Source organism: Mediterraneibacter sp. NSJ-151, from assembly GCF_022487435.1.
Taxonomy (GTDB): Bacteria; Bacillota; Clostridia; order Lachnospirales; family Lachnospiraceae; genus Schaedlerella; species Schaedlerella hominis.
Genome location: NZ_JAKVPP010000007.1, coordinates 57,672 through 173,014, shown reverse-complemented (window position 1 = coordinate 173,014; position 115,343 = coordinate 57,672). Strand labels below are relative to the sequence as shown.

At 38.9% G+C, this 115,343-nt stretch carries 125 protein-coding genes, 2 tRNA genes, 2 pseudogenes and 1 riboswitch (2 of these 130 cut by a window edge); of the genes and pseudogenes, 112 read left to right on the top strand and 17 right to left on the bottom strand.

The features are described 5' to 3' along the window. The 6 genes from srtB to LQE94_RS09275 form a co-directional block, all read left to right on the top strand. Positions 1–633 carry the 3' portion of a class B sortase gene (srtB, locus tag LQE94_RS09300; protein WP_240577524.1) on the top strand. It extends 93 nt beyond the left edge of the window, so 633 of the gene's 726 nt are visible here — the last part of the coding sequence; its start codon lies off the left edge, out of view; its stop codon occupies positions 631–633. Positions 634–708: 75 nt separating this feature from the next. Beyond that, positions 709–1,905, top strand: coding sequence for a Y-family DNA polymerase (locus LQE94_RS09295; protein ID WP_240577523.1), 1,197 nt, complete (start codon positions 709–711; stop codon positions 1,903–1,905). Positions 1,906–2,054: 149 nt separating this feature from the next. Beyond that, the gene (locus tag LQE94_RS09290; RefSeq protein WP_022074808.1) at positions 2,055–2,687 is read left to right on the top strand and encodes a cytidylate kinase-like family protein; all 633 of its coding nucleotides are present in this window, start codon (positions 2,055–2,057) and stop codon (positions 2,685–2,687) included. Between the two features lie 208 nt (positions 2,688–2,895). Next, complete coding sequence (locus tag LQE94_RS09285) at positions 2,896–3,861, top strand: magnesium transporter CorA family protein (protein WP_240577522.1); 966 nt, start codon at positions 2,896–2,898, stop codon at positions 3,859–3,861. Positions 3,862–3,891: 30 nt separating this feature from the next. After that, on the top strand, positions 3,892–4,926 hold the full coding sequence (locus LQE94_RS09280; RefSeq protein WP_240577521.1) for a transglutaminase domain-containing protein: 1,035 nt from the start codon (positions 3,892–3,894) through the stop codon (positions 4,924–4,926). A 161-nt stretch (positions 4,927–5,087) separates the two neighbouring features. Beyond that, positions 5,088–6,134 (top strand): FUSC family protein, encoded by a 1,047-nt coding sequence (locus LQE94_RS09275; RefSeq protein WP_240577520.1) that lies wholly within the window; start codon positions 5,088–5,090, stop codon positions 6,132–6,134. Positions 6,135–6,213: 79 nt separating this feature from the next. Here the strand turns inward: LQE94_RS09275 and LQE94_RS09270 are convergent, their stop codons facing one another. After that, positions 6,214–6,546 carry a PTS lactose/cellobiose transporter subunit IIA gene (locus tag LQE94_RS09270; RefSeq protein WP_240577519.1) on the bottom strand — a complete coding sequence of 111 codons (333 nt, stop codon included), beginning with the start codon at positions 6,544–6,546 and terminating at the stop codon, positions 6,214–6,216. Positions 6,547–6,701: 155 nt separating this feature from the next. On the opposite strand from LQE94_RS09270, the gene LQE94_RS09265 reads away from it, so the two are divergent. Beyond that, positions 6,702–7,691: a DUF3878 family protein gene (locus LQE94_RS09265; RefSeq protein ID WP_240577518.1), complete on the top strand. Its 990-nt coding sequence runs from the start codon at positions 6,702–6,704 to the stop codon at positions 7,689–7,691. 87 nt (positions 7,692–7,778) lie between these two features. On the opposite strand, the gene LQE94_RS09260 is transcribed toward LQE94_RS09265, so the two are convergent. Next, positions 7,779–8,057 (bottom strand): type II toxin-antitoxin system HicB family antitoxin, encoded by a 279-nt coding sequence (locus tag LQE94_RS09260; protein ID WP_022074802.1) that lies wholly within the window; start codon positions 8,055–8,057, stop codon positions 7,779–7,781. A gap of 340 nt (positions 8,058–8,397) precedes the next feature. On the opposite strand from LQE94_RS09260, the gene LQE94_RS09255 reads away from it, so the two are divergent. The 11 genes from LQE94_RS09255 (at position 8,398) to LQE94_RS09205 (ending at position 23,811) form a co-directional block, all read left to right on the top strand. Beyond that, on the top strand, positions 8,398–9,423 hold the full coding sequence (locus tag LQE94_RS09255; RefSeq protein ID WP_330638918.1) for an aromatic acid exporter family protein: 1,026 nt from the start codon (positions 8,398–8,400) through the stop codon (positions 9,421–9,423). Between the two features lie 98 nt (positions 9,424–9,521). Continuing rightward, a riboswitch (Lysine riboswitch) is annotated at positions 9,522–9,696 on the top strand. Between the two features lie 137 nt (positions 9,697–9,833). Beyond that, the gene (gene dapA / locus LQE94_RS09250; RefSeq protein ID WP_118723940.1) at positions 9,834–10,718 is read left to right on the top strand and encodes a 4-hydroxy-tetrahydrodipicolinate synthase; all 885 of its coding nucleotides are present in this window, start codon (positions 9,834–9,836) and stop codon (positions 10,716–10,718) included. Between the two features lie 115 nt (positions 10,719–10,833). Next, the gene (locus LQE94_RS09245; protein WP_240577517.1) at positions 10,834–11,760 is read left to right on the top strand and encodes a dipeptidase; all 927 of its coding nucleotides are present in this window, start codon (positions 10,834–10,836) and stop codon (positions 11,758–11,760) included. 53 nt (positions 11,761–11,813) lie between these two features. Beyond that, positions 11,814–13,166: an MATE family efflux transporter gene (locus LQE94_RS09240; RefSeq protein WP_117989507.1), complete on the top strand. Its 1,353-nt coding sequence runs from the start codon at positions 11,814–11,816 to the stop codon at positions 13,164–13,166. 57 nt (positions 13,167–13,223) lie between these two features. Beyond that, the gene (locus tag LQE94_RS09235) at positions 13,224–14,270 is read left to right on the top strand and encodes an AraC family transcriptional regulator (protein ID WP_240577516.1); all 1,047 of its coding nucleotides are present in this window, start codon (positions 13,224–13,226) and stop codon (positions 14,268–14,270) included. Between the two features lie 170 nt (positions 14,271–14,440). Then, a complete protein-coding gene (locus LQE94_RS09230; protein ID WP_240577515.1) occupies positions 14,441–17,092 on the top strand; it encodes a glycosyl hydrolase in 2,652 nt (883 codons plus the stop codon). A 119-nt stretch (positions 17,093–17,211) separates the two neighbouring features. Continuing rightward, a complete protein-coding gene (locus tag LQE94_RS09225) occupies positions 17,212–19,608 on the top strand; it encodes a GH39 family glycosyl hydrolase (protein WP_240577514.1) in 2,397 nt (798 codons plus the stop codon). A 239-nt stretch (positions 19,609–19,847) separates the two neighbouring features. Next, on the top strand, positions 19,848–21,227 hold the full coding sequence (locus tag LQE94_RS09220; RefSeq protein ID WP_022074794.1) for an MFS transporter: 1,380 nt from the start codon (positions 19,848–19,850) through the stop codon (positions 21,225–21,227). Between the two features lie 232 nt (positions 21,228–21,459). Beyond that, entirely contained in the window at positions 21,460–22,317 is an 858-nt protein-coding gene (locus LQE94_RS09215) for a HipA domain-containing protein (RefSeq protein WP_240577513.1), read from the top strand. An 11-nt stretch (positions 22,318–22,328) separates the two neighbouring features. Further along, entirely contained in the window at positions 22,329–23,243 is a 915-nt protein-coding gene (locus tag LQE94_RS09210) for a recombinase family protein (RefSeq protein ID WP_118687723.1), read from the top strand. Further along, complete coding sequence (locus LQE94_RS09205) at positions 23,236–23,811, top strand: GNAT family N-acetyltransferase (RefSeq protein ID WP_240577512.1); 576 nt, start codon at positions 23,236–23,238, stop codon at positions 23,809–23,811. The genes LQE94_RS09210 and LQE94_RS09205 overlap by 8 nt, the downstream gene beginning before the upstream one ends. Before the next feature lie 36 nt (positions 23,812–23,847). Here the strand turns inward: LQE94_RS09205 and LQE94_RS09200 are convergent, their stop codons facing one another. Beyond that, positions 23,848–24,654, bottom strand: a complete 807-nt coding sequence (locus tag LQE94_RS09200) for an AraC family transcriptional regulator (RefSeq protein ID WP_240577511.1) — start codon at positions 24,652–24,654, stop codon at positions 23,848–23,850. A gap of 224 nt (positions 24,655–24,878) precedes the next feature. Here LQE94_RS09200 and LQE94_RS09195 point away from each other — a divergent pair, with 224 nt between their 5' ends. The 11 genes and pseudogenes from LQE94_RS09195 to LQE94_RS09145 all read left to right on the top strand — a co-directional run bounded on the left by LQE94_RS09195 (position 24,879) and on the right by LQE94_RS09145 (position 39,146). Beyond that, the gene (locus LQE94_RS09195) at positions 24,879–26,414 is read left to right on the top strand and encodes a DUF5597 domain-containing protein (RefSeq protein ID WP_240577510.1); all 1,536 of its coding nucleotides are present in this window, start codon (positions 24,879–24,881) and stop codon (positions 26,412–26,414) included. A 128-nt stretch (positions 26,415–26,542) separates the two neighbouring features. Next, positions 26,543–27,631, top strand: a complete 1,089-nt coding sequence (locus LQE94_RS09190) for an STAS-like domain-containing protein (RefSeq protein ID WP_240577509.1) — start codon at positions 26,543–26,545, stop codon at positions 27,629–27,631. Between the two features lie 32 nt (positions 27,632–27,663). Continuing rightward, a complete protein-coding gene (locus LQE94_RS09185) occupies positions 27,664–29,706 on the top strand; it encodes a GH39 family glycosyl hydrolase (protein WP_240577508.1) in 2,043 nt (680 codons plus the stop codon). 250 nt (positions 29,707–29,956) lie between these two features. Continuing rightward, positions 29,957–30,829 (top strand): sugar phosphate isomerase/epimerase family protein, encoded by an 873-nt coding sequence (locus LQE94_RS09180; RefSeq protein ID WP_240577507.1) that lies wholly within the window; start codon positions 29,957–29,959, stop codon positions 30,827–30,829. Positions 30,830–30,842: 13 nt separating this feature from the next. Continuing rightward, the gene (locus tag LQE94_RS09175; RefSeq protein ID WP_118737330.1) at positions 30,843–31,283 is read left to right on the top strand and encodes a C-glycoside deglycosidase beta subunit domain-containing protein; all 441 of its coding nucleotides are present in this window, start codon (positions 30,843–30,845) and stop codon (positions 31,281–31,283) included. A 122-nt stretch (positions 31,284–31,405) separates the two neighbouring features. Beyond that, complete coding sequence (locus tag LQE94_RS09170) at positions 31,406–32,542, top strand: nucleotidyltransferase family protein (protein WP_240577506.1); 1,137 nt, start codon at positions 31,406–31,408, stop codon at positions 32,540–32,542. 87 nt (positions 32,543–32,629) lie between these two features. Then, positions 32,630–32,827, top strand: a pseudogene (locus tag LQE94_RS09165) (hypothetical protein); the annotation flags it as partial. Between the two features lie 261 nt (positions 32,828–33,088). Continuing rightward, a complete protein-coding gene (locus LQE94_RS09160) occupies positions 33,089–34,177 on the top strand; it encodes a substrate-binding domain-containing protein (RefSeq protein WP_118737332.1) in 1,089 nt (362 codons plus the stop codon). Positions 34,178–34,424: 247 nt separating this feature from the next. Beyond that, a complete protein-coding gene (locus LQE94_RS09155) occupies positions 34,425–35,924 on the top strand; it encodes a sugar ABC transporter ATP-binding protein (protein WP_118737333.1) in 1,500 nt (499 codons plus the stop codon). A 2-nt stretch (positions 35,925–35,926) separates the two neighbouring features. Continuing rightward, entirely contained in the window at positions 35,927–36,952 is a 1,026-nt protein-coding gene (locus tag LQE94_RS09150; RefSeq protein WP_240577505.1) for an ABC transporter permease, read from the top strand. A gap of 1,045 nt (positions 36,953–37,997) precedes the next feature. Continuing rightward, positions 37,998–39,146, top strand: a complete 1,149-nt coding sequence (locus tag LQE94_RS09145; protein WP_240577504.1) for an ATP-binding protein — start codon at positions 37,998–38,000, stop codon at positions 39,144–39,146. A gap of 137 nt (positions 39,147–39,283) precedes the next feature. Here the strand turns inward: LQE94_RS09145 and LQE94_RS09140 are convergent, their stop codons facing one another. Together LQE94_RS09140 and LQE94_RS09135 are read right to left on the bottom strand one after the other, a co-directional pair. Then, positions 39,284–41,023 carry a [FeFe] hydrogenase, group A gene (locus tag LQE94_RS09140; RefSeq protein WP_240577503.1) on the bottom strand — a complete coding sequence of 580 codons (1,740 nt, stop codon included), beginning with the start codon at positions 41,021–41,023 and terminating at the stop codon, positions 39,284–39,286. Beyond that, on the bottom strand, positions 41,017–42,849 hold the full coding sequence (locus tag LQE94_RS09135) for an NAD(P)-binding protein (protein WP_240577502.1): 1,833 nt from the start codon (positions 42,847–42,849) through the stop codon (positions 41,017–41,019). The genes LQE94_RS09140 and LQE94_RS09135 overlap by 7 nt, the downstream gene beginning before the upstream one ends. Positions 42,850–43,148: 299 nt before the next feature. On the opposite strand from LQE94_RS09135, the gene LQE94_RS09130 reads away from it, so the two are divergent. The 3 genes from LQE94_RS09130 to LQE94_RS09120 all read left to right on the top strand — a co-directional run bounded on the left by LQE94_RS09130 (position 43,149) and on the right by LQE94_RS09120 (position 45,952). Beyond that, positions 43,149–44,036: a DegV family protein gene (locus LQE94_RS09130; RefSeq protein ID WP_240577501.1), complete on the top strand. Its 888-nt coding sequence runs from the start codon at positions 43,149–43,151 to the stop codon at positions 44,034–44,036. A 17-nt stretch (positions 44,037–44,053) separates the two neighbouring features. After that, on the top strand, positions 44,054–44,734 hold the full coding sequence (locus LQE94_RS09125; RefSeq protein WP_240577500.1) for a YoaK family protein: 681 nt from the start codon (positions 44,054–44,056) through the stop codon (positions 44,732–44,734). A gap of 282 nt (positions 44,735–45,016) precedes the next feature. Beyond that, the gene (locus LQE94_RS09120; protein WP_022074770.1) at positions 45,017–45,952 is read left to right on the top strand and encodes an ROK family glucokinase; all 936 of its coding nucleotides are present in this window, start codon (positions 45,017–45,019) and stop codon (positions 45,950–45,952) included. 265 nt (positions 45,953–46,217) lie between these two features. On the opposite strand, the gene asnA is transcribed toward LQE94_RS09120, so the two are convergent. Continuing rightward, on the bottom strand, positions 46,218–47,228 hold the full coding sequence (gene asnA / locus LQE94_RS09115) for an aspartate--ammonia ligase (protein ID WP_022074769.1): 1,011 nt from the start codon (positions 47,226–47,228) through the stop codon (positions 46,218–46,220). A gap of 839 nt (positions 47,229–48,067) precedes the next feature. On the opposite strand from asnA, the gene LQE94_RS09110 reads away from it, so the two are divergent. Together LQE94_RS09110 and LQE94_RS09105 are read left to right on the top strand one after the other, a co-directional pair. Further along, a complete protein-coding gene (locus LQE94_RS09110) occupies positions 48,068–48,994 on the top strand; it encodes a TMEM198/TM7SF3 family protein (RefSeq protein ID WP_240577499.1) in 927 nt (308 codons plus the stop codon). Positions 48,995–49,050: 56 nt separating this feature from the next. Beyond that, the gene (locus LQE94_RS09105) at positions 49,051–49,872 is read left to right on the top strand and encodes a PHP domain-containing protein (protein WP_022074761.1); all 822 of its coding nucleotides are present in this window, start codon (positions 49,051–49,053) and stop codon (positions 49,870–49,872) included. 79 nt (positions 49,873–49,951) lie between these two features. On the opposite strand, the gene LQE94_RS09100 is transcribed toward LQE94_RS09105, so the two are convergent. Continuing rightward, on the bottom strand, positions 49,952–50,842 hold the full coding sequence (locus LQE94_RS09100) for a helix-turn-helix transcriptional regulator (protein ID WP_240577498.1): 891 nt from the start codon (positions 50,840–50,842) through the stop codon (positions 49,952–49,954). Between the two features lie 192 nt (positions 50,843–51,034). On the opposite strand from LQE94_RS09100, the gene LQE94_RS09095 reads away from it, so the two are divergent. Both LQE94_RS09095 and malQ read left to right on the top strand, forming a co-directional pair. After that, positions 51,035–53,290, top strand: a complete 2,256-nt coding sequence (locus tag LQE94_RS09095) for a glycogen/starch/alpha-glucan phosphorylase (RefSeq protein WP_240577497.1) — start codon at positions 51,035–51,037, stop codon at positions 53,288–53,290. Positions 53,291–53,341: 51 nt separating this feature from the next. Further along, positions 53,342–54,814, top strand: a complete 1,473-nt coding sequence (malQ, locus tag LQE94_RS09090) for a 4-alpha-glucanotransferase (protein ID WP_240577496.1) — start codon at positions 53,342–53,344, stop codon at positions 54,812–54,814. Between the two features lie 94 nt (positions 54,815–54,908). On the opposite strand, the gene LQE94_RS09085 is transcribed toward malQ, so the two are convergent. Both LQE94_RS09085 and LQE94_RS09080 read right to left on the bottom strand, forming a co-directional pair. After that, complete coding sequence (locus LQE94_RS09085; RefSeq protein WP_240577548.1) at positions 54,909–55,835, bottom strand: putative ABC transporter permease; 927 nt, start codon at positions 55,833–55,835, stop codon at positions 54,909–54,911. 38 nt (positions 55,836–55,873) lie between these two features. Continuing rightward, positions 55,874–56,653 (bottom strand): tRNA pseudouridine synthase A, encoded by a 780-nt coding sequence (locus LQE94_RS09080; protein WP_240577495.1) that lies wholly within the window; start codon positions 56,651–56,653, stop codon positions 55,874–55,876. A 196-nt stretch (positions 56,654–56,849) separates the two neighbouring features. Here LQE94_RS09080 and LQE94_RS09075 point away from each other — a divergent pair, with 196 nt between their 5' ends. Then, on the top strand, positions 56,850–57,305 hold the full coding sequence (locus LQE94_RS09075; RefSeq protein WP_276312726.1) for an acyl-CoA thioesterase: 456 nt from the start codon (positions 56,850–56,852) through the stop codon (positions 57,303–57,305). 187 nt (positions 57,306–57,492) lie between these two features. Here LQE94_RS09075 and LQE94_RS16445 read toward each other — a convergent pair whose 3' ends face one another. Then, positions 57,493–57,744 carry a hypothetical protein gene (locus LQE94_RS16445; protein WP_240577547.1) on the bottom strand — a complete coding sequence of 84 codons (252 nt, stop codon included), beginning with the start codon at positions 57,742–57,744 and terminating at the stop codon, positions 57,493–57,495. Beyond that, positions 57,635–58,219: a hypothetical protein gene (locus LQE94_RS09065; protein ID WP_240577551.1), complete on the bottom strand. Its 585-nt coding sequence runs from the start codon at positions 58,217–58,219 to the stop codon at positions 57,635–57,637. Before LQE94_RS09065 ends, LQE94_RS16445 begins: the two co-directional genes overlap by 110 nt. A 119-nt stretch (positions 58,220–58,338) precedes the next feature. Here LQE94_RS09065 and LQE94_RS09060 point away from each other — a divergent pair, with 119 nt between their 5' ends. From LQE94_RS09060 to LQE94_RS09035, 7 genes and pseudogenes are all read left to right on the top strand, one after another. Then, entirely contained in the window at positions 58,339–58,485 is a 147-nt protein-coding gene (locus LQE94_RS09060) for a hypothetical protein (protein WP_240577493.1), read from the top strand. A gap of 274 nt (positions 58,486–58,759) precedes the next feature. After that, a pseudogene (locus LQE94_RS16540) lies at positions 58,760–58,879 on the top strand (ABC transporter permease); the annotation flags it as partial. A 33-nt stretch (positions 58,880–58,912) separates the two neighbouring features. After that, positions 58,913–59,695 carry a uridine phosphorylase gene (gene udp / locus LQE94_RS09055; protein ID WP_240577492.1) on the top strand — a complete coding sequence of 261 codons (783 nt, stop codon included), beginning with the start codon at positions 58,913–58,915 and terminating at the stop codon, positions 59,693–59,695. Between the two features lie 49 nt (positions 59,696–59,744). Continuing rightward, the gene (gene deoC, locus LQE94_RS09050; RefSeq protein WP_240577491.1) at positions 59,745–60,410 is read left to right on the top strand and encodes a deoxyribose-phosphate aldolase; all 666 of its coding nucleotides are present in this window, start codon (positions 59,745–59,747) and stop codon (positions 60,408–60,410) included. Positions 60,411–60,424: 14 nt separating this feature from the next. Then, on the top strand, positions 60,425–61,153 hold the full coding sequence (locus tag LQE94_RS09045) for a Crp/Fnr family transcriptional regulator (protein ID WP_118723915.1): 729 nt from the start codon (positions 60,425–60,427) through the stop codon (positions 61,151–61,153). A gap of 25 nt (positions 61,154–61,178) precedes the next feature. Next, positions 61,179–61,991: a purine-nucleoside phosphorylase gene (locus tag LQE94_RS09040; protein ID WP_022074892.1), complete on the top strand. Its 813-nt coding sequence runs from the start codon at positions 61,179–61,181 to the stop codon at positions 61,989–61,991. 13 nt (positions 61,992–62,004) lie between these two features. Then, a complete protein-coding gene (locus LQE94_RS09035) occupies positions 62,005–63,195 on the top strand; it encodes a phosphopentomutase (protein ID WP_118737074.1) in 1,191 nt (396 codons plus the stop codon). A 90-nt stretch (positions 63,196–63,285) separates the two neighbouring features. On the opposite strand, the gene LQE94_RS09030 is transcribed toward LQE94_RS09035, so the two are convergent. Continuing rightward, positions 63,286–63,537, bottom strand: coding sequence for a hypothetical protein (locus tag LQE94_RS09030; RefSeq protein ID WP_022074890.1), 252 nt, complete (start codon positions 63,535–63,537; stop codon positions 63,286–63,288). Positions 63,538–63,628: 91 nt separating this feature from the next. Between LQE94_RS09030 and LQE94_RS09025 the strand changes: the two genes are divergently transcribed. From LQE94_RS09025 to LQE94_RS08950, 16 genes are all read left to right on the top strand, one after another. Further along, positions 63,629–64,534 carry a S8 family peptidase gene (locus tag LQE94_RS09025; protein ID WP_186865162.1) on the top strand — a complete coding sequence of 302 codons (906 nt, stop codon included), beginning with the start codon at positions 63,629–63,631 and terminating at the stop codon, positions 64,532–64,534. Between the two features lie 74 nt (positions 64,535–64,608). Continuing rightward, complete coding sequence (ylxM, locus tag LQE94_RS09020) at positions 64,609–64,959, top strand: YlxM family DNA-binding protein (protein ID WP_022074887.1); 351 nt, start codon at positions 64,609–64,611, stop codon at positions 64,957–64,959. 1 nt (position 64,960) lies between these two features. Next, on the top strand, positions 64,961–66,319 hold the full coding sequence (gene ffh / locus LQE94_RS09015) for a signal recognition particle protein (protein ID WP_186865161.1): 1,359 nt from the start codon (positions 64,961–64,963) through the stop codon (positions 66,317–66,319). 72 nt (positions 66,320–66,391) lie between these two features. After that, positions 66,392–66,637 carry a 30S ribosomal protein S16 gene (rpsP, locus tag LQE94_RS09010; protein ID WP_022074885.1) on the top strand — a complete coding sequence of 82 codons (246 nt, stop codon included), beginning with the start codon at positions 66,392–66,394 and terminating at the stop codon, positions 66,635–66,637. 43 nt (positions 66,638–66,680) lie between these two features. Continuing rightward, positions 66,681–66,911: a KH domain-containing protein gene (locus LQE94_RS09005; RefSeq protein ID WP_022074884.1), complete on the top strand. Its 231-nt coding sequence runs from the start codon at positions 66,681–66,683 to the stop codon at positions 66,909–66,911. A gap of 93 nt (positions 66,912–67,004) precedes the next feature. Continuing rightward, on the top strand, positions 67,005–67,508 hold the full coding sequence (rimM, locus tag LQE94_RS09000; RefSeq protein WP_240577490.1) for a ribosome maturation factor RimM: 504 nt from the start codon (positions 67,005–67,007) through the stop codon (positions 67,506–67,508). Beyond that, positions 67,508–68,320: a tRNA (guanosine(37)-N1)-methyltransferase TrmD gene (gene trmD / locus LQE94_RS08995; protein ID WP_240577489.1), complete on the top strand. Its 813-nt coding sequence runs from the start codon at positions 67,508–67,510 to the stop codon at positions 68,318–68,320. The genes rimM and trmD overlap by 1 nt, the downstream gene beginning before the upstream one ends. Positions 68,321–68,473: 153 nt before the next feature. After that, a complete protein-coding gene (gene rplS / locus LQE94_RS08990; RefSeq protein ID WP_022074881.1) occupies positions 68,474–68,821 on the top strand; it encodes a 50S ribosomal protein L19 in 348 nt (115 codons plus the stop codon). Between the two features lie 91 nt (positions 68,822–68,912). Then, a complete protein-coding gene (gene lepB / locus LQE94_RS08985) occupies positions 68,913–69,530 on the top strand; it encodes a signal peptidase I (RefSeq protein ID WP_240577488.1) in 618 nt (205 codons plus the stop codon). 11 nt (positions 69,531–69,541) lie between these two features. Continuing rightward, positions 69,542–70,396: a ribosome biogenesis GTPase YlqF gene (ylqF, locus tag LQE94_RS08980; RefSeq protein WP_117989546.1), complete on the top strand. Its 855-nt coding sequence runs from the start codon at positions 69,542–69,544 to the stop codon at positions 70,394–70,396. Between the two features lie 12 nt (positions 70,397–70,408). Further along, the gene (gene lepB / locus LQE94_RS08975; protein ID WP_022074878.1) at positions 70,409–70,951 is read left to right on the top strand and encodes a signal peptidase I; all 543 of its coding nucleotides are present in this window, start codon (positions 70,409–70,411) and stop codon (positions 70,949–70,951) included. Next, positions 70,944–71,738, top strand: coding sequence for a ribonuclease HII (locus tag LQE94_RS08970; protein ID WP_240577487.1), 795 nt, complete (start codon positions 70,944–70,946; stop codon positions 71,736–71,738). Before lepB (LQE94_RS08975) ends, LQE94_RS08970 begins: the two co-directional genes overlap by 8 nt. A 204-nt stretch (positions 71,739–71,942) precedes the next feature. Beyond that, complete coding sequence (locus LQE94_RS08965; RefSeq protein WP_240577486.1) at positions 71,943–72,296, top strand: YraN family protein; 354 nt, start codon at positions 71,943–71,945, stop codon at positions 72,294–72,296. A 75-nt stretch (positions 72,297–72,371) separates the two neighbouring features. Beyond that, positions 72,372–73,223, top strand: a complete 852-nt coding sequence (gene pgeF, locus LQE94_RS08960; RefSeq protein WP_240577485.1) for a peptidoglycan editing factor PgeF — start codon at positions 72,372–72,374, stop codon at positions 73,221–73,223. Positions 73,224–73,242: 19 nt separating this feature from the next. After that, entirely contained in the window at positions 73,243–74,130 is an 888-nt protein-coding gene (locus LQE94_RS08955; RefSeq protein ID WP_022076335.1) for a mechanosensitive ion channel family protein, read from the top strand. Between the two features lie 60 nt (positions 74,131–74,190). Further along, positions 74,191–74,263: transfer RNA gene (locus tag LQE94_RS08950), tRNA-Thr, on the top strand. Positions 74,264–74,469: 206 nt separating this feature from the next. Here the strand turns inward: LQE94_RS08950 and LQE94_RS08945 are convergent. From LQE94_RS08945 to LQE94_RS08930, 4 genes are all read right to left on the bottom strand, one after another. Beyond that, a complete protein-coding gene (locus LQE94_RS08945; RefSeq protein WP_118687695.1) occupies positions 74,470–75,633 on the bottom strand; it encodes a tyrosine-type recombinase/integrase in 1,164 nt (387 codons plus the stop codon). Between the two features lie 212 nt (positions 75,634–75,845). After that, entirely contained in the window at positions 75,846–77,381 is a 1,536-nt protein-coding gene (locus LQE94_RS08940) for a GIY-YIG nuclease family protein (RefSeq protein WP_240577484.1), read from the bottom strand. A gap of 84 nt (positions 77,382–77,465) precedes the next feature. Beyond that, entirely contained in the window at positions 77,466–77,897 is a 432-nt protein-coding gene (locus LQE94_RS08935) for an ImmA/IrrE family metallo-endopeptidase (protein ID WP_118687694.1), read from the bottom strand. 5 nt (positions 77,898–77,902) lie between these two features. Beyond that, a complete protein-coding gene (locus LQE94_RS08930) occupies positions 77,903–78,310 on the bottom strand; it encodes a helix-turn-helix domain-containing protein (protein ID WP_118687693.1) in 408 nt (135 codons plus the stop codon). Between the two features lie 212 nt (positions 78,311–78,522). On the opposite strand from LQE94_RS08930, the gene LQE94_RS08925 reads away from it, so the two are divergent. Together LQE94_RS08925 and LQE94_RS08920 are read left to right on the top strand one after the other, a co-directional pair. Next, on the top strand, positions 78,523–78,708 hold the full coding sequence (locus LQE94_RS08925; protein ID WP_118687692.1) for a helix-turn-helix domain-containing protein: 186 nt from the start codon (positions 78,523–78,525) through the stop codon (positions 78,706–78,708). 12 nt (positions 78,709–78,720) lie between these two features. Further along, positions 78,721–78,894, top strand: a complete 174-nt coding sequence (locus LQE94_RS08920; protein WP_240577483.1) for a hypothetical protein — start codon at positions 78,721–78,723, stop codon at positions 78,892–78,894. On the opposite strand, the gene LQE94_RS08915 is transcribed toward LQE94_RS08920, so the two are convergent. Next, positions 78,891–79,205 (bottom strand): hypothetical protein, encoded by a 315-nt coding sequence (locus tag LQE94_RS08915; protein WP_118687691.1) that lies wholly within the window; start codon positions 79,203–79,205, stop codon positions 78,891–78,893. The genes LQE94_RS08920 and LQE94_RS08915 overlap by 4 nt on opposite strands. A gap of 104 nt (positions 79,206–79,309) precedes the next feature. On the opposite strand from LQE94_RS08915, the gene LQE94_RS08910 reads away from it, so the two are divergent. From LQE94_RS08910 to LQE94_RS08665, 50 genes are all read left to right on the top strand, one after another. Then, positions 79,310–79,504, top strand: coding sequence for a hypothetical protein (locus LQE94_RS08910; RefSeq protein ID WP_240577482.1), 195 nt, complete (start codon positions 79,310–79,312; stop codon positions 79,502–79,504). 37 nt (positions 79,505–79,541) lie between these two features. Next, the gene (locus LQE94_RS08905; protein WP_118687689.1) at positions 79,542–79,796 is read left to right on the top strand and encodes a hypothetical protein; all 255 of its coding nucleotides are present in this window, start codon (positions 79,542–79,544) and stop codon (positions 79,794–79,796) included. A gap of 204 nt (positions 79,797–80,000) precedes the next feature. Further along, entirely contained in the window at positions 80,001–80,261 is a 261-nt protein-coding gene (locus LQE94_RS08900) for a hypothetical protein (RefSeq protein WP_240577481.1), read from the top strand. Continuing rightward, a complete protein-coding gene (locus tag LQE94_RS08895; protein ID WP_240577480.1) occupies positions 80,261–80,431 on the top strand; it encodes a hypothetical protein in 171 nt (56 codons plus the stop codon). The genes LQE94_RS08900 and LQE94_RS08895 overlap by 1 nt, the downstream gene beginning before the upstream one ends. Next, complete coding sequence (locus LQE94_RS08890; protein ID WP_118687687.1) at positions 80,431–81,738, top strand: AAA family ATPase; 1,308 nt, start codon at positions 80,431–80,433, stop codon at positions 81,736–81,738. The genes LQE94_RS08895 and LQE94_RS08890 overlap by 1 nt, the downstream gene beginning before the upstream one ends. After that, a complete protein-coding gene (locus LQE94_RS08885) occupies positions 81,738–82,922 on the top strand; it encodes an ATP-binding protein (protein WP_118687686.1) in 1,185 nt (394 codons plus the stop codon). Before LQE94_RS08890 ends, LQE94_RS08885 begins: the two co-directional genes overlap by 1 nt. Before the next feature lie 16 nt (positions 82,923–82,938). Then, positions 82,939–83,382 (top strand): DUF669 domain-containing protein, encoded by a 444-nt coding sequence (locus LQE94_RS08880; protein ID WP_240577479.1) that lies wholly within the window; start codon positions 82,939–82,941, stop codon positions 83,380–83,382. Continuing rightward, positions 83,382–84,971, top strand: a complete 1,590-nt coding sequence (locus tag LQE94_RS08875) for a DEAD/DEAH box helicase (protein WP_240577478.1) — start codon at positions 83,382–83,384, stop codon at positions 84,969–84,971. Before LQE94_RS08880 ends, LQE94_RS08875 begins: the two co-directional genes overlap by 1 nt. Positions 84,972–84,973: 2 nt before the next feature. Beyond that, positions 84,974–87,199 carry an AAA family ATPase gene (locus LQE94_RS08870; RefSeq protein ID WP_118687683.1) on the top strand — a complete coding sequence of 742 codons (2,226 nt, stop codon included), beginning with the start codon at positions 84,974–84,976 and terminating at the stop codon, positions 87,197–87,199. A gap of 320 nt (positions 87,200–87,519) precedes the next feature. Continuing rightward, positions 87,520–87,912, top strand: a complete 393-nt coding sequence (locus LQE94_RS08865) for a RusA family crossover junction endodeoxyribonuclease (RefSeq protein WP_118687682.1) — start codon at positions 87,520–87,522, stop codon at positions 87,910–87,912. 8 nt (positions 87,913–87,920) lie between these two features. Continuing rightward, positions 87,921–88,124, top strand: a complete 204-nt coding sequence (locus LQE94_RS08860) for a hypothetical protein (RefSeq protein WP_147365989.1) — start codon at positions 87,921–87,923, stop codon at positions 88,122–88,124. 20 nt (positions 88,125–88,144) lie between these two features. After that, the gene (locus LQE94_RS08855) at positions 88,145–88,372 is read left to right on the top strand and encodes a hypothetical protein (RefSeq protein ID WP_118687680.1); all 228 of its coding nucleotides are present in this window, start codon (positions 88,145–88,147) and stop codon (positions 88,370–88,372) included. Positions 88,373–88,457: 85 nt separating this feature from the next. Next, positions 88,458–88,871: a hypothetical protein gene (locus LQE94_RS08850; RefSeq protein ID WP_240577477.1), complete on the top strand. Its 414-nt coding sequence runs from the start codon at positions 88,458–88,460 to the stop codon at positions 88,869–88,871. Between the two features lie 212 nt (positions 88,872–89,083). Continuing rightward, on the top strand, positions 89,084–89,698 hold the full coding sequence (locus tag LQE94_RS08845; protein WP_118687678.1) for a single-stranded DNA-binding protein: 615 nt from the start codon (positions 89,084–89,086) through the stop codon (positions 89,696–89,698). A 5-nt stretch (positions 89,699–89,703) separates the two neighbouring features. Then, the gene (locus LQE94_RS08840) at positions 89,704–89,874 is read left to right on the top strand and encodes a hypothetical protein (protein WP_240577476.1); all 171 of its coding nucleotides are present in this window, start codon (positions 89,704–89,706) and stop codon (positions 89,872–89,874) included. Further along, on the top strand, positions 89,867–90,256 hold the full coding sequence (locus tag LQE94_RS08835; protein WP_118687677.1) for a hypothetical protein: 390 nt from the start codon (positions 89,867–89,869) through the stop codon (positions 90,254–90,256). The genes LQE94_RS08840 and LQE94_RS08835 overlap by 8 nt, the downstream gene beginning before the upstream one ends. 82 nt (positions 90,257–90,338) lie before the next feature. Beyond that, the gene (locus tag LQE94_RS08830) at positions 90,339–90,542 is read left to right on the top strand and encodes a hypothetical protein (protein WP_118687676.1); all 204 of its coding nucleotides are present in this window, start codon (positions 90,339–90,341) and stop codon (positions 90,540–90,542) included. Positions 90,543–90,568: 26 nt separating this feature from the next. Then, positions 90,569–90,760 (top strand): hypothetical protein, encoded by a 192-nt coding sequence (locus LQE94_RS08825; protein ID WP_118687675.1) that lies wholly within the window; start codon positions 90,569–90,571, stop codon positions 90,758–90,760. An 80-nt stretch (positions 90,761–90,840) separates the two neighbouring features. Continuing rightward, positions 90,841–91,056, top strand: a complete 216-nt coding sequence (locus tag LQE94_RS08820; protein WP_118687674.1) for a hypothetical protein — start codon at positions 90,841–90,843, stop codon at positions 91,054–91,056. Then, on the top strand, positions 91,034–91,303 hold the full coding sequence (locus tag LQE94_RS08815) for a hypothetical protein (RefSeq protein WP_118687673.1): 270 nt from the start codon (positions 91,034–91,036) through the stop codon (positions 91,301–91,303). Before LQE94_RS08820 ends, LQE94_RS08815 begins: the two co-directional genes overlap by 23 nt. Continuing rightward, positions 91,269–91,706, top strand: coding sequence for a DUF1492 domain-containing protein (locus LQE94_RS16330; RefSeq protein WP_240577475.1), 438 nt, complete (start codon positions 91,269–91,271; stop codon positions 91,704–91,706). The genes LQE94_RS08815 and LQE94_RS16330 overlap by 35 nt, the downstream gene beginning before the upstream one ends. A 270-nt stretch (positions 91,707–91,976) precedes the next feature. Continuing rightward, a complete protein-coding gene (locus LQE94_RS08805; protein WP_118687671.1) occupies positions 91,977–92,150 on the top strand; it encodes a type II toxin-antitoxin system HicA family toxin in 174 nt (57 codons plus the stop codon). A 64-nt stretch (positions 92,151–92,214) separates the two neighbouring features. Continuing rightward, positions 92,215–92,625, top strand: a complete 411-nt coding sequence (locus tag LQE94_RS08800) for a type II toxin-antitoxin system HicB family antitoxin (protein ID WP_118687670.1) — start codon at positions 92,215–92,217, stop codon at positions 92,623–92,625. 62 nt (positions 92,626–92,687) lie between these two features. Next, positions 92,688–92,761 (top strand) — tRNA-Ile (locus LQE94_RS08795). A 40-nt stretch (positions 92,762–92,801) separates the two neighbouring features. Then, a complete protein-coding gene (gene terS, locus LQE94_RS08790) occupies positions 92,802–93,578 on the top strand; it encodes a phage terminase small subunit (protein ID WP_240577474.1) in 777 nt (258 codons plus the stop codon). After that, on the top strand, positions 93,496–94,896 hold the full coding sequence (locus tag LQE94_RS08785) for a PBSX family phage terminase large subunit (RefSeq protein WP_240577473.1): 1,401 nt from the start codon (positions 93,496–93,498) through the stop codon (positions 94,894–94,896). The genes terS and LQE94_RS08785 overlap by 83 nt, the downstream gene beginning before the upstream one ends. After that, positions 94,883–96,364, top strand: coding sequence for a phage portal protein (locus LQE94_RS08780; RefSeq protein WP_240577472.1), 1,482 nt, complete (start codon positions 94,883–94,885; stop codon positions 96,362–96,364). Before LQE94_RS08785 ends, LQE94_RS08780 begins: the two co-directional genes overlap by 14 nt. A gap of 149 nt (positions 96,365–96,513) precedes the next feature. Then, positions 96,514–98,184, top strand: coding sequence for a phage minor capsid protein (locus LQE94_RS08775; protein ID WP_118687667.1), 1,671 nt, complete (start codon positions 96,514–96,516; stop codon positions 98,182–98,184). After that, a complete protein-coding gene (locus tag LQE94_RS08770; RefSeq protein ID WP_118687666.1) occupies positions 98,177–98,443 on the top strand; it encodes a hypothetical protein in 267 nt (88 codons plus the stop codon). The genes LQE94_RS08775 and LQE94_RS08770 overlap by 8 nt, the downstream gene beginning before the upstream one ends. Before the next feature lie 13 nt (positions 98,444–98,456). Continuing rightward, entirely contained in the window at positions 98,457–98,771 is a 315-nt protein-coding gene (locus LQE94_RS08765; RefSeq protein WP_118687665.1) for a YjcQ family protein, read from the top strand. A gap of 56 nt (positions 98,772–98,827) precedes the next feature. Further along, on the top strand, positions 98,828–99,034 hold the full coding sequence (locus LQE94_RS08760; RefSeq protein WP_240577471.1) for a hypothetical protein: 207 nt from the start codon (positions 98,828–98,830) through the stop codon (positions 99,032–99,034). A 52-nt stretch (positions 99,035–99,086) separates the two neighbouring features. Beyond that, on the top strand, positions 99,087–99,374 hold the full coding sequence (locus LQE94_RS08755) for a ribosomal-processing cysteine protease Prp (RefSeq protein ID WP_118687664.1): 288 nt from the start codon (positions 99,087–99,089) through the stop codon (positions 99,372–99,374). An 89-nt stretch (positions 99,375–99,463) separates the two neighbouring features. Beyond that, a complete protein-coding gene (locus LQE94_RS08750) occupies positions 99,464–100,030 on the top strand; it encodes a hypothetical protein (RefSeq protein ID WP_118687663.1) in 567 nt (188 codons plus the stop codon). A gap of 12 nt (positions 100,031–100,042) precedes the next feature. After that, positions 100,043–101,023, top strand: a complete 981-nt coding sequence (locus LQE94_RS08745; protein WP_240577470.1) for a phage major capsid protein — start codon at positions 100,043–100,045, stop codon at positions 101,021–101,023. Between the two features lie 31 nt (positions 101,024–101,054). Next, positions 101,055–101,471, top strand: a complete 417-nt coding sequence (locus LQE94_RS08740; protein ID WP_118687661.1) for a hypothetical protein — start codon at positions 101,055–101,057, stop codon at positions 101,469–101,471. Beyond that, positions 101,440–101,775: a DUF6751 family protein gene (locus tag LQE94_RS08735; protein WP_118687660.1), complete on the top strand. Its 336-nt coding sequence runs from the start codon at positions 101,440–101,442 to the stop codon at positions 101,773–101,775. Before LQE94_RS08740 ends, LQE94_RS08735 begins: the two co-directional genes overlap by 32 nt. Then, positions 101,775–102,164: a hypothetical protein gene (locus LQE94_RS08730; RefSeq protein WP_118687659.1), complete on the top strand. Its 390-nt coding sequence runs from the start codon at positions 101,775–101,777 to the stop codon at positions 102,162–102,164. Before LQE94_RS08735 ends, LQE94_RS08730 begins: the two co-directional genes overlap by 1 nt. After that, entirely contained in the window at positions 102,148–102,567 is a 420-nt protein-coding gene (locus LQE94_RS08725; protein ID WP_118687658.1) for a hypothetical protein, read from the top strand. Before LQE94_RS08730 ends, LQE94_RS08725 begins: the two co-directional genes overlap by 17 nt. A gap of 4 nt (positions 102,568–102,571) precedes the next feature. Beyond that, positions 102,572–103,075, top strand: a complete 504-nt coding sequence (locus LQE94_RS08720; protein WP_118687657.1) for a hypothetical protein — start codon at positions 102,572–102,574, stop codon at positions 103,073–103,075. An 18-nt stretch (positions 103,076–103,093) separates the two neighbouring features. Next, on the top strand, positions 103,094–103,441 hold the full coding sequence (locus LQE94_RS08715; RefSeq protein WP_240577469.1) for a DUF6673 family protein: 348 nt from the start codon (positions 103,094–103,096) through the stop codon (positions 103,439–103,441). 4 nt (positions 103,442–103,445) lie between these two features. After that, on the top strand, positions 103,446–104,024 hold the full coding sequence (locus tag LQE94_RS08710; RefSeq protein ID WP_118687655.1) for a bacteriophage Gp15 family protein: 579 nt from the start codon (positions 103,446–103,448) through the stop codon (positions 104,022–104,024). Next, complete coding sequence (locus LQE94_RS08705) at positions 104,021–104,173, top strand: hypothetical protein (RefSeq protein ID WP_240577468.1); 153 nt, start codon at positions 104,021–104,023, stop codon at positions 104,171–104,173. The genes LQE94_RS08710 and LQE94_RS08705 overlap by 4 nt, the downstream gene beginning before the upstream one ends. Before the next feature lie 50 nt (positions 104,174–104,223). After that, entirely contained in the window at positions 104,224–106,086 is a 1,863-nt protein-coding gene (locus LQE94_RS08700; RefSeq protein ID WP_118687654.1) for a tape measure protein, read from the top strand. Then, positions 106,071–107,540: a distal tail protein Dit gene (locus LQE94_RS08695; RefSeq protein ID WP_240577467.1), complete on the top strand. Its 1,470-nt coding sequence runs from the start codon at positions 106,071–106,073 to the stop codon at positions 107,538–107,540. Before LQE94_RS08700 ends, LQE94_RS08695 begins: the two co-directional genes overlap by 16 nt. Further along, positions 107,541–111,662 (top strand): phage tail spike protein, encoded by a 4,122-nt coding sequence (locus LQE94_RS16215; RefSeq protein WP_276312720.1) that lies wholly within the window; start codon positions 107,541–107,543, stop codon positions 111,660–111,662. A 104-nt stretch (positions 111,663–111,766) separates the two neighbouring features. Then, the gene (locus tag LQE94_RS08685) at positions 111,767–112,054 is read left to right on the top strand and encodes a hypothetical protein (RefSeq protein ID WP_240577466.1); all 288 of its coding nucleotides are present in this window, start codon (positions 111,767–111,769) and stop codon (positions 112,052–112,054) included. A 2-nt stretch (positions 112,055–112,056) separates the two neighbouring features. After that, complete coding sequence (locus LQE94_RS08680; protein WP_118687650.1) at positions 112,057–112,380, top strand: ribonuclease; 324 nt, start codon at positions 112,057–112,059, stop codon at positions 112,378–112,380. A 64-nt stretch (positions 112,381–112,444) separates the two neighbouring features. Next, complete coding sequence (locus LQE94_RS08675) at positions 112,445–112,957, top strand: DUF2829 domain-containing protein (RefSeq protein WP_118687649.1); 513 nt, start codon at positions 112,445–112,447, stop codon at positions 112,955–112,957. A gap of 30 nt (positions 112,958–112,987) precedes the next feature. Continuing rightward, a complete protein-coding gene (locus LQE94_RS08670; RefSeq protein WP_240577465.1) occupies positions 112,988–113,935 on the top strand; it encodes a hypothetical protein in 948 nt (315 codons plus the stop codon). A 542-nt stretch (positions 113,936–114,477) separates the two neighbouring features. After that, positions 114,478–115,343, top strand: partial view of a SpaA isopeptide-forming pilin-related protein gene (locus tag LQE94_RS08665; RefSeq protein WP_240577464.1) — the start only. It continues 1,393 nt past the right edge of the window; the window shows 866 of its 2,259 coding nt (coding positions 1–866); its start codon is at positions 114,478–114,480; its stop codon lies beyond the right edge, outside the window.

Here is a 115,343-nt window from a genome sequence, read left to right as displayed (position 1 = left end):
TGGTGGGACACACAGCAGATTTATGAAAATGCATCTGCCACAAGCTATTCTGTTTATAATCCGAAAAAACAGGAGTCGTTTGAAGAACTTGTAAAAATGAATCCGGAAGTGATTGGCTGGCTGGAGGTTGAGGACACGAATATCAATTACCCGTTGACACAAGGGAACGATAATTCAAAGTATGTAAATACGGATGCAAAAGGAAATGCTTCATTGTCGGGGAGTCTCTTTTTAGACTGCCGAAACCATCCGGATTTTTCGGATTTTAATAACATTATATATGGACATCATATGGCAAAAGAAAAAATGTTTGGAGAGCTGGAATATTTCTCGGGGAAAAAATATTTTCAAAATCACCGCTGGGGAAAGCTGTATTATGAAGGAAAATACAAAAAAGTAGAATTCTTCGCATTTCTTGAAACGGATGCTTATGATTATACAATTTATAATCCGCAGGTGAAAGAGGAAGACGAAAAAACAGCATTGTTGGAGTATATTGATCAATATGCGATACAAAAAAGAAAATGTGAGGTGACAGCTTTCGAACACTTGCTTGTGCTTAGCACCTGTACATCTGGAGAGACAAATGGGAGAGATATTCTTATTGGAAAAATAATGGGTGTAGATAACTAGAAAGACGCTATGCCAACCTTGACGGCTATATAAAAGTGTGTAATGATAGCCTTATCAAAACACTGGGAGGAAGGCATGGCGACGATCATATTTCATATTGATGTAAATTCAGCATACTTGAGTTGGACAGCAGTAGAACAATTGAAAAATGGAGCAGAAGTAGACTTGCGTACAATACCTGCGATTATCGGCGGTGATCAAAAATCCCGTCACGGAATTGTACTTGCCAAGTCCATTTCTGCAAAAAAATATGGCATTCGTACAGGGGAACCGGTGGCGAATGCCTTTCGTAAGTGTCCAAATCTCGTAACAGCAGCCCCAAATCACAAGATGTATCGGGAAAAAAGCCGTCAGTTGATGGATTATCTTAGGACATACACAACAGGAATCGAGCAGGTCAGTGTGGATGAATGTTATATGGACTTTACGAAAATCGCAGATAAATTTGCATCGCCGGTGGCAGCAGCATGTGAAATAAAAGATGGAGTAAAAAATAAATTTGGTTTCACCGTAAACATTGGTATTTCCTCAAATAAACTTCTGGCAAAGATGGCATCCGATTTCGAAAAGCCTGATAAAGTACATACATTATTTCCAGAAGAAGTTCCAGTGAAAATGTGGCCTTTGCCGATAAATGAATTGTTTATGGCAGGAAAATCAAGCGTGGATACAATGAAAAAACTGGAAATCAATACGATTGGAGATTTGGCAAAAGCAGATCCGGCATTGATTGAACTTCATTTAAAAAGTCATGGCCGTATGTTATGGAACTTCGCAAATGGAATTGATGATTCGCAAGTACAATCAAAACCATCAGAGGCAAAAGGAATCGGAAATTCAACGACGCTTTCAGAAGATGCGGCAACTTATGAAGAAGTTCAAAAAGTATTCAAAAGCCTTGCACAAAGTGTTGGAGGCAGGTTAAAAAAAGCCGGACAGAAAGCAATGATGGTCAGTATGGAAGTAAAATATCACAACTTTCAAACAATGTCGCATCAAAAACAGCTTTCAAAACCGACAGACAAAGAAGAAGAAATATATGATGCTGCCTGTCAGTTATTTTTAGAATCATGGAACGGAGAGCCCGTGCGGCTTCTTGGAATCAGGACAGCAAAACTGGTCGATGCGTCGGAACCAGAGCAACTATCTATATTCGATATCAAAATACCGGAAAAACCAGATGAAAAACATCAGAAGCTTAATAAAGCAATGGAAGAAATCAGAAAAAAATTTGGAGATAGTGCAGTGATGAAAGCAAGTGAGATGAAATAAGTCAAAATAGAAGTGCTGATGAAATTTGAAATAGAAATAATGTGAAAATTGATAGAAAAAACAATGGAATTACGTTATAATATCTGTATATAATCAACGTGTATTTAAAATGTGAAATACAATAATACGAGCAGATGGGAGTGACAATTATGACAAACAACACAATCATTACAATCGGCAGACAATTTGGAAGTGGCGGACATGAAATCGGGAATCGATTATCAGAACGACTTGGAATTCCACTTTATGATTACAACCTAATCCGTATGGCGGCACAAGAACTGAAGATTGATCCCCAAAAAGCCCAGGAAGTAGATGAAACAATTCTTGGAAGATACATGGCTTCCGCAGTATCCGGCACAGGCTCAGGAGCATATATACTCTTTATGAACGGGACAGAATATGAACAGCCATTATCAGAACAGATATTTGAGATGCAGTCCAAATTAATCGAAAAACTCGCAGAACAAAGTCCGTGTATATTTGTGGGACGATGTGCAGATTACATATTAGGTGATTACTCAAATTGCATAAATACATTTATCTACGCATATAAAGAAGATCGTATCCGAAGAATCATGAAACTGTATGATTTGAATGAGAAAAAAGCATGGGAAAAAATCAAACGTGTAGACCGCACAAGAAAATCATACTATGAAGAACACACAGATCGTGAATGGGGAAGCATAGAAGCACATCAAATGATGTTCAATTCAAGTCTTATGGGAATTGACGGAGTTGTAGATGCATTAGAAGGAATCTACAAAAAATGGGAAGCATAATAGTTATTGTTCACCATTCTTTATAGAAATACATTTTGGAGAAGACAGTCAAGTTGGCTGTCTTTTCTAATTGACTTCCCAAAACAGGCAAAGTATGAGATAATATTTCATATTAGGAAAGTGCTTTCCTAATATAAAAACGCTCCGCTAAGGATGCACACTGCGGCGTATAATGTAGGTGTCGCGAGCGACCGCCGCAGGCACAAGAATGTGGCAAGGCACATTCTTTGTTCTGGTAAAAACAAGAGAGAAGGTGACTCCGGTGATTTATAAAATAGGAGAACGTTTAGTTCCCATTGAAAATGAAACCTGGGAAAAAGAAAGACCGGCTGCGGTTTTTCTGACAGATTCTGTACATGCAGAAGAAACCCTGAAAAAAGCAGGGATTGTATATGATAATGAAATCAAGCTTGCTAAGATTGGTTTCTGTAAAGTAGAAAACCAACATGAATGTATGGTAGGAACCTTGTGTATACCAAAACTTCTGGATGTGTTGGGAAACAAATATAGAATGTATTTTTTTGTTAATCAGCTTAATGTTGTAATTGTAGACGATGATGCATTTGCATATAAATTGATACAGCGGATCCAAAAGAAAAAAGCAAGACAGGCAGATACAAAAGAACGTTTTATTTATAATTTTTTTGCAGAGTTTATGAGCAGAGATCTGGAAATACTGATTGCATATGAACGCCGTCTCCTACAGATGGAGGAAGAAGTGACCCGCGATGAAGTAGAAAGCTTTGAAAATGAAATGATGCCAATCCGCAGAGAACTTTTAAATTTAAGAAGCTATTACGATGAGATCATGGACTTAGGAAAAGAGCTTGAAGAAAATGAAAATGGCATTTTCCTTGAACGTCATTTAAAATATTTCGGTACATTGACAGACCGTGCCGACCGCCTGATGAGTAAGACACAGCATTTACTGGAATATGCACAACAGGTAAAAGAAGCTTATCAGTCACAGATTGCAGCAAGACAGAATAATAATATGCAGTTCTTAACAGTGATATCAACAATATTCTTTCCATTGACCCTCATTACAGGATGGTTTGGAATGAACTTTTACGATATGCCCGGACTGAAAAGCGGATACTACAGCGTGTGCGTATTAAGCGTTGTAGTTGTTGTAGTCAGTCTGCATTTCTTTAAAAAGAAAAAAATCATTTAAAAAGAGTATAAAAAAACAAGGAATAGAAGCATGGAACTATACTATTACAGCAAGATGAATAAGCAAAAACAAATCGTATATCATTCCCTTATGCAGGGGCTGAATGAATTGGCAGATGAAATTAAAATACCTTATCTGGAAGGAAACGAATTATACGATGTATTCTTCCAACTTCGCCTCGATCATCCGGAAATATTCTGGACAAGTGGATTCAAATACAAACATTATATAGATTCTTCCAATTTAATTTTTATCCCGGAATATTTATTTGATAAAAACAAGATCAAAGAACATCAAAAAGCAATGAAAGCTCGTGTAGAAAAACTATCAAAACCGGCTGCAAACGATTCCGAATGGGAAAAAGAAAAGTATGTGCATGATTTTATCTTTGAAAATGTACGATACGATAAATTAAAAAAATCATATTCCCATGAAATCATCGGACCATTAGGTCAAGGAGTCGGAGTTTGCGAAGGTATTGCAAAAGCGGTAAAAGTGTTGTGTGATGCATTAGGTGTCTGGTGTATTATTGCAATTTGTGGAAATAATCCTGAAAAAGGAATTAAATATCGTCATACCTGGAATATTGTGAAAATCAATGGGAAATACTATCATCTTGATGCAACCTTTGACAATACGCTGGGAAAAGAAGAAACTTTTGGTTCCGAAATTCGATACGATTATTTCAACCTAAGTGATAAACAGATTTTTCGTGATCATGAACCAGTTCTCGTATCTGTACCAAAATGTGAAGACGGAGAACATTTCTATTATAAAGAAAAGAAACTTTCTTTTACAAAAAAAGAAGATGTATATAAAAGAGCATTACAGACTGCAAAAAAAGGAAAAATATTTACGATGCACTGGCGTGGCGGATATTTAACAAAAGAAGTCTTAGATGAACTAATAGACATAATCCAAAAAGCCGGAGAAGAAAAGCAGAAAAAGGCAAAAATCAGTTTGAACTGGTCACAAGCAGTGCTAAGATTTACCTTTGCAGAGGAAATAGTTATGGCAGAGATTACGATGGAAGATGCAAATGAAGGTGAACGGATCGATTGTTGATGAGCAAAGCTGTATAGATATTTTGTATGTTTAAAGGTTTCAAAAAAATGTCTTGACTAAAAGGCATTTTTCGTGTATAGTACCTCTTCGCTATATCAAAAATAATTGCATTCACAAAAGACGATGCAGTTAACATAAAAAAGTGAAAGGAAGGGTACCTCATGACATTTTATCAGGAATTACAGTTAAGCTCTGTAGGCTCAAAACAATTAATCAAAAACACACAAGACAAAAAAGAAAAACGTCGTCACATACTAATCTACAACTTTAAAGTATATCTTGTAATGGCATTTTGTTTTGCATTTGTAACAATATTCAGCCAGATATTCGGTTCGGATAACAGTGTGGCGGGAGTAACCATATTACTGGCAGTACTTGTCCTTCGCCAGGCAGATTTCGGAATCCGGACAAGTCATGGCATTCTCAGTATCGGAGGCATTTTTGCGATATTAATGATAGGACCAAGATTAGCAAATATGTTGCCGCCATTTATAGCGTTTGGTGTAAATATAATTTGTATTCTATTATTAATGATTTTGGGATGCCATAATGTGATCATGTCAAATCATTCAACCTTTGTATTGGGATATTTATTATTGTTTGGATATGATGTAAGCGGACAGTCGTACAAACTTCGTGTGATTGGATTAGTTGTCGGAATGATAGGCTGTATGGCAATATTTTACAAAAACCAGAAAAACAGACCATATCGCAGAACGTTTCTGGATCTGTTTCGTGAATTTGATCGTTTCTCAGCAAGAAGCAGATGGTATATCCGACTGACACTGATTGTATCATCAGCAATGTTGATTATGACACTTCTTGGCTTGCCAAGAGCAATGTGGGCAGGAATTGCATGTATGTCAGTGTGCATGCCATTTACGGAAGATGCAAAAGAACGCGCAAAATTAAGAGGTATATATAATATAGTAGGAAGCTTGATTTTTATCGTGTTATATCTTGTATTGCCAGAATCTATGTATCCGTATATCGGAGTGATAGGCGGGATTGGAGTCGGCTACTCAGCAGGATATGCATGGCAGACCGTATTTAACACATTTGGAGCACTGTCTATTGCAGCAGGAATGTTCGGAATGCCTGCTGCCGTAGCACTTCGTATTGGTGCAAATGTATTCGGTGCGGTATATACAGTGGCTTGTAATCAGCTGCTGGCACGAATCGGGAAGAAACAAGCAGTTGCTGCTTAAAATACAAATGGCAAGGTGACTATGCAATCCGGTGAATTGGAGTTTGGATTTCCAAACGAAAATGAGCTAGATTGCATAGTCATTTATTTTTTTTCTCTAATGCGTCAATACGTTTGTATGCTTCAATCAGCTCGTTAACCATAATTTTACATGTTTCAGTTCCCATTAACTGGTCTTCTGCATGAATTAACAAAATATTAGGTATTATGTTTTCTTCTTCAGATGCCTCTTTTTGAATCAGTTCTGCATGAACCTTATGTGCATTTAAAAATGCTTCATTTCCTTCTTGAATCAGATTTTCGGCTTCTTCATAATATCCCAGCTTAGCCCTTTGAATTGCATTCATATAAGCACTTTTTGCTTCGCCTGCAAAAGTAATAAGCTGAAAACAGATAAGTTCAAGTTCTTCCATCTTTACCTCCTTCATTTTTTACTAAAGTATAACAGATAATTTAATAAAATATCTCCTTTAGATTTATGGTAAAATAGAGTTGTCAAAAAACTATCGACCAATCTACCTAAAAGAGACGCATTTATATCATAACATATAAATAGGAGGATTACAAAATGTTTACCGGGAATAATAAATTTGAAATCTCCGATACAATTCTTAAATTGGAAGAATTATTAGAACAAGGGCAATTTGAATTAATGTCCGCTCAGGTAATAGATGGAAAATTAAAGGCAGTTTATTTAATGAATGACGCGGTGGAGAGCTTTCTGGTATTTGAACAAGCAAGAATAACAGGAGTGTATCAGAAAGAGTACGAAGGAGATGTAGAGGCGTCACTTTCAATACATCAGAATCCCGACACAGAGAAGGAAGAATTTGTATTGGTGGTTTATCAAGGTGACACCGTATGTACTTTGTTCTTTGCAGATATTGTTTTAGAGACACATTTGTATGATTATGGAAAGGTTGGTCATTTCTGGGTAGAAGGATATGAATACCTTCGTCAGCTAGAATACAGACTTGCGATTTTAAGAGACAAACGCGATTATCTGGGAGAAGTGTACTGTAATGCGGCAGAATTAAAATTAGCCCATCTTGCAGAGTTTCCACCATTAAATTATTGCTGTTATCCTGCAGTACCAGAGAAGTATATTGTACCAAAAGAAAATCCATGGATGCCATCAGAAAATGCAATCCGCGTGATGATGGAATTTGCAAAGCAGACAGAAGATAAATCACTGCAACGTATTCTGTCATTTTATAAGAAACATTCTTGGCGGTGGGTAACGTGGTGGATAGCGGATATGCTCCATAAAAATGTACACGCTGAAGTGGTTGATCTTTTAACAGAAGAATTGACAAAAGCTGCGTCAGATTATCCAGAGAGAAGATTTGATGAGAAAGAAGAAAAAGAACACAAAATTCTTTTAGAACGTGCAAAACAAGAACAGAGAAAACTAAAGGAACAGGGAATCAAGGCTGATATAGTACGAGAAGAACCATTTATAACATCAAGAGATTCACTTAGGTATAAGGTGTATTTGATGGAATGGCAGTCGAAACGGGGAAATCGGATTGTAAAAATTAAAGAGATAAATAATTAAAAAGAGCATGTCTCGATTGGGAAAATAGCATTGCGCTATTTAAAATAATCGAAACATGCTCTTTTGTTATGCCGTGTGACGGATATCTTATTCGTCCCATCCTTCATAGAATCGGATATTTACTAAAATATTACGAACAAATTCATTCTCTTTCAGAGTAATATCGCTCTCATCAGATACAGGTGGGAGTTGAACATTTTCTTCTTCAAGTTCTACTGTAAGCCAGTCTCTTGCTGCTGCATTAGCATTATCAAGTACATCAAAGAGCGTATCACCTTCTGCAGTACAACATTCCAAATCTGGGAAATATGCTTTATAACCGCCGGATTCTGTCTGATGAAAAACAGCTGGATATATGAATTTCATGACTTTTCCTCCTTCTTTTCAGTCTATCTCAAGTTGTAAATCAGATGTTATTCTAAATTGTTTTGAAAGTAATGTGCATCTGATAAAACCACCATATTAGTATATAATAGGATGACGAAAACAGCAAGGAGTCAGTTGAATCCTTTTATGTAAAAAGAAAATTCCTAGTTACTGTACACTTCTGATTTCTATGAAAAGCAACCAATAATAAATAAAAAGAATTGTGAAAAATTCCGATTTTGTGCAAATTACAAAAGGAAGAATTGACAAAGTAAAAAAATACAAGATAAGATAGATGCAGGGCAAAGATTTGGGGAGGTAATAAACGGGGATAATATAATTGAAAAAATTGATGAAAAAGAAACAGCAGAAAAAACGAGTGCTGCAGGCAATCAAGATTGCAGTAGGAAGCAGTGCTGCAATTTATGTTGCAGAAGTATTAAATTTAGAATATGCAATCTCAGCGGGAAGTATTGCTTTGCTGACATTGGTTACAACAAAATGGGAAACAGTAAAACTATCCTGGTTTCGTCTGGTGACGTTTTTAGTATCATCAGTACTGGCATGGATTGTATTTACCCAGATTCAATCAGAATGGCTGGCCTATGGTATTTATATATTTTTAATCGTAATTGTCTCTGAAGAATTTGGATGGAGGGCTACGATATCGGTAAATGCAGTGATAGGTATGCATTTCATGGCAAAGCGAGATTTTGAAGCAAGTTTTGTATTTAATGAATTTCTGTTAGTTCTAATAGGAATTACAGTAGCGGTAGTATTAAATCTGTTCTATGACTATGCAGGACAACGTAAAGACCTTGTGCGAAACATGCGCTACACAGAGAATCGTATGCAGATGATACTGGGAGCAATTGCAGCTTATCTGGCAGATAAAGAAATGCAGTATGATATTTGGGCGGCAATACGTGAATTAGAATCACAGATTCGTATATTTATTGATGATGCTTATGAATATCAGGACAATACATTTCAGTCACATCCGGAATATTATATTAATTATTTTGAGATGCGGATGAAACAATGTAATACCATACATGACTTGCATTATGAGATGAAGAGAATCCGAAAGATGCCTCAGCAGGCACTCATTATTTCAGAATATGTATTAAATATGATGGATTATGTGACAGAGCGAAATGAGCCGACAGCGCAGATGGACAAATTAAAAGAAATTTTTCAACATATTAAGGAAGATAAGCTTCCGACTACCAGAGAAGAGTTTGAAAGTCAGGCGATGCTTTATCATATTTTGATGGATCTGGAAGATTTCCTTGTGTATAAAAAACGTTTTGTCAACAGTTTAGATGACAAACAGAAACAGCGTTATTGGAATCAAGGAAAATAATAAGAATTCAGTAAAAAAAGAAAAATGAAAATGAATATATGCCGTCGTTTCCTTGACAAGAAATGGCGGCAGTGTTACACTTTTATTGTTAATTAGGAAACGTAGATAGAGGTTGCATTTTTTATGAGTATGATGTCGGATGGACAGGGACAGAAGAAGTCATCAAAAAGGAGAAGATGCCGAAAGGATATGGAATAACCTGGAGCTATATCACTTGGGCGTGGCGTGAAGAACGACACGACTGTCATCGCAGGATGGGGAGCTATCTGATATATACAATATGTATATTTTAGAACGGCGCATCTTGCCGTTTCTTTTTATGTTGCGATGCATATATAAGTGGTGTGCAAAGTAATATAAGGTAATCCGTCAGGGTAACAACAATGTTGAAGATTTAGGAGGACAAAGAAGTGGCAATTTTTAAAGGCGCAGGTGTAGCACTTATTACACCGATGAAGGATAATTATGAAGTTAACTATGATAAATTAGACGAGATTCTGGAAGAGCAGATTGCTAACGAGACAGATTCCATCATTATTTGTGGAACTACAGGAGAGTCTGCTACTATGACAGAGCAGGAACATCTTGATGTGATTAAATTTGCAATTGAGAGAGTAAACCACAGAATTCCGGTTATCGCAGGAACAGGTTCTAATTGTACAGCAACAGCAGTTCAGTTATCTAAAGAAGCAGCAGAAGCAGGTGCTGACGGACTTCTTTTAGTAACACCATATTATAATAAGGCAACACAGAATGGACTGATCGCACATTATACAACTATTGCACAGGAAGCGAAAGCTCCAATTATTCTCTACAATGTACCAAGCCGTACAGGTTGTTCAATCCAGCCGGCAACAGTTGCGCATCTCGTAAAGAATGTAGAGAATATTGTCGGAATTAAAGAGGCATCCGGAGATATCGGTAATGTAGCACAGATTATGCATTTATGTGATGGTAATGTAGATTTATATTCGGGAAATGACGATCAGGTTGTGCCACTTCTTTCATTAGGAGGAATCGGTGTAATCTCAGTATTGTCAAATGTGGCACCGACATATGTTCATGATATGGTTTACAAATATTTATCAGGAAGTACAACAGAAGCATGCCAGATGCAGTTAAAGGCACTTCCGCTGTGTGATGCATTATTCTGTGAAGTGAATCCGATTCCGGTAAAAGCCGCTATGAATATGCTTGGTAAAGAATGCGGACCACTTAGAGCACCGTTGACAGAACTGGAGCCACAGCACAAAGAACAGTTGAAGAAAGCAATGCAGGAGTTTGGAATTCTGTAAGAACAGAGGTTGACAGACACAGCATATTGTGAGTCATCAAAAAAGAAATGTGAGAAAATGAGGCAGGCATCAGGATGTGTCTGCCTTTTTCATATATTAGAATGGAGAGTATAAGATGAAATATTTTGATTGTCATGCAGATACATTGACACAGGTTATCAAAGAAGGAGAAAGTCTGGAAAAAAATACTTGCGATATAGATTTACAGCGTATAGAAAAATTTGCAGATACGTACACGCAGATTTTTGCAATCTGGAAGAATAGAAAAGAGATTTTGCCCGGAACGGAAAGCAGTGTTTTTCGTAAGAGCTATGAGAAAGCAATAGAATTATTGCAAAAAGCAGAAAATAAAATTCGGTTGTGCACATCGGCAAAGGAAATGGAAGATGCGCACCAGAATGGAAAAGCTGCCGCATTTTTATCAGTTGAAGATGTATCGATCATGGGGAAAGACATAGAACGGATTCGTGAACTTGGTTTCTTATTTGTTCTATTATCATGGAATTATGAAAATGAATATGCCTGCGGTGCGGCTATGAATCAGGAACAAGGATTGACGGATAGAGGACGGGATATCGTAAAATTTTTGCTACAACAAGGAATTGTTCTGGATATTTCACATTTATCAGATAGAGGGGTAGAAGATTTATTCCAGATGACGGACAAACCAATTATAGCATCGCATTCTAATGTACGAGCATTGTGTAATCATCCGAGAAATCTAAAGAAAGAACAGATTCAGGAATTGATTCGAAGAAAGGGATTAATCGGAATGAATTACTATCGGAATTTTGTCGGTGGAACAGAAGATGTCGAAGCGATTATAAGACATATGGATGCTGTGCTGAATCTGGGTGGCGAAGATGTACTTGTGTTAGGCGGAGATTTTGACGGATGCAGCGGAGAATTCCCGGATGGTATACAAGGGGTGCAGTCGATGCCTGTTTTGAGAAAGGCAATGTTGGAACATGGATTTGGAGAGAAACTGACCGAGAAAGTGTTTTTTGAAAATGCGAGGGCGTTTATTGGCAGGAATCTGTGATTGGAATAGTGTAAAAAGAGATATAAAGAACAAAAAGGAATGAAGGGATAATTTTGAATCAGCAAAAAGGTTTTTATAAAAATTTTTTCAACATATATGTGGCACTGGTATTACAGAATATCATTACAATCAGCGTCAATCTGGCGGACAACGTAATGCTTGGAGCATACAGTGAAACCGCATTATCAGGGGCGGCAGCAGTAAATCAGATACAATTTGTTTATCAGCAGCTCTTATTAGCTTTGGGAGATGGTTTGGTTATTTTCTGTAGTCAGTATTGGGGGAAGAAGCAGACCGGACCGATGAAGAAGATTGCAGCTATAGCGATGTATGCAGCAATTTTTATTGCAGTTGTATTGTTTGGGCTGGTGAGTTTCTTCCCATATCAGGCAGTTGGTATATTTACAACAGATGGACCGATTATTGAAGCAGGAGTGAGTTATTTAAACGTAATTCGATTTACATATTTGTTTTTTGCAATTACGCAGATACTGCTGGCAACAATGAGAAGTGTCGAGACAGTGAAGATAGCATTTCAGTTATCTGTGATGACATTCTTTGTAAATTGCGGAATCAACTATGTATTGATTTTCGGGCATTTTGGGGCACCGGAGCTTGGAATTGTCGGAGCAGCAATCGGTACTTTGACTGCACGAATTATGGAAATCATTGTACTAATTTTCTATATCAAGAAGAAAGATAAGAAATTACAGATAAGATTATCGGATTATTTTTCACTGGATAAGCAGTTAGCAAAAGACTATACGAAAATTACCGCTCCAATGGTATTTACACAAGGATTGTGGGGAGTGAATACTGCCTTACAGACAGCAATTCTCGGTCATATGACGGCGACAGCAATCGCAGCAAACAGTGCTGCATCGACCTTGTTCTTGTTGATGAAGTCCACAGCGGTCGGAGCGGCATCAACGGCATCAATTATTATAGGAAAAGCAATCGGAGTGGGAGACATTGAACAGGTAAAAAGCTATGCGAAAAGATTACAGAGATTGTTTATTGTCATTGGTGTATGTTCCGGAATTGCGTTATTCTTCCTTCGAGTTCCATTCTTGTCCCTGTATGATTTGAAGCAGGAGACAATGATGATGACAAATACATTTCTAATTATATTAAGCGTTGTTTATGTAGGAATGTCTTACCAGATGCCAACTAATAATGGAATCATTAGAGGCGGTGGCAATACGATGTTTGTTGTTAAAATGGATTTGATCAGCATATGGGGAATTGTTATTCCATTATCTCTTTTCATGGCTTTTGTTGTAAAGGCATCACCGGCGGTTGTTGTATGCTGTTTGAATGCAGATCAGATTTTCAAATGTGTCCCGGCATTTTTAGAATCTCATTATGGAAATTGGATTCGAAAACTGACAAGGGATGATGCATAGAGGAAGAAGAAAAAGGAAATATGAAGGAAGGTAAACATAATTGCAGGAGATAAACAGATGGATTTCAAAGAATTAACAGAGCAGGAAAAATTTTTAAAAAAATTATACCAAGGTCAGTATAGAGAAATATTATCAGTTCCGATGCAATATGCAACCTATCAGAAACTTATGAAAGAGCATCCTCAATTGCAGATAGAGGAAGATCTGTATACGAAATATTCAAAGGATCATCATGGGATTACAGTTGTGGATGTGGAGAAAACAACAGAAAACGCTGAAATCAATATGGTTAGACATAGTCGCTATTCCTATCCGATATTGCATAATCATTCCTTTGTAGAGATTGCGTATGTATATAGTGGAAAATGTACGCATTATGTGGAAAACCAGGCATTTGAAATGAAGGAAGGAGATTTATGTATTCTTGCACCAGAATCGATGCATACGATTACGGCACTTGATGACGAAAGCATTGTGCTGAATATTTTGATGAGTAAGAAACAATTGGATGAATCTTTCTTGGCAATGGTTAAAGAAAAACATTTGCTTGCGGATTTTTTTGAAAATATATTATATGGAAAAAGCGTCAGTCCATATATTATTTTTCCGACAGGACAGGATGAATGGATTAAACTGGTATACGAGCATATGTTTCAGGAAATAACAGAGAAAAGGTATGCGTACAGACAAAGTTTGGAGCTTTATGTGCGACAGCTATTCATTCATATTATCCGAAATTATGAAATGCTTGCACAGGTTTCAAAGCCACTTGATAGAAAGCCAGATGAAAATGTTGTTGCAGTATTAGGATATATTTCTGTGAATTATAATAAAGTGACATTGAAAAATGTTGCAGAATTTTTTAATTATAGTGAGTCTTATATGAGCAGGATGCTGAAAAAGTATACAGGTAAGACTTTTGGGGTACTTGTAAATTCATTGCAAATGAAATGTGCAGCAGAGATGTTGAGCACAACGGATAAATCATTATCAGAAATTAGTCAGGAAGTCGGCTGTTTTGATTACAGTCATTTTAGTAAGAAATTTAAAAAAGAATATGATATGACACCGAATATGTATCGTAGAAATCACAGGTTAATATAGAAACATAGATTTAGACGCAAATGTACATGAATTAACGTGAATATACACTGAAAAGGTCATAAATTTACATTGGAAAGGGAAAATATATACATTTTTTTCGAAATAGATTCAAGTATAATTCATCCTAGATAAAGACGTAAACAAAGTTAAAAATCAGGAGGTTTAAGTATATGAGTAATCGAGTAGAAGAAAATCATATTTTCCCTTTTTTGTGGATGCGTGGTGAAGATGAGAGTATTCTGAAAACAGAGATTGAGAAAATTCATGAGTGTGGGATTAAAGCAATTTGCGTGGAAGCGCGTCCACATGATGAATTTTGCAAAGAAGGCTGGTGGCATGATATGGATATCGTCATTGCCGAAGCAAAAAAATATAAAATGCAAATATGGATTCTGGACGATAAACATTTTCCGACAGGATATGCAAATGGCTTGATAGCAGAGAAATATCCAGAGCGTAAAAAAACATATATCACAACAACTGTTGCAGATGTATTTGGAAGTGGCGGATATCAGACATTGGATGTAAGTAGAATGCTCCGTCCGACAATTGGATACTGGGAAATCGGAAATCCGGTAGATATGGAAGAACGGGCAAATAATAAAATTCTTGCAGTTGTTGCAATCCGATGTGCTAATGGGCATTTATTCCATGAAGAGACGATTGATTTGACAGATAAAGTGGAAGGCAATTATGTAAATTTCGAATTGCCAAAAGGACAGTGGCGCGTGCATGTCATTTATAAAACAAAAACAGATGGCGGAAATGATACTTATATCAATGTGATCGACAGAGAATCTGCAAGCACACAGATAGAGGCAGTATATGAGCCACATTATAAACAATATAAAGAGGAATTTGGCAAGACAATCGCAGGGTTCTTTTCAGATGAACCACAGTTTGGAAATATCAAAGAAGTCTGCTTTGATGCAAAACTAGGAAAGCCAAAGATGCCATTGCCATGGAGTGATGAACTACAGCAGATGCTGGAAGAAAAATATGGTACGAAGTATGTAAACTATCTTCCATATTTATTTGAAGAGACAGAAGAAAAAGAGAAACAATTGCAGATTCGCTTTGATTATATGGATTTTGTCTCAAAATTATATCAGAAAAACTTTAGTGAACAGTTAGGTAATTGGTGCAAAGCACATGGAGTAGAATATATCGGACATGTTGTTGAGGATAATGGAACACACAGCAGACTGGGTATGGGAGCTGCACATTATTTCCGGGCAATGGCAGGGCAGGATATGGCAGGTATTGATGTGATTGGAGGTCAGATTATTTACGGGGCACCGACACAGACTCGTAAACAAATGACAGATATTGATGGGGAATTTTTCCACTACGCATTGGGAAAACTGGGAGCTTCATGTGGTCAATTGGACCCAAAGAAAAAAGGAAGAACAATGTGTGAGCTGTTCGGAGCATACGGATGGAAATTCGGCGTCCGTGATATGAAATATTTACTGGATCATCTGTTGGTAAAAGGTATCAATTATCTGGTTCCACATGCATTTTCAATGGCAGAATACCCGGATATTGATTGTCCGCCTCATTTCTATGCAAGAGGAAATAACCCACAGTTTCCTTATTTTGCAGAATTAATGAAATATGGAGACAGAATGTGTAAATTGTTAAGTAATGGTTTACATGTAGCATCCGTTGCAGTTTTGTACGATGGTGAAGCTGACTGGGCTGGAAATCATATGCCGATGCAGAAGGTATGCAGAGAACTCATAGAGCATCAGATAGATTTCAATATTGTGAGCAGAGATATGTTAACAAATCTCAAAGCCTACAATGGAAAAGTGGAAGACAATGTATTATATATAAATGGAATCCGCTTTGAAGCATTGGTCGTTCCTTATACGGAGCAAATTGCGGCAGATTTTGTGGAGTTTGTAAAAGAAAATCCAGAATTTCCAGTTATATTTACAGATAAACTGCCGGAAAGAACAGTAAATGGAGATAATCTTTCTGTACTTTCAGCTTGCAAAGTAATTGCACTTTCCGATATTTCAACAGCATTAAAAAATAAGGGTATATATGATATTATTGTAGATACAGAGTTTAAAGATTTGAGCTTTTACCATTATATAAAGGATGGAAAAAATTTATTTGTATTTTTAAATGAATCCGCTGAGGACAAATTTGCAGGAAATGTAATGCTTTCGGCAACAAAAGATGTTATATATTATGATGTCTGGAATCAAGAATATCAAAAAATTAAAAATGTTCCGGCAATTCTAAAAAATGAAAATGCAGTACAGATTTCATTGGAATTAGAACCGGGAGAAATAGCAGTATTTATTGAAAATAAAGATGAAGAAACAGGAATAGAACACAAGTCATTTGCAAAGCAGAGAAATAGTTGCGAGAAACAGATTGGACTGACATCATGGAAAGTAAGCAAGGTAAGAGCAATTGACTATCCAGATTTCGGGGAAACAATCCAGATGGAAACGCTGGAGCCGGTTTCATTTAAAGAACCGACATTTTCAGGAATCATTCGTTATGAATCCGAGGCAGAACTAGAAGAAATGCCGACCGAAGCTTATCTGTACGCAGAACATGTTTATGAAGTGATGAAGGTTATTGTAAATGAAAATGAAGTAGGAAAATGCATCCGTCCGCCGTATCAGATGAATATAACAAACTATCTGAAAACAGGTATAAACAAGATTGTGATCGAGGTTGCAACAACACCGGCAAGAGAGCAGCTAAATGGTATGAGACCGCCATTTGACTTTAGTCATGAAACACTGGAGCCGACAGGAATGTACGGAAATGTAAAGATTTTTTTGAGTAAAAAATAGCTTTTCAAAATTAAAAAAAATAGTATAATAGAAGATAAGAAATTTACATACAAACAGCAGACAGAAGATTGTCTGCTGTTTGTATGTTTCCAAGACATATTAGAGAGAGGGTACGTAAGGTGAAATATGAGAATATTGTCAGATGCTGTTTTTCAACTAAACGAGAACAGGTTATGCATTTTCATCAGGATATAGAAATTATTTACGTATTGGATGGTTCGCTTCAAATTAATTATGAGGAAGAATCTCATCATTTGAATGCAGAAGACTTTATACTGATTAATTCAAAAGTGCGTCATGAATATGTTTCAGAAGATGAAGTATTGTTCGGAAGTCTGTTTATTGATTATACGATGCTGACAGAAATATTTGGTGGCGAGCAGCCGTTTTTCTGGTGTAATTCTGCAGAGGAAAAGTCAGAAAGCTATGAAAAAATGAGATATTATATCCGCCAGATTTTTAATTTATATCAGGCGACAGAAGGACAGGCAATTGCATTAAAGAATAGTATTTATTACCAGTTGATTTATCTGATTACATCGGATTTTATTGTGAAAAAAGGAATGAAGCAATACGATTCGCTGCGTGGAATACAAGATGAGCGTATGAATGAGATTATGAGTTTTATCATGACAAATTACAGAGAACCGATTACATTGCAGGAGCTGTCAGAACGATTATATTTGTCGAATGCATATCTTTCTAAATACATAAAGAAAAACTTCGGGATGAGCTTTTTGAAATTGCTGAATAATATTCGGTTGGACCATGCAGTAAGTGAGCTGTTATATTCAGATAAAACAATATTGAAAGTTGCGATGGATAATGGATTTTCTAATCTGGCATCATTTAATCAAGTGTTTAAAGAAAGTTATCAGATCACACCTGCTGAGTATCGCACACAAATGCAGAAAAAAACAGAGGCTTCAGAAAATACAGAAAATAACATGGCAGTGCTGGAGAAAGTAGAGCAATATCTGGCCTCTAATCTGGTCAGTACTTCTGAGGCGGCAGATTCTGTTGTATCAGTACTGGAAGTAGATACAAAGAAGAAAGAAAAAACAAAGAAATATTGGAAACGTATGATAAATATCGGACCGGCAGAGAATCTGCTGCGATATGATGTTAGAACGCAGGTACAATATATAAAAGAGAACCTTGGATTTGAATATATGAGATTTTGGCAGGTTTTTTCAGAAAAAATGATGATCCACATTGCTGAAAAGAATACCAAATATAACTTCGCATTGTTGGATCAGGTGATAGATTTTCTTGTTGGGCTGGATATCAAACTGCATATAGAATTAGGATTTAAAAATCATACAATTTTTGAAAAAATAGAAGCCTCTCTTCTTAATAAGCATGATGAAAATAATATTGCTATGATTGAAAATAATAAAAGTTTTCTGGAAGAATTGATCCGACATTGGACAAGACGTTATGGTATGGAAGTGGTGGAAAGCTGGTATATTGAGATAGAGAAAAATTCTGTAGTTCAAGAAAATGTAGATGCAGAGGAATACTTTAAAGTATTTGATATCATAGCTGGAATATTTAAAAATTATGCACCGAACATTAAAGTGGGGGGTGCAGGATTTAGCTTAAATATGATGGGAGAGGAATTTTGTCAATTACTTTCTGAGTGGAAAAAGAAAAAGCATCAACCTGATTTTATTTCGCTCTATTCGTATCCGTATTTGAGAGATGCAGAGATTCTGGATGCAGGAAGAAATGCATATTCTTCAGATACCAGTTATTTGTACCATCAAATTCAACAAGCGAAAACAGATTTGAGACGAGTTGGTATGGATGAAACAGAGCTGTTAGTAACAGAATGGAGTTCTACATTATCAAACCGAAATTGTATGAATGATGGAATTTATAAGAGTGCATACATAATGAAAAACTTGATTGAAAATTATGGTGAAGTAAAAGCACTGGGGTATTGGGTTGCAACAGATATTTTTTCAGAGAGTATTGATTCAGACGAGTTTCTGTTTGGCGGATGTGGTCTGATAAGTAGAAATGGCATCTGTAAACCGGCATATTATGCGTTTGATTTTATGAATCATTTAGAGCACTATATTTTAGGAAAAAATAAAAATGCTATTATTTCTTATAAAGAAAATGGTTTGTTCTTCATATGTTGTCATAATTATAAGCATTTAAATTTCCGATACTACTCAAGAAATGAAAACGAGATAGAATTGGAAAATCAACAGCGATATTATTCAGATAATGAAAGTATGCAGATGAGTTTTAAAATTGATAATGTAAATAATGGAATATACACTATCAAAACATTTTCAATCAGTCAGATAAATGGAAATGTTCAGAATGAATGGAAAGAATTAGATTATTTCAATGAGTTATCTTTAAAGGAAGTGGATTATCTGAAAAAGTGGTGTCAGCCGAAGTTGACAATTCGTAAAGTAGAAGCAGTAAATCATACACTCATAGTAGAAACGCGTATTGCAGCGCAGGAGATACAAGGAATTGTAGTAGGAGAGTTGTAATGTAGAGAGCTATTTTAAGCATGAATAGATGCTTGAAGTAGCTCTCTTATTATAAAAGATAAAAGGACAAAAATCTGATACCAAAATTTGTTGTTTATAAACCTGATGTAAAATTTTCTTAAAAAAGAACAATTCTATATAAGGATATTGAAATTTTTTACATAGTTGTAAATGCCTTTAAAATGATAATATTTCTTCATCAAGGAAATAGGTCAATGACTGAAAGAGGAGGATGAAAAATGGGTAATAATGCAAAAGAAAAAACAAGCCCAAAACTGGCATTCTGTTATAGTTTAGGAGAAGTCGGTTGCCAGATGAGCTGGTACATGATCAACAACTATCTGATGTTATTCTACACAGATGTTGTAGGTCTTGCTGCCGGAGCAATTTCAATGATCATGTTGATCGCACGTATTTGGGATGCTATCAACGACCCAATGATGGGAAACATCGCAGACAGAACACATACAAAATGGGGTAAATTCAGACCATATTTGTATATGGCACCACCTGTTCTTGCAATTTTTAACATTTTAACATTTACAGCATTCCCAGTGCAGGGAACAGCTAAAGTAATCTTATGTCTGCTCACTTACGTTGGTGCAGGTATGGCATACACAGCATGTTCTATCTCATATCAGGCATTACAGAATGTAATCGCTATTGATTCACAGGTTCGTATGAATCTTGCTACAGCAAGAGGAATTGGTTCTTCTGTAATTGGAATTATCCTTTCAGCATGTGCAATGCCAATGATTCTTCACTTTAGTGGAGCTGAGGTAGCAAATGCTCATGGATATTTTGTTACAACAGTAATCTTATCACTGATCATGATTCCTGTATTCTGGATCTGTGGAGCCGGATGTAAAGAAACATATGCAGAGCAGTTGCATGCAAATGCTCAGGAAGAGAAACTTGGTTTTATTGGAAGTTTGAAAGAAATCGTAAAGAATGACCAGTTATTGATGGTAGTTCTTGCAACAATTTTGGGTACAATTTGTGTATCTGGTCGTATGGGACTGCTTACATACTATATCATTTATGTAGTTGGTGATTATACTGTTATCGCAACAGTATTTACAACAATGACAGTTGCTCAGTTAATTGGTAACTTCTTTATTCCATGGGGAACAAAGACATTTACGAAAAAATGGTATCTGATTATTTTGAATATTATCATGTGTATTGGATTCTTGCTGATGTTTATTAATCCAACAGATAATAAACCATATTTACTTGGTGTATCATTCATCTGCGGACTTTGTAACTCATCATCATCAGTTTGTTTCGGTCTTGTATCAGACTCTATCGAATATGGAGACTGGAAGCTCGGTCGTCGTCAGGAAGGTATTGCAGCTTCTATGTTAAGCTTTGGTGTAAAACTTTCTACAGCTATCAGTGGTTCTGCCGGAGTACTTCTTCTTGCAGCAGCAGGATATGTAGCAGGTGCAGAGCAGACAGCAGCAGCTAAACAGGGAATCAATATTGTAGTAAACATGGTTCCATTTGTAATCGGACTGTTATCTTGTGTACCATTGCTCTTCTATAAACTTTCACCTAAGAAAGTTGCAGAAATCAGAGCTGATCTGGATGCAGGAAAACGTGCATGTGATAAATAAGAAAAACTGACCTTGATAAAAATTGAATAAAATCTTGTGAAAAGGCGGATGTACTAGATTGGAGAAAATCTGGTATGTCCGTTTTTTGACTTAAATATTTTAAATAAAAAATTATTAAATAATTAGAAATTTAAAACAAGAACCGGATAGTATCAATATAAAATCATACTCTATTGACACACGATACATTGAATGTTATATTATATGAAATAAATGTGTAGGATGTGATAAAATGGATTATTCAAAATATAAACCAAGTGGGCGATACTATACAGGGGCAGAGCGGAAAAAAGGAATTTTAATTCAAGGAGAACCATATATAGTAAAATATGCGAAGAACTCACATCAGGGAATCACATATAGTCATATATCAGAATATATTGGTTCTCATTTATTCCAGATGGTAGGACTGGAAACACAGCAGACTTTTCTTGGAACTTGTGATGGGAATCCAGCAGTTATAATAAAAGATTTTATTGGTGAAGATGAAATATTTGTTCCGTTCAATGATGTCGGGGATAGTACATTAGAGCAAAGTCGTGAACGATATAAATACACATATGATGATATTATGCGGATGTTGGAAGAGAATATGAAATTAACAGATGTAGAAGGGACAATACAACATTTTTGGAATATGTATTTAATTGATGCATGGATTGGAAATTTTGACAGACATGGTTCAAATTGGGGATTTTTGAAAAAGGATAATCGGTATCGGATAGCTCCGATATATGATAATGGATCAGCACTATTCCCGCGCTTGAATACAGATATAAAGTTGCAGAGAATACTAGATTCGGAAGAAGAAATGTTAAAGAGAGTCTATACATTTCCTACGTCACAGATTTTATTACAAGGGAAAAAGAGTTCATATTATGAATTGATTGATAGTTTACAATATAAAGAATGTAACGATGCTTTGATACGAATGAAACCAAAGATTGATTTAGAAAAGATGGAAAAAATAATAGATGGAGTAGAGGAAATATCAATGGTTCGCAAGACATTTTATAAAAGTATGTTGCATTTAAGATACGAAGTGATGATAAAAGAACCATATCGAAAATTAATCGGAAAAGTCATGTGAGGTGAGACGGAATGAAAACATATGTGAGGACGGATTGGGTTGCAAGAAATGAATATACAAAGCCAATTTTAGATACACCGATTTATCGCAATAGTGGAATTATTAAGGCGGTAACAAAAGAAAATGAAAAAATACAAGTTGGTAAAATCACATATGAACAATTTGAAAATGAAGAATTTCAATATATTATCAGTCCATTTTGGCCAATTATTGATACTCTTTCTACAAAAGTATTTCAGGGAATACCGGGAATTGATATGAGTTTGAGATTGGAGCATTATTATCGAGTGAATTATGTGCCTGTTTTTATTACAGAGAGAACACCTGGACCTTCCAGAGAAGATTTGTGGGAGTTGTTGGAAAGTGTTGGATTGGATTATTATGATAGATTGGAATGGCTCATTCGTACGGATTTGCGTGCGGCAATAGATAATTTAATTGTAGAACGTGCAAGAGATGACATGAGAACACAAGAAATCCAAAATTCTACAATACTGCGACAAGCGTTGGAAGATGGACAGTATGGAGATGAATTTATTATAGAAAGCATTGCAACATTGGGAACAAATTCAAAAGAATGTGTGAAAAGACTGAATCGTATGATGCACTATGGTATTCAATTGACTTCAAAAAAAGAAAAATTACATTTGTGTGTGGAAGATTATCAGGCATGGATGCCAATTTTTGAGCATTTATGTGAAATGGATGAAAGTCAGAGAAAGAAACAACAGCAGAAAGGAATTCAGCAGGCGAAGAAGCTGGGTATTTATAAAGGCAGAAAACGAAAGGAAGTTGATGAACAGTTTCTGAAAGAGCAGATTAGGCGCTTTCAAAAAAAAGAAATTTCCTTGGAAGAAGCATTACAAGCAGTAGGAATGTCAAAGTCTACGTTATATAGAAGAATGAGGGAGATGGAAAATGATTAGAATTGCGACAGAAAATGATGCAGAAGAACTTTTGAATATCTACGCACCTTATGTAGAAAAAACAGCAATAACATTTGAATACGAAGTTCCATCGGTGGAAGAATTTAGAATACGAATACGAAATATTCTAAAAAAATATCCATACATTGTAGAGGAAAAAGAGGGAGAAATTTTAGGATATGCATATGCAGGTGTATTTAAAAACCGTGCCGCATACGACTGGGCAGTTGAAACTACGATATATGTACGTGAAGATCAGAGAAAGAGTGGTGTTGGCAGAGCTTTATATGAAGGATTGGAAAACATTCTTAAAATGCAAAACATTCTTAATTTAAATGCCTGTATTGCGTATACAGCAGTAGAAGATGAACATCTTACGAATAATAGTGTGCAGTTTCATGACCATATGGGATATCGTCTGGTTGGAAGGTTTCAACAATGCGGTAACAAATTTGGGCGATGGTATGATATGGTGTGGATGGAAAAACACATAGGTGAACACAAAGAAAATCCGGAAAAAATCAAGCCATTTACAGAGATAAGAGAAGGACTAAAAAATAACAAATAACAAAAAGATAATCTGTTAGAGGAAGAAAAATGATTATCATCGAAAATTGTCGGGTGTACATCCGGCAATTTTTTTAAATACTTTTCCAAAATAGCTTGGACTCTCAAAACCACACATATGTGCAATTTCAGCAACATGTTTTTCAGGATATTGAATTAGAAATATACGTGCACGACTAATACGAACAGTTTGTAAATACTGCATAATTGTCTGGTGCATTGTATGTTTAAAGAGATTGCACATATATTCTTTGGATAAATTTACATAGTCTGCCAGTTCGTTCAGAGAAATATCGCAGGCATATTTTTCCTCCATATAATCAATCAGTTTACGAACCAGTTCATTTTCATAAGTGGCAGTTGTATTGTGAATCTGTCGAATACAAGGTGACAGATCTAAAAGCATACTGTAACAGGCTTTGGATAACTCAGTTTCTTTTTCGGTGATATCACGTTGCGAAAGATAGAGCAAATTTTCAATATGAGTAGGAAAGATATCTGAATTAGAAAAGTGATACACGCCGCTCTCTAACATATGTAATGTCTGTAATATTTCGGTACATGCATTTCCACCAAATCCAATAAGATGAACGGTCCAGTCGGAGGTAAGTCCTTTATAAGAGTGGGAAATGTGAGGATAAATCAATAATCCCTGTCCTTTGGAAATGATAGAGCGTTGCCCGTTGATGATAAATTCTCCTTGCCCTTTTACGCAGTAGAACCACTGAAAGACAGGAAACCCATGTGGTCGTTGTACTGGTTCCTGAAGGTGATTGACACCGAGAAGGTTAGGTAGAAGCGGGAGAAAGTTGTATTTATTAGAGTAGTGGAGATTGTAAAGCATAATTATAAATCCTTTGTTTGTTGAGTAGTCTGTTTTTGATTGATTAATCAATTCATTTTTAAATAGTATACCAAAAAGAAAAGAAGTAAACAATTCATATGATTAATATTGTTATATAAATATTACGATATTAAGATTGAGAACAAAAGATATAGTGGAATATAATAAAGACAAGAAACATGTTCGAACAGAGAAAAGCAAGAATCAGAAAAGGAGAGCAAATCATGATACCAAGAATTCAAAACGACAACGGAATCCCAACATTATATGTTCACGACAAACCATTCTTTGCACGCAGCGGAGAGATTCACAATTCAAGTTCCAGCAATCTGGATTATATGGAAGAGCATGTATGGCCGGCACTAAGAGAATTAAATATGAACTCAGTAATTGTTCCACTATATTGGGAGACAATGGAACCGCAAGAAGGAATATTTGATTTTACATTGCTAGATGGATTAATCGGCCAGGCAAGAGAAGAACAGAAACATTTAATTTTCTTGTGGTTTGGGCTTTGGAAGAACGCTGAATCTATGTATGTGCCTGCTTGGATGAAACAGGATACAGATACATACTTTCGTGTACGCAAGGTAAATGGAGAATCAATCAATACAATTTCACCATTTTGCGAGGCTGCGATAGAGAAAGATGCGAATGCATTTGCAAAAGTGATGGCACATATCCGCGAAATTGATGAGCAGAAATCGACAGTAATTTTCGTGCAGGTAGAAAATGAAATAGGTCTGCTTGGTACGGAACGAGATTATAGCAAAGAAGCAGAAGAAAGGTTCAAAGAAGCAGTGCCGGAAGAATTAAAAGAGATATGTCCGACAGAGGGAAGTTGGAAAGAAGTGTTCGGAGCGGATGCAGAAGAGTACTTTATGGCATATTATTTTGCAAAGGCAGTAGAAAAAATTACAAAAGCAGGACAGCAAAAATATGCACTTCCATGTTATGCCAATGCATGGCTTCGCCAGTATCCATGGTATGCAGGGTCTTATCCATCAGGAGGTCCGGTCAAAGAGGTGCATCATATTTGGAAAATTGTAGCACCATCGTTATTTACGCTGGCACCGGATATTTATGTTCCGTATGTGGCAAATGTCATTGATGAATATGGATATGAAGGTAATCCACTGGTGATTCCGGAAGTGAGAAAAGATGCAGTGACTTCATCTTATTGCTTGTATGCATTTGCAAATAGTAATGCAATTTGCTATTCACCATTTGGAATTGAAGAACTGGTATTACCGCCGGAAGCAATTGACAAGCCGCCAATGGAAGTTATGATTGCTCTGAATATTGACCCATCTGCATTTGACATCGCAGGAAGCAAAGATTACTTAAAACGTACTTATGAGATGGTTGAACAGATGGAACCATTATATTTGAAATATCGTGGAACAGATAAGTTGATGAGTTATGTGAAAAAATCCGATACAGATTATGGAACATATTTTAGCTGCGAAGAATATGATATTGCGATTGCTTATGCACCGAAGGGACAGGCAAAACCATTAGCAGCAGGTGTGATTTATGAGCTCGCTCCAAATAAATTTCTGATTGGAGGAATGATGAGTACATTTACATTCCGTGCAAAGGCAGGGGAAAATAAGAAAGTTGATCTTCTTCGGTTAGAGGAAGGAGATGTAGTGAACGGCGAATGGAAGGCTGGAAGAATCCTTAATGGAGATGAAAAGATGATGCTTCAGCTTGGAGATATGCCGGGATGGAAATATGTAGAAGTATATAAATATTAAGTTGTAAGTTATAAGAAAAACTGATATGAAACATATGAGAGAAATTCATTTGTTTTGTATTAGTTTTTTTTATTAAGATTGAAGTTTTATAATAAACATGATAAAGTTATAAATAAGAAAAATAAAATTTGAATTTAACAAAATATAGTTCAAAAAAAGGAGCTGATAATATGTCGTTCCAGGAAGAAAAAAGAAATAGTATTAAAAGATACTTGTTAGAAAAAATCAGGAATCAAGATACTGATTATATAAAAAAGACGATGGATAATTTTCGGATATCGGTTACAACTGTAAAACGATATTTGAAAGAACTTCTGGAACAGGGAATACTGGAAGAACAGAAGCAATCGGAATGTGGTTATCGCTTGAAAACAGAAGAATATCGATTTGTCTATGATGCTTCAGATTTTTTAGTCGAAGATAAGATCTATTTTCAAGATATCCTACCTTTATTGCAAAACATTTCAAAAGAGGCATCTGCCATATGGAGCTACGCATTTATGGAAATGATGAACAATGCAATTGAACATGCAAATGCAGAACATATTTTATGTTATGTTAAGAAAGATGCTTTATATACGGAAATTTCAATAACAGATGATGGAATCGGTATTTTTGAAAATATCAGGGCATACCTAGAAAAAGAATGTGGATATTCTGCGGATATTCAAGATGCAATTTTGGAATTATATAAGGGAAAATTGACAACGCAAAGTGAAGCACACTCTGGTGAAGGAATCTTTTTTGTTTCCAAAGTATTGAGAGAGTTTGCAATTTGGTCGGGACAAAGTGTGTTTACCACAGGAAGATATACAGAAGAAAAGTTAATTCAATCGCATTTGATTTTGTATTATACTAGTCTTAAGTCAATCGGAACGATGGTTGTGATGAAGTTGGAAAATGATACAACGCATACATTAAAGGAGGTGTTTGACATGTTTGCACCGATAGAAGAAGGATTTGTAAAAACTGTAATACCATTAAAAAAAGTGTGCCCATATGGAGAACCAATTGCACGTTCACAGGCTCGAAGAGTTGTTTACAGACTAGAACAGTTTAAGCAAGTAGAATTTGATTGCAGCGGAATTGATTTTATGGGACAGGGATTCGCCGATGAAGTGTTCCGTGTGTTTCAGAATAAATATCCAGACATTCAGTTGGAAGTCACCAATGCGAATGAAACTGTGCTGGGAATGATAAGACATGTGAAGCGGTAAGACAACAATTGGAAAAGTAATCGGAGTAAACTATGGAGAATTGGATTCAGATAGGAAATAATCAAAAGAATAAAACGGACAGATTCAGAGAGGATGAGAGAAGCTATATTGTTCAAGGATTGGTATCTGTCTGGATAACTGGAAAAGGTTTGCTGCAGACAAACTCTGACGATGTTCGTATGCGTCAGATTGTAAAGTATGTGGATGAAAATCGTCAAAATCATGTGAGTTTATCAGAACTTGCAGATGAAATGTTTACAGCGACCTCTACATTATCCAGATTATTTCAGAAGCAAACTGGAATGAAATTTGCAGAGTTTGTAAATCGGGTGCGAATCTATTTTGCAGCAGAGGATTTGATGACAACTTCGAAGGCAGTTACGAAAATTGCAGTGGATAATGGATTCTCTAATGCTTCGGTAATGAATCGTGTGTTTCGACAATATTATCAGTGCACTCCGGTAGAATATCGAGAGAAGAAAAAAGAAGAAAAAGAGTGTACTACGCCAACAAAGAAAGAAAATAGAGATAAAAGAAATAAAAACAAATCTCTCGACACGGAAAATAGTGCAATTGAAGTTAATGTGAGACGAAAGAGCAAGTTGACAAAAATTTGGAATCAGGTAGTGAATATTGGTTCGGTTTATAATTTGACACTTGCTAATTTGCAATATCATACAATTTATCTTACAGAAACGTTGGGATTTTCATATGTACGGATATGGAATGTTTTTTCTAAGAAGATGATGATTACAGATGGAAAAACGCAAGGAAACTATAATTATGATATGATTGATCTGGCATTAGATTTTTTAGTGTCTCATCATATAAAACCATTTGTAGATTTGGGAAGAAGACCAGATACAGTATTATCATCTATGGGAAATACATTATATTTCGAAGAAGAATGTATTGTATTTCAATCAAAAGATATCTGGATAGCAATGTTGAAAGATTTTATTCACCATATAATAAAGCGATATGGAAAAGAAGAGGTAGTACAATGGAAATTTGAATTATCCAGTGATATTGTGCATTTTGCAAGAAATCAATATTATATCGATAAGGAGTATGACTATAAAGAATGCTATAGATCTTCCTATCAGGTTATAAAAAAGGCATTGCCAGATGCCTGCGTAGGAGGACCTTCTGATGTAACAAATGATGTAAAATTTTTGCATGAATACTTACAATATAGTAAAGAAAATAATTGCTTGCCAGAATTTATTTCTATTCTTTTGTTTCCATATGATTCTTCGAGGAAGGATGGAAAAGTAAATTATTATCGTACACAGTCAGAAAATTATGAGTATGAAAAACTACAGTCTATTCATCAAATTATGGAAGAAGGAGAGGTCGATATCCCTCTTTATGTGGTTGAATGGAACAGTTCTATTTCAAATCGTAATTTTTTGAATGATTCTTGCTTTCGGGCTTCCTATATAACAAAGAAGATTATTGAAATACTTTCAATGGCAGATATGGTATGTCTTTGGATGGGCTCTGATTGGGTAAGTAATTATTTTGATACGAAACGAATTGCAAATGGCGGAAGTGGTTTGATTACAAAAGATACAATTCGAAAACCGGTGTATTTTGCATTGCAGTTTTTGAACCAATTAGGAGAAGAACTGCTATTACATAATGAAGAATTAATTGTTACAAAAGAGATAGGAAAAGATGTTTATCATATCATTGGTTTTCATTATCAAAAATATGAAGATACTTATGTTGTTGCAAATGACCCCATTGATTCGCCGGAGAAAGTAGAGAAAATATTTTTGACAAATCAGGAATGTAATATTGATTTGGTTTTGAAAAATGTGGCTGATGGTAATTATACAATCACATCAAATCGTATTTGCAGAGAAAAAGGAAGTATTCTGGATGAATGGAAGAAATTTCAATACGAAGAAACCCTTACAAATGAGGATATTAAATATTTGAGAGAGATTACACAACCGGAACGACGGATGGAAGGAGTAATGTCAGTGGAAGGGAGGGTTCAAATTAGAATGACACTGAGGGGACAGGAGATTATATTGTTGCATGTATCAAAAGATGATGCATGCTAGGTATAGTTTTCATAATAGAAGATATTTATGTCAAAGTTGAGATAGAACTGGAAAAATTAATAAATCATAATATAGTCAGGCATGATACGCAATAAATGATAACAAAATGTTGCGTGTTATGCCTGCTTTTTCATGTAGAATGCAAAAATAGGAAAATATTTGGAAATTGAAGGAAAGAAAAATGTTAAAAAAGGAGATAAAATAAACTCAACGAAAACAAAACGGAAAAGATGACAAGGAGGAAGAAAAAATGTATCAGTATGATAGAAAAGGACCAAAGCGCGGTGTTGCACTGTACAGTTATTCAGCAGAATTTGGTCTTACAAAATCATTGGAAGAATGTTTTGAAGATTTACACGACATGGGAGCTCATGGAATTGAGATTCTTGCAAACACACACATTGAAAATTATCCAAATCCGACAGATGAATGGGTGGAAAAATGGTTCCGTCTGTGTGATAAATATGAAATTGTTCCGGTTGAATATGGTAACTGGATCGATTCTCATGTATTGGGATACCGTGATCTGACAACAGAAGAATCTTATGAAATGCTGGCAAGAGATATCCGTCTGGCACATCGCCTGGGATTCACTGTTATGAGAACAAAAATGCCGGTAATCAACGACGCACTGGAGCCGGTAAAGAACTGGCGTGAGATTATCAAGATGGCACTGCCACTTGCAGAAGAACTTGGAATCAAGATGTGCCCTGAAATCCATACACCATCTAATCTGAAAGGAAAGATGGTAACAGATTACGTTGATTTTATCAAAGAAACAGGTACAAAGAATTTTGGATTGAATATTGACTTCAGCGTGTTCCGTACAGAATTCTCAGAAGGAGAATATCGTGATCCAAATTACACACCGAATGTGCCAGAAGATTTGATTCCGTTATTGCCATATATTTACTGCTGTCATGCAAAATTTATTAATATGAGTGATGAGTTTGAAGAGACAACGATTCCTTATAAAGAAATTATTGAATTGCTTAAAAAACAAAATTGGGACGGATATCTCTTGAGCGAATATGAAGGTGCAGATAAATATGAACCTGGATACGAAGTGGGACAAACGCTTAGAAAACATCATATTATGATGAAAAATTATATTGGTGATTAAGGAGGATTCGAAAATGGAAAGAGAAGTAATACAGTCTGTAGGATTTCGTAATATTAAAAAAGATGGAGATACAATAGGATTTCAGTTCAAGATTAGACTTCCATATTATAGAGGAATCTTCTTGAGCCAGATTCGACCAGGTACATTGTTTGTAGATGGAGAGAAATTTGAAAAAGAGGATATTATCTGGAATATTCATGGAGAAGATTATACTTATGAAGAAATGAAATCGAATTTCCAGACACACTGGGATGTGACAACACCGGCAGTGTTGAAAGTAAAGAAATCGGGTGGGCTTGTTCAAGGATTCCATGATTTGAAATATGGATTCTGCTTTACATCATCTTATATGCCACCAGTTATGCAGGATACATTGAATCCGGATGAAGAAGCGTTTATCTTTATGCCAGAGTTTGGACATCATGTAAATGAGAGAAGATTGTTGATTGTATAAATGCAATTAAAATAAAGAAGAAATAGTAAATAATTGTCGGGAAGATGATTATTTGCTATTTCTTTTTTTATAGCAAAAGTTATAATAAGGATAGATGAGAGTAAAATCGGAGGAAGAACTTTATGAAAATTACAGCATTAATAGATGAATTTGAACCAATCGAAATCAACAGAACAAAGTTATTCCAACACATAAAAAAGAAAACAGAAGCCGATGGACTTGTCGTTGTTACAAGTGGAAATTTTACACAAAAAGGACTTCTGGCATCTGTAAGTAAATACAAAAAAGCAGAGATATTGAGGAAACAGGGAGCAGATATTGTGTTGGAAATTCCAGTATATTGTACATTGACAACCTTTGATACCTTAGCATTTGCAGCAGTATCGATGTTGGAAAAACTGAATTGTGTGGATGAACTTGCAATTTTGTGTGAAGATGCAGATGAAAAATTGTTGAAAGACATGATTCAGTTCTTATTTATTGAACCTAGAGAATATCAGCAGAAAATAAAACTGTGTATGGAAAACGGAAAGAATTTTGCAACTGCATGTGCAGAAGTGACCGAAGAATTTATACCGGGAGCAAAAGCTATATTGGAAAAACAGCAGAATATCCATGCGATTGAATATGCAAAAGCAATGAAGCGGATGTACAGCAATATGAAGATTCGTTTTGTGAATATGAATGAATTTATCGAACGTCAAGACAAAATAAAAGAAACATCGGATAAGTACGCAAAAGGAACAGATGTGATAACAAGATTTGAAGCTCGGTTAGAAGAACAGCTGATGCAAATGTTAGCATTACATACAGAGGAACAGAATACAAAGTATCTGAATGAAATCTCGGGCGGTTATGGACCGATGACAAAACAGATTTTAAAAGTTTACAACAAGTGCAACATTCAAAATGGAAATTTGTTCTTTGAACAGCTTGCAAATGTAATATCATATCAGAACTATTCAACAGAAGAATTAAGAAGATACCTATTGAAAGTTCTCATTGGTGTACGTCATGTTGAAATATCTATTTGTGGGATTTATAGTTATGCGTTATATGTGCGGGCTTTGGATAATAATGCAGAAAAGGATATTTACAAGAGGATAAAAGAATATTCCTGGATTCCGGTTTTGTTAGAAAGTAGTGAAGCGGAAGCAAGGAAAAATCTGAAATTGCCTCAGATGGATGATTCCAGACGGATGCTGCTGGAATTGGATTGGAAGGCACAGGAGTTGTATGGAATAATGAGTGGAAAGTAAAAGAATAACCCATATCACTTTACTTAGTATGTAAGTAATCCAGAACCGACAAAAACGATTACAAACGAAGTGATTTTCAGAGCTGTGAAAGGACTGGCATCGTGTCTGAATCGTTATTATGGACAGAAAGTAATTATTTTATTGGATGAATACGATACACCAATGCAAGAAGCATTAAAACAAATAGAAGAAAAGCAATATGATGCGGAGTTGTTGGAGCAGGGAATAAAGAAATCACAAATCAGGCATTATGGGTTTGCATTTTTTGACTTTTGTGCGAGTTAGAAACTATTCTATTTTATAAAGATTACAGAAAGTGATATGGATATTTCAATTCTTCTTAAGTGGAAAAGGGAAGAGGTAAATGATATCTTCAAACCAGAAAAATAAAGGACAAAAAAATGCATATATTTTTTGTCCTTGTATTATTTTGAAGTTAAAATAAGACTGAAAATAATATGAAAATGGATAGATAAAGAAAAGCTTTTTCAGGATAAAGAGATATAATTAAATCATAATCAAATAAAAAAGAAGGGAGAAATCACTATGAAAAAGAAAATTTTAGCAACTCTTCTTGCTGGTGTTATGGTTCTTAGCCTTGCAGCATGTGGAAGTAATGAGTCAAAAAAGGATGGTAGTGATACAGCAAAATCAGATGAAGGAGCTACACATATTTATGTGTTAACTGCAGCAGAAGATCACGGATGGACAGGTTCTGTTGCAACATTCGCAAAAGAGAAAGTAGAAGAAGTGAACAAAGATGGAAAATATTCCGCAGAAGTAATTACTTCTTCTGATGCAGCTGAACAGATTAATAAAATCGAAGATATCGTAGCAAGTGGAGAGGAAGATATCGCAGTAGTTGTACAGCCTATGGATGATACAGTCCAGTCTGCAATTCAGCAGTTAGTAGATGCAGATATTCCATTCGTAGAATTTGACCGTATCATTGATGCAGTGGCTCCAAGCGCTGTTTCAAATGTAAAAGGTGATAATCAGGGAATCGGTGCCGGTGCGGCAGCATACTTTGTAGAAAACGGAATGAAACCTGGAGATAAAGTATATGTTTACGAAGGCGACACATCTTCAGTTACAACATTACGTGACAGCGGATTTACAGATTATCTTACAGGAGAACTTGAATTCGGCGGATCTAAGATCGCAGACGATGCAAAATGGACAGAGGATGACCTCAAAGCAATTACATATTCAGGAGCTATGAACTGGAGCCGTTCTGATACAAAAGAATCATTTGAGTCTCTGATGGGAGATGCTTCTAACGCAGACATCAAATGGATCTATGCACAGGATGATGAGTTGACAATGGGTATCTTAGAAGCCCTCAATGGTGGTGGAATCAGTGATTCTACAAAAGATGCTTTCTATGCTAACAAACCTGTTATCACAGGATGTGGCGGATTAGATGAACTTTACGAAGTACTTCGTGGTAACTCATATCAGGATATCGCTGGTAAGCTTGGCGGAATCATGTCAGTTACATATAGCCCGGCTATGATCCAGACAGCAATTCAGGATATGGTTGATCATCTTGATGGTAAAGACGTAGAACAGGATCATGTGATTGAATGTGAAGATGTTACATCTGACAATGTTGCAGACTATCCTTCATTCTAAATCTTGTAGATAGAAGTTATTAAGGAATTTGATACGGGAGTCTGCTTGCAGACTTCCGTATATTTTACTGTGAACACTTAGCGAGGTTTTGTCGAACCTAGTGACGCTGGTGTTACCTAAGAATGTTTTGTTTATATATGAGCATCTAAATTTATTTACTTGTGAGTCAAAAATGATATAATAAAAGATAGATGTTGATCTGTCAGCAAAACGACAGAATAGAGAGAAAAACGAGGAGGAAACGTGCATGAAACGACTGGAAATGAGTGGAATATATAAAGCATTTAACGATATTCCGGTGTTGAAGGATGTACATCTGACAGTGGAAGCAGGAGAAGTACATGCACTGTTAGGTGAGAATGGTGCCGGAAAATCAACATTGATGAATGTGCTGACCGGAGTATACCGAAGAGATGCAGGAAAGATTCTGTTTGATGGAAAAGAATTGAATAATACATCAGTCAAACAGACAGAGCAGCAGGGGATTGCATTTGTCCATCAGGAACTGAATCTGTTCAATGATTTGCTTGTTTATGAAAATATATTTCTTGGAAAGGAATATACCAATAAATTTGGAAAATTGGATAAGAAACGAATGAAAGATGAGGCAAAGAAATTATTTGCTGAACTGGAAGTAGAGATTGACCCGGATGAGAAAGTAGAAGAACTGACGCCGAGCCAGAAACAGTTGCTTGAGATATCAAAGGCATTATTTTTTAATGCAAAGTTATTGATCTTAGATGAGCCGACAACATCTCTGAATAACCAGGAAATCGATCATTTATTCCGTATTATCCGCAGATTAAAGGAAAAAGGAACATCATTTATTTTCATTTCCCACAAGATGCCGGAGATTTTTGAAATTGCAGATCGCTATACAGTACTGATGAATGGAACATTTATTGGAGAAGGCAATATTGCAGATACCAATCCGGAAGCAATCACAAAGATGATGGTAGGTTCCAATTACAATGCAGAGGAAAATTATCAGACGCGTGCATGTGGAGATACCATCTTAGAGATCAAGAATTTTACAGGTCATGGATTTAAAAATGTAAATCTGGATGTGAAAAAGGGCGAGATCGTTGGAATGACAGGACTGCAGGGATCCGGAAGCAGTGAATTGTTACAGGGAATCTTCGGTGTGACTCGTGCAGACGGTGGTGCAATTCATGTAAATGGAGAAAATGTTCCGCTACATTCGATACATAAAGCGATGAAACATAAAATCGCGATGCTTCCTGCCAACAGAAAAGAAAATTCAGTGATCGCGGATATGAGTTTACTGGAAAATATGTATCTGGCAGAACATACATTGTCAGCAAAACAATTCCAGATTTCAAAGAAAAAAGAAGAGGACAAATTTGCAAAATACAAAAAATTGTTGAATGTAAAGGCACAGAACAGTGCAGATCCAATCACTTCTTTGAGTGGAGGAAATCAGCAGAAAGTATTTCTGGCAAGATGGCTGAATACAGAAGCAGAGATTCTTTTGCTGGATAATCCGACACAGGGAATTGATGTAGGAGCGAAAGCGGAAATTTACAAATTGATTTTGGAGCTGGCAGAATCCGGAAAAACCATTTTGATCAACACATTGGAGATTCCTGAATTACAGAAAGTGGCAGACCGATGTGCAGTATTTTATGACGGAGAGCTTGTGAAGATGTTAAAGCATGAAGAAATCAATGAAGAGACCGTTATGATGTATTCTACAAATGCACTGAATGCAGGGGAGGAGCGATAAAGATGAAAACAAAAAAATCAATGTTGGGGAAAATATGGTCCCGCTATAATTATGTATTTGTATTTTTAGTAATCTTTTTAGTATATGCGTTATCGAGCAATGGATTGACATGGAACGGGGTGATGAATATATTTCGTCATTCTGCTGTAGTTGGAATTATTGCACTTGGGATGGGTCTTGTATGCCTGACTGGTGAAATCGATCTGTCAGTAGGTTCAATGCTGGCAATGGTCAGTGGATTTGCAGTTGTCATCTTTAATATGACGGATAATATTTTTATAACATTATTATTTACAATTGTATTTGGCGCAATATGTGGATTAATTAATGGTGTATTAGTCGGTGCAGTAGAAATGCCAGCGTTTATTGTGACACTTGCGACAATGTTAATTTATCGTTCCGTAGCACAGTATGCATGCCAGCATATTTCAAAAGAATTATGCGGAGGTGGAAGTTCTGTTTATCGTATGACATCCAGCCACACTTCGTATCAGGCATTGTATCAGTTTGGAAATGGAAAATTTCTCACAATTCCGGTGGTAGGACTTATTTTGCTGATTATGACAGCACTGATTGTGTACATTTCTACGAGTACAAAATTTGGTAAAAAGGTATATGCAATTGGAAGTAACGAAAAAGGTGCCAAAATGTCGGGAATCAGTGTTAGTGAAATGAAAGTGGTTGTATTTGTTATAGCGGGTGTTATGACAGGTATTGCAGCATTTTTGTGGATTGCAATGAACGGATCTTCCGACCCGGCAACGACAGGAAAAAGTTATGAAATGTATGCAATCGCAGCAGTGGTACTCGGTGGAATCAGTATGTCAGGCGGAAAAGGAAGATGTCTTGGCATTTTGTTCGGAGCTATGTCTTATACAATCATAGATAAAATAATTGTGGCCTTGAAGATGGATTCACTAATTAATGATGCGATTAAAGGAACGATTTTGATTATCGTAATCTTGATTCAGCTCGCAGGACCGAAGGTAAAAGAGCTTGTAACAAGCAGACGAGTTGGAGAACGATGACAGAGGTTAGAAGAAAATTGGGAGAGTTATACGGGGGAACATCCGTATGTGAAACTATTTAAATAATCGTAAATGAAATATATAATTGAACATGTTGTTGTAAAGTGCTGTTTTCAGAAATGAAAGCAGCATTTTATAAATTGGGGGAATATAGATGATTGAGTTGCTATTTAATTCACTGGGTGGCAATACGTTCCTTACAAAAAATTGATATAAGAATTCTTGCTCAGATTCCATGAGCGGGAGACACATAAGAGCGTAAATTTTTGCGGGAAGCAAATGAATTTGAACTCAAATTTGCTGCTACGCAGCTTCAAACATGTTCGTTCAAATTCATTAACACAAAGATTTACGCTCTAAGCGTCTCCAACGCTCACTCCATATTCGCTCGAATTTCTTATATCAATTCTTTGTAAGTAATGTATTGGCTCAAGTTGTGAAGTAAATAGAAGTCAAAAGATGTTGGGGAAGATATCTGAGATAGTGGATTTTAGGAAATTGAAGATGCAAAATTTCAGCAAGAGTTATCTGCAAGTTATAGAAAAAGCAAGTTGAGGATGCAAAATTTGTGAAGGAAGCATCCTCAAATATTAGAACAGACAAGATGTAGATGCAATTGTACATGATAGGCAGGCTTAAAAGTATCTGCAAGTTTAAAGAAAAGCAAGTTGCAGATACAACAGCTGCCAAAAAAGCATCTGCAACAGCGAATATTAAGCCAGTGCAGATACAACGGTTGCTACAAAAGCATCTGTACAAGCAAATAACCTCATGATATAGATACATCAGATACCAGAAAAGTAAATCGCCTCATCCCTCCACTTATTTCAATCACGGTACACCTTTAAGAAAGAAAAGACTATACAATCCAGCGAATTGGAGTCGGGCTTGCCCGACGAAGCTGAGCAGGAGCGCATAGTCTTTTCTTTCTTGGAGGCTGTCGTGAACTAAATAGCAAACCCGCAGTTGCCGTAATCCTTAAAACATGGTAGGATGTTAAAGGTATATTTGATAAAAGACATCATATAGAGAAGGAATTATAAAGATGGAAATTACAGTACAAGAGTTAAGAAATCTGAATCAAAACAGTTATCAGATTATTGATATGCGGGATGAGACTGAGATATCGCACGGGAGTATTCCGAATGCGGTTCATATGTCGGCAGAAGAGATAGAAAAAGTGATAGAGAATCAGACAGAAGGAGTATTCTCAAGAGAAAAAAAACTTGTAATATGCTGTGCGAGAGGACGTGTTAGTGTCGATGTAGCAGAAGCATTGTGTGAATCTGGATATGATGCGGTAAGTCTTCAAGGAGGTTACATTGCATGGTTGCTCGATACGATGAAGCAGCAGGAGGCAGATGAAATCTGCGCAGATGTGGAGCAGAGTATCCGGAAGAAATTTCATAAACCAATCTGGAGCAAATTCACAAAAGCAATCAATCAGTACGAATTGGTAAAAGAGGGCGATCGAATCGCAGTTTGTATTTCTGGTGGTAAGGATTCTATGCTAATGGCAAAGTTGTTTCAGGAGTTGAAAAGACATAATAAGTTTCAGTTTGATGTAAAATTTCTTGTTATGGATCCGGGATACAGCCCTGCAAACAGACAGGTTATTGAGGAAAATGCAAGAAAGCTGAAAGTGCCGATCACGGTGTTTGAGTCAGATATTTTTGATTCTGTATACAATATAGAAAAATCACCATGTTATTTGTGTGCACGAATGAGAAGAGGACATTTGTACAGTTATGCAAAAGAATTAGGATGCAATAAAATTGCTCTGGGTCATCATTACGACGATGTTATTGAGACAATTTTGATGGGAATGCTGTACGGGGCACAGGTTCAGACAATGATGCCGAAGCTTCACAGTACAAATTTTGAGGGAATGGAATTGATTCGTCCGTTATATCTGGTTCGAGAGGATAGCATTAAAGCGTGGAGAGATTACAACAATTTGCATTTTATTCAGTGTGCCTGCAAATTTACGGATACATGCACAACATGTAATAACGAAGAAAATCAGTCAAAAAGAATGGAAATCAAGGCACTTATCCAGGAATTAAAAAAGACAAACAAATATGTTGAAGGAAATATTTTTAAAAGTGTCGAGAATGTGAATTTAAGTACGATTGTGGCATATAAAGAGCATGGAGTGAAGCATCATTTCTTAGATACATATGATGAAGAGTAGAATAAAAACTAAGTAATCAAAGAGATATAAAAAAGAGACGCAGCCGTTATCGAAAACGGATATGCGTCTCTTTTCTTCATACAAATAGGAAGGCTTAGATTTGGTTTAAAAAATTAATATTGTGTTAAAAAAGTTATTTAAGCTTTTGGCATCTCCCAGGCATTATGGTCTGTGTGAAGAAGCATATGTGCCTTGTGCGATAATGGTCTCTCCATGTAGTCAGAGTACAACTTCTGTACATCTGGATTTTCATGAGAGAAACGAAGTGGTGCATTGGCATCAAGGAAGTAGAGATTTTCACCACGTTCATGGGCAAGTTCTTCTCCGTCATGGATTGGCTGACCGCCACCTCCAACGCATCCGCCAGGACAGGCCATAACTTCTACGAAGTCGTAGTGTACTTCACCGTGTTCGATTGCTTCGAGTAATTTACGTGTATTACCGAGTCCGCTGACAACAGCAGCTTTTACAGTTGCACTGCCAAGCTGTACTTCAGCCTCTATAACACCTGTTTCAAAAGATGGGCTTCGTACAATTTTAAATGCATCCGGCTCTGGATTTTTACCTGTTACAAGATAGTGGGCAGAACGAAGAGCTGCCTCCATAACACCTCCGGTTGCACCGAAGATTACACCGGCACCGCTTCCTTCTTTCATAAGTGGGTCGCATTCACGGTCTACTAATGTAGAAGGTGAAATGTGTGAAGAGCGGATCATACGTGTAAGTTCGCGGGTTGTAAGAACCGCATCAATATCATTTCCGGCATATTCTTTATAGAACAGTTCCATGTTTCGTTCGCCTTTTTTAGCAACGCAAGGCATGATGGAAAGTGTGTAAATATTTTCTGGTTTTACGCCAATTGATTCAGCAAAATAAGTTTTCATGACTGCACCAAACATCTGCTGTGGAGATTTTGCAGTTGATAACTGTGGAACCAGATGAGGGTATTGCGATTTGATAAATCGAACCCATCCAGGGCAGCAGGATGTAAACATTGGACGTAATTTTAATTCGCCTTTTGTAAATCTCTGCAGGAATTCATTTCCTTCTTCCATAATGGTCAGGTCAGCAGAGAATGTTGTATCAAATACATAATCTACACCAAGACGTTTGAGGGAATCCATGATTTTGCCTACAGTTGCCTCTTCACGAGATAATCCGAGAGCTTCACCCCATGCGGCACGTACAGCAGGAGCAACTTGTGCAACAACTACCTTACTTGGATCGGCAATGGCACGAAATACTTTTTCTGTATCGTCTCTTTCATGAAGTGCACCAACAGGGCAATGGGTAATGCACTGTCCACAAAGTGAACAAGATACATCAGAAATCTTTTTGTTTCCTCTTACGTTTACGGTTGTTCTAGAACCGGTACTTGTCACATCCCAGATATGTAAATCCTGAATTTTATCACAAATCTGGATGCAGCGCATACATTTAATACATTTTTTGGAATCGCGGATAAAAGGAAAATCCTTATCCCATGGAAAATCTTCCAGTCTTTGTTTATATGGAATATCAAGTATATTCAAATCATTTGCGATTTTCTGTAATGTACAGTTTCCACTTCTGACACAAGTTGCACACTGGCAGTCATGCTGAGATAAGATAAGCTGTACCGTTTTTTTGCGGGCATCACGAACCTTAGGACTGTTTGTGTAAATAACCATGCCTTCTATCGCAACGTTATTGCAGGAGGTCATAAGACGCTCCATCCCTTCACGTTCGACAACGCAGACACGACAGGCTGCGATATCGTTAATGCCTTTTAAATAGCAAAGTTTTGGAATCTGGATGCCGATGGATGCAGCCGCTTCCATAATGGTTGTACCTTCCGGTACGGAGATTTTTTGATTATCAATCGTAATATTTACCATAATGTTTCTCGACCTCCTTTGAAGCTTCCATAACCGAAGTGATCACAGCGCAGACAACGTCCGGCTTCCTGATCTGCCTCAGCTTTGGACATGCAGTTTTCAACACCATCAAAGTCGCAGACGCGTTCACCTGCTTCTCGTTCCGTTAAGTTTACTCTTCCGCAAGGTTTACGATCGGAAAGTTCTGGTTCCGGAATCTCAACATCACAGCTGATGATGTGATGATATCCAAGATATTCATCAATGTTTGCTGCGACTACTTTAGCAGCTGCAATTGCTTTGATTACAGTTGCAGGACCGGATGCACAGTCTCCACCGGCAAATACGCCAGGAATGTTATCAAATCCGCCGGATGTTGCAGTCTGGATCTTACCGCGCTGAACAGGTACACCGGCTTCTTCAAAATGCTGAAATTCGATATCTTGTCCGATGGCAACGATCAGTGTCTGACAAGGAATAAATACGTCTTCTTCTCCTGTCGGTCGTACACTTGCGCGTCCGTCTTTGATCTTGCTGATCATTTGCGGAGTAACATAAATACCGGTTACATGATTATTGTCATCTACCTGGATTTTGGATGGAGCCATCAAAGTCTGTACCTCAATTCCTTCAGCGACAGCCCCTTCAATTTCAGCTGCAAGAGCTGTCATATCAGCTGTACGACGACGATATACAATGCTTACCTTTTTGGCACCGAGACGTTTTGCAGTGCGGACTGCATCCATAGATACATTACCGCCACCAATAACAGCAACTTCCTGTCCCTCAAGATTTGCAGGTGTTCCTTCCCCGACATCACGGAGGAAACGAACTGCGGAGAGGACTCCGTCTGCATTCTCACCTTCGATACCAAGTTTTTTATCTGTACTTGCTCCGATTGCAATCAGGACAGCGTCATAATTTTCACGAAGACTCTGGATAGTCATATCTTCACCGATTCGTTTACCATATTCAACTTCGACACCTGTTTTTAAGATTGCATTAATATCATCATCCAGACGGTCTTTAGGAAGACGATAATTAGGGATACCATAGCGAAGCATACCACCTAATTTTGGAAGCATCTCAAATACATGTGTCTGATGTCCCATTAACTGCAGAAAATATGCAGCACTTAGTCCAACCGGACCTCCACCTACAACAGCAATTCGTTTACCTGTGGATGGTGAACAGACCGGAGGTGGAACTTCGCCTGCAAAGTCAGCTGCTACACGCTTGAGACCGCGGATATTGACAGCATCGTCAACAATATTACGGCGGCAACGTGCTTCACAAGGATGCTCGCAGATAAAACCACAGGTTGTAGGGAATGGATTATCCTTTCTGATCAAGCGGATAGCATCTGCGTAACGACCTGCTTTTACAAGTGCGATATAACCAGGAATGTCAACATGTGCAGGACAAAGCGATACACAAGGAACCGGCTGGGTATACTGGCATGTACATCTTCCCTGACGAATATGCTCTTCATAATCTTCACGACAGCCTAATAAACTTTTGTAGACCATATGAGCAGCTTCGTATCCGATCGGACAGTCAGAACTTTCCATAATAGAAGTAGCAAGCTCCGTCATTTCATCTAATGTCTGCATGGTAGCTTCGCCATTTAAAACATCTGTTAAAAGGTTTTTTAGCTGCCAGAGACCGACACGGCAAGGAACACATTTGCCACAGGATTGTGTGTGACACATTTCAAGAAAGGCACGGGTCATATCTACAGGACAAAGTCCCGGAGGGCTGGATTCGATTCGACGTTCCAGATCACGATAGAGTCCTTCAACAACGACCTGAGCCCGGATAGGGGTAGGGATTTCTAATCTACTCATATCAAATTCTCCTTTTCATAAATTATTAAAATTGCAAATGTATTTACGTATCAAGCGTAACACGTAAACTCAATTAAGTTTATTTTATGCGATAAACTAAAAAAAAGCAAGAAAAATGCACAAAAATCTAAAAAATAGTTTGTTAAATTTTATGCAATATAACGATAAAATTTTAACGTTGTGTTTTTCACAAGGTCAGTTTATACGAACTTAAAAGAGAAAGAAAAAAGGAATTGTCTTTTATGGGAAATGCTTTATAATAGGAAACAACGTAAGTGATAACATGGAGGAAGTAGCAGATGGGAGAGTATATTTTAAGTTGTTGTTCTACGGCAGATATGCCAAAAGAATTTTTTGAAGAACGAAAGATATCATATGTTTGTTTTCATTATTTTATGGATGGAGTAGAGTATCCGGATGATCTTGGACAGTCTATGCCATTCCAGCAGTTTTATAAAAAGATGCAGGATGGTGCTGATACCAAGACATCACAGATCAACGTAGGCGAGTTTGTTGAATATTTCCGACCATTTCTTGAAGATGGAAAAGATATTTTACATGTGACATTGTCATCAGGAATTTCAGGGGTTTTGAATTCAGCACGAACAGCGAAAGAGATGTTGGAAGAAGAATATCCGGACCGAAAGATTTATATTATTGATTCGCTTGCAGCATCTTCTGGATATGGACTATTGATGGATAAGCTGGCAGATTTGCGAGATGAAGGAAAATCCATTGATGAGGTTGCTTCATGGGCTGAAGAACATAAGCTGGAAGTACATCATTGGTTTTTCACAACAGACCTTACATTTTTTATTAAAGGGGGAAGAATATCTAAGATTTCGGGATGGTTTGGAACAGCGTTAGATATTTGTCCACTATTAAATGTAAGCAATGAGGGAAAATTAATTCCAAGATTTAAGATACGTGGAAAGAAAAAAGTCAGCAAAGAAATAGTGAAGAAGATGGAGCAATTTGCCGTTAATGGTTTACAATATGCAGACAAATGCTTTATGTCCCAGTCAGCATGTTATGAAGATGCAAGAAAAGTTGCAGATATGATAGAAGAGCGTTTTCCGAATCTGAAAGGAAATGTTATGATCAATGACATTGGGACCACGATTGGAAGTCATACAGGCCCTGGAACTGTTGCATTATTTTTCTGGGGAACAAAACGAGAAAATTAAGAGAGAAGTGTAGAAAAATGAAACATTCGAAACAAATGTCGGAATCCATTCGACTGGGAATTGTGCTTGCAGTAGCAGGAGGATTTATGGATGCATATTCCTATATGTGCAGGGACGGGGTATTTGCAAATGCACAGACAGGAAATATGCTTTTACTTGGAATTCATTTATCACAGAAAGAATGGGGGCTGGCGGCACATTATTTCTTCCCGGTGATGGCATTTGCAATCGGAATTGCGCTGGCTGAAGTGATTCGTTACAAGAGTAATGAAGAAGGTTTGTTTCACTGGAGGCAATTTTCTGTATTAGTGGAAGCTATTGTACTTATGGGTGTAAGCTTTATTTCACAAGATATGAATACGCTGGCGAACAGTCTTACATCTTTTGCATGCGGAATTCAAGTAGAAAGTTTTCGTAAGATTCATGGAAATGGGATCGCGACAACAATGTGTATTGGTAATTTGCGAAGTGCAACACAGAATCTGACGGATTTTTTTAGAACAAAAAAAAGCAGTTGTTTGCAAAAAAGTCTTTTGTATTATGGCGTGATTTTATGCTTTGTGATGGGTGCTATCATTGGAAATAAGTTCGTAATCCTAATGAAAGAAAGAGCTATTTTAATTTGTTCAGCTCTTTTGTTTGTTGCATTTATCATGATGTTTGTAGATCGCGAAAAACAGGAGCATAAAAAAATATAGTTAAATGATAGCAAAGTTATTGGTTGACGAAAATATAACAAATTAGGTAAAATATAATTCAAGTCGAGCAGCCGCGAGACTTGGCGCGTGATTCTGGTCAGCGTAAGCTGACACATTCTTTACAGAATCACTGCGCATCCTCGCGGAGCGTTTATCTCAGTCGGAGATTGGACTCCCACTGAGACAAATCTGCTGTTACTCACCACCTGAAAGAGGTGGGAGTCTTCTCGACTGAGATAAAAATAAGAAAGGAAACTGAAAGAGATTCAGCGAGGTAAAGGCATGAAAAAATATGGATTTGGTGTAGATGTAGGGGGAACTACTTGCAAAATTGGTCTGTTTGATATGAGCGGTGTGATTCTTGAAAAATGGGAAATCAAAACAAATACAGAGAATAACGGAGCATCTATATTGGATGATGTTGCAGCATCTGTACTTGGTAAGATGGAAGAAAAGAATATTGATAAAGAAGATGTTCAGGGAATCGGACTTGGCGTGCCTGGACCAGTTGACAATGAAGGTGTAGTACATAAATGTGTAAATCTTGGCTGGGATGTTGTAAATGTTGAGAAAGAACTGGAAGAGAAGACAGGGCTTCTTGTCAAGGCAGGAAATGATGCGAATGTAGCTGCGCTCGGTGAGATGTGGCAAGGTGGCGGAAAAGGATATCAGAATGTTGTTATGGTCACACTTGGAACAGGTGTTGGCGGCGGAATCATCGTCGATGGTAAAATAATTGCAGGAGCTAATGGAGCCGGAGGAGAGCTTGGCCATATCCATATGGATGATGAGGAAACAGAATGCTGTGGTTGTGGAAGAAAAGGTTGTCTGGAACAGTATGCATCTGCTACAGGAATTGTACGTATGGCAAAGAAGAAGCTTCAGACTGAAACAAGAACAACAAAATTGACAGCTTTTGATCCATTAACAGCAAAAGATATTTTTGATGTAGCAAAAGAAGGAGATGAAGTAGCGTTAGAGTTGGTAGACAAGCTTTGTACAGTGCTTGGAACTGCTTTGGCAAATGTAGCCGGTGTAGTAGACCCAGAGGTTTTCGTAATCGGCGGAGGTGTTTCAAGAGCGGGAGACATTCTTATTGAAGGAATCCAGAAAAAATATTCTGAAATAGTATTCCAGGCATGTCGTGAGACAAAAGTGACACTTGCAACACTTGGAAATGATGCAGGTATGTATGGATGTGTTAAATTATTATTCTAAAATTATAAAGAATTTTAAATGATATAAAATAATAAAAAATGGTAGATAACACTTCAAAAAGTGTTGTCTACCATTTTTTATCTCAGTCGAGAAGACTCCCACCTCTTCAGGTGGTGAGTCTTCTCGACTGAGATAAACGCTCCGCGAGGATGCGCAGTGATTCTGATAGGAATATGTCAGCTTTGCTGACCAGAATCACGCGCCAAGTCTCACGGACGTTCGACTTGATTGTATCAGTCAAAGCAAGTATCAATTGTGGCAGAGATTACAATAACTGAATGCCATGTTCTCTTGCACATTGAAGGACTTCTTCAGGCCAGATAGAAGACTGGACTTCACCGATATGTGCTTTTCTTAAGTAATACATACAAATACGTGACTGCCCGATACCGCCACCGACAGTGTAAGGAAGTTCTTTGTTAAGAAGAGATTTCTGGAATGGAAGGTTGGCACGTTCCTCACAATCAGCAAGCTTAAGCTGGCGGGCAAGTGAATCTTCATCAACACGAATTCCCATAGAAGAAAGCTCTAATGCAATATCCAAAACCGGATAATAAACGATGATGTCACCATTTAAATCCCAGTCATCATAGTCAGGAGCACGTCCATCGTGTTTTTCTCCTGAAGCAAGTTCTTTACCGATTTGAGAGATAAATACCGCTTTTTTTGCTTTTGCGATCAGATATTCACGTTGTTTTGGTGTTTTGTCAGGATACATATCTTCTAATTCCTGAGAAGTTACAAAGAAAATATCATCAGGCAATAATGGCTCAATGTAGTTATAACGTCTGGAAATATAGTTTTCTGTTTCTTTTAATGCACTGAATACTTTTCTTACTGTATATTCCAAGGTTTCTGTGTTACGTTCTTCTTTGGAAATGACTTTTTCCCAATCCCATTGATCGACATAAATAGAATGAATATTATCAGTATCCTCATCACGACGAATGGCACTCATGTCAGTGTAGAGTCCTTCTCCAGAATGAAAATTATAATGCTTTAATGCATATCGTTTCCATTTGGCCAGTGAATGAACGATTTCGGCAGGTGCATCGTCCTGCTCTTTGATACCGAAAGAAACAGGTCTTTCTACTCCATTTAAATTATCATTCAGTCCGGATTCCGGGCGGACAAATAATGGGGCGGAAACACGTGTCAAATGCAAGGATTTCGCAAGTGCACGTTCAAAATAGTCTTTTACTTCTTTGATAGCAACTTCTGTCTCGCGAATTGTAAGAGGAGACGAGTAGCCTTCAGGAATTGTTAAATGTTCCATACTTTAAACTCCTTTATCTATGATTATAAGAGACGATTAAAAATTCAACTCTTATGAAAGAATATACCTATTGTACTGATTCTTAAAAAAAAAGTCAATAAATGTGTTTCAAGTACATTTTTATAAATAGCAAAGATGGTAATAGAAATCAAACAATATAAGACAGATAAATAAGAAGAAAAACAATAAAAAACTGATAATTAAATAAAAATATAAAATAAAGCAGAAAATATATTGACAAAAGTGAAAATGAATGTTAATATAAAGTCAACAAAAAGAACTGAACGAATACAATTGAACAGACAAAAACATCTGAAAGAGTGATAAATAAATCTTATTAGCTAAGATAAAAGAAAAGTAAAAAATCATTGAAAGAGATGGAAAAAGGTCTTCTTCAAAAAATATTCAGTAAGTTCCACTTATGAAGGATTCTCGATATTGGGTGAGAAGAGATAGAGAAAGATCATAATGACGAGAAAGTTATGAGAGAAGTAAAATCTATTTCGAACGTGATTCTCATCAGAGAACGAATCGTAAGAATAGAAAAGAATAGGAGGTATAGACCACCAGCATATTAAATGAATAAAGAATTACATATAAAGTAAGGGCTGATATGAATCGGATGAATAATCGTATCGGCTCTTACTTTTTGCTTTTTTATACGATAGGAAATGCTTTTTGAGGTTTTTAAACAGAAAAAATTTTTTCGTGTACATCTTGTGAACTTCGTTTGATTTACTTGTATAACAATGTAAAAATTGATAAAATAAGAATAGTATCAAAAGAAAAAGATACAGAAACATACGGGGAACTATAAGTATAAAAGAGGAGAGATTAAGATGGACATAAGTACAATAGCTGATCAAGTATATCAATATCTTAAAAGTGTAAATTCAGATACAGTGAATCAGGTTGTAAGTGAAAACATGATGATTGCGCTGATTGTTACAACTGTGATAGGTATATTTTTAAGTATGTTTGGTTTAAAACTGATTCGTTTGTGGAGTGCACTTCTTGGACTTGTTGCAGGTGCCGGAATTGGTTTTGCTGTGACAGAATTAGCAGGATTAGAACCGATGATTGTGGTAGGAGCAACCATTGGGGGCGGAATTGTATTGGCATTTTTGGCAGGATTTTTTTATCGTTTTGGAATATTTTTGCTGGCACTTTTGACAGGAACTTACATTGCAATCCTGTTCGTGAATCCACAGGATTGGATTTTCCTGGGTGTATGTCTGGCAATTGGCCTTGTCATCGCATTACTGGCATTGAAGTTTGTAGAACCAATCATGATTGTTGTGACAAGTATACTCGGTGGAGTGCTCGCAGGGGATGCAATTGCTACATTGGCGGAGTTTGATAATCCAATTTTCAGATACGGAATCATGGTACTGGTTGCAATTGTCGGTGGTATAATTCAATTCACACTGGAATCCGGTAAGCGTAAAAAGAAGAATTTGAAAAAAGCAGCTGAGATAAGAGAACAGAATTCTACAGAGAATGAGGTAGAAAAAGCAAGAGCTATGTTCGATGATGCCATTTTGTTAGATGACGAGCCGGACGATAAGTCAGATGATAAACCGGATGACAAGCCGAAGAAAGAACCTGACTTGAGTTATCTGGATGAAATCGATTTGGATGACGAAGAATATGAAGATGAAGAAGAAAGTGATTATGTTGACGGCTACAATCCAGACGATTATACAGATTTAGATGATCTGGAAGATGATGATGATTTTATTATTATTACAGATGATGATAAGTAATACAACTGTACTGCATAGATAGCAGACAGTAAGAAAAGGCAAAGGGGATGCTTCATATGAAAATTGATATGCACTGCCATGTAAAAGAAGGCTCTGTTGACAGTAGAGTCAGCGTAGAAGAATATATTACGATCTTAAAAGAAAAAGGATTTCAGGGAATGGTCATAACAGACCATAACACGTATAACGGATATCGTTATTGGAAAGAACATATCAAAGGAAAACGACACACAGATTTTGTAGTGTTAAAAGGAATCGAGTATGATACGAGGGATGCAGGACATATTCTTGTGATAATGCCGGAAGGTGTGAAGATGAAGCTTCTGGAGCTTCGTGGAATGCCGGCACCGGTGCTGATTGATCTGGTACATCGTAATGGAGGTGTATTGGGACCGGCACATCCATGTGGTGAAAAGTATTTAAGCTTTACGAATACAAAACGTTTTTACAAGTCCCCGGAATTGATGAAACGATTTGATTTTGTCGAGGCATTTAATTGCTGTGAGTCTCCCGAGTCGAATGATGGTGCAATGAAGCTTGCGGAAAAATATGGAAAAGTGAAAGTGGGCGGAAGCGATTCCCATAAGACAGATTGTATTGGAAAAGCATATACTATTTTACCTGAGCCTGTAACGTGTGAAACAGAATTGATTTCTATGATTCACAAAAAGACAAAATTTCAGGTTGGTGGTACATTCTATACGAAGACAACAAAAGAAAAGATGGGAAAGATCAATAAGATTCTGGCATATTCATTTTGGGTCTATAATAAAAGTGGGGAGCTCTTAAGGAGGCATGGAAGGAATTCCAAGATGGAAGAGGAGAATCCGTTTGATCCGATTGATCCAATTGAATTATACTTGCAAGGCAAGGAATAATATTGATAAAAAAGATGACATGTTCTTGGAGCGTGTCATCTTTTTTGTCAAAAAGGGTCAGTGTTTTGGTTATGAGGAATTATTCGTCAGAAGCTGTTTTCTTACGATATGCTCCCGGAGTAGTGTGATATTTTCTTCGAAACAATCTATTAAAATAAGAAAGATTATCAAATCCGGAAAGGGATGCAACTGTAAGGATTGATTCATCGGAAGATACGAGCTGGCGTGCAGCAATGGTGAGTCGGTAATCATTCAAATATTCAATAAATCCCATTCCCATATGCGATTTGAAAAATTTCATAAAATGCGATTTGCTATAATGAGTTAAATCAGCCATATCATCAATGGTAGTTGGTTCATCGTAATGTTCTTCTACATATTTTAAAATCATTTTCAATTTGTCCAGTGATTTTAAACGGGCACTTGAAATATTTTTTTTACTTATCTGGTTAGATATAAGAAGATACATGAGTTGAAAAAGTCTTCCTTTTACACCTAATTGATAGCCTTTAGGACGTATATCACACAACTGATCGATTTCCCGGATGCAGGATGCGATTTCTGAATAATAAGGAAGCGCAGGAGTAAAAAATGTTTCAGTTCGAATGTGGTTGTTTAAAAGTGGAAGAATAAACTGCTGTGCACATAAATCTTGCTCTCCGCTTATTAACATGGCAGGATCAAGAAGAATATTTTCATATTCCATGCGGAAATGTTCTTTTTGTTCTATAGAATGCAATTGCCCCGGGCGTACAAATACAATATCACCGGCGGAGACTAATTGAGAATGGAAATCTACAGATATGGTCCCACATCCTTTCGTGATTACGATAAATTCCAGTTCTTCATGCCAATGAAGAGGAACCTGATTAAAATCTACAGGAATACAGCAGAGATAAGTGTTGTAAGGAAATTCTATGTTAGTATGTGATTTTGATTCATGATAATTTTGATATTCATTCATATTCATAATAGAGCTCCTTTCATTTTGCAAAAAAATGTTATCAAAAGTAAAAGATTGGATTGTTAAAAACTATCATTTGTAAAATTGATAGTATTGTACTATAAAATAAGAGCATTTTGCAAGAAAAATAAATATAATCATATTAAAATACATATAGAAAATGAAAACAAGCAAATGTTTGAAAGGAGAATCACATTTATGAAGATTCAGGAATTATTGCAGCAGAAACTTGGAAAATCAGTGGATACAGCTTCAAATACAGAAATTTATTATGCACTTTTAAGTATTGTGCAGGAAATGGCAAAAGAGAAAGAAGCTCCGGCTACAAAGAAAAAAATTTATTATATTTCAGCAGAGTTTTTGATTGGAAAATTGCTTTCTAATAACATGATCAACCTTGGAATTTATGACGAAGTAAGAGAGCTGCTTGCAGCAAATGGAAAAGATATTTGCGAGATTGAAGAGGTAGAGCCAGAACCATCTCTTGGAAACGGTGGACTTGGAAGACTGGCAGCATGTTTTCTTGATTCAATCGCAACTTTGGGAATTAGTGGAGATGGAATTGGTCTGAATTATCATTTTGGATTATTCAAACAGGAATTTGAAAACGAATTGCAGAAGGCAGTGCCAAATCCATGGATTGAAAAAGAAAGCTGGCTTACAAAAACAGATGTGACATATCCGGTTACATTTGGTGATTTGAAATTACAGTCAAGAATGTATGACATCGAAGTTACAGGATACAATAATCAGACAAATAAACTTCATTTATTTGATATAGATTCCGTAGATGAAACAATCGTAAAAGATGGAATTACATTTAACAAAGAAGATATTGCAAAGAATCTGACATTATTCTTATATCCGGATGACAGTGATGATAAGGGTCGTCTTCTCCGTATTTATCAGCAGTATTTCATGGTAAGCAATGGTGCACAGCTGATTTTGGACGAGTGTGTTGCTCGTGGATGCAATTTACATGATTTAGCAGATTATGCAGTAATCCAGATTAATGATACACATCCGACAATGGTAATTCCAGAATTAATCCGTTTGTTAGTAGAGCGTGGAATTGCAATGGATGAGGCAATTGAAATTGTATCAAACACATGTGCATATACAAATCATACAATTCTTGCAGAGGCATTGGAAAAATGGCCAATCGCTTACTTGAACAAAGTTGTACCACAGCTTGTTCCGATCATTGAAATTTTAGATGATAAAGTAAGAAGAAAATTTGATGATGAAAGAGTTGTGATTATAGATAAAAATGATGTAGTTCATATGGCACATATTGATATTCATTATGGATTTAGTGTAAACGGAGTTGCATCTTTGCATACAGCGATCCTCAAAGAGACAGAATTGAATCCATTTTACCAGATTTATCCAGAAAAATTTAATAATAAGACAAATGGAATTACATTCCGTCGCTGGTTGATTCACTGCAATCCAGGACTGACAGAACTGCTTGATAAGGTGATTGGAAAAGAATATCGAAATGATGCAAACGGGCTGGAAAAATTACTGGCATATAAAGAAGATGCAAATGTATTAGACCAGTTACTTGAAGTGAAAAAAGAAAATAAAAAAGCACTTTGCGAATATTTGAAGAAAACCCAGGGTGTAGAATTAAATCCAGAGTCAATTTTTGATATTCAGATCAAACGTCTGCATGAGTACAAACGTCAGCAGATGAATGCACTGTATATAATCCATAAATATCTGGAAATTAAAGCAGGGAAAAAACCATCTACACCAATTACAGTTATTTTTGGGGCAAAAGCAGCTCCTGCATATGTTATTGCAAAAGATATTATTCATTTGATTTTATGTCTTCAGGAATTGATCAACAATGATCCAGAAGTAAGTCCATATCTGAAGGTTGTTATGGTAGAAAACTACAACGTGACAAAAGCAGAAAAACTGATTCCGGCTTGTGATATTTCTGAACAGATTTCACTGGCATCAAAAGAGGCAAGTGGAACAGGTAATATGAAATTTATGTTAAATGGAGCACTGACACTTGGAACAGAAGACGGGGCAAATGTGGAAATCCATGAGCTTGTTGGAGACGATAACATTTTTGTATTTGGTGCTTCAAGTGAAGAAGTTATTGAACACTATGCAAAAGCTGATTATGTGTCAAAGAAATTCTATGAGGAAGATGCGGACATCAAGGCTGCAGTAGACTTTATCACATCAGAGCAATTACTTGCAATCGGACATGAAGAGAATTTGACAAGATTGCAAAACGAGTTGTTAAATAAAGACTGGTTCATGACACTTCTTGATTTCAAAGCTTATGCAGCAAAGAAGGAAGAAGCATTGAAAGCGTATGAAGATCGTAAAGCATGGGCCAAGAAGATGGTAGTAAATATCTCGAAAGCAGGATATTTCTCATCTGACCGTACAATTGCAGAGTATAACAATGATATTTGGCATGTACAGTAAATCATATTGTTTGTAAAATAAACAGAAGCAAGAAAGAAAAGAGGAAACAAAATGCGAGAAAGTGGAGTGTTATTACCAATATTTTCTCTTCCGTCAAAATATGGGATCGGTTGTTTTTCAAAAGAAGCATATACTTTTGTGGATCAGTTGAAAGAAGCAGGACAAAAAAAGTGGCAGATTCTGCCACTTGGTCCTACGGGATATGGCGACTCTCCGTACCAGTCTTTTTCAACATTTGCGGGAAATCCATATTTTATTGATCTGGAAAGTCTGATCAAAGAAGGTCTGTTGACGAAGGATGAATGCGATGCAGCAGATTTTGGAAACAAGGCTGATGAAATCGATTATGAAAAAATGTATTTTAATCGTTTTAAACTGCTTCGAAAAGCGTATGAACGTTTTAGCCCGGATAAGGAATATGAAAAATTTATAAAAGAAAATGAAGAATGGCTGACAGATTACTGTCTGTACATGGCAATTAAAGATTGGCAAGGTGGAGTAAGTTGGATTGAGTGGGAAGAGGGGTATCGTAACCGTCTTCCAGAGTATATGAAAAAAGCCGAAGAAGAATTGAAAGATGAAATCGGATTTTATCAGTTCCAGCAATATAAATTTACATGTCAATGGAAGAAGTTGCATGATTATGCCAATGAAAAAGGAATTGAAATTATTGGAGATATTCCAATTTATGTTGCGTTTGACAGTGCAGACACTTGGGCAAATCCAAAATTATTCCAGTTTGATGAAGAAAATCTTCCAACAGCAGTAGCAGGATGCCCACCGGATGGATTCTCAGCCACAGGACAGTTGTGGGGAAATCCGTTATATAATTGGAAATATCACAAAGAGACAGGGTATACATGGTGGTTGGAACGAATTGCACATTGTTTCCGGTTATACGATGTAGTACGAATTGATCATTTCCGTGGATTTGATGAGTACTATGCAATTCCTTATGGAAGTAAAACAGCAGAGAATGGTTGCTGGCAGCCGGGACCGGGAATGGATCTGTTCAATACAATCAATGAAAAGCTTGGCGAATTAAAAATTATTGCAGAGGATCTTGGCTTTTTGACAGATTCGGTATTGCAGTTATTGAAAGACTCGGGATATCCGGGAATGAAGGTGCTTCAGTTCGCGTTTGATTCCAGAGAGTCTGGAAATTATCTCCCTCATACGTATCCGACAAATTGTGTTGTATATACAGGAACACATGACAATACTACTACAAGAGCATGGTATCATGAAGTGTCGAAAGAATGTAGAAGTTATGCAAAAGAATATTTGCATAAGCCGGCATTAGATGAAGATACTCTTTCCTGGGATTTTATTGCAATGGCAATGGGAAGTGTTGCAGATTTATGTGTGATTCCAATGCAGGATTACCTCTGTCTTGATAAGCGTGCAAGAATCAATACACCATCTACACTAGGCGGAAACTGGGTATGGAGAATGGATAAAGATGCGTTGACAGATGAACTTGTAGAACAGATGAAACAAATGACAGCGTTATATGGAAGATAAGATGTTTTCTTAAATGTAGAAATCAATAGGATTATTTCATAAAAAAGACAGGAAGCAATTAATTTGCATCCTGTCTTTTTTGAGATAATACGCATTATCGTTTCCAGCGTTTCTTTAATACTTCAAGAGATTCTTTGTACTGACGAGATTCCATTTTGGGAAATGCGTTCATCAGACGGCGGGAAATACGACCCGGTTTATCCGTAGATTCATGATAACGAGTGTGAAGAGATGCGATTCTGCTGCGCAGTTCTTCGTTGATTTCCTGTGAACGTTCGCGGGCATCCAAAGCACGTTCCTTTAATTCAAAAGCAGTTCCTTGTGTTTTTTCTTTCAATCCAGAAGCAGTATCCTGCATTTTTTCTTTAAACTCATCGGTAGCAGTAGCAAGTTTTTCTTTTGAGGCTTCTTGTCTATCCATAGCACGGATTGTTTTTTCGAAAATTTCTTGACCAATCTGCTCAGAAATTTCATGCATCTCAGCAGCAATTTTCTCCATAGCGGCCAGACGACGATTAAATTTAAATATTGTAGAAGCCGTCACATATAAGTCTGCGATTAAAGTGATTCCAAGTATTATAATTAATATAATTCCGACAATTGTTGGGATGAACGCAAGCAAATCATGAACAAGCGGCTGTATAAAATAAATAATAAACAGACATGCAAATCCCCATACAATAGAAAATAACAGACATACATATCCGCCGATGTTTAATGGCATATCAGAATAATCCCACCATTTATTATGAAAAATTTTATCCATAGCCCATCCGGTAACTCCTTCCAATACTGTTACCAGGACGACGGAGAGAATATAGAGAACAATAATATCTGATTTATAAGGAGTTAGAACAGTTATAACAGCGGTAACTCCGACTCCATAAATAGGACAGATTGGACCATTTAAGAATCCTCGGTTTACAAAGTGATGCGTTTTAAAGGCTGCGAAACCAACTTCAGTACACCAGCCTAAAAACCCATATACAAAAAAGTATAGTAATATAAAATAAATTGACATTGATGATAGCATGAAAACTCCTCCTTGTTTGTGCTTTATTAGTATGTAATCTCATGAAGAAAGAGTCCATGAGAAGGACAACGTTTAGAAACAGTATCTTCTCCAGAAAAAATTAATGGAATGGAAGAGGCGTTTCGGCTGCCGAGTCCTATTTCTAATAACGTTTCTGTTAAGTAAAGTGGCATTTGATGTAGAAAATCATTTCCTTTTAGAAGAAAAAGAAAATCAGCATCAGATGGCTGTTCACACTTTAGAAGTAAATCTTTCGGAATATGAAATCCATTGAAAATTTCGATGGAAAGCAAATCTTTTTCGGTTGATTTTTTTGTCTTTCCAGAAGAAAAATGCTTGAAATCATGTCTTCCAAGCAATTGTTCTGAGGCATGCTGCATAGCATTTAAATCTAATGTATCCGGCAGGTGGTACTTGTATTTTCTTGTAAATACATCTGCAACCGGTGCACAACTTACACGATAAAGATAAGTGATTGTTTGTGCATTTAATGAAGCATGAAAACGTTCAGAAACCTCTTCGGCAGAAATAATAGCAATATCTTGTGGAAGATAATGGTTTAATTCTTGCTTTAATTTTAATGCAGATAATGTAGTTTTTGTCTTAAAATTTACAATTTGTGCATCAGCGTGCACATTTGTGTCTGTTTTGGCACCTGCAAATAAGGTGGTTTCTTCATCAGTGATTCGAGAAATCACTTCTGTAAGTTTTCCGGAGATGGTATTAGAATTTCCTTTCTTCCCAGGTTTCTGCCATCCTTGATAGCGTGTGCCATCATATTGAATCGTTAATTTTATATTTTTCATAAGCAATCCTCTTTTCATATGTACTTTATATGATACATGAAAGAAAATAAATTTACCAGATAAAATAAATTGTATCTTATGTAAAACATAAAAAAGAATACTTTTAAACAAGAGCATAAGGCGTTACAATAAGAATAATTGCAAAAAATATGTGAAAAATTTGGAGGAAAATGTAAAAGTGCGTGAACAAAGACGGATGGAAGAATCTCGAGTTGAGACGGTATATATTATTCGTCCGAATCATTTGAATGCAGCAGGAAGATTATTTGGGGGAATGTTGGTTCAATGGATTGATGAAGTAGCAGGTATTGTGGCGATGCGTCATACAAGAGAGAATTGTATTACAGCATCTATCGATAATCTGAAATTTATAAGAGGTGCATATCTGGGGGAACATGTTGTAATTATCGGACGAGTGACTTATGTTGGGAATACTTCAATGGAAGTGCGAGTGGATACATATGTGGAAGATAAGCAAGGAATGAGACGCCCAATTAACAGAGCATATCTGACAATGGTAGCGTTAGATGAAAATGATCATCCAATTCAGGTTCCAGGGCTGATTATTGAGACAGAAGAACAAAGAGGCGAATGGGAGGCTGCACAAAAGCGACGCAAGATGCGGGAACTCAGAAGAAAAGAAGGATTTTAAGAACTAAAAAAGATGCGGACGATAATGTCCGCATCTTTTTTATATATTAGGAAAGTGCTTTCCTAATATATAAAAATCGCTCCGCTAAGGATGCGCACTGCGGCGTACAATGTAGGTGTCGCAAGCGACCGCCGCAGGCGCAAGAATGTGCAAAGCACATTCTTTGTTCGTAAAAAAACAGGTGAACTTAAGAATGGGAATTTTTAGAAAGAATTGTTTTGACCATTTGAATAGTGCTGTCAATTTGAGTTTTTTCTTCCGGTGTTTTACCTTCTTTAATAATATCTAAGATTAAAGTGATTTCGTCGGGGGTGAAATGAATCCCCTGTTTATTTGCACTCGTGATCAGAGCCATCATGATAGGCATCAATTCCTTTCCGGTTTTTCCCGCTGTTTTGGTCGCAGCCATCTGAATGAGATTGTATTTCACCGGATTCATATTCTTTAGAAGTGGATGATTCATCCATTCGTTCATTTTGCGAGTCTCCTTCCTGTTGAAACATGGTTTGATACATTTGGAACATTTCTTGTTGTTCTGGAGAAAGCATTCCAGAAAATAAATCGGCAGGGGAAGTGGATGAAGTATCTTGAAAGGTTTGCATCATTTCCAGAATATTCAAAATGTTTTGAACAGAAGCTAGCATTTGCGAATCGCGTTTGGAAAGATAAGGTGCTATTTCGCTGATGATATTTGAGAAAGAAACAGGGGCATCGGTTGTCTGAGAGTGGAGCTTAAGGGTACAGTGTTGAAAAAAATCAATCGTGTATTCTAATTCAAGAAATTTAATTAAAATACCGAGCATTTTCTGATTGGTGACAGGAGTGTATGGAAGAATAAGTTTTAAAAGCTGCAATTCAGATGGAATGGTTAGTTCATCAAAGGGTGAGAGTGGTGTTGTTGATTTCTTTTCCATATCTGATATATATGATATGTCGAATAAAAATATGTGTGACAGGGAAGAATATGCAGGTGGAATAACCCGAGATAAAAAAAGAAGCATATTATATAGGAAAGGAAACAATGGAGTAAAATATGAAACGAAGATTAATTACTGATGGAAATGCCGTGTATGAATTAGATGAAGATTGTATGTTGAAGAAACGATTGGACAAAGGCAAAGAAAAAAGAGAGGAACAGTTGGTGAAAAAACAAACAGAGAGACAAAAGAAGAAAAAATGAATCTCAAGAGACAAAAAAGGACAAATGTCTTTGCGTGGAAGGGAAAAATATGGATAAAGTGAACAAAAATCGAATGAAAAAACTGTGAAAAATAGATGAAATGCAAAAAAGAATAGGAGAAAGGGACTATAGTCCTATTAAAAGGAGGGGACATATGTCATAATTGGGAATATAGAGTCCTGAAGAGAAAAAAGCATTCCTTGTTAAGATTTGAAAGTTCCGTGCCCTTTCAAATGTATATACTAGATTCCCGGCATTGGTAGCGTTAAAGCTTCCAAGTACATTGTATAATATGTTCCCTTATATTATTTCATTGGTTGTTCTTGTGTTTGTATCAAAAAATTCCAGAGCACCTAAGGCAGAAGGAATACCATACGATAAAGGACAACGATAAGACATAAAATAAAGACAGAAAGGTGGAAAAGGTATGAAAAATTATTCAGAGGATCAAAGCAGACAATATCATATTCAGGTGGCAAAGGGAGAAGTCGGACGTTATGTGATAATGCCGGGTGATCCAAAGAGATGTGCAAAAATAGCACAGTATTTTGATAATCCGGTTTTGATAGCAGATAACAGAGAATATGTTACATATACAGGAACACTGGACGGTGTAAAAGTAAGCGTAACATCTACAGGAATTGGCGGACCGTCAGCATCGATCGCAATGGAAGAATTATATAAATGCGGAGCGGATACATTTGTTAGAATTGGAACTTGTGGAGGAATGCAGACAGAAATTAAAAGCGGGGATGTTGTAATTGCAACAGGAGCAATCCGTATGGAAGGAACATCAAAAGAATATGCACCAATCGAGTATCCGGCAGTGGCAAATCTTGATGTTACAAATGCGTTGGTTGCAGCCGCAAAAGAAAAGAACTTTACTCATTATACAGGGGTTGTTCAGTGTAAGGATGCATTTTATGGACAGCACGAGCCGGAGACAATGCCGGTAGGGTATGAGCTTATCAATAAATGGGAAGCATGGAAGATGATGGGATGTCTTGCATCAGAAATGGAGTCTGCAGCACTGTTTATCTGTGCATCTAAATTAAGAGCAAGAGCAGGCTCATGTTTCCTTGTTGTAGCAAACCAGGAGAGAGAGAAGCTGGGTCTTGAGAATCCGGTTGCTCATGATACAGACATGGCAATTCAGGTGGCAGTTGAAGCAATTCGTAAATTGATTAAAGCAGATCAGGAAAATAAATAAAAAATAGTAAAAAAGATGATATACTATAAATTGAAAGGAAGACTATATAATGGATATGAAAGAGATTTTAAAACATGTTGATCATACACTTCTTCTTCAGGGGGCTACTTGGGAAGAAATCAAACAGATTTGTGACGATGCAATGAAATATGAAACCGCATCTGTTTGTATTGCACCAAGCTACGTAAAACAGGCTGCAGAATATATGGGTGATAAGATGGCGGTCTGTACAGTAATCGGATTCCCAAACGGATATATGACAACTAAAGCAAAGGAATTTGAGACAAAAGATGCACTGGAGAATGGTGCTTCTGAAATTGATATGGTAATCAATATCGGATGGCTCAAAGATAAAAAGTATGATTTGATAGAGAATGAGATCAGAGCTTTAAAAGCTGTCTGCAAAGATAAAATTCTTAAAGTTATCATTGAGACATGTTTCCTTACTGACGAAGAGAAGATTAAGATGTGCGAAATCGTAACAAATGCAGGTGCTGATTACATTAAGACATCGACAGGTTTTGGCGGAGCGGGAGCAACATTTGATGATATCAAACTTTTTTCACAGCATATCGGACCAAATGTGAAGATGAAAGCAGCAGGTGGTATTTCATCTATGGAAGATGCTGAGAAATTCCTTGAACTTGGAGCAGATCGTCTTGGCACAAGCCGTATCATTAAGATTGTGAAGAATGAGGAAGCAACAGGATATTAAAAAGAGAAAGAAGTATGGAACGTAATTATTTGCATGAGATGCTGCCGTTTTTGACGCAGATTGAGAAAAAAAGACAAGAACAATTTGAAATATATTTTCATAGTGCTCCGCTTTGGGTCATGGAAGCACTGGAAGTGGAGAATATAGCAGCGGGAACGATTTTTATTCATGAAAATGAACCGGCAGATATGATTTATTTTGTTGGAATCGGAAAAGTAAAAGCGACAGATTATCGAGTCTCGGGAATTGCGTTTGATTTTATGAAGCCTGATAATGTAATTGCTCTTGGGGGAATGGAAGTGATTATGGAGCAGGGGACTTACAAAACAACAGTGCAGACAGAGACAGACTGTGTGTTGGTAAAATTGTCGCGTGCAAAGTATGAAAAGTGGCTGTATTCAGATCCGGAAACATTTCGGTTGGAAGCGAAACTAACTTGTCATTCTCTTCTGGAAGAAGAAAGGCGCAACCGTCTGTACCTCTTTCTTCAAGGAGCAGACAGGCTGGCACTTTTATATGTGGAATTATATGAAAAATATAATAAAAACGGAACATTTTATATCAAAGAGAGCCGTACGAGTATGGCGGACGAGACAGGATTGTGTCTGAAGAGTGTCAGTAGAGCAATTCGGAAATTTTCGGAAGCCGGACTGGTCACAAAAAATGGAAGCCAGTTACAGATTAGTAAAGAACAGTATGAAGGTCTTAAAAAGATAGTCACTGATAAAATTGACAGAAGATAAAATTGAGTGAAAAGGAGTGGAAATTATGTATAAGAAATTAATGACATGTCTTGAAAGTGTAAAAAAGAAAATAGATTTTAAACCAGAAGTAGCATTGATTCTTGGTTCCGGACTTGGAGATTTTGCAGATGGAATTCAAATCGAGCAGACAATTGATTATTCAGAAATAGAAGGCTTTCCGGTTTCTACAGTAAAAGGTCATAAAGGACGTTTTGTATTTGGATATGTAGAGAATACACCTGTTGTGATTATGCAGGGACGTGTTCATTATTATGAAGGATATACCATGTCAGATGTTGTTCTTCCAACGCGTCTTATGGGAATGCTTGGAGCAAAGAAAATTCTCCTTACAAATGCAGCAGGCGGATGCAATCCTGCTTATAAACCAGGAGATTTTATGATGATTACAGATCATATTACAACAGCGGTACCAAGTCCATTGATCGGACCAAATATTGAGGAACTCGGAGTGAGATTCCCGGATATGAGTGAAGTATACAGTAAGCGCCTTCGCGATGTAATCCGTAAATGCGCAGCAGAATGTGGTATTGAGCTACAAGAAGGTGTTTATGTTCAGTTTACAGGACCAAGCTATGAGACTCCGGCAGAGATAAGACTTGCACAGAACTGGGGTGCAGATGCAGTTGGAATGAGTACAGCTTGCGAAGCTATGGCAGCACGTCACATGGGAATGGAAATCTGTGGAATTTCCTGCATTACAAATATGGCTGCAGGACTTTCAAAAGAAGCATTGGATCATAAAGAAGTGCAGGAGACAGCTGACCGCGTAGCAAAATCGTTTAAGGAACTTGTTACAAAAGTTATTGTAAACATGTAATGGAGTGAGGTTAATGAAAAAATATAATCGAATTTTTACAATTGTAATTGATTCATTTGGTGCAGGGGCAATGCCGGATGCGGCAGATTATGGGGATGCCGGAACTGACACAATGGGACATATTTCCGAATCAGTGGAGGACTTTCATATTCCAAATCTCCAAAAACTTGGAATTGCAAATCTTCATCCTCTTAAGCAAGTGACTCCTGTAGAACGACCGATGGGATATTATTCTTTCTTGAGAGAAGCAAGTACAGGGAAGGATACAATGACAGGGCATTGGGAAATGATGGGACTTCATATTACAAAGCCATTTAAAACATTTACCGAGACGGGATTTCCAAAGGAATTGATAGATGAACTTGAGAAAAGAACAGGGCATAAGGTAATTGGAAATAAGAGTGCGAGCGGAACAGAAATTTTAGATGAACTTGCTGAGGAAGAAATTGCGACAGGACATATGATTGTTTATACATCAGCAGATTCCGTATTGCAGATTTGTGGAAATGAAGAGACGTTTGGGTTAGATGAACTTTATCGTTGTTGTGAGATCGCACGTGAAATCACAATGAAAGATGAGTGGAAAGTAGGCCGTGTCATTGCAAGACCGTATGTCGGAAAGAAAAAAGGCGAGTTTAAGAGAACAAGTAACAGACATGATTATGCTCTGAAACCATATGGAAGAACTGCATTGAATGCATTGAAAGATGCTGGATATGATGTAATTTCAGTTGGTAAAATTTTTGATATTTTCGATGGGGAAGGTTTGACGGAATCAAATAAGTCAAAAAGTTCTGTTCATGGAATGGAGCAGACGATCGATATAGCAAAGAGAGACTTTAAAGGGTTGTGTTTTGTGAATCTGGTAGACTTTGATGCATTGTGGGGACATCGCCGAAATGTAAAAGGATATGCAGAAGAGCTTGAGAAATTCGATGTGAAATTAGGAGAATTTCTAAAGGAGTTAAAAGAGGATGATCTTTTGATCATTACAGCAGATCATGGAAATGATCCGACACATACAGGAACAGACCATACAAGAGAACAAGTTCCATTTTTTGCTTATTCTCCGTCTATGGAAGGGTATGGAAAATTGCAGGATTCAGATACCTTTGCCGTGATCGGAGCAACAATCGCCGATAACTTTGATGTAAAGATGCCGGAAGGAACAATTGGAAAATCTATTTTGGGAGAATTAAAATAAATTGTAAATTCAATTTATAGATATTTAGAGAAGGTGCTGTCAGTTGCGACAGCACCTTTTGAAGTTAGTATGAGAAAAAAAGAATAAACCTTAGCAGCCACATCCAAATCCGTTGCCGCATCCAAATCCATTATTTCCACATCCACCACAGAAGATAAGCAATAAGATAATCCACAGACAACTGTCTCCGCCACATCCACAGCCGTCTCCGATTCGGTTATTGCCGCATCCGCCACAGAAGATAAGCAGCAGGATAATCCACAGGCAAGAATTATTTTCCCAGTTTCCTCCACAATTGTTGTCGCAACCACATCCACAGTTTGTAGCAGTTAAATCACTCATTCGATATATCCTCCAAAGATGATCATTTACAATGTTATAGTATGAACGAATATGAGAAAGTGTGAATAAATTGAAAGAAAAGGTTCTTTTTATGAAACGAGTAAAAGAAGCTATCGGATATTGGACGGAAGATATGGAAAAGGGAAAATATTTTGGGCAAGGAATCTGTATTGCTATATTGGATTCCGGGATTATTTTACATCCGGATTTTGACAGGCGGATTTTAGAGTTTACAGACTTTGTTGGAAAACAAAAAGCGATATATGATGACAGCGGTCATGGTACGCATGTGGCGGGAATACTCGCAGGAAGCGGGAAGATGTCGGATGGTATATATCAAGGGATGGCACCAAAGAGTGAGTTGGTTGTAGGAAAAGTATTAGATCAGCAGGGAAATGGAACAATTCAGGCTGTAGAAGAGGGAATCCATTGGATATTGGAATTGAAAAATAAAAGAAATATCCGTATTGTGAATATTTCAGTAGGGGCAAAGCCACAACTAAATAATATAGAAGAAAGAAACTTGTTGTCAGCTGTGGAGATGTTATGGGATGCAGGGCTGGTGGTTGTAGTGTCAGCGGGAAATTATGGTCCAAAGGATGGAACAATCGCTATTCCGGGGAGCAGCAGAAAGGTGATCACAGTAGGAGTGACAGGCGGCTCACAAATTGTTAATGTTCATTCGCAAAAGGAATGGAATTATTCGGGGAGAGGCCCGACAAAACAATGTGTTGTTAAGCCAGATCTGACAGCACCGGGAACAAAAGTAATAAGCTGTAACGGACAGTATACACATCGCTGGAAAAAGCCCTATATATCAAAGAGTGGGACGTCTATGGCAACTCCGGTAGTAGCAGGGGCAATAGCCTGTCTTTTGTCAAAATATCCGGATATGACAAATGTGGAAGTAAAGCTTAGACTTCGAGAAAGCTGTTTAAAAGAAGAAAAAGAGGAGCTGGGATGGGGAAAGTTGAATATGAGAAAGTTGATGAAATAAAAAATATAAAAGGTGTCAAGAAAAAACACTTGACACCATGCGGTATTTCGTGTAAGATAACATAGGTGATAATTGTGAATGAAATATTAGAACAATCATTATTGTATGATTTTTACGGCGAGTTGCTGAATGATCATCAAAAGGAAGTGTATGAGCAGTTTGTGCTAGATGATTTATCTTTGAGTGAGATTGCTCAGGAAAAAGGAATCAGCAGACAGGGCGTACATGACCTTGTAAAACGATGTCAGAAGACATTGGAAGGATATGAGGAAAAGCTACATCTGGTGGAGAAATTCTTGTCTATTAAAGAAAAGGTAGGACAGATTGATGAAATGCTGGATACTTATGAAGAGACAGGACGAGATAAAAAAGAGATGATTTCACAGATAAGGCAGATTTCGAATCGGATTATAGAGGAGTTGTAGAATGGCATTTGATAGTTTGACTGAAAAACTTCAGAATGTATTTAAAAACTTAAGAAGTAAAGGACGACTTACTGAGGATGATGTCAAAGCAGCTTTGAAAGAAGTTAAGATGGCGCTTCTTGAGGCGGATGTTAACTTCAAAGTTGTGAAGAGTTTCGTTAAAGAAGTTCAGGAACGGGCAATCGGTCAGGATGTGATGAACGGCCTGAATCCGGGACAGATGGTAATCAAGATTGTTAATGAAGAACTTATCAGGCTGATGGGATCTGAGACAACAGAGATTAAGCTTCAGCCGGGAAGTGCAATCACCGTTATTATGATGGCCGGTCTGCAAGGTGCAGGTAAGACAACGACAACTGCAAAGCTGGCAGGAAAGTTCAAGTTAAAAGGTAAGAAGCCACTTCTGGTAGCCTGTGATGTTTATAGACCTGCTGCAATTAAGCAGTTGGAAATCAATGGCGAAAAGCAGGGCGTGGAAGTATTTTCCATGGGTGATAAGATTAAACCTGCTGATATTGCAAAAGCTGCAATGGAACATGCAGCAAAGAATAAGAATAACATTGTGATCCTGGATACAGCAGGACGACTTCATATTGATGAAGAGATGATGGCTGAGCTTCAAGAAATCAAAGAAGCAGTTACAGTACATCAGACGATTCTGGTTGTTGATGCAATGACAGGACAGGATGCAGTTAACGTAGCAAGTAATTTCAATGATAAAATTGGAATTGATGGCGTTATTGTAACAAAGTTAGATGGTGATACAAGAGGCGGTGCTGCATTGTCGATTAAGGCAGTGACAGGAAAACCGATTTTATATGTAGGTATGGGTGAGAAGCTTTCTGATTTGGAACAGTTTTACCCGGACCGAATGGCATCACGAATTCTTGGTATGGGAGATGTGCTGACGCTGATTGAAAAAGCAGGCGCAGAGATAGATGAAGAACAAGCCAAGAAGACGATGGAGAAGATGAAGAAAGCTCAGTTTGATTATGAAGATTATCTGGACAGTATGTCACAGATGAAAAAAATGGGCGGGCTTTCAAGCATAATGGGAATGTTGCCGGGTATGCCAGGAATGGGTAATAAGAAGATGCCGGAACTCGACTCGGAAGAGAACGAGAAGAAGATGGCAAGGATGGAAGCAATGATACAGTCAATGACAGTAGAAGAAAGAAGAAATCCAGATTTGTTGAATCCATCAAGAAAACACCGAATCGCAAAAGGTGCAGGTGTAGATATTGCGGAAGTGAACCGCATGGTAAAACAGTTTAATGAGACAAGGAAGATGATGAAAAAGCTTCCGGGACTCATGGGCGGTATGGGTGGTAAAAAAGGAAAGTTTAAACTTCCTTTTTAACACATAGATAAAAAATAAAGCGAATAGTTCGCTGAAATTATGAAGGTAAAAAAGAAAGGATAGGTATTTAACATGGCAGTAAAAATCAGATTAAGAAGAATGGGACAGAAGAAAGCTCCTTTTTATAGAATCATTGTAGCAGATTCTAGATCTCCAAGAGATGGAAGATTTATCGATGAGATTGGAACATATGATCCAAACTGCGATCCAAGTGCAATCAAAGTAGACGAAGAAGCAGCTAAAAAATGGCTCAACAATGGTGCTCAGCCAACAGAAGTTGTATCTAAAATCTTCAAAGCAGCTGGAATTGAGAAATAATTAAAAATTATTTAACGCAATATTTTCGCGGAGGTGCGCGTAAATGAAAGAACTGGTAGAGGTTATTGCAAGAGCATTGGTGGACAACCCGGATGGAGTTGTTGTTACGGAACGTCAGGAAGGCAAGACAACAGTGTTAGAGGTTCGCGTTGCAGATGGAGACATGGGTAAGGTGATTGGAAAACAAGGTCGTATTGCGAAAGCAATCCGTTCTGTAGTGAAAGCAGCAGCTACAAAAGATAATAAAAGAGTGGTTGTTGATATTGTTCAGTAAAGAAATGCTATAGAATATTTTGAAATATACTTAGCGATAAAAGAGGGACAGCCGTTAAGACTGTCCCCTTTATTTTAGATAAGGAGTTCGATTATGGAACAGTTATTACAGGTAGGTGTGATCGCATCTACACATGGAGTAAGAGGTGAAGTAAAGGTATTTCCTACAACAGATGATCCGCAGCGATTTAAAAGCCTCAAAAATGTAATACTTGACACAGGAAAAGAACAGATACCGTTGGAAATTCAGGGGGTTAAATTTTTTAAACAGTTTGTAATCCTGAAATTTAAAGGCATCGATAATATAAATGATATTGAAAGATATAAAAGAAGAAGTTTATTTGTAACAAGAGAAGATGCAGTAGAATTAGAGGAAGATGAATATTATATTGCAGATTTGATCGGTATGGATGTTATAACAGACGAAGGCGAAGAAGGAAAACTGGTAGATGTTATCGAAACCGGTGCAAATGAAGTGTATGTCGTGGAATTTGACAAGTATGGCGAGGTGCTAATTCCTGCTATTCATGATTGCATATTAGATGTGGATATAGAAGCTATGAGCATGAAAGTACATTTGTTGGAGGGGCTGGTATAATGAACTTCCATATAATGACTTTATTTCCGGAAATGGTGATGAATGGATTGAATACAAGTATCATTGGAAGAGCAATTTCCCGTGATTTATTATCCATAGAAGCTGTTAATATTCGTGATTTTGCTTTCAATAAACATCAAAGCGTAGATGACTATCCGTATGGTGGAGGGGCTGGTATGCTGATGCAGGCGGAACCTGTCTATTTGGCTTATCAGTCGATTGAAGAGTCCATTGCAAAGAGAAAGAAGGAAAGTCAAATTGAAAATACTTCAGCAAAGGAAGAACAGACAGAAAACAATTTAGATAAAAAGAAAACGAGAGTTGTTTATTTATCCCCACAAGGAGATACATTTAATCAGAAGATGGCAGAAGAATTAGCACAGGAAGAAGACCTCGTCCTTTTATGCGGACATTATGAGGGGATTGATGAACGTGTGCTGGAGGAGATTGTTACAGATTATATTTCAATCGGAGATTATGTACTCACAGGCGGGGAACTTCCGGCTATGGTCATGGTTGATACAATTTCCAGACTGGTTCCGGGTGTGTTGCATAATGATGTATCAGCTGAATTTGAATCATTTCAGGATAATCTGCTTGAATATCCACAGTATTCAAGACCGGAAGAATGGCATGGAAAAAAAGTACCGGCTATTTTGTTGTCCGGACATCATGCAAATATAGAAAAATGGAGACGCGAACAGTCTATTCTTCGAACGAAAGAACGTCGTCCCGATTTATTTGAAAAATGTGAGCTGACAAAAAAAGAGAAAAAATGGCTGGAAGAAGTAGAGGCTCAAAAGCAGAAGTAAAATAAAAAGGAAAAAGCTGACAGAAAAAGTGCAAAACTACTTGCACAACAAGCGAAAATGTGATAAACTACAACAGTTGTTTGTGAAAAGAAGAGCGATGGTCCTCTGGCACAATAATGTGTTAAGAACGTCAAATATTAAGGAGGTCACACAATGAACGATATTATTAAAAACATTGAAGCTGAGCAGTTAAAAGAGAATGCTCCAGAAATTAACGTAGGAGATACTGTAAAAGTATACGCTAAGATCAAAGAAGGAAACCGTGAAAGAATTCAGGTTTTCGAAGGAACTGTTTTAAAGAAACAGGGTGGTGGAGTTAGAGAAACTTTCACAGTAAGAAAGTCATCCAACGGAGTTGGAGTTGAGAAAACTTGGCCAGTACACTCTCCACATGTAGAAAGAGTTGAGATTGTTCGTAGAGGTAAAGTAAGAAGAGCAAAACTGAACTACTTAAGAGGACGTGTAGGTAAGAGAGCTAAAGTTAAAGAATTAGTAAAATAGTAACGATGAGAGGGACAAGTACAGATTTGTAGTTTGTCCCTTTTTCATTATATGAAAGTAACTGTTGGTATGATATATTAAGAGATAGGCGATGAAAAAAAGAGCAAAGAAGAAAAGTTATACGATAGATCGAAAAAAGTGGAAATTATATTTCCGAAAGAAATGCCGCTCACTGAAAACAGAAAAAGTCAAGACAGCGATTGAATGGGGCACAGAAATTATTGTTGTATGTATTTTAGCATGGATGCTTGTAAGTTTTTTTGGACAGCGGGTAAGCAATGCCGGAGACTCTATGAGCCCGGTGTTGAAAAACGGAGATGTCGTGTTAATTAATCGGATTGTTTATGATGCCCGTAAGCCTAAAAGAGGTGAAATTATAGCATTTCGTCCAAATGGAAATGAAAACGCACATTATTGTATAAAGCGAGTAGTAGGGCTTCCAGGAGAAACGATACAGATCAAAGATGGAAAGGTTTATATTGATGGTAAAGTACAAAAGAAAAATGTCTATACATCAGACCTGGATTTTGCAGGAATTGCAGAAAAAAAGCTTACATTGGGTGAGACAGAATATTTTGTTTTAGGAGATAATAGTGCAGGTAGTGATGACAGCCGGCTTGCAGATATCGGGAATGTGAAACGTGAAGATATCGGCGGAAAAGTTTGGTTTGTGACAAATATAGGAAAGAATTTTGGATTTGTAAAATAGAGGAGGAAGATATGCATTTTCAGTGGTATCCAGGTCATATGACAAAGGCGAGAAGAATGATGCAGGAGAACATTAAATTGATTGATCTTGTGATCGAATTGGTTGATGCGAGAATTCCTGTCAGCAGCCGTAATCCTGATATTGATGAATTGGGAAAAAATAAGGCGAGACTGATCTTGCTGAATAAGTCAGATTTAGCAGAAGAGAGATGCAATGATGCGTGGATGGAATATTTCAAGAAAAAAGGATATTCTGTTGTAAAAGTAAATTCAAAAAAAGGCGGAGGGATTAAATCAATACATGGTGTGATCCAGGAAGCTTGTAAAGAAAAAATTGAACGAGACAGAAAAAGAGGAATTTTGAACAGACCGGTACGAGCAATGGTTGTTGGAATCCCAAATGTAGGTAAATCAACATTTATTAATGCACTTGCAGGAAAAGCCTGTGCAAAAACAGGAAATAAACCGGGTGTTACAAAAGGAAAACAATGGATTCGTTTGAATAAAAATGTGGAATTATTAGACACACCTGGAATTTTGTGGCCGAAATTTGAGGATCAGAGTGTGGGATTGAAGCTTGCATATATTGGTTCAATCAAGGATGAAATTCTGAATACAGAAGAACTGGCTGCAAAATTATGTGAGTTTTTGAATGATAAATATTCGGGAATATTGGCAGAAAAGTATGATATAGAGGAATCTGACGATGGTTTTGCGATGTTGCAGGAAATTGCAAAGAGCAGGCATTGCCTTGTAAAAGGAAATGAGTATGACACAGAAAAGGCAGCAAAACTGATGTTAGATGATTTCCGAAATGGTAGACTTGGAAGAATAACATTAGAATTTCCGGATGAGATGGATGCATAAAAGGGGCGCATAATGAAAGAAAGAAGTATTTTAGGGGAGTTGCTTAGTTGGCTTATCTACATTGTGATCGTTGTTATTTTGTCATTAGGAATCATTACATTTATTGGGCAGAGGACAAAAGTGAGCGGTCATTCTATGGAGACGACATTGTCAGATGGAGATAATCTGATCGTAGATAAAATCAGTTACCGATTCCGTGATCCAGAGAGATTTGAAATTATCGTATTTCCATTTCAGTATGAAGAACATACTTATTACATTAAACGAATCATTGGCCTTCCGGGAGAAACAGTGCAGGTGATAGATGGATATGTTTATATCAATGGAGAAATGCTGGATGAAAATTATGGATTGGAAGTTATGGACGATCCGGGAATTGCAGCAGAGCCAATTACACTGGGAGAAGATGAATATTTTGTGCTGGGAGATAATCGTAATCATAGTTCAGACAGTCGTGACCCATCAGTGGGAGTCCTTCATCGAGATGATATTATGGGAAGGGCATGGATTCGAATATGGCCGTTTGATAAGTTTGGAGTGATTAAGCATGAGTGAGAAGATCAGTGATATAAAGCTTGTATTTGAACAGGCAAAAATGGATGAATATCCGGAATTATATAAAAAATATGAATCCGATTCCCGTGCGGGAGTTAAGAATCTGATCCGTAAATATCAAAAACAAGAAGAAAAGCTGGAGCAAGAGAGAGCACGATTAGAGCAGATGCGAGAATATGAGCATTGTTATGCTGCCTGTAAATGGATCTGTGGGATTGATGAAGCTGGCCGAGGACCTTTGGCAGGTCCGGTTGTAGCAGGGGCTGTAATTCTTCCGGAAGATTGCGAGATATTGTATCTGAATGATTCTAAAAAGCTTTCTGCAAAAAAGAGAGAAGAATTGTATGATGAAATTATGGAGAAAGCAATTGCAACAGGGATTGGTATGGCATCTCCGGCGAGAATCGATGAGATTAATATTTTGCAGGCTACATATGAGGCAATGAGGGAAGCTATTCATAATTTAGGGATTATGCCGGAAATTTTGCTCAACGATGCAGTTACGATACCAGACATTGCAATTGCTCAGGTTCCGATTATTAAAGGAGATGCAAAGAGTGTATCTATTGCAGCGGCAAGTATTTTAGCGAAGGTGACGAGGGATCGCCTGATGTTACAATATGATAAAATTATGCCGGAATATGGATTTGCAAAACATAAAGGGTATGGTTCGCAGGAACATATTGCTGCATTGAAAGAATATGGACCAACACCAATTCATAGAAAAACATTTATCAAGAATTTTATCTCAGTCGAGAAGACTCCCACCTCTTTAGGTGGTGAGTAATAGCAAATTTGTCTCAGTGGGAGTCCAATCTCCGACTGAGATAAACGCTCCGCGAGGATGCGCAGTGATTCTGATAGGAATATGTCAGCTTCGCTGACCAGAATCACGCGCCAAGTCTCACGGACGTTCGACTTGAAAGATGAGTAAAAAACAGCCTATTTTGAAAAATAAGCTGTTTTAAGTGGTATCATGCGATATGATATTATGAATAATAGAAAAATAGGAAGTGTATATGAACAGGCAGCAGGCTACTATCTGGAACAGCAGGGATATGAGATTTTACAATATAATTATCGCTGTCATGCCGGAGAGATTGATATTGTTGCGAGAGATGGTTCGTATATTGTATTTTGTGAAGTGAAATATCGGAAAGGCAGAGGGACAGGGAATGCATTAGATGCTGTGAATGAAAAGAAACAGCGGGTGCTCTGTCGCTGTGCCTTATTCTATATTATGGAACATAATCTTGGAGAGAATCAGGCATATCGTTTTGACGTAGTAGGAATTGAGAAGAATAGGATAAATGTTATCCAGAACGCATTTGCTTTTCATTCATAAAAAATACACAGAGTTGTGATAAAATACAAATATGTGAAAATTATAAAATGGTCATATAGAATAAGGGAGATAAGGATGAGCCTTGGAATAAGATATAAAAACGAGAGACAAATTTTTCGGGAGATAGAAAAGGAAGTACCCTATTTGGAATATCCGCTCTTGACAGATACAAAAATTGTGCATCATGGATTTTCAACCAGACTTGGCGGTGTGAGTCAAGGGTGCTATGCATCGATGAATCTGAGCTTTACAAGAGGAGATGATGAAGCGGCAGTGCGTGAGAATTATCGTAGAATCGCAAAATCAATCGGGGTGAAATGCGAGAATATGGTACTTTCTCAACAGACACATACAACTAATGTAAGAGTAGTAACGGAAAAAGACAAAGGGAAGGGGATTGTGAAACCATTGGATTATACAGATGTGGATGGGATGGTTACAAATATCCACGGAATTTGCCTTGTGACATTTTATGCAGATTGTGTTCCGTTATATTTCGTAGACCCGGTTCAAAAGGCAATCGGACTTAGTCATTCCGGCTGGCGTGGAACAGTGGGGAAAATCGGAAAAGAAACAATTCGTAAGATGGAGGAGCAATATGGGTCTGATCCAAAGGATATTCTGGCAGCAGTAGGTCCGTCTATCTGTAAGGATTGTTATGAAGTCAGCGAAGATGTGATTTTAGAATTCCAGAAAAATTTTAAAGAAAGATATTGGAAAGATTTGTTTTATCGCAAAGAGAATGGAAAATATCAGCTGGATTTATGGAAAGCAAATGAAATTATATTTAAAGAATCCGGAATATTGCCAGAACATATTGCTGTGACGAATGTATGTACACACTGCAACAGTGAGATTCTGTATTCGCACCGTACAAGTGGAGACAGAAGAGGAAATCTGGCAGCATTTCTTGCATTAAAAGAGTAAGGCGACAGGAGGGCAGTATATGACAACAACAGATGAGCTTCAGCAGTCGGCGGAAGCGTCCGTAAATGAAGTGACTGAAAATATGAGTCAGTTCAGCAACTATATACAAGAACATATACCGAATTTGATAAACTTAGGTATAAAAATAATCATTGCAATTATCATATTTATGATAGGACGTGTAATTATAAAATGGATTCGTAAAAGTATCCGTTATTCCTTTCAGGTAAAAGAGACAGATGCTGGAATTGCAACATTTGTAGATTCCATGGTAAAATTCGGATTATATATATTATTAATTATTATCATTGCAGGAAATCTGGGAATTGAATTATCATCAATAACCGTGTTATTTGCATCAGCAGGTGTCGGTGTATCGTTGGCATTGCAGGATTTTATAACAAATTTTGCAGGTGGCATCATGATTCTGTTATTGAGACCGTTTACTGTCGGAGATTATATTATTGAAGATACGAATAAGAACGAAGGTACAGTAAAAGAAATTAAAATTTTCTATACAAAATTGATGACGATAGAGAACAAGGTAATTGTGATTCCAAATGGAAAACTTATGAATAACAGTCTGACAAATGTGACAGAGCGTGATGAACGAAGATTGGATTTGAAGGTTGGGATTTCTTATGAATCAGATTTGAAGAAAGCAAAAGAAATTCTGGAAAGATTATTGCTTAGTCACAAAGATATATTGACGAATGAAGACTGGAAGGTATTTGTGGACTCATTGGCAGACAGTTCCGTAGTTTTAGGAATCCGTGCTTATGTGAAGATGGAAAAATACTGGGATACAAGATGGGAACTTCTTGAACAGATAAAATTGACATTTGATGAAGAAGGAATTGAGATTCCATATAATCAGTTGACTGTGCATATGCAAGAAAAAGAATAAAAAACAGTTGAAATTCCTAAGAAAAGACGATATAATATATGAGGTTGCTATAAAACCAATGCCGAAATAGCTCAGTTGGTAGAGCACTTCACTCGTAATGAAGGGGTCGTCGGTTCGAGTCCGATTTTCGGCTTTTTCTAAAAAGTGGCGCAAACCCAGTGTTTTCAAGGGGTTGCGCCTATTTTTGTGTCAAAAAACAGATGTGAAAATCCAGAACACACATTCGAAAAAATCGGTAAAAATCGGACGAAATCGGATGAAAACCGTTTCAATTTTAGTCAAAATTTAGTCAAATCAAATGCCCCTCAGCCCAGTGCGCACAAGGGCTCCCGGAGAACCCTATCCGTAATTTTTAGTCAAATACTCATTTAGCTTGTCTTTTGACTTTGATTCTTCTTTCCTGAGTTCGGCGTACACGTCTGTGAGAGTCTTGGAATCAGAGTGTCCGAACAACCGGATTGCTTCGAGCAGATCGACACCGGAATAGTACAGGATGGTTGCATACTCGTGACGAAACACATGTGCCGATAATCCCTTACACATATCGATGTCATATGCCAATACATATCTTGTATGCTTTCCTTTCACAACTTTATCATAATGATGTTTCCCGCCAGCAGCCGTGTTAATTTTCAATTTGATCTTTTCGAAGAACCTCCGGTATTGCGTCTTGGACATTAGTGTCCCCTGGTTATTTGGGAAAACAATAAGACCGTTCAGTTGCTGCATATACTCCGTCAGGATCGGTTTCAGCGGCGCCAGAATGTCAATGGTTCGTTCTCCCTGTGGCGTCTTCGCGTAATCGCGGAAATTAGGCTTTTCACCTATGAACTCGACCACATTACTGACCTGTATCGTATCGTTCTCTAAATCCACGTCTGAGCGTGTCAGAGCGAGTATTTCCTCTCGACGCAGCCCAGCATACTGCAACACTCCGATGAAGCAACGTTCCTTCAGATCCAGATCGGCTCGCTTAATAGCTTCACGTTCAATTTTTGTAAGAGCACGTTTCTTTTTTCGCTTCACTTTTGTGACCGATAGATTGTCAGCCGGATTCTTAACGATTAACCGGTCATCGATTGCAGCGCGAAAAATCTGATTCACTGTAATCTTGTATTCATGCTGCAGATCTGGATGCCCGTTCAGCTTGTTGTATCCGTTCTGGACCTGCATCTTCCGAATAGATCCGATACTGATACCATCCAGTACACCGGTGTGGTTGTTCAAGGTGTTCTCGTAGGCCTTTTTCCTCGCGTGTGACAATTCTGTGCCTTTAATGTAAGTGTCATACCATTGCCACTTGTACTCGGAAAACGTAGTGTTCTTATCGTTCGCGTAACCTCCGGATAATACTTGTGCTCGCACGGCATCCTTGTTTGCTTCAAATTCTGTTACCGTGTGTCCATATACCGGGATGCGAAGCTCCTTTCCGTCATCGTCGAACTCACCACTCGCAATGCTGGTGTAATATCGACCATCAGCTCTCTTTTTGTATCTTGCCATGTTATCATCCTCCTTATCTTTTGTGCGACGTCGCACATTTGCGTATAAAAATAACAGCCAGCACAAAACAAATGTTCTGGATTGTGTAGCTGCCCCGAAGATGATACAATATATTCGCTTTTATAAGTGCATATCTTCGGGTATGTAATTGTGAAACCGTTCGGTATTACCAGTACCGGGCGGTTTTTTATTTAAACGCCGGAGCGGTTATATCATTCTTCATCCCAATTATCGTCAACATAATCGTCAGTATAGTTTACGTCACTCGATAATGACTGGTGAAATTCTTCGGCCAACATCGTCTTGTTGAATTCAGCAGTAGGTTCAATCTCTGTTACAAGTTGTTCTAATTCATCAATAGATGTGTAGAAAAATTCTTTTCTACGGTTTACCTTATTTACCCGTTTATCATCCAAAATTTGGTGCAATTTATTTTCGAGACCGACAGCATCATCGGAGAAAATAAAGCTGTGGACATCAAATTTAAATGGTACAGACGCATCCCCCAACTCATTGACTCTATCCTGAGGATTTAGTCTTCTTGTCATTCCTATTTTAAACATCTTGTCACCGAACGATCCAAGATTGCTAATCACGTATACATTTCCGGCCTTTCCATTTGCGAGATTCGAGATTTCTTTCTTTTTAACTATCACATCAGCTAACTGAGATTGAAGCTCTAGAATTCTTGCGTTTAATTTTTCGAACTCATCATCTTTTGCTGCAGATAATTGTTCTCTAAGTTTTTCAATCTCGCCATTGTATTTGGATTCTTCTCGCTCAACCTTCTTGCGTTCTGCTTCTAAGGCTTTTCGTTCTTCCGCTTCCTGGCGCATCTGCTCTCTTATAGCAAGTTGTTCTTGCCTAGCTTGTTCTTTCTTAACATAGTAATTATATTCAATCTTTACAGCATTAATAAACAGATATTCAATTTCTCCAATAAATTTTGTGAGTGTACCAGCTATGCTTTGATTACCATCGCCGGCAATCTTTAAATATTTTTGAGTTACAGTCTTTACATCGCTCACAGATTTATCCAGTTTTTCATATTTCAAGTTGTAAAGGATGTTCTGTAGTTCTGCTCTAAGAGCAATGACCATCAGTTTGTATATTGCTTGATTTGCTTTTGTAGTATATCTTGCAGAATACTTCTCGAGAATAGTGTTGATTTGCTTATCGTTTTCACGATACGCTTTCCTTAAATCCTTCACATCCATACAGTGGAGTTTCAGTATTACCGACGGACTGATTTCTTCCAAATCAGATAAATCGTTTTCGGGAAGCTTTATGGTAGATTGAGATGGTTCGTAATTTAAATATTTTTCAAATGTATAGTTTATCGCCTTAACAAGTTCTTTAGACCGGGCGAGCTTATTTGTTTGCGTTTTAACACTTTTCGTTAATTTAGCTTCCTGCAATCGTAGGTCATCTAAAGAAGAAAGGACTGCTGTGCTTTTTTCTTCTCTATCAGAAATAACTTCTTCTAATCTGGATATTCGTTTAGAAAGATCTGTTTCAGCTTGTTTTATCTTGTCAGCGTATTCTGTTTGCAAATCCTTTTCTTTTTGATGGTATTCGGATTGTAATAAATCTGTCATTTCTTTTATTTTGTAATAATCAAACGCTCCTAATTCTTGAAGTTGGCTATTCATAACCTCATTAGAATTTAAGAGCTCTTGATTTGCGCTTTGTAGCCTGTCAATTTCGGATTTGAATTCTTTGATTTTAAAAATGTCCATGAATCCCATGATTATTCCTCTTTTCAGTTGTATTTGTATCTAGAAAAAACACTACCAATGCTTTAGTTTATATAATCTCCGAAGAGGTTATATCTAATTAAAATCTTTCAATCTCAATTCGATCAGTCGCTTACTATACCCGAATAATCTGGAAAATTGAGATGTTGTAAAATCTAAATGTTCTTCGATTTCATCATCGGGAACAAGGAGATTAATTGCAAATCTATCAGCTTCAATTTCATATTTTGATGTATTTAATTGAGTCCTTGAATCCATAAAAATCGCATTAGATTTCTTGTGTAACAACATGTGCCCTAGTTCATGGGCACACACAAACATCTTCTCCTTGTCAGAAAGACGTTCATCAATATAAATAATATTGTTTCTCTGAAAATATTGATAGAATCCGTTCACACCCTCAAGCGGATGGAAGACAACAATTGCGTTGAGCGACTTTATTATCTCGAATGGATTTCTTGTATCATATTTTCTGGCAAGGTTGTTCGCCTTAGATGCTATATCCATGTATATCAGTCCTTCTTGTACTTTTTCGGAGTGTACTTCTCTTTGTTCTTTTTCTTTGCCATTTCCATACCTACTTGCATTGCGGACAGAATAGAATCAATTGCTTCTTGGCTTGCTGGATTTCCATCAAACATGAGCCCATCTTGTTTGAGCAATTCTTCTGTGTTTTCAAGTATGCTTTTAATATCCTTAGTATCTCGTGGTGTTAAACTGCTATCAACTTTTTCACCAGTAAGCAGATAGTCCGATGAAACATTCAAAAAATCTGCTATCTTTTGAATCTTGTCAGCACTAGGCGTAATTGTTTTAAATTTACCTATGTAACTGCGTGAAAATCCGAGTTCTTGCTCTAATCGATTTATTGAATATCCCTTTTCTTTGGCGGCTTGTTTTACGTTTTCGTAAAGTCCCATAGTAAATTCCTCCAAATATTGCGCAAAATACTATTGACATACGCCAAATCATGTGTATAATAAAGTTATAAGTTACGCAAGATATGGCGGAAATCAAAAAGTGATTACGCGTATTATATAATGTTGCTCGCACTTCAAATATAGAATATCTTGCGTAATTTGTCAATATAAAAACGTAATATTTTACGGTTTAATGAAAGGAGAGTGGTAACTTGTCTATTTACGATAATGTAAAAGCAGCTTGCAAAGAAAAAGGGGTTTCAATTTCAAATCTCGAATCTGACCTCAAATTTGCTCGTGGAAGTATTTACAAATGGAATAACAACACTCCAGGAGTCGATAAGGTAAAAGCAGTTGCGGATTATTTTAAGAAGCCTATTGAATATTTCTTAGAGTAGGAGGTGATGTAGATGAAGAAAGAAAAGTTTGTATCTATCCATATTGATAGAGAAAAAGGAATTTACGAGATTAACGGAGAAGAGAAGCGCAATGTATCTCATCTGGAGCTGGAATTTAAAAATGGAGAGTGGTCGCTGATGATTACAGAAGATGTGTTTTACAATACCAGCGACCGCAATATCTAAGGAATAAATTTGCTGATAAAATCAGTGACTTCTATGATCCCGTTTTTAAAACGGGTTTCCATATAAATGATGAATTCATCGAGTAAGACAAAGCCACCGTCCATGTATTTCTTTACAAGACCAGATCGCTTTAATTCATTGATGGTTTCATCTATATCGTCTGGATGCCATTTTGATAGGCAGGCAATATTTGTATAGAAATTATGGTTAAAATGCTTTGCGTTTGCTTTGGACATGCCATCATTTCGCATATGTAAATATTGTTTATACACAATGCAAGCGAGTTTATCGGCATCGTTTGTTAGGTTCATAGAGTTATACTCCTTTCTTTCCATACTCGGCATGGCAGTGCCTGTATGTAAATTATAGGAGATAAGAGAGAAAAAGACAATAAGAAGAAAGCGGGGTGATGTAGATGGGAGTTCTTGAAAAAAATGGTATTTCAGGCCCAACATCCATGACGGATTTTGAACTGAAGGATGGATGCTGGACCGAAGAATGTGCAGAACTGCAAAACTGGTGTATTAATGTAATGAAATTTCTTTCTAGTCATCCAAATCTGTCAACAAAAGTGGAGATTACGAGAAATTCAATAAAGTTAGTTGTCTGATACTAATGTAGAGAAAGGAAACTAGGAGGTGAAAAACGTGACAGAATTCCATCCTGGTAGCGTTCCGGTAATGGTAGCAAGTAAAGTTCTCGGTATGGACAGGGAAGTTCTTATGAACAGCATGGATTCCGGAGAGCTCGATCTGGGGTTCGTCCACAAGACACCCAGAAAGAGAGGAAAACGTCCATACAGAAAATTTTACATCTCTCCGAAAAAACTATATGAGCTATCTGGATTCATGTGGCGGGGAGAGAAAACAGTAGAAGAGATTCGAAACAGGGAGGTGATATAGATGTGGAATAGATCTCGACGAAGACGGTGGCTGGACGAGCTGATCGCGGCAGCAATCGCATCGCTGATCGTAACCGGTCCGCTGATAATGGCAGTGATACTGTCGTGTATCGTCGGATACCTATAAAAAGAGCGCCCATGTGAGCCGGCAAGCTCAGGCACTCAGAAAATTAACCAATTTTATTTTAACAGATTTGGAGGAAAAATGGAAGATAAGAAAATTATAACAACAGAAGAGCAGCTTAGAATCTTAAGCTGTGTAGCAACGTGCGAAACGATTATGGAGACTGGAGTCGACGAAGATGTCGCGATGAGAATTGCTGCAAGAATCAACGCGAAGATCATAGATCATTTGACCGGCAGGAAGAAATTTGATGAAAAAATCATACATGAAATAAAGAAATTTGATTCCGTGTTGAATGTGTTGGATGTAATTATGGAAAGCATTGCGGGAGGTCTTAAGTAATGGCAAAACAGAAAAATGCAGAAAAATGTTGTGAGAACTGCACATATTTGACTGGAATCGGAGAAGGAGATCATATCTGTGATGTGGATCCATGCTTAATAGTATTGGCTGGATATGTTCCGACGGATGATTATTTCTGGTGTGACGGAGCTAAATGGAGGGAATCATAATGGAAAGTATCAAAATCAATAAACTTGAAGTAGAAAATGTAAAACGGATTAAAGCGGTCAAGATTGAGCCGACTGCAAGTGGGCTTACGATTGTTGGAGGAAACAACAACCAGGGGAAGACGTCGGTATTGGATTCTATTGCATGGGCTCTTGGAGGTGATAAATTCAGACCATCTGAAGCGCAGCGGAAGGGTTCCACAATCCCTCCTACATTACATATCGTAATGAGTAATGGTCTCGTAGTAGAACGGAAGGGAAAAAACAGCGCGCTTAAAGTCACGGATCCGGATGGAAACAAAGGCGGACAGCAGTTGCTGAATGAATTCGTGGAACAACTTGCACTGGATCTTCCGAAGTTTATGGATGCGTCCGGAAAAGAGAAAGCGCAGACGCTACTAAAAATAATTGGCGTCGGTGATCAACTTGCAGTTCTGGATAAGGAAGAAAAAGAACTGTACAACCAAAGGCTTGCAATCGGTCAGATTGCAGATCAGAAAAAGAAGTTTGCAGATGAACAGGCCTATTATCCGGATGCTCCAAAAGAACTAGTATCTGCAGCAGAACTGATTAAGCAACAACAGGACATTCTTGCAAAGAATGGTGAAAACCAGCGTAAACGTGATCAGCTAAATGAGATTACTAGAAACAAACACCGACTATTTGATGAGATTCAGATAGTAGATGGAAATATCGAAGCACTGCAGAAGCGGAAAGAAGACTTGGTTGCAAAATATAATCAGGCAGTATCCGATGAAGAGATTGCTATGAAGACAACATTAGAACTTCATGATGAATCAACTGCAGAACTGGAAGATAATATTGCCAATATCGAGGAAATCAATCGTAAGGTTCGTGCAAACATGGATAAAGATAAGGCGGAAGATGATGCTCTGGATTACAAAAATCAATATGCAGCGCTTACCGAAAAGATCGTGAATACCAGAGATAAAAAGACTGAGCTTTTAAATGCTGCAGAACTCCCTCTTCCGGATTTGTCCGTAAAAGATGGGGAACTTGTGTACAAAGGTCAGAAGTGGGACAACATGTCTGGATCCGATCGTATGAAGGTATCTACAGCGATTGTTCGGAAACTGAATCCGAAATGCGGTTTCGTTCTTCTTGACAAATTAGAACAGATGGATATGCAGACATTAAACGAATTCGGACAATGGTTGGAACAGGAAGGTCTGCAGGCAATCGCTACAAGGGTAAGCACTGGTGGAGAATGCAGCATCATCATCGAAGATGGATATGTTGCAAATCCAGAACCATTACCGAAAAAAGAATGGAAGGAAGGTAGCTTTTAATGGAGATTACAAGAGGAAAGATAGCTCGCGCTAAGAAAGTAGTTGTCTATGGACCGGAAGGAATTGGAAAGAGTACGTTTGCATCGAAATTTCCAAATCCTGTTTTCATTGATACAGAAGGAAGTACAAACGATATGGATGTGGCGAGACTGCCGCGTCCAAGCAGCTGGCAAATGTTGCTCGAAGAAATTGATTACATAAAGAATAATCCAAGTGTTTGCAAGACTCTCGTGATCGATACCATCGATTGGGCGGAGCAGTTATGTGTGGAATCAATCTGCAGTAAACATGGAAAATCAGGAATTGAAGATTTCGGATACGGAAACGGTTATGTGTATGCAAAAGAAGAGTTCGGGCGGTTTCTAAACCATCTGGAAGATGTAGTTGAACGAGGTGTCAATGTTGTTCTTACAGCTCATGCGCAAATGCGTAAATTTGAACAGCCGGATGAGATGGGTGCATATGATCGATATGAGCTGAAGCTCGGCAAGAAGACATCATCCCAAACTTCTCCATTGGTGAAAGAATGGGCGGACATGTTGTTGTTTGCGAATTACAGAACATATTCTGTTGCTGTAGATAAGGATGGTAAAAAGCATAAAGCGCAGGGAGGAAGACGTGTCATGTACACGAATCATCACCCATGTTGGGATGCGAAGAACAGGTATGGACTGGAAGACGAGATTCCATTCGATTATGCCGAGATTTCCAAGATTATAGAAGAATCAGTATCAGGAAGTAATGCTCAGCAGGCAACGCAGAAAAATGTGCCGGTGCAAGAATCTATTCCGGAGCCTGAAAAAGAATCGGCAAAAGAACCGGACTTCATGGATATTCCAGATGGTGTTCCGGAACAGATGGAATTTGATACAAACCCAGAAAATCAAGATGTTAAGGCTGATAGGAATCTGTCTGAGCAAGAGCCGGACAAACCGATTCCAAGATCCAGTGCATTCCATGTGGATGAAAATCTTCCAAAAGCATTGCGTGATCTGATGGAAGAGAAGCTGGTGTCTGAAGAGGAAATTCGGAAGGTTGTTGCGGACAAAGGATATTATCCGGAAGCAACTCCGATTCTGAACTATGATCCAAACTTCATATCTGGAGTGCTTGTCGGTGCATGGCCGCAGGTGTACGGCATGATTCAGAAACTGCGGGAAACATACGAAGTACCATTTAATTAAGTAGGAGGACATATATATGAGCGAAATGGAAAGAGAATTAGATTGGAACGATGAGATTGAAAAGGATAGTGATTTTACGCTGCTTCCGGAAGGAGACTACGATTTTACCGTAGAGAGTTTTGAGAGAGGAAGACATCCTGGAAGTGATAAGCTTCCAGCTTGCAACAAAGCGATTTTGAAACTGAGGATTGACTCCAATGAAGGATCCACAATTCTAACACATAACTTATTCCTTCATACAAAAACCGAGGGAATGATTTCAGCATTTTTCACGGCTATTGGTCAGAAGAAAAAAGGTGAAAAAGTAAAAATGAATTGGAACGCTGTTATTGGTGCAAAGGGACGATGCAAACTGTCTATTCGCAACTGGAAAGGAAATGATGGTGAAGAGCATCAGTCCAATGAAATCAAAAAGTTTTACGAAAAAGAGGAGAAGCAGTTCAAGGCAGGTGAGTTCTAATGCAGCTTAGACCATATCAACAAGAGGCAAAGGATTCCATCTTTCAGCAATGGGAGAATGGAGTCCACAAGACTCTCCTCGTACTTCCAACAGGATGCGGAAAGACAATCGTGTTTGCAAAAGTGACAGAACAATGTGTTCAAAACGGTGACAGGGTGCTAATCCTCGCACATCGTGGAGAGCTGCTTGATCAGGCGGCAGACAAGATTGCAAAATCAACTGGTCTTGGGTGCGCAACAGAAAAAGCAGAGCAGAGCTGTCTTGGTAGTTGGTTTCGTATCACGGTTGGATCTGTTCAGAGCTTAATGCGTGAAAAGAGACTTGGAAGGTTTCCAACTGATTACTTTGATACCATTATCATTGACGAGGCACATCACTGCATCAGTGATGGCTATCAGAGAGTTCTGCAGCATTTTACTGATGCAAAAGTGTTGGGAGTAACAGCAACACCAGATCGTGGAGATATGAAGAATCTTGGCACTGTGTTTGAAAGTCTTGCATACGAATACACACTTCCGAAAGCAATCAAAGAAGGATATCTGTCACCGATAAAGGCAGTTACTATTCCATTACAGGTTGATCTTACCGGAGTAAGTGTACAGTCTGGAGATTTTAAGCTCGGGGATCTTGGAACTGCCTTGGATCCATATCTGGAAGGGATAGCGGAAGAGATGGAAAAATACTGCAGTAATAAGAAAACAGTTGTATTTCTTCCGTTGGTTAAGACAAGTCAGAAATTCAGGGATATTTTGAATAATCACGGATTCCGTGCTGCAGAGGTAAATGGAGACAGTAAGGACAGAGCACAAATATTAGAAGATTTTGATAATGACAAATATAACGTGCTTTGTAATTCCATGCTTCTTACAGAAGGATGGGACTGTCCAAGTGTTAACTGCATCGTTGTATTGCGACCTACAAAAGTCCGGAGTTTATATTGTCAGATGGTTGGACGCGGAACCAGACTTTCTCCTGAGACCGGAAAAGACCATCTATTATTATTGGATTTTCTATGGCATACAGAACGGCATGAGCTTTGTCACCCAGCTTCTTTGATTTGTGAGAATGAAGAAGTAGCAAAGCAAATGACATCCAATATGGAAAAGGATGCCGGATGTCCTATTGACATAGAAGAGGCGGAGAGGGCTGCAGCAGAGGATGTTGTTGCACAGCGAGAAGAAGCTCTTGCAAAGCAGTTGGCAGAGATGAAGCGAAGGAAACGAAAGCTTGTGGATCCGCTGCAATTCGAGATGAGTATCCAGGCAGAAGATTTATCTGGATATGTTCCTGCATTTGGTTGGGAGATGGCACCACCATCTGAAAAGCAAGTAAAGACGCTGGAAAAACTCGGAATTCTTCCAGATCAGATTGATAACGCTGGAAAAGCGGCGAAAATCTTGGACAGACTTGATAAGCGTAGAACAGAAGGACTTACAACTCCAAAACAGATTCGTTTTCTCGAAAGCAGAGGATTCCAGCATGTTGGAACATGGCAGTTTGATAACGCAAAAAAATTAATTGACAGAATCGCCGGTAATGGGTGGAGAATTCCATCGGATATCAACCCGGCTGAATACAGAGGAGTATAGGCATGGAGCAACAAACAGATCTGCTTGAAATCATTGAGCATATTGACCCATCTGATCTGGATTATCAGGAATGGGTAAATGTCGGAATGGGATTAAAACATGAAGGATATACAGCTGCAGATTGGGACAATTGGAGTCGCAGAGACATTGGTCGGTATCACTCCGGAGAGTGCTTTAAGAAGTGGGGAAGCTTCCACGGATCTTCCATGCCAATTACAGCAGGAACACTTGTACAGATGGCACTTGACCATGGATGGAATCCATCTCATGGAGAGTCCGGACATGAATTAGACTGGAATGATGAAATCAGTGGTGAGAAGGATGATCTGGTTGTTGTGGATAAAGGATGGGTTGAAGGCAGAGAAGTAAGAGAGCCGAAGAACTGGAATCCGGTTTCTCAGATTATCCGATATCTTGAAACACTGTATGATCCATCTGAAATCGTTGGATATGTAGTAAAAAGCTGGGAGAAAGAAGGAAAATATCTCCCTGCTGACAAAGGAGACTACACCAGAACTGCAGGACAGCTCATCGAGAAACTTGCAAAATGTGAAGGTGACATTGGAAGCGTGCTGGGAGATTATGATGCATCTGCAGGGGCATGGATTCGTTTTAATCCGTTGGACGGAAAGGGCGTACGAAATGAGAATGTAACAGAATTTCGGTATGCGCTGGTCGAATCGGATGGAATGGAGATTGAAAAACAAAACGCAATCATTCAGGAGCTGGAGCTGCCAGTCTCGTGCTTGGTACATTCCGGCGGGAAAAGTCTACACGCAATTGTAAAGGTAGATGCTGAAAACTACAGTGAATATCGAAAACGAGTGGATTATTTATATAATGTCTGCCAGAAGAATGGATTGAAGGTAGATACGCAAAATAAGAATCCATCCAGATTGTCCCGTATGCCGGGAGTAGAGCGGAATGGCCATAAGCAGTTCCTTGTCGATACGAACATCGGAAAAGAATCGTGGACAGAATGGTATGAATGGATTGAAAGTGTAAACGATGATCTTCCGGATCCTGAAAGTCTTGATGATGTATGGGGCAATCTTCCAGAACTGGCACCATGCCTAATAGAAGGTGTGCTGCGTAAGGGACATAAGATGCTGATAGCCGGTCCGTCAAAAGCTGGAAAATCATTTCTGCAGATAGAGCTCTGTATCGCAATCGCAGAAGGCAAAAAATGGATGGGATGGAAGTGCTGCAAAGGAAAAGTAATGTATGTAAATCTGGAACTGGACAGACCGAGTTGTCTGCATCGATTCAAGGATGTGTACGAAGCGCTGGGATGGAGCCCGGATAACCTAAAAAATATTGATATCTGGAATCTCCGTGGAAAATCTGTTCCTATGGACAAACTGGCACCGAAACTGATCAGAAGAGCAGCAAAAAAAGAGTATGAAGCAATCATTATCGACCCGATATATAAAGTAATTACTGGTGATGAGAATAGTGCTGATCAGATGGCAAATTTCTGTAATCAGTTTGATAAGGTCTGTACGGAGCTTGGATGTGCAGTTATTTATTGTCATCATCATAGCAAAGGAAGTCAGGGCGGAAAAAAGGCAATGGATCGTGCGTCTGGCTCTGGAGTATTCGCAAGAGATCCGGATGCGCTTCTGGACTTAATAGAATTGGAAACAACAGATGCGTTGCTGAAACAAGAGGAAAATAAAGCGTCCTGCAGAGTTTGTGAAGCTTTATTAAAGCGATACGGATATGAGGATAAGATGAATGAAGACTTATCTCAAGATGATTTGTGCAGCGGTGTTGCGATGGTACAGTATTGCGGAAAGACGATGAAATCACTTGAATTCAAAGTTCTGAACGATGAGATTGACAAGGCAAGCAAGGCGGTGCAACAACGTACAGCATGGCGTATTGACGGCACGCTCAGAGAGTTTCCGAAGTTCGCTCCGGTAAATCTATGGTTCGATTATCCGGTACATAAAATGGACGAATCTGGAGCCCTGCAGGACATTAAGATAGAAGATGAAAAGCCGGGATGGAAGAGAGCCATGGACAAAAGGAAATCGCCAGCGCAGAAAAAGAAGGAGCGAAAAGAGTCGATAGAGCTTGCTTTTGAAGCCTGCGGAATCAGTGAAAAGGTAACTGTTGACGATTTGGCAGAGTACATGGCAGTGACAGAAAAGACAGTCCGAAACCGTTTGAAAGAGCACGGCGGATTTGTAATTGAAGGTGGTGAGGTACGGAAAAAAACGTAAATTACGTTATTTTCCCTCCGAGGGAAAAATACAGAAAATGCGTTATTTTCCGTAGGGAAGAAAGGAAAAAAAGTCCGTTATTTTCCTTTTCCATGAGCAGGGAAAAAATGAGGGAAAAAAACGCAAATTACGTTATTTTCCTTAGGGAAGAAAAAAACTATATATACTACGTATATATAAAAGGTCTTTTCCCTCCCTATCGGTCAGGTAGGGGTAAGTAGTCGTGCGAAAGCTCACGCACGACGACTCCTTCCCCTGCAGTACCTGACAAAAAAGTTTTTTTCAAAATTAAAATTTAACACTTTAAAGAGGTGAAGTTAGTGGTAACTGAATTTTTTATGGCGATGATTCCGCCTACAGTAACGCATCAAGAGAAACAAGTGCATGTGGTGAATGGTAAGCCAGTATTTTATGAACCGCCGGAACTTAGAACGGCAAGAGCAAAGATAAAAGGACATCTCGCAATCTATAAGCCGGATCAGAAGTATACGGAACCTATAGAACTTGTTGCAAAGTGGTGCTTCCCGAGAGGAAAACACAAAGATGGAGAATATCGGTCGAGTAAACCAGATACAGATAATCTGCAGAAGTTATTAAAGGACTGCATGACATCGGTTGGATTTTGGACAGATGATGCTTTAGTCTGCAGAGAGATAGCAGAGAAATTTTGGGCGGACATTCCAGGGATTTATATTCGGGTATCAGAACTATGATGGGGTTCATGGATGCTGCAAGGTTGTTTCATGATTGCTGGAAGATATACAGGCAGTACTATGGAATCAATATGGGTGAAAAAGATTGGGAACAATTTGTTGATGAAATTGAGAGCGTATACACAAAGCATCGAAAAGAAGCGTTGGCAAAGGATTTATTGGTCGCAATTGAAGCGGAACTAGAACGCATGAATAAACGAGAAAAAAGATAGGTGAAAGGGGATAGGTAAATATGTTCACAGGGATAAGCAAAGAAAAAGCCTTGGAGAAGATGAGCAAAGGAAAAGCTGTGTATGTTGTAGATCGCAACAATGAGGACGCTTTGGGAAACATACAGATGATTCCGCTTGCAAATTACCTGAATGGATTGGAGTTCCTGGAAGATGTTCCAGCGGTACCGAATCCAGACTTCGAGGGAGCAGTACAGGATATGATCAACAGCGCGTATGAGAAAGTGTAGTCAGAGCGTGAAAATACAAGGGTGGAGGAAAATATAGACCCCCATACCAGAACCGGAAAAAGTGATTCCGGAAAAGGAGAAAATAGTGGAAAAGAAACGTAAAGTTAAGTGCGATACTGCCAAGCTCCGTGATATGGTGGAATCCGGAATGTCTAACGATGACATTGCAAAAGAGCTGGGAACATGCAGAAGTAATGTAACGAGACAGATAAAAGTGAATGGATTAACCGGAATTCGGAAGAAGGGTGCGAAAATCAAAGAGAAGAAAGATGAACCGGTAAAGAAAGAGGAAAAGGAAAAAGTAATTCCTGGATACAACGCAGATCACCACTTGTGCAAGACATGTAGATGGAGAACTGCAGGGTATAAGCAGCGCATACATGGGTGCGATTATTCGTCCTATCATGATCACAGCAGATCGTATTACTGTAGTGTAGATAATTGTTTTGTGTACGAAAATGGGAACCCGAAGAAGAATAAAAAGACAATATCAATTTGAGCAATTAGTGAGAAAGGAGTAAGAGATTTGCTGGCCAGCGATAAAGACGTCTTTACTCCAAGAAAAGTATGAACAGAGAGCAATTTATAAAAACCTGCGTTCCGTTTTCGGTATGCATGGTAAGACAACTGCGATGAGTAATGGGATAGCGGGTAATTCAAACAGTCACACAGACTGGAAGTAAGATGAAATTTGATGAGGAGAGCAAGAAAATGGATGAAATGACAAAAAACAATAGAGTAACAATAGCAGGACGTATTGCAACAGTTTCCGAGTACAGCCATGAGGTATTTGGTGAGAAATTCTACAAGATGAACGTAGAGGTCGAAAGAACCAGTGGATCAACAGATGTTATCCCAGTGATTGTATCAGAGCGGTTTGGAATATTGGGTCCGCTAGGAAAGTTTGTCCAGATATCCGGACAGTACAGATCACACAACGTGCATACCGAAGACGGGAACCGCCTGGAGCTTAATGTATTTGCATCGGAAATCGAGATACCGGAGCGGTACATAGATAAAAATAAAATCGAGCTGGATGGATTTATCTGCAAGCCACCGACTTACCGGAAAACACCGCTTGGAAGAGAGATTGCGGATCTGATGCTTGCAGTAAACCGTCAGTACGGGAAATCGGATTACATCCCATGTATATTATGGGGACGAAATGCACGATTCGTATCCGGGCTTGATGTTGGTAGCCGGCTTAAGATTGAGGGTAGAATCCAGAGCAGAGAGTACACGAAGCAGATTTCAGAAACAGAAAGCGAGATAAGAGTTGCTTACGAGGTATCAGCATTTGCTGCAGTAATGAAAGAGGGAGTGTGATCAGGATGGTGCTGTGTAAAGATTGTAAGCATTGCAAGACAGTTCCGGTGGGACATGTAAGCTTTCGGAGCTGGTGCAAGATCCTGCCGAGGAAGAACCGGGGTGTGCAGATCTGGCGGAAGATGGTGAGACCGGGATGCCCGCTGAAAGAGAACAGGGAGGTGCGGCATGAGTAAAGAAATGCAATACCGTAACGATGGAATGGCATTTGCGTACAAGATAGCAAAAGAGCAGGGAATTGAAGCACTGGAAAAAGAAATTGCGTACAGAAATGCGAAGATGATGCCAAGTGCTGTTCAGAGGAAAGACATTGAGAAATTCGAGAATGAGGTTAAACAGAATTGTCTGGATACGGTGCTTATTATGGCATTAATCACTCTTAGGGATGAGTTCGAATTTGGAAAAGTTAGACTGAAAAGATTCAAAGAGCGGTTTAGTTTAAAAACCGAATGCCTGCAGGACGGAGATATTAACTGGGAAGACCTGCGGGGTGCACTGTTGGAAGAAACTGGTATAGAGACGGAGCTTAGGGATGATTTCTTGGCGAGAAGAAAGTGAGAGTTAAGTACACTGAGTCAATTGGTGTTACTGAATTGCCGGATGATTGGAAAAAAATAGAGAATAGAATTGAAGTGAGTAAGTGACAAGGTATTATGATATTAAATTAAAAGATAAAGAGAAAAATTGTTCTATATGGTATTGGGCTGATAGTTTTTCTATTGATAAAAATGGGATTCTAAGAGTGTATTCTGAAGAATGCGGAAATGTTGCTGTGCCATTACATCCAGATTACGAAGTATCAGTCAATTCAGTTGATGTAAAAGATGAGTGGGACGAGAATTAAGTTAGGATTTAATGAGGTGAATAAGAATGAAAAAATGTCCATATTGCTGTTCTACAAAAGGTTACTACATGATGGAAAGAGTGCGTAGAGCGTTACACTTTACATTCGATGATGAACCAGATGGAGCAACAGAAGATGTTGCTGATTATACCGGCAGAAGAAAGTATTGCAGGGAATGTGGAAGAATTTTACCGAGAGAGAAAGGCGGTACGGAATGAGTAGATTAATAGATGCAGACAAATTTTGCGAGTATGTTGATAAGCATTGCAAAGACAATATTGCAGTGTTGTAGAAGGAATTGATTCGCAGACAGCCGACGGCATATGACGTAGATGAAGTTACAAAACAAACAAAAGAATACTTCAAACGATGCATTGACAAGCTCCCAAGTAAGATAGTGGACGGAGAAGAGGTATGGACGGGCATTGATGCGATAGACGAGATTTTGAAACATAACGAGGCAATTACGAAGATTCTGAAAGGTGGATTGAATGAAGAAGAACAGAAACAATGAAAAACAGCGGAAAGGCATCGCTGATACTGTCCGGCAGACTGGGTTTGCACACATGGCAGAGCGACCGCCTGATAAACGTGCATCTGCAGATTTTCACCGGAATCCCTACCAGTCAGCAGTGCTGATCAGAGAGCAGGGAGAACAGATGGAACATAAGAGCGTGGAGCAGTATTTGGCAGAGAAGTATGATATTAAGACGGGAGTTGGTACCAGTGGTGAAGATAGAAGAGAACAACGTGAAGAATGAGAACGAGCAGAAGAAGGCTTATCTTCGCGGATACCGGAAACATGGTAAGCGGATTAAGCGCATCGAGGCGGAGATTGCAGAAATCCGTAGCATGAAAATGTATCCGTCCATGAACAATGACGGGATGCCTCATGGATCCGGACAGGGGGATTTATCCGGATATGCTGCGGAGCTTCGGGAGAAAGAGGACAAGCTGTACTACGAGGGAGTGGAGCAGGTAAAGACGTACAATGATATTTCTGGGAGAATTAGAGAACTGGAAGATGAGGATGAGAGAGACGTGCTGTTTTACCGGTATATAAAAGGACTTAGGTTCTGGGAAATAGCACAAGCGATGGATTACAGTGAAGACTGGATATATAAATTGCACGGTAGAGCACTGTGGCATTTGAATATTTCTTGAAACAGTATAGTTCAGTACAGTAAACACTGTGTTATTATGCTATCATCGGAAGCGAAGGTGAAGAGCTAGAGCTTCCTGAACTCCCCATAAAGTTGGAATTAAACTGAAAACCACGAAAGACGTCCTGTAGGTGATACGGGGCGTTTTTTGATGAGTATAAACATGAAAATACGCATGAAATACGCATAGAGTGTTGACAAAATCAAGAAACATGCGTATAATGTACGTATGGCAACACGTAGTTAAGATTCAAAATAGGAGTAGCACTTAATGAAACGTAGAGAATTAGTTAAGTTGCTCGAAGATAATGGATGGTATATGAAACGTAATGGTGGAAACCATGATTTATATACAGACGGAAATAGAACGGAACCTATTCCGAGACATCCAGATATCAACGAAAGACTTGCGAGAAACATCATTAAAAAGTTAGGGCTGAAATAGCCCTGGCTTGATGTTTGCCGTTAGGTGAAATTTTAAATATGTGTAATATGTGGAGGTTCGAACAATGCGTGAGGAAAGAAAAGCATATCCTATTGTGATATCAAAAGAAGAGGATGGTTTCTATTATGTGAGTATACCAGACTTTGATATTGCAACTCAGGGAGAAAGCATCGCAGATGCTATGGAAATGGCAAGGGATGCTATTGGAATTATGGGAATTGATTATTTGGATGACGGTAAGGTATTACCGGAACCAAATACAAAAGAAGTGGAATCTGGTGCCGATGATATTGTTACATTGGTCGATGTGGATTTTGCAGAGTACAGAAAAAAAGTGGATAATAAGGCGGTAAAGAAAAACTGCACAATTCCATACTGGTTAAACGTAGAGGCTGAAAAAGCAGGAATCAATTATTCGAAAGTTCTTCAGGATGCAATAATGAGAGTCTTGGGGATAAATAAAGGTGTTAACTAATTCTCTAGTTATAAAAAATAGAAAAGACATCCAGCAATGGGTGTCTTTTCTTATACCCAAAAGGATACTTAGCTCAGCTGGTAAGAGCATCCGGCTCATAACCGGACGGTCGCAGGTTCAAGTCCTGCAGTATCCAGTTAAAAACGAAACAAACGAAACGAATGAGAGGTGGTGACGTGATCGATGTTAAAGAACAGATAAAAAATGATTATTTATCTGGTGTAACTCCGATGCAGCTTTCCGAGAAATATAACACCAGTTTAAATACGATCAAGTCGTGGGTTAAGCGATATGGATGGGCAAAAATAAAGAATGAGGGTGCACCCTCAAATACATCTCAGGGTGCACCCCAGAAAAAGAAACATGGTGCGCAGCCAGGCAACAAGAATGCTGTCGGCCATGGCGCGCCGAAAGGAAATCAGAACGCAAGAAAGCATGGACTCTTCTCCAGGTATCTTCCAGAGGATACGCTGGAGCTTTTTAATGCAATGGATGATTCGGATCCATTGGACCTGCTATGGGACCAGATCAAGCTTGCGTACACAGCGATTATCCGGGCGCAGCAGATCATGTACGTCAAGGACAAAGACGATAAAACCAAATCAAAGATTGAAAAGAAAACAGGGACTATTATAGGACAGAAATGGGAGATTCAGTACGCATGGGATAAGCAGGCATCCTTCCTGTCGGCGCAGGCAAAAGCACAGTCGGAGCTTCGCAGCATGATCAAACAGTACGATGAGCTGCTGCATAAAAACTGGGATCTGGCCAGTGAGGAACAAAAAGCTCGCATCGAGCAGATGAGAGCAAATGCGGACAGGCTGAAGCGTGACAATAAATCGGAAGACGAGGAAGGGGTTGAGATAATCAATGACGCGGAAAAAGAAACAGGTACGGATATCAGAGATTGTGATACCGAAGTATCTGAAGATATTCAACAACACGAAGATTAAGCACATTATCTTGACATCCGGACGTGCCGGTACAAAATCCAGTTACGCTGCTATTCGAGCAGACTATCAGCTGGTTGCGGATCCACACGGTTCTGTCGTGGTATTGCGTAAGCATCATAACAAGCTCCGGAAGACGGTGTACAAAGAAATGCTCCGTGGAATTAACCGGCTGCAGATACCGAAGAGCAAGTTCACCATCACAAAGAGCCCGATGGAGATCACATACAAGAAGTATGGTACAACGATGTATTTCTCCGGATCAGACGGAATTGACGACACGAAAGGTATTATCGACGAGGATAAGCCGATAAAGCTGGTTATTCTGGACGAGCTGACAGAGTTTTTTGACGATGGAGAGGGAGAAGATGAACTGTCCAATATCGAAGCTACATTCGTCCGAGGAAACTCTAGTGGATTCCAAATGATATATTTGTACAACCCGCCAAAGAATCCGAATGCACCAATCAACCAGTGGTGCAAGAAGATGGAAAAGAGAGAGGATTGTATTCACATTCATGCGGATTACAGAGATGTTCCAGTAAAATGGCTAGGGCAGGACCTGATTGATTCGGCTGAAGCAATGAAACTATCCGATCCAAAAATGTACCGTTGGGTATGGCTTGGAGAGTCTATTGGTGTTGATGAGCTTATTTACTACATGTTTTCAGACAGGCATCGAGTAAAGACAGATCGTGACAGGATATATGAGAAAGTATATATAGGCGGTGACTACGGACAGCAGAACGCAACGACATACGAGGCATTTGGATACGATCGTTATCGAAGAAAACTTCCAGGGGTTGGGGAATATTACCACAGCGGAAGAGAAAGCGGCACACAAAAGAGCCCGTCAGAATACGCGCAGGATATGGTTGCGTTCATGGACGAAATACACGAAGTGCATAAGACGAAAGTATTTTACATATTTCTGGACCCATCAGCGAAGGGCTTGCAAGAGGAAATCCGGAGAGCGACAAGAAATCTTGAGTACAGCGTGAGAATTCATGACGCAGAGAATGAAGTCGCGCTCGGAATAAGCAGAGTACAGAAAGCTCTTATTTTTGACATATTAAACTTAGATCCGTGCCAAGAAAAAGCAACGGAAGAATTTGGAACCTATGAGTACGATAAGAAATCGATTGAAAAGGGAAAAGAAGTCCCAGTCAAAGAAGATGATCATTGCATGGATGCAATCCGGTATATGGTGATGGGTGTGTGGGATCGTATAAAACATTGGCTCCCGCTTGATTCCGATGAGAATGACACGAAATATGATAGATTAAGTAGAACGGAGATGTATGACGATGAATATATTTGATTTTTTTCATAAGCGTGGAATAGATACAGTTGATGCATCGTTCTACCGAAAAATAGAGGAATGGAAAAGTTGGTACGCTGGAAACGTAAGAAATTTTTCATTTTACCGTGCGTATACAGGACGTGGCACATACAAGCGATGCAAGCGGAAGAGCATGGGGATGGCGAAGAAATTGTCAGAGGATATTGCAGATCTTCTGCTTAATGAACGTGTAAAGATTACCATAGCAGATGAAAACACAGAAGAATTTGTTCAAAACATTCTCCGCGATAACAAATTTTATGTTTTGGGAAACGACTACCAGGAGAGAAAAGCGTACACCGGAACTGTCGCATACATTCCGTATCTGTACGACATGGAAGTACGCGATGATGGAGAGGTTCTTTCCGGGAAGATAGGAATTAACTACTGTAGTGCATCGAATATATTTCCGGTGAGCTGGAACAATGGAGCTGTTACCGAGTGCGTCTTTACATTTTTGCATACGGTAAATCGTAAAAAATATGTTCAAGTACAGTATCACAAGTTGGAGAACGGCCAGTATGTAATCGAGAACACTGTACTTGAGAATATGCAGGGAAGCAGAGAAGGAAAGGAACTATCGAAAGAAGAGTGGATGAAGCTTAAGCCGTTTAAAACACTCACTGAAAGAATAGAAACCGGATCTTCTGTCCCGCAATACGTGATTGATCGATTAAACATCACGAACAATGCGGATTTTGATGGAAGTAATCCAATGGGTGTTGCGATATTTGCAAATGCAATCGACACATTGAAGAAATTGGATATTGAATTTGATTCGTACAGTAGTGAATTCGAACTTGGAAGAAAAAGAATATTCGTTGCTCCAGAATTACTCTCGAATGATGATGGATCTCCTGCATTTGATCCTGACGATTGCGTTTTCTACAAGTTGCCGGATGACTACGACAAATTAAAAGAAGGTTTGATTCACGAAATTAACATGGACCTTCGCGCCGACGAACATAGCAAGGCAATTAATGATGATCTCAATTATCTGTCATTAAAATGTGGATTTGGTACAGAACGATATAGATTCGATTCTTCAGGAGTGAAGACGGCGACAGAGGTCATATCAGAAAACTCAGATATGTACCGCATGTTGAAAAAGCATGAAATTATTCTGGAAGATGTGCTGAAAGAATTGATTCAGATTATCATCCGCCTTGGCGTTGTTCTTGGAAATGATTTGAATCAGGATTCTGAAATTACAATAGATTTCGATGATTCGATTATAGAAGATAAGTCAGCTGAACGGCAGCAAGACAGACAGGATGTAAGTATGGGAGTTATGCCACTTGCTGAGTATCGTGCAAAATGGTATGGAGAAACCGAAGAAGAGGCAGCTGCTAATCTGCCAGAGCAGAATGCGGTTCTGGATGATGATGTGAAGATACCAACCACTAAGAACAACAGTGGGGGGCAGAAGTCCAAGGTAAACAGTTAAACGGAGCACAGACACAGAGCCTGATTGCAATTATGTCCCAGTTCAGTTCTGGAGAACTCACAGAAGGACAAGCTATAAACCTTATAGCGACAGCAATTGGAATTGAGAAAGATGAAGCAAGAAGATTGTTGAACGGAGATGTGATGTAATTGAGACAAGAGTACAAAGAGCAGTTATCCCGTAAGATAGCGGATAATTATTCCGAGCTGGAAGAACGCATTATGCAGGACATTGTCCGCAGGATACAGAAGATCGGAAAGATTACATCTACTGCAGACTGGCAGATAAACCGGTTGCGGATTCTGGGATACTCATCCGAGGATATTGAGAATATGATCAAAGATGCACTGAACAAGTCGTATCCGGAAATGTTTGAATTGTACGATAAGGTAATCGATTGGGAGTACGTTCGGAACAAAGACATCTATGAGCAGGTTAATGCAGAGTTTATCCCATTCGAAGAAAATGAGGAGCTGCAGCAAATTACAGATACACTGATCAGGCAGAGCGGCGTGGATCTGGAGAACATCACACAGTCACTCGGGTTCTATATCGACTACGGGAATGGAAACAGAGTTATGACACCACTCTCTCAGGTATACGAAAAATATCTGGATGCAGCGTGCTTCGATATTGTCTCTGGAGCATTCGACTATAACAGTGTTCTTCGGCGAGTAGTGACGCAGCTGACCAACAGTGGACTGCGGACGATTGATTATGCGTCTGGTTATTCCAGCAGGGTAGAGGTGGCAGCCAGAAGGTCGGTTATGACGGGAATATCGCAATTAACTGGAAAGATATCAGAAACAAACGCAGAAAAGCTCGGAACAGAGCATTTCGAGGTTGCGTGGCATTCCGGTGCCAGACCGACGCATGCAGTGTGGCAGGGAAAGGTTTGGACAAAACAACAGCTTACAACAGTATGCGGGCTTGGAAGTGTGACAGGTCTTCTCGGGGCAAACTGCTACCACGAATATTATCCGTTTATTCCGGGAATATCCGAACGAAATTGGACGGACGAGTGGTTAGAAGAGCAGGATCGAAAGGAAAATACACCGAAAGAGTTCCGTGGTAAAGAATACACCGTATACGAAGCAAAGCAGCGCCAGAGACAGATGGAGACGGCCATGCGGGCGCAACGTCAGAAGGTGCAGCTCTTGAAAGCTGGTGGCGCTGATCCAGACGATGTAATGTTGGCTAGATGCAAGTATCAAGGTCAGTTAGATGAGTATGCGAGATTTTCCAAGCGGATGGGACTGAAACAAGAGCGGGAGCGGATATATCTGGACGTGAGAGGAAGAGTTGCTACAAATACGAAAAAGCAAAATGCTCAGTATTCTGCCGAAATGATTAAGAACGCAGATAAAGATTCAAAACAATATTACAGATACAAAAATATTATTGGAGATAGCGTTGGGTCGCTTGCTGACTTCCGACAAATGAAGTATAATAACATTGAAAAGTTCGGTATCATAAAAAAGAAAGTTGATACATATTCGGAAATTGATAAAAAGGAATGGTCTTCTGAGTTTAAACAGAAGTCAAAAGAAGCGTATGTAAGATTTGAAAAAGAAGGCATATATATGTCTGTTCATGCATTGAGCCGACTGTCAAGATTAAATAAGCCTGGAGTTCCAGAAGTTACAGAAAAAGAGCTGATAGAATTAATTCATGGAAGCCCTAAATATAGAGAAGGTGAGAATAAACTGATTTACTTTGATGCAGAACGTCAATTGGTGGCAGTCAAAAATAAAGGAACGGGAGATATCGTTTCCGTAGTAAGGCGTAAAAGTCCGAAGGAGGTATGGGAAAATGTTTGATAAAATCATGAATTATATCAAAGAATTTTTGGAAAACACACCTGATGATATCTATGATTTTTCGTGTGATTTAGAAGGCTTATTATTAGTACATTATGATGAAATGCATAAAGAACAGCCAAGAGCTACGGAAATACTGAATGATGAGACCCCAGATGTGTGTGCTTTAGGAGAACCCGGTATGAAGCCGGAAGAAATTGAGGATTTCAAACAAAAATTAAAGATTGAGTACGATAAGGCTATGAAAGCAGTTGTATAAAAGAGGTGTACACATGGATAATTTCAAAATCATATATAAGATTCTTTCAGTGTTAGAAAAATCAATGGATTTAGAAAATGTAGACATCGAACGAATTAGCTCAAACAATTTAGGTATATCGCAGCAACGTTGGAATAAGTATATGGAAATGCTTTGGGATGCTGGATATATAAAAGGAGTTTCGATTAAAAAGTATACTGATGGAGAAATGAGAGTTGATATTGAAAACATCAGAATTACTTTAAAGGGACTTGAATACCTTAGCGAAAATTCAATAATGCAACGTATGTATAATGTAACAAAAGGAATTACAGATTTAATACCATGATACCACCCATTCGAAAGAGTGGGTGGTATTTTTGTACCAAATTTTAGGTGGTTATTATGAAATCATATACAGTAACAAATGATGCGGACATGCTGGCTCCAAATTGGCTGGCTGTCCGCATTAACTATACAACTATAAAATTCGTGTACAAACTTATAGACGGACACGAAACACTGAAAGGGGTGAGGATAGGAAATGAAACAGCGAAGATCGGTGACAAGATATTGTTTAATGGCAAGCGACTATCCGTAGAAAGGCGGTGATCCTATATCTCCCACCGGCGGGGAACGACCGGAAATGTAAAGGAGTGATTGTTTGATTGAGGTAAAAGTCCAAGAGGACATGCTTGTATTAAAAGGTCATGCATGCAGAAATGGAGCCGACGGAATTGACAGAGTCTGTGCAGCTGTGTCTGCTCTTACATGCAGTCTGGTTAATTCACTGACGGATCTTGCGGACGAGTCAGTTCACACAGATATGCAGACCGGAAATGTTACAATTAAATGGCAGAAGTTGTCTGACAAAGGCAGAATGCTAGTAGATTCATGGTTCCTTGGTTTGACAGATATCAACAGGGAATATCATTGCATACAGTTTATTTAGCTCCTTGTTTAGAGGTGTTTTTATTTTGCCCAAAACGTGAAGGCGTAAAAAGCTCGGGATCCTGTCGAGGAAAAACGGAGGTAGAGATAATGAAAAATAGAATGTATTTACAGCTCTTTGAAGGCGGAGACGGCGCTGGCGGCACAGGAGCTGGGGCTGGTAGCGGTAACCAGGGAGGAAATGCCGCATATACCTATGAGCAGTTAGAGGAAGTAGCCTCTGCTCGTGCGAATAAGGCAGAGAGAGCAGCTATTGCGAACTACTTAAGAAATAAAGGTATGAGTGAAGAGGATATTACAACAGCAATTGATGATTTCAAGGCGAAAAAGAAAGAAAATCAGCCGAATGTGTCTGCGATTGAAAGGGAACGTGATGAAGCTATCGCTGAACGCGATCAGCTTAAGAACACGGGTATACTTAGAGACAAGGGGGTGAAAGCAGATGATATTGATTATGTAATGTTTAAGGTTGGCAAGATGGTGGATGATAAGACGGATTTCACAAAAGCAGCAGAAAAGTTTTTGAAGGATAATCCGAGATATGCTGGCGGATCAGGATATCGCGTGTCAACGTCATCTGGAACCGAAACAAATGGGGCAGGCGGAAATCTTAATGATTCGATTAACAATGCTATCCGCTCTGCGATTAGAAGATAATGGAGGTATGATATGAATAGAAAAAGAATGGACTTAAGAATTTTTGAAACAGATGTGAATATTATTGACCGGACTGGTGCAGAGTCACTTATTCCGGTACAGGAATCCAATGAAATCATCCAGGGAGTTGTAGCACAGTCAGCCGTGCTCTCTAGAGGACGTAAGTTGGCGAATATGACATCAAAACAGTATAAGATGCCTGTTTTGAATATGTTGCCAGTTGCGTATTTCGTAAATGGAGATTCAGGACAGAAGCAGACAACGAAACAGGCATGGGACAAGAAGTTTATTACGGCGGAAGAGATTGCAGTAATTGTGCCAGTGCCGGAAGCAGTGCTTGACGATTCAGAATATGATATCTGGGGTGAGGTGAAGCCGAGAATCATTGAGGCATTCGGAAAAGTGATTGACGGAGCAATCTTATTCGATGTTGATAAGCCGGCTACTTGGAGAGGTGGTGTGGTTACAACTGCTACGGCTGCTGGTGCTGTTGTTACTCTCGGAAGCGAAGATAATCTTTACGATAAAATCATGGCGGAAGATGGAGTGATCGCGAAAGTTGAAAACAGCGGATATTTTGTAAATGGTCACATGGCAGATATTTCTATGAGAGCGAAACTGAGAGGACTAAAAGATACAACTGGCAATCCAATCTTCAAAACGGATATGCAGAGCAGGACAGCATATTCACTGGATGGATCACCTATGAACTTCCCGAACAATGGTGCTTTTGATAAGGCTAAGGCGCTTATGATCTCCGGAGATTTCAGCCAGCTTGTGTACTCCATTCGTCAGGACATCACATTCAAGCTGTTTACAGAAGGCGTTGTCCAGAACACAGACGGCACGATTGCTTACAACCTGATGCAGAACGACATGGTGGCATTGAGAGCAGTTATGCGTCTTGGATGGGAGATTCCAAACCCTATCAATTCTCTGCAGAAGGATAAGACAAAGAGATGTCCATTTGCAATCATGAAGGCCGGAGCGTAATTTCTGGCCTTAAGAATGTGAGGTGACTGACGTGTATGCAGACTATAGCTATTACATTGAAAAATACTGTGGAGATGTAATTACAGAGGAAGATTTTACGTGGTCCGAGAGGAAAGCAGAATCGTACATAAGGCAGCTGACGTTTTATCGTGGGGATATTTTTGGTGAAGAGTCAGAAAGCGTGAAAGATGCGGTATGCGCAGTGGCTGAAGTGTATTATTGTACGATGCTAAAGAGCAATCACAGTGAGCATGGTCCTGTAAAATCTGAAAATACTGATGGGTACTCTGTGACGTATGCAGAAGAGCAGGTGGATGGACAGACGATTGAGGAACTGACTAGAAAGAAGGCATATGACGCAGCATATCCATATCTTTTGCCGACCGGATGGCTTTCCAGAAGGGTGGTGTGTGCGAGTGCTAACAAACACAGATGTGACTGTTTTTAACAGAACGTACGATTCTGAAAGTCGAACGGACAAGTGGACTCGCGCATACGTGCCGGAAGCATGGTGGTTTAAGAGCGAGCAGTCCTCCATTACTACAGAAGGTCGCAAAAACCAAGATGTGATCACAATCCGGATCCCGGATACTTCGGTGTCCGTGAAAAAGGATGATTACATCGTAAAAGGTGCATGCAACATCAATATGCAAACTGTAAAGGAACTTGACGGATTTGAAAAGGCGCGTGTTACGTCTGCGAATTACAATACATTCGGCGGAAATCCGCATATAAAGGTGGTGGGTGTTTAGTGGCAAAAGGAAAGAAACAGTTTAAGATTGAAACTCCGAGAGGTACGGTTTATACACAATCCAGCAAAGGTGGAAAAGTGACAGCAAAACTGGAATGGAATCCGGGTTTCGCACCAAGCATGAAAAATGGATTCGGAAATGCTCAAGAGTTTGTGGATTCCGAGTGTATTCGTCGTATGAACCCAGAGACACCTAGAAGAACCGGTGTCCTGATTAAGTCTGCGACACTTGGAACGGTAATCGGCAGTGGAGAGATCAACCAGATCGCTCCGTACGCCCGCCGGCAGTACTACGAGCATAACACAAAGTCCAAATGGTTCGAACGCATGAAGAACCGGCACAAGGATTCCATTCTGAAAGGAGCTGCGAAGTATGTCCAATCTCATTGATAGCATCCGAACATTCATCTCTTCCTGCCCATTCATGCAAGACTGGCGTGTGAACGTGGATTACCTGGGGGACGCGATGGAGTATTCTATCGACCCTCTTCCATGTGACCCGATAATTCAGAGGTACACGGACGGTGGAGCAAAGAAACAGTACCAGTTCGCGTTCACCAGCAAGGAAGAGTATGATCAGGATGCGCGAATAAATATTGAAAACAGCGGATTCTACGAGCAGTTCGCGGAATGGCTGGAATCAAGAAGCTTTGCCGGGGAGCTACCTGATTTAGAAACAGGAAAAAGTCCGGTAAGAATAGAAACTATGAACAGCGGCTACTTGTACGATGTGGATGGAGAGAATGCCAGATACCGTATCGAGTGCCGCTTAATTTATACGCAGGAGGTATAAGAATATGTCAGATACAAAACCGAAGATTGTCGGAAGACACAAGCGTGTTGCTTTTATGGATACGGATACGACTGGAACCACCCCAAAATATGAGCGCATGACAAACTTTACTTCTATGACAAACGGAAAGAACCCAAAGGAATACAGTAGACAGTATGTGGATAAGGAAACCGAGGATACAGACGTTGTTGGATACGCTCCGTCTACAGACTATTCCTTCGACAGATACACGAACACTCCGGTCCACGAGAAAATCGCGAAGATCCACGACGGGGAACTGACAGGAAGTGATGCTCTTGTAGACATCCTCACTGTAGACCTTTTCGACGGAGATGAGACTGCAGGATATGTAGCAAGAAAAAGAACCTATGCTGTTATTCCGGATACAGACGGGGATGGAACAGATGCACTTGTTTACAGTGGCTCGTTTAAGTCTAAGTCCGACATCGAAGTTGTGAAAGTAACAGTAAGTGCGGATGGAAAAACAGCTACGGTCAAAACAGCATAGTAGAGAGGACGTGAGCCTATGAGCTTTTGGAAATGGAATGATGTTGAATTGGAAGTCGACATGGAAGACGTTGAGTTCCAAGAGAAGTATGAAAACGCATTCAACAAGATGGAAGTCACAGAAAAAGCGTTACAGAAGACTGGAAAGATGTCGGATATATCGAGAGCGTACTGTTTAATGTTTTATGAGCTTTTTGACAATATTTTTGGAGACGGAACCGCAGTGAAACTGATGGGGGATAAACTAAACTGTCGTGTCTGCGACGAATGTTATGATTCATTTATTGCATTCTGTGGTAAGCAGTCAATTGAAATAAATAAGAAGCGCTCGAAAATGCTAAGCAAGTACAAGCCGAAGATAAGGTGATTCAATGAATCTTTTCTATGAAACAGCCCCTACGGAAGTTACTATTGGCGGGATAGATTATCCAATCGTTACAGATTTTAGGGACTGCATATCCTTAATAGATATGCTTAAAGATAATGAATTGAAACCACTGGAAAAATATGAACTGGTCATGGAACGATTCACGCAAGATAAGCCTGCGGACTTCAAGGCCGCAACAGAGGCACTTACGGAATTTATTAACATGGAATGCCTTCCTAGGTGTGGAATGAATACAATGAGGGACGGCGAGAGCGAGGAAGAGCCGAAAAAGAAGAATCTATTCTCGTTTTCCATCGACTACCCGTGCATCCTCGCTGGGTTCATGCATGACTACAAGATAGATTTGTCCGATATTGAGTATATGCACTGGTGGAAGTTCCGGATGCTGTTCGACAATCTGTCCGAGGATACGGAGATTAAGCAGAGAATCTACTACAGAGGTGTTGACCTTGGCACGATAAAGGACAAAGAAGAGCGCAAACGAATTGCGAGGATCCAGCAACGAATAAAGTTGCCGGACGAAGAGTTGTCCGACTACGACATTGGAGATGCGTTTGCATGAAAAAAATAAGATATCCAGCATTGGAACGAAAATGGTATAGGTGCCCGAAATGTGGGACGAAGCTTGCAATTTTTGACAATGCAACAAAATGTAATGGGCTGTACATAAAGTGCAGAACGTGTAAAGAAGAAGTAGAAATTAATATTTAGCGCCTAAGTGAGCCTATGAGCCTGCGCTATCCACGAAAGGTAGGGATAGTATGGGTTACGATGGCTCACTTAAATTTGATACAGAAATAGACGAAAAAGGATTTAATTCCGGAATAACAAAACTTGGCGGTCTCGCGAAAGGCGGTCTTACAGTTCTTGCCGGAGCTGTTGCAAGTGTCGCAACTGCTATGGGAGCCGGTGTTGCTGCAGGAGTTAAGTACAACGCATCCATCGAGCAGTATCAGACATCATTTGAGGTGATGACAGGATCCGCAGATAAAGCAGCAGATGTAATCGAACGTTTGAAAAAGGTTGGTGCGCAGACACCATTCGAACTTCCAGATCTGGCGGACACGACACAGCTTTTGATGAATTATGGTTTTACTGCAGATGACGCAATGAACAGCATGATGATGCTGGGCGATATCTCGCAGGGGTCTGCCGATAAGATGAGCCGTATCGCAACGGCTTATGGCCAGATGTCTTCTGCAGGCAAGGTGCAGTTGGAAGATATTAAGCAGATGATTGAAGCTGGATTCAACCCGCTGCAGGAAATCAGCGAGTCTACTGGAGAGTCGATGGACAGCCTGTACGATAGAATCAGCAAAGGAACATTGTCGGTCGATGAGATTACGGCATCTATGCAACGTTCTACGTCTGAAGGCGGAAAGTACTTCCAGTCGATGGAGAAGCAGTCGCAGACATTCAGCGGACTCGTCTCTACGTTGAAGGACAATGCGCAGCAGCTTTTAGGGGATGTTGTAAGGCCGATATCTGATGGATTAACAGAGACATTACTTCCGGCGGCTATAAGCACGATTGAGCAACTCGCACAAGGATTTGAAGAAAACGGTCTTGCTGGAATGGTTCAGGCTGGTGCCAGTGTTGTGAATGGACTTATGACAGGTCTTGCGGAAAATGCTCCGCTTCTGGCAACAAAGGGGCTGGAATTACTTAATCAATTCTTGCTTGGAATTACTACAGGTCTTCCGGTGTTGCTATCCAAGGGATTTGAAATTGTAACACAGATTGCACTTGGAATACTGCAGAACATACCACAGATTATTACTCATGGAAGTGCTGTAATTACAAACTTCGTTATCGGTTTATTAGCTGGACTCCCAACGGTATTGCAATCTGGAGCACAAATGATTCTCCAGATTGTGAACGGCATTATTAATAATCTGCCATCCATTGTATCTGCTGCTGCCCAAGCAATCGCACGGTTTGTAGGAAGTATAACAAATAATCTACCGCAGGTATTATCCACCGGAATAAAAATTCTTGGCCAGCTTGCTGCCGGCCTGATCAGAGCGATACCAAACCTTGTCGGAAAGATACCGCAGATAATCTCTGCGATTAAGAATGCGTTCACCGGAGTCGACTGGGGAAGTATCGGAATGAATATTATCCGTGGTATTGCATCCGGTATTGCATCTGCAGCAGGAGAGATAGTAAGTGCTGCAGTTAGCGCTGCAAAAAACGCAGTAAATGCAGTAAAAGGTTGGCTCGGAATCCACTCTCCATCACGCAGAATGCGAGATGAGGTCGGAAAATACATGGCACTTGGTGTTGGTGTTGGATTTGAGAAGAATATTCCAGTGGAAGACATGCAAGACTCTATTGGATACGCAGTTAACAGTATGCGAAAATCTGTCGGTGCTGTAACGTCTTCTGGAAGCGTTGGTACAACTAATGAAACTACATGGCATACAGGAAAAAGTATTGTGAATGATAATACGGAATTGATTAAACACATAGATAAATTAGCTAATCGTCCAATACAGGTGGTTTCAAAACTCAATGGAAGAATTGTTGCAAAAGAAATAGCGGTACAAGTAGACGAAGAGATTAATAAAAACAACAATATGAACGATAGAATGGGCGGGATTAGAACATGGGATTATCAGTGATTTTTAACGGAATTGAATTAAACAAATACTTAAATGTATTGGTCGGCTTTTCAGATATGGATAGTCCAAATTGGAATCCAACGACAAAAGATGTTGGATTTAAGAATGGAAGCACATTTGTTGACACAAGATATGGGAAAAAACAGCTACTCATGCCGTTCGATATGTTTGAATTATCCAGAGAAGATATTGATGATTTAAAAAGAGCACTAAGAGTTGATGAGCCAAAGATGCTTGTATTTGGAGATGCCCCGGACAGATTTTTTTACGCCATACCGAGCGGAAATATGGATTTTGATGAGTACTTAATATATGGCACCGGAACAATTTCATGGATTATTCCAGATGGTGTTGCACACTCTCTTACCGAAAAGACATCCACAAACAATGGCGAATCAACAATCACTCTCACAAACCGCGGAACAGAAACCACTCCAATTGATGTAAGAGCGAAAATGCTTTCTGACAATGGGTATCTTGGTCTCGTATTAGATGACCGGTTTTACCAGATCGGCAATCCAGGAGAGGTTGATGGTGAGACGAAAGAAAAAACGGTTAAACTGTTTGATGATCACTTCACGCAGAACAGGGGGTGGGTTCTGAATGGCGGTGTAACTCCGGTTGTTACACCGGAACGGCTGCAGGTAGGAGCTGTTGGGTACACAGTAGAAAACGCAGCTACAAACGAGGGATATGTAAAAGCTACGGATTATGGATCTGGAGACAGCTGGCACGGTCCCGCACTCACTAAGATTATACCTGCAGATGAAAACGGAGAATATCCAACCAACTGGCGGTGCGAATACCGGTTTGACTTCAATACGGATGGTGGTGGTCCGTCAAGAGGAAAGCAGATTGGGCACAGTTCCGTGACATTCAGTGATGAAAACGATGATATTATCTGTTCAGTTGTATTTGAGGATAACAATCCGGTTATGGAAAGGTCTGACATGGCACTGTACATCGAGAATAAAAGAGTCTGGGATACGAGAGAGACGCAAAAGTTTTATGTTACAGGAAGAGGGAGCGGGGGTCCTGCAGTAGTAGTTGAAAAAATCGGAAATACAATTACGGTCGGATTTACATATGGAGGGATCAAGAAGACGTTTTTCTTATCAAATCCGAACGCAACACTTAAAAAAGTTACATGGTATTGCGCTGCATATAAGAGTCATACCCCGATTCAGAACAATAACATCCGGGCTTTGAATGTCCGGAAACACAACGTTCAGTATTATGAGGATATCCCAAACTTCTTATCTGATGGTGATGTGGTTGAGCTAAATTCCTCATCGAACGAGCTATATATCAACGATATAAAGGACTGGGATCGGGTGGATATTGGGAGCAAACCGTTACTTCTCCCGCCAGGACAGCATACACTCGGTATTGCAGTTTCAGACTTTGCAGAAATACCAGAAGTAGAAGTAACGTACAGAGAGAGGTGGTTATAAATGGAGTGGAAAATAATCGGACGGGATATGCGCGTACTTTGCAGTCCGTCTACAGATGCTCCGGATAGTCTTCCGGTGGATGACAGCAGTGGCGGACAGAAAATCAATATTGTAAACGGTGTGGCAACCGGAACGTATGATTTTATCACGTATACATTCCACAAGGATTCAAAGTATATCGAAAGTGGAAACTACGTTGCGTTTGTGGATAAGTACGGCCGTCATAGACTATATACAATTATGACTGTAGATGGTGAAGATGAGTTGGACGTTCACTGTGAAGACATCGGAATCGACTTGATCAACGAAGACACAGATTCGTGGGACACAACCGGAAATCCAGAAACGATAGAAACGACACTTGGAAGAGTACTCGGAGATACCGGATGGACTGTTGGAAGAAATGAGATTCCTAATCGGAAACGTGCAACGAAGTATGACAGCATCACAGATACTCAGCTTGCAAGAGTCGGTATGATCATGAACAGCTTCGAAGCAGAATGTGATTTTGAAATCGTGCTTGACGGATCTAAAGTGGTAAAACAGGTTGTGAATATCTATAAGACGTTGGGCGAGGACAAAACGCAACAGAGATTCATTGATGAGATCAACCTTACTGCTCTCAGACGAAATGAATCTATCGAAGATTTGTGTACCTGTGTCCGGTGTTACGGAAAAGAAGTAGATGGGAAAACTACTACGATTGCAGATATCGTCTATGACGATGGAAGATACTACAGCCCGAAAGGACACGTTCGGATCTATGACAGAGAAGCAAGAAATAAGTGGTCTCGTTTCCGTGCATATAATTTCGAAGGGCAGGGCGAGTTCCTCGGGTATATAAACGGGACTTTCAAGTACGACACAGACAGTGCGCAGGAACTGTTTAACAGAGGACTTGAAGAATTGAAGTCCAGAAATGAGAAAAAGGTTGCTTATGAAGCGTCACTGTACAAGCTCCAGGCTGATATAGGAGATGCGGTTCAGGTTGCGAGCACACGATCCGGAGAACCAATATATTTATCGGCAAGAGTGCAATCTGTAACGAATCACTATACTGTAAACGGAGAAGATACAGGTGTTTTGGCAAATTATACGTTGCTAGAGAGCAACCCATCACAGTCTACATCAGATTTGTTGGAAGAGTTAAAAAAGCAGATTGTGAGCGTGAGCGGTTCGACAATTTCGTATCAGATCGGAGCATCTGGAACAGAACCGCCGACAGGGGACTGGCAGACGACACCTATAGATCCCGGAAATGGTATGTATTTGTGGACGAGAACCGTTACATTATACAGTGATGGAAGTTCTACGACTGCATACTCTGTATCAAAAAATGGGGTTGATGGTGAAAAAGGGGAGAAGGGAGACACTGGAGCTCAAGGAATACAAGGAGAAAAAGGCGAGAAAGGTGACACTGGCGAGCGAGGTCTTCAAGGTCTGCAAGGACCACAGGGAGAGCAGGGAATCCCAGGGGAAAGAGGGGATGCGGGTGCTGACGGAAAGACTAGTTATTTCCATATAAAATACTCTGAAAATGCAAATGGAAACCCAATGACTGAAACTCCATCAACCTACATTGGAACGTATGTAGATTACACGCAAGCGGATTCTTCAGATTACAAGAAGTATACTTGGTCAAGATTTGAAGGAGCGCAGGGAGAAAGAGGTGAACGTGGCATTGCCGGTACGAATGGTACTAACGGTAAGACCTCGTATCTCCATATCGCATACGCCAATAGTGCTGATGGTACTAGCGGATTCTCAGTAAGTGATTCGGCTGGTAAGCTTTACATAGGACAGTATACCGATTTTACGTCAGCCGATTCGACAACACCAAGCGATTATGCTTGGACGAAAATCAAAGGCGAAACCGGTGCTCAGGGTATTCAGGGGCTGCAAGGACCGCAAGGAGAACAGGGAATTCAGGGCCCTAAGGGAGAAACAGGAGCTTCTGGTCAAAATGGAGCTACGAGCTACTTCCATATTAAGTATTCAGCAGTAGCAAATCCGACGAGTTCATCGCAAATGACAGAGACTCCGAGTACGTATATCGGTACTTATGTAGATTACACTCAGACCGATTCCACTGATCCATCGAAATACACTTGGTCAAGATTCCAAGGTGTTCAAGGCGCTAAGGGAGATCAAGGCATCGCAGGAAAAAATGGTTCGAATGGACAGACGTCCTACTTGCACATTGCTTACGCGAATAGCGCTGACGGAAAGACTGGATTTAGCGTGAGTGATTCGGCAAACAAACTGTATATAGGACAGTACACTGATTTTGTTCAGAATGATTCTACTGACCCGACCGCGTATGCGTGGACAAAGATAAAAGGTGAAACCGGCGCGCAAGGGATTCAAGGATTGCAAGGGATTCAAGGATTACAAGGTATTCAAGGACCGAAAGGCGATACCGGTTCATCCGGAAAGACAAGCTATTTCCACATTAAATACTCTGCGAACGCAAACGGTAACCCGATGACGGAAACACCGTCGACCTACATTGGAACGTATGTGGATTTTGTACAAGCTGATTCAACGGATTATGCAAAATATACATGGTCGAGATTCGTAGGGGCGCAAGGTGCGAAAGGTGATCAAGGTATCGCCGGAACAAACGGCACTGATGGTAAAACTTCATATTTACATATTGCCTATGCGAATAGTGCAGATGGCTCAAGCGGTTTTTCCGTTTCGGACGGTGTGAATAAACTCTACATCGGACAGTATACAGATTTTAATTCTGCGGACTCCACGGATTACAAAAAATATACGTGGACGAAAATCAAAGGTGATACCGGAGCAAAAGGTGATAAAGGCGATACCGGACAGACTGGTGCAACAGGTCCGCAAGGTCCACAAGGTAATACGGGCGCACAAGGACCGCAAGGAAACACCGGAGCAACTGGTAACGGTATAAAATCCATTACAAATCATTATCTGGCTACCAGTGCAGCGAGCGAAGTTACTTATTCTACGTCCGGTTGGACAACGGCAGTACAGGCTATGACGGCAGCCAAAAAGTATTTGTGGAATTATGAGGACGTTCTTTACACAAGCGGTACGCATTATTATTCTGCTCCGACAATCATTGGGGCATATGGAGATAAGGGTGCAACAGGACCGCAGGGAGAACAGGGAATTCAGGGTCCTAAGGGAGAAACAGGACCGCAAGGACCTCAAGGAATTCAAGGTGTCAAAGGAAATACCGGGTCGACCGGTCCACAAGGACCACAGGGAGTTAAGGGTGACACGGGGGCTACTGGACCACAGGGCGCAACCGGTCCACGTGGAGAAACAGGAGCAACTGGCGCGAAAGGTGATTCTGGAATCATCGTATCGTCTATAGCACCATCTAGTCCGACAGTCGGTCAGCTGTGGCAGACAGCATCCGGTCAACCGATTAAACGGTGGAACGGTAGTTCGTGGGTGCTGCATTATATATCAGTCGATAATCTGGATGTTGCGACATTAAGTGCGATCACAGCAAACATCGGAACATTGACAGGTAATTTTGAAAGCACATTACAGTTACCATCTGGTGGAGTAGACAACGTAAAAGGAACAACGAAGATATACGAGGGATTGATAAGCGGAAATTATGCGCTTACAAACGTCTCGAATTCGATTGGTTCCTTTGAATCTGGATTCAGTGGAATCAAAGGCAATGCTGCAAGACTAGGTATGGGAAATTATAGCTATGAGTACGGATATAACGGAATCCATGTGACGAATGGTGCAAAAAGCGCTGATTTGCCAGTGGATAAACTAAGAAAGCTTGACCTATTTGCGGATGCCCCTTACGAATGGAAACTATTGAAAGAAGTATCGAATAAAGGTTTCGGAAGTGTAACCATCGCCGATGGGTATCATGAATTCTTATTAACTGTCGGACCATTTGAAAGCGGCGATACAGGACTAAACAATCGCGTGTTAGCTAGCGTTATAATACCGCGTATCGCGCTTGTCAATACTCAAGGTGGTAGTGACGCTAACGGAATGTATCAAGCTTTTTACAATTCTTCATACTGGGCGGGATTGAACTACACCGCAGCGAACACAATACAAATCAGAGCGTCACAAGCAGGAGCCATTGCGAGATTGTGGGCGAGGTGATAAGCATGGAGAAACATATGGAGATCAGAGCGAGACCGTAACAGGTCTTTTTATTTTACGTAAAACCGGAAAGGAAAAGGAGTGAACAAGTGGAAGAATTGCTTATGAATACATATAATGTAGCATTACCAATATTTATGGGGTACATTGTATGGTTATTGAAACGACAGAACGGAAGAAGGGATGCGAACAGTAGGGGGACAATGCTTCTCCTGCGTGTCCAGCTTATCGAATACCACGATAAGTATATAGCGCTTAAAGAAATTCCGTCCTATGCTTATGAAAACTTTTGCGAAATGTATGAAGCGTACCATGCACTGGGTGGAAACGGAATGATCACAAAAATGAAACATGAAATCGATGATTTACATTTGAAAATGAAGGGAGAATAACTATGAACATGGAAGTATTTTTGCAGTATGTAACATACGCCTTAATGGCAGTAGGGGTACTGGCATTTATTGTCAGTGTGATCACACAGGTAATCAAAGAGATGCCGTATCTGAAAAACATTCAGACAAATGCGGTGGCGATGGTGGTGTCACTCATTGTTTGTCCAGTCGCGGTCATTATCGCGTGCCAGTATTTTAAAATTGTAATTCTCTGGTATTATGTATTCGCATCTTTTATCGCCGCATTTATTGTATACTTAGTTAGCACTGGCGGATGGGAAAAGATATCGGAGATGTGGAACAGAACAAAATATAATAAGAAATGATTCAGAGGGCGAGTAACATCGTCCTCTTTTTGCACCGGTGCAATGCCGGAGATAGGAGAAGAACATGAATTTTAGAGAAGCATTTGAGTTAATGAAACAAGGAAAGAAAGTAAAACTCCCGAGCTGGGGTGGATATTGGTACTGGGACGAAGAAAAGCAGACAGTTGTGATGAAGTGTCGTGCCGTAGATTCGGAAACAGGAAAAGACACTCTTGATATCAGAGAGACACAGAGAGTTGAATACACTCTTGAAAATATCTTGTCTGACGAATGGGTTTTTGCCGATGAGAGCAATACAACAATTCTCGGCGGAACACCAACATTTGGATTTGGTGACGCAATCAAATACTTGAAGCGTGGGTTAAAAGTTACTCGTAAGGGATGGAATGGCAAGAAACAGTACATTGAGCTTGCATCCAATATCAGCTATGTAAATGCAGGATGTGAGATTGTCAACTGCGAACATGATGCAATCGGAAACAAGGCTATTGCATTTGTAGGAACATCTGGTGTTCAGATGGGGTGGCTTGCATCACAGGCAGATATGCTTGCGGAAGACTGGGTATTTGTAGATTAGTTGTGCGACGTCGCACAGGAAGGAGCAACTATGTTAAAGAAAGAAGTAGCAGTACAGCTCATGAAACACCTTGTTGATCACGACTGGCATGGATACAGCCAGTATAGTCGATGGGGAGACGGAGAAGGAACCTGCGACATTACTATAGAAGGAAAAGTGTATAAAGTAGAACAGGGAGACAGGGACTGTAGTTCCGCAATCATTTCAGCGTTTGAAGCTGCTGGAATTAAATGTGGCGGTGCAACATATACCGGAAACATGCGTGCACTTATGGTTGGTACAGGAAACTTTGTCTGGCACCCGATGTCTTCCGAATATGTAGCGCAGGCGGGAGATGTCTACCTAAACGAGGAATGTCACACAGCTATGTGCCTATCGGCAAATCCAGACATGCTCATGGAGTTTTCTATTTCGGAGACTGGCGGGATTGATGGGGCTGAAGGGGATCAGACTAACTGGGAGAGCCATACTGCAGCATATTACAATTATCCGTGGGACGGAATCCTTGAATGTGTAAACAAAGAATCTGTATCAGCGCAGAAGAAGTCTATCCAGTCTCCTGGCTTTGCGAAAAACAACCTTGGATTGTGGTACCGCTCTCATGTGGAAGATTACGGCTGGCTGGACGCAGTGCATGACGGGCAGGTATCCGGAACAACAGGAAAAGGAAAACGTCTGGAAGCGATCAAGATAGATACTCGCAAATTACCGGGTGTAAAACTACATGCAATTGCGCATATCCAGAATATCGGAAATGTAGATTATGGGTATATCGACCACAACACAATCATCGGAACGGTTGGGAAGAAAAAACGACTTGAAGCAGTGAATATCATTGCCGAAGGGTTGGGTGAAAAGAAAATTTATATGCAGGCGCACTTTGATGGTGACGGATGGGGGACAGCGGTTCCGGGCGGAAATGCCGGAACGTATGGATTGAAGAAAGAAATGCAGGCTATTCGAATCTGGATTGCTTAATCATTCAGGCTCCTGGTCTTCGGATCGGGAGCATTTTCACGACTTTGAATCAAAAAAGAAAAGCCCCTTAAAACTTGAAAGTTCAGGGGCAATACTGTATCATCTTCCTTGGTAAAATACATTTTCAATTTAGTCAAAATTTAGTCAAAATGAAAATTTTGTGCGAAAAACAGCGTATTTATGGGCTTTGACGGTGGTTGTACGAACCACTCGTAATGAAGGGGTCGTCGGTTCAAGTCCGATTTTCGGCTGTATAGAGGTGTAGATTCAAGTTGAATCTACGCCTTTTTCTATTTAAACATACACCAAAACAATTAATGATTTTTAGTAATTGTTTACAAAAATAAAAAAGCATCTTGTGATATGTTTTTTATTATGCTATGATGCAATCACAACTCAAACATTCTAATAAATTCTAATATCTATGGCAGATCGCCAGCTTATTTCAATGTTTGATTAAAAACGAATAGACAAAGGAGGAATGCCTATGAGTGTCGGATTCTCTTTCTTACTGTTTTAATAATTGAAGAAGGAGGAAATATATGAAGAAGGGAAAGTATCTATTCGCGATAACAGGAACGATTATCTTGTTGCTGCAATCAATTCTTCCGGCCGTAGCGATTGATGAATCAGAAGATTTAAAAAACATTAAGGCGGAATTAGAGTCGATGATCCCGGAAGAAGAATTAGGAAAATATGGAAAAGGTGAGGTGATAGGAGAAGCATATATTGATCAAGAGGAAAGTTACTGTGAGGAAAAAAATTCAGAGGAAGCAGAAGAAGGAATTATGTTATTGTCTGCGGTGGGATCTCCGGCTGTGATTACTCCGGGAGCAGGACATTCGTATGGCTCGTGGGGGACTTGTGAATTTAGCGTGAAGACACAAACAGGGACATATCTTGGATTTTGTGCAGAGCCAAATTCGACGACACCAAGCGGAACATTCAGTGTGTCAGAGTTAAACAGTGACATAATTAAAGCATTGATCTTGTGTTATGTAATTCCGGAATTATATGAAAATTTAGGGAAAAACATTTTCAATGAAAGAGATAGAAATACTTATGCATATTGCCATGCGGCAGTTGGGTATGCGTATTGTGGCAGTTTGACAGGCTTATCTGCTTCAATGGCACAGGGAATTAAAAACATGGTGGCTGTAACCCAAAATCAGATGGCAACAAATGGGACTTTGCAAAGATATATGTCGGAGTATAAAACGTATGTTGCCTACAATGCACAGCAAGATATTGTGTGGGTAGAGCGTGCACCAAAAGGAAATATAAGGGTGTTGAAGACATCAACAAAGCCGGGGATTACAAATGGAAATACCTGCTATAGTCTCAATGGTGCGGTTTATGGAGTCTATACTGATCAGGCGTGTACAAATCAAGTGGCAACTCTAACGAC

Coding starts and splice junctions, on each gene's coding strand:
- LQE94_RS09295 (WP_240577523.1), top strand. CDS start 709: ATGGCGACGATCATATTTCATATTGATGTAAATTCAGCATACTTGAGT.
- LQE94_RS09290 (WP_022074808.1), top strand. CDS start 2,055: ATGACAAACAACACAATCATTACAATCGGCAGACAATTTGGAAGTGGC.
- LQE94_RS09285 (WP_240577522.1), top strand. CDS start 2,896: ATGTGGCAAGGCACATTCTTTGTTCTGGTAAAAACAAGAGAGAAGGTG.
- LQE94_RS09280 (WP_240577521.1), top strand. CDS start 3,892: ATGGAACTATACTATTACAGCAAGATGAATAAGCAAAAACAAATCGTA.
- LQE94_RS09275 (WP_240577520.1), top strand. CDS start 5,088: ATGACATTTTATCAGGAATTACAGTTAAGCTCTGTAGGCTCAAAACAA.
- LQE94_RS09270 (WP_240577519.1), bottom strand. CDS start 6,546: ATGGAAGAACTTGAACTTATCTGTTTTCAGCTTATTACTTTTGCAGGC.
- LQE94_RS09265 (WP_240577518.1), top strand. CDS start 6,702: ATGTTTACCGGGAATAATAAATTTGAAATCTCCGATACAATTCTTAAA.
- LQE94_RS09260 (WP_022074802.1), bottom strand. CDS start 8,057: ATGAAATTCATATATCCAGCTGTTTTTCATCAGACAGAATCCGGCGGT.
- LQE94_RS09245 (WP_240577517.1), top strand. CDS start 10,834: ATGAAATATTTTGATTGTCATGCAGATACATTGACACAGGTTATCAAA.
- LQE94_RS09235 (WP_240577516.1), top strand. CDS start 13,224: ATGGATTTCAAAGAATTAACAGAGCAGGAAAAATTTTTAAAAAAATTA.
- LQE94_RS09230 (WP_240577515.1), top strand. CDS start 14,441: ATGAGTAATCGAGTAGAAGAAAATCATATTTTCCCTTTTTTGTGGATG.
- LQE94_RS09220 (WP_022074794.1), top strand. CDS start 19,848: ATGGGTAATAATGCAAAAGAAAAAACAAGCCCAAAACTGGCATTCTGT.
- LQE94_RS09215 (WP_240577513.1), top strand. CDS start 21,460: ATGGATTATTCAAAATATAAACCAAGTGGGCGATACTATACAGGGGCA.
- LQE94_RS09210 (WP_118687723.1), top strand. CDS start 22,329: ATGAAAACATATGTGAGGACGGATTGGGTTGCAAGAAATGAATATACA.
- LQE94_RS09205 (WP_240577512.1), top strand. CDS start 23,236: ATGATTAGAATTGCGACAGAAAATGATGCAGAAGAACTTTTGAATATC.
- LQE94_RS09200 (WP_240577511.1), bottom strand. CDS start 24,654: ATGCTTTACAATCTCCACTACTCTAATAAATACAACTTTCTCCCGCTT.
- LQE94_RS09195 (WP_240577510.1), top strand. CDS start 24,879: ATGATACCAAGAATTCAAAACGACAACGGAATCCCAACATTATATGTT.
- LQE94_RS09185 (WP_240577508.1), top strand. CDS start 27,664: ATGGAGAATTGGATTCAGATAGGAAATAATCAAAAGAATAAAACGGAC.
- LQE94_RS09180 (WP_240577507.1), top strand. CDS start 29,957: ATGTATCAGTATGATAGAAAAGGACCAAAGCGCGGTGTTGCACTGTAC.
- LQE94_RS09175 (WP_118737330.1), top strand. CDS start 30,843: ATGGAAAGAGAAGTAATACAGTCTGTAGGATTTCGTAATATTAAAAAA.
- LQE94_RS09170 (WP_240577506.1), top strand. CDS start 31,406: ATGAAAATTACAGCATTAATAGATGAATTTGAACCAATCGAAATCAAC.
- LQE94_RS09160 (WP_118737332.1), top strand. CDS start 33,089: ATGAAAAAGAAAATTTTAGCAACTCTTCTTGCTGGTGTTATGGTTCTT.
- LQE94_RS09155 (WP_118737333.1), top strand. CDS start 34,425: ATGAAACGACTGGAAATGAGTGGAATATATAAAGCATTTAACGATATT.
- LQE94_RS09150 (WP_240577505.1), top strand. CDS start 35,927: ATGAAAACAAAAAAATCAATGTTGGGGAAAATATGGTCCCGCTATAAT.
- LQE94_RS09145 (WP_240577504.1), top strand. CDS start 37,998: ATGGAAATTACAGTACAAGAGTTAAGAAATCTGAATCAAAACAGTTAT.
- LQE94_RS09140 (WP_240577503.1), bottom strand. CDS start 41,023: ATGGTAAATATTACGATTGATAATCAAAAAATCTCCGTACCGGAAGGT.
- LQE94_RS09135 (WP_240577502.1), bottom strand. CDS start 42,849: ATGAGTAGATTAGAAATCCCTACCCCTATCCGGGCTCAGGTCGTTGTT.
- LQE94_RS09130 (WP_240577501.1), top strand. CDS start 43,149: ATGGGAGAGTATATTTTAAGTTGTTGTTCTACGGCAGATATGCCAAAA.
- LQE94_RS09125 (WP_240577500.1), top strand. CDS start 44,054: ATGAAACATTCGAAACAAATGTCGGAATCCATTCGACTGGGAATTGTG.
- LQE94_RS09120 (WP_022074770.1), top strand. CDS start 45,017: ATGAAAAAATATGGATTTGGTGTAGATGTAGGGGGAACTACTTGCAAA.
- asnA (WP_022074769.1), bottom strand. CDS start 47,228: ATGGAACATTTAACAATTCCTGAAGGCTACTCGTCTCCTCTTACAATT.
- LQE94_RS09110 (WP_240577499.1), top strand. CDS start 48,068: ATGGACATAAGTACAATAGCTGATCAAGTATATCAATATCTTAAAAGT.
- LQE94_RS09105 (WP_022074761.1), top strand. CDS start 49,051: ATGAAAATTGATATGCACTGCCATGTAAAAGAAGGCTCTGTTGACAGT.
- LQE94_RS09100 (WP_240577498.1), bottom strand. CDS start 50,842: ATGAATATGAATGAATATCAAAATTATCATGAATCAAAATCACATACT.
- LQE94_RS09095 (WP_240577497.1), top strand. CDS start 51,035: ATGAAGATTCAGGAATTATTGCAGCAGAAACTTGGAAAATCAGTGGAT.
- malQ (WP_240577496.1), top strand. CDS start 53,342: ATGCGAGAAAGTGGAGTGTTATTACCAATATTTTCTCTTCCGTCAAAA.
- LQE94_RS09085 (WP_240577548.1), bottom strand. CDS start 55,835: ATGTCAATTTATTTTATATTACTATACTTTTTTGTATATGGGTTTTTA.
- LQE94_RS09080 (WP_240577495.1), bottom strand. CDS start 56,653: ATGAAAAATATAAAATTAACGATTCAATATGATGGCACACGCTATCAA.
- LQE94_RS09075 (WP_276312726.1), top strand. CDS start 56,850: ATGGAAGAATCTCGAGTTGAGACGGTATATATTATTCGTCCGAATCAT.
- LQE94_RS16445 (WP_240577547.1), bottom strand. CDS start 57,744: ATGAATCCGGTGAAATACAATCTCATTCAGATGGCTGCGACCAAAACA.
- LQE94_RS09065 (WP_240577551.1), bottom strand. CDS start 58,219: ATGGAAAAGAAATCAACAACACCACTCTCACCCTTTGATGAACTAACC.
- LQE94_RS09060 (WP_240577493.1), top strand. CDS start 58,339: ATGAAACGAAGATTAATTACTGATGGAAATGCCGTGTATGAATTAGAT.
- udp (WP_240577492.1), top strand. CDS start 58,913: ATGAAAAATTATTCAGAGGATCAAAGCAGACAATATCATATTCAGGTG.
- deoC (WP_240577491.1), top strand. CDS start 59,745: ATGGATATGAAAGAGATTTTAAAACATGTTGATCATACACTTCTTCTT.
- LQE94_RS09045 (WP_118723915.1), top strand. CDS start 60,425: ATGGAACGTAATTATTTGCATGAGATGCTGCCGTTTTTGACGCAGATT.
- LQE94_RS09040 (WP_022074892.1), top strand. CDS start 61,179: ATGTATAAGAAATTAATGACATGTCTTGAAAGTGTAAAAAAGAAAATA.
- LQE94_RS09035 (WP_118737074.1), top strand. CDS start 62,005: ATGAAAAAATATAATCGAATTTTTACAATTGTAATTGATTCATTTGGT.
- LQE94_RS09030 (WP_022074890.1), bottom strand. CDS start 63,537: ATGAGTGATTTAACTGCTACAAACTGTGGATGTGGTTGCGACAACAAT.
- LQE94_RS09025 (WP_186865162.1), top strand. CDS start 63,629: ATGAAACGAGTAAAAGAAGCTATCGGATATTGGACGGAAGATATGGAA.
- ffh (WP_186865161.1), top strand. CDS start 64,961: ATGGCATTTGATAGTTTGACTGAAAAACTTCAGAATGTATTTAAAAAC.
- rpsP (WP_022074885.1), top strand. CDS start 66,392: ATGGCAGTAAAAATCAGATTAAGAAGAATGGGACAGAAGAAAGCTCCT.
- LQE94_RS09005 (WP_022074884.1), top strand. CDS start 66,681: ATGAAAGAACTGGTAGAGGTTATTGCAAGAGCATTGGTGGACAACCCG.
- rimM (WP_240577490.1), top strand. CDS start 67,005: ATGGAACAGTTATTACAGGTAGGTGTGATCGCATCTACACATGGAGTA.
- trmD (WP_240577489.1), top strand. CDS start 67,508: ATGAACTTCCATATAATGACTTTATTTCCGGAAATGGTGATGAATGGA.
- rplS (WP_022074881.1), top strand. CDS start 68,474: ATGAACGATATTATTAAAAACATTGAAGCTGAGCAGTTAAAAGAGAAT.
- lepB (WP_240577488.1), top strand. CDS start 68,913: ATGAAAAAAAGAGCAAAGAAGAAAAGTTATACGATAGATCGAAAAAAG.
- ylqF (WP_117989546.1), top strand. CDS start 69,542: ATGCATTTTCAGTGGTATCCAGGTCATATGACAAAGGCGAGAAGAATG.
- lepB (WP_022074878.1), top strand. CDS start 70,409: ATGAAAGAAAGAAGTATTTTAGGGGAGTTGCTTAGTTGGCTTATCTAC.
- LQE94_RS08970 (WP_240577487.1), top strand. CDS start 70,944: ATGAGTGAGAAGATCAGTGATATAAAGCTTGTATTTGAACAGGCAAAA.
- LQE94_RS08965 (WP_240577486.1), top strand. CDS start 71,943: ATGAATAATAGAAAAATAGGAAGTGTATATGAACAGGCAGCAGGCTAC.
- pgeF (WP_240577485.1), top strand. CDS start 72,372: ATGAGCCTTGGAATAAGATATAAAAACGAGAGACAAATTTTTCGGGAG.
- LQE94_RS08955 (WP_022076335.1), top strand. CDS start 73,243: ATGACAACAACAGATGAGCTTCAGCAGTCGGCGGAAGCGTCCGTAAAT.
- LQE94_RS08945 (WP_118687695.1), bottom strand. CDS start 75,633: ATGGCAAGATACAAAAAGAGAGCTGATGGTCGATATTACACCAGCATT.
- LQE94_RS08940 (WP_240577484.1), bottom strand. CDS start 77,381: ATGGGATTCATGGACATTTTTAAAATCAAAGAATTCAAATCCGAAATT.
- LQE94_RS08935 (WP_118687694.1), bottom strand. CDS start 77,897: ATGGATATAGCATCTAAGGCGAACAACCTTGCCAGAAAATATGATACA.
- LQE94_RS08930 (WP_118687693.1), bottom strand. CDS start 78,310: ATGGGACTTTACGAAAACGTAAAACAAGCCGCCAAAGAAAAGGGATAT.
- LQE94_RS08920 (WP_240577483.1), top strand. CDS start 78,721: ATGAAGAAAGAAAAGTTTGTATCTATCCATATTGATAGAGAAAAAGGA.
- LQE94_RS08915 (WP_118687691.1), bottom strand. CDS start 79,205: ATGAACCTAACAAACGATGCCGATAAACTCGCTTGCATTGTGTATAAA.
- LQE94_RS08910 (WP_240577482.1), top strand. CDS start 79,310: ATGGGAGTTCTTGAAAAAAATGGTATTTCAGGCCCAACATCCATGACG.
- LQE94_RS08900 (WP_240577481.1), top strand. CDS start 80,001: ATGGAAGATAAGAAAATTATAACAACAGAAGAGCAGCTTAGAATCTTA.
- LQE94_RS08895 (WP_240577480.1), top strand. CDS start 80,261: ATGGCAAAACAGAAAAATGCAGAAAAATGTTGTGAGAACTGCACATAT.
- LQE94_RS08890 (WP_118687687.1), top strand. CDS start 80,431: ATGGAAAGTATCAAAATCAATAAACTTGAAGTAGAAAATGTAAAACGG.
- LQE94_RS08885 (WP_118687686.1), top strand. CDS start 81,738: ATGGAGATTACAAGAGGAAAGATAGCTCGCGCTAAGAAAGTAGTTGTC.
- LQE94_RS08880 (WP_240577479.1), top strand. CDS start 82,939: ATGAGCGAAATGGAAAGAGAATTAGATTGGAACGATGAGATTGAAAAG.
- LQE94_RS08875 (WP_240577478.1), top strand. CDS start 83,382: ATGCAGCTTAGACCATATCAACAAGAGGCAAAGGATTCCATCTTTCAG.
- LQE94_RS08870 (WP_118687683.1), top strand. CDS start 84,974: ATGGAGCAACAAACAGATCTGCTTGAAATCATTGAGCATATTGACCCA.
- LQE94_RS08860 (WP_147365989.1), top strand. CDS start 87,921: ATGGATGCTGCAAGGTTGTTTCATGATTGCTGGAAGATATACAGGCAG.
- LQE94_RS08855 (WP_118687680.1), top strand. CDS start 88,145: ATGTTCACAGGGATAAGCAAAGAAAAAGCCTTGGAGAAGATGAGCAAA.
- LQE94_RS08845 (WP_118687678.1), top strand. CDS start 89,084: ATGGATGAAATGACAAAAAACAATAGAGTAACAATAGCAGGACGTATT.
- LQE94_RS08840 (WP_240577476.1), top strand. CDS start 89,704: ATGGTGCTGTGTAAAGATTGTAAGCATTGCAAGACAGTTCCGGTGGGA.
- LQE94_RS08835 (WP_118687677.1), top strand. CDS start 89,867: ATGAGTAAAGAAATGCAATACCGTAACGATGGAATGGCATTTGCGTAC.
- LQE94_RS08825 (WP_118687675.1), top strand. CDS start 90,569: ATGAAAAAATGTCCATATTGCTGTTCTACAAAAGGTTACTACATGATG.
- LQE94_RS08815 (WP_118687673.1), top strand. CDS start 91,034: ATGAAGAAGAACAGAAACAATGAAAAACAGCGGAAAGGCATCGCTGAT.
- LQE94_RS08805 (WP_118687671.1), top strand. CDS start 91,977: ATGAAACGTAGAGAATTAGTTAAGTTGCTCGAAGATAATGGATGGTAT.
- LQE94_RS08800 (WP_118687670.1), top strand. CDS start 92,215: ATGCGTGAGGAAAGAAAAGCATATCCTATTGTGATATCAAAAGAAGAG.
- LQE94_RS08785 (WP_240577473.1), top strand. CDS start 93,496: ATGACGCGGAAAAAGAAACAGGTACGGATATCAGAGATTGTGATACCG.
- LQE94_RS08780 (WP_240577472.1), top strand. CDS start 94,883: ATGAATATATTTGATTTTTTTCATAAGCGTGGAATAGATACAGTTGAT.
- LQE94_RS08770 (WP_118687666.1), top strand. CDS start 98,177: ATGTTTGATAAAATCATGAATTATATCAAAGAATTTTTGGAAAACACA.
- LQE94_RS08765 (WP_118687665.1), top strand. CDS start 98,457: ATGGATAATTTCAAAATCATATATAAGATTCTTTCAGTGTTAGAAAAA.
- LQE94_RS08760 (WP_240577471.1), top strand. CDS start 98,828: ATGAAATCATATACAGTAACAAATGATGCGGACATGCTGGCTCCAAAT.
- LQE94_RS08750 (WP_118687663.1), top strand. CDS start 99,464: ATGAAAAATAGAATGTATTTACAGCTCTTTGAAGGCGGAGACGGCGCT.
- LQE94_RS08745 (WP_240577470.1), top strand. CDS start 100,043: ATGAATAGAAAAAGAATGGACTTAAGAATTTTTGAAACAGATGTGAAT.
- LQE94_RS08725 (WP_118687658.1), top strand. CDS start 102,148: ATGTCCAATCTCATTGATAGCATCCGAACATTCATCTCTTCCTGCCCA.
- LQE94_RS08720 (WP_118687657.1), top strand. CDS start 102,572: ATGTCAGATACAAAACCGAAGATTGTCGGAAGACACAAGCGTGTTGCT.
- LQE94_RS08715 (WP_240577469.1), top strand. CDS start 103,094: ATGAGCTTTTGGAAATGGAATGATGTTGAATTGGAAGTCGACATGGAA.
- LQE94_RS08710 (WP_118687655.1), top strand. CDS start 103,446: ATGAATCTTTTCTATGAAACAGCCCCTACGGAAGTTACTATTGGCGGG.
- LQE94_RS08705 (WP_240577468.1), top strand. CDS start 104,021: ATGAAAAAAATAAGATATCCAGCATTGGAACGAAAATGGTATAGGTGC.
- LQE94_RS08700 (WP_118687654.1), top strand. CDS start 104,224: ATGGGTTACGATGGCTCACTTAAATTTGATACAGAAATAGACGAAAAA.
- LQE94_RS08695 (WP_240577467.1), top strand. CDS start 106,071: ATGGGATTATCAGTGATTTTTAACGGAATTGAATTAAACAAATACTTA.
- LQE94_RS16215 (WP_276312720.1), top strand. CDS start 107,541: ATGGAGTGGAAAATAATCGGACGGGATATGCGCGTACTTTGCAGTCCG.
- LQE94_RS08685 (WP_240577466.1), top strand. CDS start 111,767: ATGAATACATATAATGTAGCATTACCAATATTTATGGGGTACATTGTA.
- LQE94_RS08680 (WP_118687650.1), top strand. CDS start 112,057: ATGAACATGGAAGTATTTTTGCAGTATGTAACATACGCCTTAATGGCA.
- LQE94_RS08675 (WP_118687649.1), top strand. CDS start 112,445: ATGAATTTTAGAGAAGCATTTGAGTTAATGAAACAAGGAAAGAAAGTA.
- LQE94_RS08670 (WP_240577465.1), top strand. CDS start 112,988: ATGTTAAAGAAAGAAGTAGCAGTACAGCTCATGAAACACCTTGTTGAT.